This is a genomic window from Microbacterium sp. CIAB417, assembly GCF_022788845.1.
Genome location: NZ_JAHZUT010000005.1, coordinates 55762 through 167831, shown reverse-complemented (window position 1 = coordinate 167831; position 112070 = coordinate 55762). Strand labels below are relative to the sequence as shown.

Genomic DNA, 112070 nt, shown 5'->3' with positions numbered 1-112070 from the left:
CTGTGGATGACCAAGGGGCACCAGCATCCGAACCACCAGGGCGAGATCTACCTCGCGCTGACCGGGACGGGGGGCCTCCTCATGTTCGACGGCGAGCGCACCGAATGGCTCGACATGCTCCCCGGGACGATCGGCTACATCCCGCCCGGATGGGCGCACCGCTCGGTGAACACGGGAGACCAGCCCTACGCGTTCCTCGCCGTGTATCCCGGCGGCGCCGGGCACGACTACGGCTGGGTCCTCGAGCACGGCATGGGCGCCCGCGCCTACCGCTCCGAGAACGGCGCCGAACTCCGCCCGTATTCGGCCTAGGCTCGCCCCGTGATCATCGCGCACGATCTCGGCACGACCGGGAACAAGGCCTCGCTGCACCACGACGACGGACGTCTCGTCTCGTCGGTGACGGTCGGCTACCCCGCGCGGTTCGCCGCGGGCGGGGTCGCGGAGCAGGACCCGCAGGACTGGTGGGATGCCGTGGTGACCGCCACACGGGAGCTGATCGAGCGCACCGGAACGCGCCCCCTCGACGTGACCGGTCTCGTCGTGAGCGGCCAGATGATGGGCGCCGTCCTCCTCGATGCCCAAGGCGAGCCCGTACGCCCGGCCATCATCTGGGCGGACACCCGCTCCGGAGCGCAGCAGCGCGAGCTCGAGCGGGCGCTGGGCGCCGAACACGCCTACCGGGTGCTCGGCCACCGACTCAATCCCACCTACTCGGTCGAGAAGGTCATGTGGGTGCGCGACGAGGAACCCGACGTCTGGGCGCGGGTGCGCCGCTTCTGCGTCGCGAAGGACTACGTCGTGTTGCGTCTGACCGGACGGCTGGCCACGGACCGCTCCGACGCGAGCGGCACGAACGCCTACGACCAGGCCGCCGCAGACTGGTCCGACGAGGTGCTGCGGGCGGCTCGCCTCGACCGCGACCTGTTCCCCGAGATCCTCGACTCCACGGCGATCGCCGGCACGCTGACGGATGCCGCGGCATCCGCCCTGGGCCTTCCCGCCGCGGTGCGCGTGGTGATGGGCGGCGGCGACGGGCCCATGGCGGCCGTCGGGTCGGGCATCGTCGCCCCGGAGGACGGCGCCTACGTGTGCCTGGGCACGTCGTCGTGGATCTCGTTCGCGAGTGCGGAGCCCCTGCACGATCCGGGCCTTCGCACCTTCACCTTCGACAACGTCGTCCCCGGCGGGTTCGTGCCGACCGCGACGATGCAGGCCGGCGGCGCGTCTCTGCAGTGGATCGCCGAGGCCCTCTCCCCCGATCCCGCGCACCCCGACACGGCACGGCTCGCCGTCGACGCCGGAGGCGACCTCGACACCGAGGACCTCTACTTCCTGCCGTACCTGCTCGGCGAGCGCACGCCGCACTGGGATCCCGCCGCCCGTGGCGCCTTCGTCGGCATCGGCAGGCACCACACCAGGGCGCATCTGGTGCGGGCCGTCCTCGAGGGCGTGGCGTTCAACCTCCTCACCGGCATCCAGGCGTTCCGGCAGGCCGGCGCCGCCATCGACCGCATCGACGCCGTGGGTGGCGGGGCGCAGAGCGACGCCTGGCTGCAGATCCTCGCCGACGTCTGGGGCGTGCCCGTCCGGCGTCGCACGATCGTCGAGGAGGCGAACAGCCTCGGCGCCGCCGTCACGGGAGCCGTGGGACTCGGCCTCGCCGACTTCTCGGCGGCACGGGCCCTCAGCGAGGTCACGGCCGAGTTCGTTCCGCACACCGACCGGCACACCGCCTACCTCCAGCGGCACTCGCGGTTCGCCGACGCCTACACGGCGCTCGCGGGCTGGTTCGCCGCGGCACCCGGCGGAGGCCGATGATGGGCACCATCCTCGTCACCAGCCGCTCGTTCTCCGACGGCGACCTCGACCTCGAGCGCCGGGCGCACACCGCCGGGCACCGCGTCATGCGCGGCCCGGCGCACCATGACCTCGACGAGCTCCGGGCTCTGCTGCACGGCGCGGACGCGTGGATCGCCGGAACGGGACCGGTCACGGCCGCTCATCTCGCCGCCGCCCCGAAGCTGAGGATCGTCGCCCGCTACGGCGTCGGCACCGAGGCGGTCGACCTGGACGCCGCCGCCGAGGCCGGCGTGATCGTCACGAACACCCCGGGAGCGAACGCGGATGCCGTGGCCGACCACGCCGTAGGCCTGATGCTCAGCGCACTCCGCTTCGTCGCCGACGGCGATCGCCGGGTGCGCGGCGGCGACTGGGCCGTGCGCCGCGGCCGCGAGCTCGGAGCCGCCGTCGCCGGCATCGTGGGGTTCGGGCGAATCGGTCAGGGCGTCGCACGCCGGCTCGGCGGCTTCGGCTGCCGCATCCTCGCCGCAGACCCCTTCCTGCCCTCCGAGGTCATCGCTGACGCCGGGGCCGAGCCCATGCCGCTCGACGACCTGTTCACGACGGCCGACGTCGTGACGCTGCACGCGCCCGGGGGACAGCAACTGGTCGACGCCGCCCGCCTGGCGGGAATGCGGCACGGTTCCGTGCTGGTGAACACCGCACGTCCCGAACTCGTCGACGAGGGCGCCGTGGCCGCGGCCCTGCGCGACGGTCGCCTGTCGGGCTACGCCGCCGACACGCTCGCCGGAGACACCGCCGCCTCCTCGAGCCCGCTGCTGGCCGCGGACCTGGCGCCGGTCGTGACCATCACGCCGCACCTGGGCGCCCAGACCACGCAGGCCGTCGACAACATGGGATCGATGTCCCTCGACGACGTCCTGGCCGCGCTGCGCGGCGAGACCCCGCGCTTCCTCGTCCGAAAGGGGACGCCATGACCGACTCCGACCACATGGGCTTCGTCGGGGTGAGCACCGCATCCTCCTCGATCATGACGGTGTTCCCGCTGTGGGCCGACATCCTGGGGCTGCCCACGCGCACGCTCGTCGGACACGACCTGCCGCTCGACGCGAGCCCGGCGCAGTACCGCGCCCTCGTGGAGCAGATCCGCGACGACCCCCATCACCGCGGAGCGCTCGTGACCACCCACAAGATGAACGTGTACGCCGCGGCATCCGATCTCTTCGACGAGCTCGACCCGTTCGCCGTCTCGTGCTCGGAGATCTCGAGCATCGCCAAGCGCGGGACACGACTGTCCGGCCGCGCCAAGGACCCGATCACGGTCGACCTCGCCCTGAACGACTTCCTTCCCGCCGACCACTTCACCCGCACCGGCGCCGAGGTCGTCATCCTGGGCGCCGGCGGCTCGGGCACGGCGCTGAGCTGGGCGCTGGCCGAGCGGGCGGACGCCCCCTCGCAGGTCACCGTCACCGCCCGCGACGACGACAAGCTCGAGCATCTGCGCGAGGTGCACCGCCAGCACGGCACGCCCGAGGAGCTCATCCGCACCGTGCGCACCGACACCCCGCAGGATGCGGCGGCACTCGTCGCCGCCGCCGCACCCGGATCCCTGATCGTGAACGCGACGGGACTGGGCAAGGACCGCCCGGGATCTCCCCTGCCGGACGATGTCGTGTTCCCCGAGGGCGCGTACGTCTGGGAGTTCAACTACCGCGGCTCGCTGGAGTTCCTGCACCAGGCGCAGGCGATCGCCGAGGAGCGCGGCCTGCACGTCGTGGACGGCTGGCGCTACTTCATCCACGGCTGGTCGCAGGTCGTGGCCGACGTGTTCGAGCTCACGCTGACGCCCGAGATCGTCGAGCGTCTCGCGGGGGCCGCGGAGGTCGCACGACGATGATCCGCACCGTCCTCGGCGACGTCGATCCGGCCGTCCTGGGGACGGTGGACTATCACGAGCACCTGTTCCAGGTCTCGCCGCTGCTTCCCGGGGACGAGCTCGACGACGAGTCGGCCTCAGGCGCGGAGGCGCGGATGCTGCGGCGCAGCGGCTTCCGCACGATGATCGACGCCACGCCGTTCGGTCTCGGTCGCGATCCGTCCGCGCTGGCGCGGATCAGCTCGGCGACCGGGCTCGGCATCGTCGCGACGGCGGGGCGCCACCGCGAGGCGCACTATGCGGCGGGGCATCCGACGCGCGATGCGACGGTGTCGGAGCTGGCGACCTCGTTCACCGCCGAGATCGTCGACGGCCAGCCGCATTCGGACGCCGAGCCGACCGGCCCGCGCGCTCTCGGCCCGGACGGCGAGCCCGTGCGCGCCGGGATCCTCAAGGGCGGGATCGACTACTGGCGGATCAGCCCCTTCGAGCGGATCACCCTGGACGCCCTGGCTGCCGCGCATGCGACGACCGGCGCGGCGATCATGGTGCATCTGGAGTTCTGCACCGCAGCGCACGAGGTGCTCGACGTGCTGGGCTCGCAGGGGGTGTCGGCGGATCGGATCGTGCTCGCGCATGCCGATCGCGACCCGGATGCCGGGCTGCACGCCTCGCTCGCAGAGCGCGGCGCCTACCTGGGCTACGACGGCTTCGCGCGCCCCCGCACGCGCTCGGATGCCGAGCTGCTGTCGCTGACCGCTGCCGTCGTCGATGCCGGCGGAGGGGAGCGGATCCTGCTCGGGGGAGACGTCGCCCGTCGCACGCGCTACATCGCCTACGGCGGGATGCCGGGGCTCGCCTATCTCGGCGAGCGCTACCTGCCGCGTCTGCGGGTCGTCGTCGGCGACGAGGCCGTGGACCGGATGCTCGTGACGAACCCGGCACGGCTGCTCGATCTCGCCTGAGCCGTCCCGTTCGCCGCCCCGGGCATGCGGAAGGGGCCCCGCGCAGTGCGAGGCCCCTTCCGGCTCGGATCACTCGTAGAGGACTGCGGCGATCTCCGGGTCGTCGATGTTCTCGGCGTCGTACCAGTACGAGCCGGTGTCGTAGAACTCGTCGATCTCCTCGCCCTTGGCCGCGGCGACCGCCGACTCGACCGTGCGCGCCCCGATGCCGATCGGGTCCTGGGTGATGGCGCCCGCCATCGTGCCGTCCTTGATCGCCTGGATCTGGGCGGCGCCGGAGTCGAATCCGATGATCGTGAGCTTGCCCTTTTCGAGGTTCAGCTCGTTCACGGCGTTGACGACGCCGATCGCGGATCCCTCGTTGGTGCCGTAGATGCCCTTGAGGTCCGGGTGAGCGGCGATCATGGCCTTCGCGATGTCGGCCGACTTCAGGTGGTCGCCGTCACCGTACTGGATGTCGACGATCTCGATGTCGGGGTAATCCGCCTCGATCTTCTCCACGAACCCGTCGCGGCGCTCCACACCCGTGGAGTTGATCTGGGAGTGGCCGACGATCGCGACCTCTCCCTCGCCGCCGATGAGCTCGGCCATGTGCTCGGCCGCCAGAGCGCCCGCGACCTTGCTGTCGGTCGCGGCCAGGCTCAGGCCCACCTCGCTGTCGCACGGGGCGTCGAAGTACACGACCGGGATCTCCTTGGCCGCCGCCTGATCCAGCGGCGCGATGCACGCCTCGGGGTCGAGCGCGGCGTAGCCGATGGCATCCGGGTTCTTGTCGATCGCGGCCGTCAGCATCTCGAGCTGCTGGGCGATCTCGGTCTCGGCCGCGGGCCCCTCGAACGTCACCTCGACGCCGAGCTCCTCGGCCTTCTCCTCCGCGCCCTTCTTGACGGCCTGCCAGAACTGGTGCTGGAAGCCCTTCGAGACGAGCGCGACGTACAGTTCGCCGTCACCGCTGCCGGTGTCGGCCCCGCCGCCCTCCTCGATGACGTCGCCGCCACCGGCGCAGCCCGCGACGACGAGGGCGGAGGCGGCGACGAGCGCCGCGAACGCGGTCTTCTTACCGAATCGCATGGAAACTCCTTTGTTTGTTGTGGGTGAGGGACTCAGGTGCGCTGCCGGTTGCGGAGCGAGTCGAAGAACACCGCCAGCAGGACGACGACGCCGACCACCACGTTCTGCCATTCCGTCTGGATCGACAGGATGCGCAGGCCGTTGACGAGCACGCTCATGATGAGCGCGCCGATCACGGTGCCGATGATGGATCCGCGACCGCCCAGCAGCGAGGTGCCGCCGATGATGACGGCCGCGATCGCCTGCAGCTCGTACCCCGTGCCGATCTGCGGCTGTGCGGAATCGAGGCGCGAGGCGATGACGATGCCGGCGACGCCGGTGAACGCCCCGGCGAACATGTAGACGAGGATCGTCCAGCGACGCGTGTTGACGCCCGACAGCCGGGTGGCCTCCTCGTTCGAGCCGATCGCGAACGTGTAGCGGCCGAGCAGGGTCTTGGACAGCACGAGACCGGCGATGATCGCGAGGACGGCCGTGATGAGCACCGCGTTCGGGATGCCGGGGATGATCGTCCCCAGCGCGATGCGCTTGAAGTCCGGGGCCGAGGTCGAGAAGTAGATGGGCGCGACGCCCGAGATCACCAGGGCGAGTCCGCCGGCGATCATCATCATCGCCAGGGTCGCGATGAACGGCGGCAGATGCAGGAAGGTCACGTTCACGCCGTTGATCAACCCCATCAGCACGCCGGTGGCGATGCCGCCGAGCACGCCGACCCAGACCGGCAGCCCCCAGTTCGTGATGAAGACGCCCGTCATCACGGCGCACAGCGCCATGCCGGTCCCGATCGACAGGTCGATGCCGCCGGTGATGATGACGAAGGTCGTCCCGAGCGCGAGGATCCCGATGACGGCGGTCGACAGCAGCACGGTGGCGATGTTGCTGAACGTGAAGAAGTTCGGGCTCGCGATGGCGAAGAAGATCACCAGCACGACGAGCGTGCCGAACGCCAGCGACTGCTGGAGCTGGCGCTTGAGGAACCCCGAGACGTCGCGCTTGTCGGTGTTCTCGTTCACGGCCTGCTGGATGACGGTCGTCGTCGACCCGGACTGTTCTGGCGTGCTCATCACTCTTCCTCCCCGTGGGCTGCGAGGTGCATGATCTTCTCCTGAGTGGCTTCCTCATTGCGCAGCGTTCCGGTGATCCTGCCGTTCGCGAACACGGCGATGCGGTTCGCGACGCGGAGGATCTCCGGGAGCTCCGATGAGATGACGATGATGGACTTGCCGGATGCCGCGAGCTGCTGCATCAGGCGGTAGATCTCCTCTTTCGCGCCGACGTCGATGCCTCGGGTCGGCTCGTCGAAGATGAGGACGTCGCAGTCGCGCATCAGCCAGCGGGCGATCACGACCTTCTGCTGATTCCCGCCGGACAGCAGCTTGACGATCTGGTTCACCGACGGCGTCTTCACGCGCAGCTGCTGGACGTACTGCTTGGTCTGGTTCTTCGCCTTGCCGTCGCGCATCCAGCCGATGGCGCCGGCGTAGGTGCTGAGGGACGCGAGCACGGTGTTGAAGGTCACGTCCTGCTCGAGCATGAGCCCAAGGAGCTTGCGGTCCTCGGAGAGGTAGCCGACGCCGTGCTTCACGGCATCCTCGGGATGGCGGATGCGCACCTGCCTGCCGCCGATCGCGATGGTCCCGCCGTCGCGGTGGTCGGCGCCGATCACGGCTCGGGCGGTCTCGGTGCGCCCGGCCCCCATGAGTCCGGCGAAGCCGAGGATCTCGCCCCTGTGAAGCTGGAAGCTCACGTCCTTGAGCAGCGACTTCGTCGACAGGTTCTGCACGTCCAGCACGACGGGATCGTTCTGGTGCTCGCGGGCCGTCGGACGCGTGCCCTCATCGATCGCCCGCCCCACCATCATCTCGATGATCGTCGGGATGCTGATCTCGGACTTCTCCAGTGATCCGATGTATGTGCCGTCGCGGAGCACGGTCACGCGGTCGGCGAGGCGCTTGAGCTCGTCCATGCGATGCGAGATGTAGACGATGCCCGTGCCGCGCGCCCGGAGCTGCTCGATCAAGGCGAACAGCGTCTCGACCTCGCTGTCTGTCAGCGCGGAGGTCGGCTCATCCATGATGAGCACCTTGGCGTTGAACGACAGCGCCTTGGCGATCTCGACCATCTGCTGCTTGGCCACGGTGAGCTCGCCCACCTGCTGACGCGGATCCAGATCGATCTCGAGGCGCTCGAGCAGCTCGGCGGTCTGCCGGTTGAGCTTGCGCTCGGACAGGAACCCGCCGGACACCGGCTCCCTGCCGATGTAGATGTTCTGCGCGACCGTGAGGTCGGGCATGAGGTTCATCTCCTGATGGATGATCGTGATGCCGAGCTGCTGCGCCTGCAGGGGACTGGTCAGCTCGACCTCGCGGCCCTCGAACGTGATCGTCCCCTCGTCGCGCGTGTAGATGCCCGAGAGGATCTTCATGAGCGTTGACTTGCCCGCGCCGTTCTCGCCGACGAGGACCAGGACCTCGCCGCTGCGCACTTCGAGGTGCACGTCCTTGAGCGCCTGCACGCCGGGGAACCCCTTGCTGATGCCTTCCACCCTGAGGATGGGATCGCTCATGCTGTCACCTGCTCCCTTGGAGGTTTCGTAGCGATGTTTCTTCGGGTCGAAACATCCGATCAATTCTCTCTTGCGATCGATTTCACCGCAAGTTGTACCTAAATGTATCTAACGATCGTCCGTGAGGGAAGACCTGTAATAACATCTTCATCACGAGGCGCACGAGGGACGTGCGCGGAGAAGAGGGATCATGCTCATCGGCGCGCATGCACTGGTGTTCACCGGCACCTTCGACGAGGCGGGGCTGCGACGTTCGATCGAGGGGGTCAGGACAGCCGGATTCGACCTCATCGAGATCCCCCTGATGGATGTCGACGGCTTCGACTCCGCTCTCGCGCGTCGGATGCTGGACGACAACGGGCTGGCCGTCACGGCATCCCTCGGACTCACGGCCGCCACCGACCTGTCCAGCGAGGACACCGGCGTCGTCCGCGCCGGTGAAGAGCTGCTCGAGCGCTGCCTCGACCACGTCGCGGCGATGGGCGGCGAGGTGCTGTGCGGCGTGATCTACTCCGCCATGCGGAAGTACGGCGAGCCCGCGAGCGAGCGCGGGATCGCGCACAGCCAGGAGGCGATCGGACGTCTCGCGACCAGGGCCGCCGATCGCGGCATCCGGCTCTCCCTGGAGGTCGTCAACCGCTACGAGTCCAATGTCTTCAACACCTCACGCGGCGGACTTCGCTTCCTGGACGGCATCGGCTCTGACGACGTCTCCCTGCATCTGGACACGTATCACATGAACATCGAGGAGTCGGACCTGTTCCAGCCGGTGCTCGATGCCGACCGGCGCCTGGGCTACGTGCACATCGGCGAGAGCCACCGCGGCTACCTCGGCACCGGAAGCGTGGACTTCGCGAGCTTCTTCCGTGCGCTGGAGCGGATCGACTATGACGGTCCCGTGGTGTTCGAATCGTTCTCATCCGCAGTCGTGAGCGCCGAGCTGAGCAACACGCTCGGCATCTGGCGGAACCTCTGGCAGGATTCGGACGATCTGGCCGCGCACGCCAACCGCTTCATCCGGGACGGACTGCACGCCGTCCGGACCATCGCGATGCACTGAGCCGATCCCGCCGTGGGCGGTGGGACGGGCTGCCGGCGAACACTTCACAAACGATTATCGATTAGTGTAATGTTCCCGGTATCCCCCCTCCCGTGCACCACGAAAGGATCAACGATGATCAAGGGCCGTCACCTCACGGCGCTGAGCCTGGCCTCGGTCGCCGCGCTCAGCCTGGCCGGCTGCGCCACGTCCACCCCGTCCGGCGACGGCGACGAGAAGATCGAGCTGAGCATGCTCGTCAACGTCACGCCGAACCTCACCGAGGAGTACTGGAACGAGCTCGTCGCGCCGTTCGAAGAGGCGCACGAGAACATCGACGTCGTCATCCAGAACCCCGGAGCCGAAGGCGTGCACGCCGCAGTGCCGCGTCTGCTGGCGGCCGGCGACGCGCCGGACATCGTCCAGTCCATGGCCCCGACCACCGAGCTGGCAGCTGAGCTGGTCGACCTGTCAGAGTACGACTGGGCGACGTCCGCGCCGCTCGCCGATCAGTATTCGATCGACGGCAAGTACTACATGGCCGGGATCGGCGTGCAGCTGCAGAGCCTGTTCTTCTACAACAAGACCGCCTTCGCCGAGGCGGGCATCACCGAGCTCCCGAAGACCGTCGACGAGCTCACCGAGGCGCTCGGCAAGCTGCAGGACGCCGGATGGACCCCGGTGCAGACCGGCGGGGACTGGATGACCAGCCACACGCTGCAGGCCATCGGCCTGCCGTCGATCATCCCCGAGTACCCGGACTGGTTCCAGGAGATGAGCTCGGGAGAGCTGACCTTCAGCGAGACCTATGCGGATGCCGTCGACACGTACGCCGACTGGGTGGCCGAGGGCTACATCCCCAAGGACGCCCTGGGCATCAAGTACCCGGATGCCGAGCAGGCGTTCCTGTCCGGCGAGACCGCGGTGTACTCGATGGGCAGCTGGTTCGCCGGGACGCAGGCCGGCGCCGCCGAGTCCGCCGACATCGGCGTCTTCCGCGCCCCGGCGTTCGACGACGGCACCCAGCCGTCGATGGGGGCGAACATCGCGAGCCCCTACTCGATCATGAAGTCGAGCGAGCACCAGGACGCTGCGGCCCAGCTCATCGAGTTCCTCGTCACCGACCAGGACGCCGTCAGCAGCCAGCTCGCCGTCGACGGCAACTTCCGCGACGGGTACGAGTACGAGATGACCCCGCTGGGCGAGGAGCTGCTCGCGATCGTCGCCGACACTCCCGCCGACGCGTACACGCCGACCGGCAACGGATACGGCGAGCGCACCGTGCCGTCGGAGTACTCCAACGAGCTCAACACGCAGACGCAGGCGCTGATCGGCGGCACCCCGCCGCAGGACGTGCTGGACGCCATGGACGCGTGGTTCCTCGCGAACGCGAACTGAGGACGGAGCCCGGGTGCGGCGCACGCCGCACCCGGGGCCCGCAGGACAGAGGATCTCGAAGATGAGCCAGACCATGATCGCCCCACCGGACACCGTCGCCCCGGCGGCTGCGCCTCCTCCGCCGCCGCGGCGCGCGAAGTCCGCAGCGGCCCGCGCACGCCACGCCTTCCCCGGCTTCCTCATGGCCGCACCGGCGGTCATCGTGTTCCTGCTGATGTTCGTGATCCCCATGATCCTGGCGTTCGTGCTCAGCTTCACGAACTGGAACGGCTACAGCCTGAACTTCACGTTCGTCGAGTGGGACAACTATCTGAAGGCGTTCCGCAACCCGCGCTCGGTGGACGCGGCGATCTTCACCGCGATCATCGCCGTGATCGGCACCGTACTCTGCAACGCGGTCGGCCTCGCGATCGCCGCCTTGATCTCCGGCCCCGGCCGCTCCAACACCCTGCTGCGCACGATCTTCTTCTACCCCTACGTCATCAGCGCGCTGATCATCGGCTTCCTGTGGTCGGCGATGCTGGCGCCCGAGGGCGCCGTGAACGGGATGCTGACCACGCTGGGTCTTCCCGCGATGCCGTTCCTCGTCGAGCCGGACTTCGCCCGGGCATGCGTCATCTTCACGATCGTCTGGTCGCACTTCGGGTTCAACATGATCCTCTTCCTCGCCGGCATCAAGTCGGTGCCGGTGGAGTACTACGAGGCGGCCACCGTCGACGGAGCGACCCGCTGGCAGCAGTTCCGCAACATCACGCTCCCGCTCATCGCCCCGGTCTTCACAGTCAACATCGTCCTCACCCTGGTCGGACTGCTCAAGGTGTACGACATCGTGCTGTCGCTGACCGACGGCGGACCTGCGGGCTCGACGCAGACCATCGTCTACCAGATCCTCAAGGACTCGTTCGCCAACTCGAACCTCGGCTTCGGCGCCGCGCAGTCCGTCATCCTGCTCATCGTCACCGCCGTGCTGGGACTGAGCGTCACCCTCATCCGCCGCCGCGCCGAGCGAAAGGTCACCGACTGATGAGCGCCCGCACCTCCGCTCCCGTCTCCGCCCGGGTCGTCCGCTGGATCATCCTCGGCGCCGTCGCGCTGCTCATGCTCGTCCCGCTGTACACGATGGTCATCAACGCCTTCAAGCCGCAGGCCGAGATCATCGCGAACCCGCTCGGCCTCGACCCGGCCACGTTCACGTTCGACTACCTCTGGGCCGCGATCACCAGCTCGAAGTTCAACGTCATCGCGGCGTACGGCGTGACGCTGTTCTTCGTCGCGCTCGTCAACGTCTGCTGCATCGCGCTGGCGGCTCCCGTCGCGTACGTCATCGCGCGGGGCCGGTCTAAGTGGCACATGGGGCTGCTGCTCCTGTTCGTGTCCGGGCTGTTCATCCCCGGCCAGGTCACGCTGATCCCCGTCGTCTTCGTGCTGCGTCTGCTCGGACTCATCAACACCATCCCCGGATTCATCCTGTTCGAGACGGCGGCGACGCTGCCGGTCACGATCTTCCTGTTCGCGGCCTATCTGCGCACGGTCCCGCGCGACATCGACGAGGCCGCGGCCCTCGACGGCGCCGGACGCATCCGGGCCTTCTGGTCGTGCATCTTCCCCGTCATGCGGCCGATCGTCGCCACGGTCGTGGTGCTGAACTCGATCGGCGTGTGGAACGACTTCGTGAGCCCGCAGATCATCCTCGGACCCAGTTCGGGGATCTACACCGTGACCACCGGCGTCTACGCCGCGGTCGGGCAGTTCGCCACCGACTACACCGTGGTGTTCCCGACGCTGCTGCTCGCCGTTCTGCCGGCGATGATCTTCTTCGTCGTCATGCAGCGCCACATCATCGGCGGCCTCGTCACCGGTGCGACGAAGGGTTGAGGATGACGACCACCTCGCACACGACGCCGTTGCGCGCGATCCCGGCGTGGGCCGTGCTGCAGCGACGCCTGTTCGACGAGATCGAGGACGCCAGGCAACTGTTCGTCGAGCGCTACACGAACCCGGACGGGAGCCTGCGGGGCATCGCGGCGTTCGACGACCGCGACGGCGTCGACGACCTGTACGAGCCGTTCTTCAACTGGCCGGCGTTCTATCTGCTGGGCGGGCCCGATGCCGTGCTGGCGGATGCCAAGCGGCACTGGGAGGGCGTCACCTCGCAGCTCACCGCGGCCGGCATGCTCACGGACGAGTACGAGAACGGCTACGACTGGTTCCACCAGGGCGAATCGGCGCTGCTGTTCCTCGGCATCTGCGCTGCCGATCCCGGCGACGAGCGCTTCGCCGAACGCGCGCGCAGATTCGCCCGGCTGTACCTCGACCCGCAGCACGGCAACTACGACCCCGAGCACAACATCATCCGCGCACCCCACAACGGCGCACTCGGTGCCCGCCCGGGCCTCGAGGACGGAGGGCCGCGTCCGTACTCGGCGGCCCTGGCCGAGATGCGCCCCTACGGGCTGCCCGTGCACGGCGTCGACGGGATCGCGGAATGGGAGGATCTCGCGGATCCCCAGAACGCACGCCGCATGGCCGAGGAGATGCAGCGGCGGGCGGCCGGCGACGTCGCGGTGAACCTCGCCTCCACCTCGCTGGTCGTCAACGCGTGGCTGTACGACCAGGATGCCGAGGCCGCCGCCTGGGTGATCCGTTATGTCGAGGGGTGGGTCGAGCGAGCGAGGGCGAACGGCGGTCTGCTGCCGGACAACGTCGCCCCGGACGGCACGGTCGGCGGCCTGCAGGACGGTCGCTGGTGGGGCGGCCACTACGGCTGGGCCTGGCCGCACGGGCTCCATTCCGTCGCGATGGGCGCGATGATCGGCGCGTTGAACGCCGCCCTGGTCAGCGGAGACGACGCTCCGCTCGACCTGGTGCGCACGATGCTCGACACCGTGCTCGACCGCGGCATCCGAGGCAGCGTGGCCGACTCGGAGTACAGCCTGCGCGGCGAGTGGATGTTCCGCCTGGGCGAGGCCGCCTCGGACGAGGCACTGCTCGTGCCGTACCGGTACGGCATCCACGGCTGGTTCGACCACGGTCCTCTCCAGCTGGATCTGCCGACCTGGCTGTGGTGGTGGACCGGGTCGGATGCCGACCGGGCGCGCCTGGATCGCGCGATCGCCGCGCTTCCGGAGACCGCTGATCCGGTGCCGGCGTTCCGCGACAAGGAGGAGGCCGGTCACGAGGCCGGCTGGGTCCGCTTCCTCAGCGGGGATCTTCCGGACTACCCCGAGCGGGCGCTCGCGATGGCGCTCGGTCAGGTCGCCCGGCGCGCGGCGCTCATGCGCGCGGACGGCGACGACCCGGACGGCGCCCACCTGCACTTCTGGCAGCGGGTGAACCCGGTGGTCACCGAGGTGCTCTCGCAGTTGATCACGGGGACCCCGCAGGTGCTCTACAACGGCGGCCTGCCGTTCTCCGCCGTCGACTACGCCGATGCGGACCGCGATCGCCCAGGACTCCCGCCCGATGTCGCGGCCCTCGTGGACCGGCGGGAACCCGGCCTCCTCGGCATCCGCCTCGTCAACACGTCCACGACACGGGCTCGGCGCGTTCGCATCCTGCCCGGCCGGTTCTCGCGAGAGAGCATCGCGTCCGCCGTCATGACGGGCGAGGGCGACGACGGCTACCCGGGATCCAGCGGCGCATACGCCGGCACCCGCACCGATTCGACCTCGATCGTCGTCGACTGCCCGAACGGCACGCTGACGGTCGACCTCGCGCCCGCGCACGCCGCCGAACTGACACTCACCCTCACGCGGACGCACTCCGCACCGCACCATCGCACCGACGAAGGAACACCATGAGCGACACCCCTCTGATCCGGCCCGACTTCGCGCTTCCCGTCCGGGGACCGGCGTACGAGCGGCCGTCCGCCGAGCTGATGTCCTCCTTCGACCAGGTGTCCTCGGCCACGGCATGTGCGAAGCTGCACGGTCTCGGCATCCGTCGCAGCTATGTCGACGGACCGGTTCCGCTCTCCCCCGGCCAGCGGGTGGTGGGCTCGGCGCTCACGCTGCAGTTCATGCCGCAGCGGGAGGACCTGGCCTCCGGACACGGTCAGGAGTACGCCGAACGCCACACGGCCCTGTGGCACGTCCTCGAAGCGGTCCAGCCGGGCGACGTGCTCGTCATCCAGGCCTACGGGAGCCGGTTCTCGGGCTGCATCGGAGACATCCTCGCGCGCTACTTCGCCCGCAAGGGCGGAGCGGGCATCGTGGTGGACGGACGCATCCGCGATTCGGGCAAGATCCGCGAGCTCGGCATCCCGGTGTGGTCCACCGGGACGACACCCCACTACGCGTCGCAGTCCGAGCTGACCCCGTGGGGCTACGACGTCCCGGTCGCCGTGGGCGGCTCGCTGTGCATGCCCGGCGACCTCGTCGTCGCCGACGACGACGGCCCCGTCATCGTGCCGCAGGCGATGGCGTCCAGCGTCGTCGACTCGGCACGCGACCATGAAGAATGGGAGGGCTTCAGCCGTCAGCGCCTCGACGAGGGCGCCCGCCTGAGCGACTATTACCCGCTGACCCCGGACAGCCGTGAGGAGTACGAGGCATGGCGTTCCGCGCAGAGCTCCGTCCGCTGACCCCCGCGGCGGGATTCCGCGACGATCTCGGCCTCGGCTGCGCCCCGATCGGGAACCTCTACAGTCCCGTCGCCGATGAGGACGCCGTCGCCACCGTGGCGGCCGCGCTCGCCCATGGCATCCGGTTCTTCGACACCGCGCCCAACTACGGAGCCGGCGAGAGCGAGCGCCGGCTGGGCGTCGCGCTTGCGGACGTGGACCGCGACACCGTGACGATCGCGACCAAGGTCGGCCGCATGATCGTCGACGACGAGGGAGCCGAGGTGCCCGCCGGTGCGAGCGGCGCCGGCCTGATCAGCGACGTCGGCTACGACGCCGTCTGGCGCAGCGTCGAGGGGAGTCTGAGACGGCTGCGCACCGACCGGATCGACCTGCTGCACCTGCACGATCCGGAGGACGTGGATGCCGCGCTCTCCGGTGCCGTGCGTGCGATGGTCGAACTGCGCGAGCAGGGGGTCGTCCGCGCGCTGGGCGTCGGGATGGTGCGCACCGCACCGCTGACCCGGTTCGCCGCCGAGGCGCCGGTCGACGTGATCATGGAGGCCGGCCGACTGACGCTGCTCGACCGGACCGCACTCGACGACCTGCTCCCGACCGCCGCGGCGCACGGGGTCGGGATCCTCGCGGCCGGCGTCTACAACTCGGGCGTGCTCGCCGATCCGCGCGGCGCGCCGTACTTCGACTATCACCCCGCTCCTTCGGAGATGGTCGCGACAGCCCTGCGTCTCGAGGACGCCTGCCGAGCGGCCGGCGTCAGCCTGACGGATGCGGCCGTGCAGTTCGCGTTCCGCCACGACGTCGAGGGCGTCGTCGTCGGCGCTCGGACGCCCGACGAGGTCGCTGCGTTCGCCGCGGCCGCGACGAGCGCGATCCCGGAGTCGCTCTGGGATCGCCTCGACCGCATCGCCGCGGGCTGACGTGCGCGTCGTCGACGCCCACGTGCACCTGTGGGATCGCACGCGGCATCCGCTCTCCTGGTTCCGCGACGACATGGGTCTCTCGCCCCGGGTCCTGGCCGCCGACCTGGAGGCTGCGGCGGAGGTCGAGTCGGCGATCGCCGTCCAGGCGGCCGACACGCTGACGGAAGCGGTGTGGCTCGTCGCCGAGGCCGCAGGGAGCCGCACGGTGTCGCGGGTCGTGCTCCAGCATTCCCCGTCCGCCGGGAGCTGGGCGGGCGTCGCGGCTCCGGCACTGGGTCCCGCGGTCGCGGGCATCCGCGCCGCGATCCCGCAGTACGCGCCGGATCTTTCGGATGTCACAGGACTCGACGCGCTGGGCGAGGGACTTCGCCGAACCGGGCGGGTGCTCGAGTTCCTCATCCGGCCCGCGCAACTGCCCGGCGTCGCCGCGTTCGCCGATCGGCATCCGGACCTTCCCATCGTGCTGTGCCACCTCGGCCTCGGTGCCGCGGAGGCGACCGGAGAGTGGCGAGCCGCTCTGGCGCAGACGGCATCCCGCCCCCGTGTGCATGCGAAGCTGTCGGGGGTGGTCGGGTCCCGGACGGACACCGAGCTCCGGGAGATCGCCGACGTCGCCCTCGCGGCGTTCGGCCCCGAGCGGCTGATGTTCGGCAGCGACTGGCCGATGTCCGCCCGCCGGCTGCCTCACCACGCCGTCGTCGAGTCGACCGCGCGCATGCTGGACGGCCTCACCCGCCGCGAGGCCGCGGCGGTCTGGCACGGCACCGCCGACCGCGTCTACGCGTCCGTCGCGTCCTGATCCTCCAGCAGCGTTCCCGCCGCATGGCGTCGGAACAGCTCCGCCGCGGCGTCGGGATCGCCGGCCTCCAGGACGTCCAGAAGGCCGCGGTGCCAGTCCGCGACCTCGTGCCAGTCCCCGGTGAAGGTCGGGTCTCCCAGCACATGCATGACCCTCAGGCTCGGTTCGAGCAGATCCCACATCTTGGGCAGGTACACGTTGCCGCTGGCTTCGATCACGGCGCGGTGGAAGACGAAGTCGAGTTCGCGGAACGCCGGCAGGTCGGAGCGGTCAGCGGCCTCGTGCATCTGCTCGATGACGTCGATGAGCTCCGTGCGGCGACCGGGGTCCAGGTTGCCGCTGGCCAGTCGCCCCGCCAGGCCCTCGAGTTCGACGCGCGCGATCTTCGCCTGGGCCGCCTCGGCGTCGGTGTAGGTCGCGACGAAGTTCCCCTGGTGACGCACATGCGACACCAGTCCCTCGTGCGCGAGGCGCTTCAGGGCATCGCGCACCGGCGCCTGGCTGACCTCGAGCTGACGCGCCAGCTGCGACTCCACCAATTGCTCGCCGGGCTCCAGCGTCGAATCCTTGATCATCGCCTTGATCATCAGATAGATCTGGTCGGACAGCAGCCCTCGCTGCAGTCCCTGGGGAGCCAATGCGTCAGCCATGGTCCCATTCTACGGCCATTATCGACTATCGCTAATGACCAAGGCCCACGGCCTCGACAGAGACCGTGGGCCTTGGCCATGGGTTCACTTGCGCTTCTTCTTGATGGACACCGTCAACTCCACGGTGCTGTCCCCGTATGCCACGGTCAGCTTCTGGTGCGGACGCACCCTGCTGCTGTCGAAGCCGGTCACCATCTCCGCAGTCACGTCCATCCGGGTCGTCGAGCCATCGCTCCAGGTGACGTCCAGGATCATCCCGGTCACGTCGAGCTCCTCCCCGATGAGGTACTTCGTCTTTGGCGCCGCGTCCGCGGCCCAGGCCACCGATTCCACGGTCGCCGGCGGCGCGACCCTCGTCAACGTGATGCTGTTCTGCTTGGCGTAGTGGTAGACGTTGAAGAAGCCGTCGGCACCGATGCGCAGGTTCTCTCTCGCATCCAGTCGATTCCACACCGTCTTCCCGTCCACCTGGAGGACGATGCGGGTGCCGGCGTCCTCGGCGATGGCGCCGAACGCGATGCGATGCGTGCTCCCCGGCTCGATCGTGGTGTTCGGGATGACGTCGAGCATCGTCTGCCCCGGGCTCCAGCTCTGGAACTCCATCGTGTCCTCCTTGATGACCACCAGGTAGCCGGTGTTGGAGTTCTGCCACGCCGGGACGCCGGTCTGATCGGACCGGACCTGGAAGCCGTACCAGCCGCCGTCGAATGCGCCGAAGGTCGCATCGAACTCCAGCAGGCCGTCTCCGAAGCGCTCGGTCTCATAGCCGTGCACGCCCTCGGCGTTGACTCGGATCGTCCCCTGATCGAAGTCGAGCTTGTCCGACTGCGTCCAGTTCGCGGCATCGGAGAGCTGGTCACCGAGCGCGATCGTGGGATGCTCGGCATCCGCGACCGTCACCACCGCGGTCGCCGAGATCGACGGGTCGGCGACCGACGTCGCCGTGATCGTCGCCTCACCGGCCGCAATGGCGGCGACGATGCCATCGGTGACCGAAGCCACGGCCGGATCGCTGCTGGACCAGGTGACGCGCACGTCGCTGGCGTCCTGCGGCGACACCGTTGCGATCACCGGCCGACGTTCACCGGTCTGCAGGGCGAGTTCGCCGGCATCGAGGGAGATGCCGTCCACCGGAACCGCCGATATCGAGAAGCCGACGTCATCGAAGTCCAGGTGCGAGAAGCCCTCGGTGTAGAACCCGACCTTGCCGGCGGCGCCCGGCGCGGGATCAGTGCCCTCGAGCACGACCTCGCCGTTCACCACGATGCGGATCACGCCGTCCTGCACGGCGATGCGGACATGACTGGTCGCCGCCGCGGGCAGCGCCTTCGTCGGATCGAGGACGACCTCGCCGACGGTCTGCCACGCGTTGTCGAAGATCGTCCAGGTCGGTCCCGCCGCCGCATTGCGATAGCGGATGTAGCCGCCCCCTGCGCTGTTGCGGTTGTAGACGATCATGACCGCGTTCGCGGGAACGCTCGTCGGCGTCGTGACGTCGAAGTCCAGCACGAAACTCGTGAAGTCGCGGGGCAGCTGCGAGTTCGCGCCATTCACGATCCGGTACACGTGGTCGCCGCCCTCGGCGGCGACGATGCTGCGATTCGGATCCGTCGGCCAGCCGTTCGAGCCGTCTTCGAAGTCGGTGAAGTGCAGCACGCCGTCGCCTTCACCGACGACCACCTCGATCGTGTCGGAGATCCCGGCATCGGATGCTGCGGTGACCGTCACGGTCGTCGAACCGGGCGCCATGCCGGTCAGCTTCCCGTTGTCGACCGTCGCGATGGACTCATCAGCGGACGAGTACACGAGACGGGCATCATCCGCGTTCCACGGCAGAGGCGTCGCGCGCACGAGTACTTCCTTGCCGACATCGAGCGCGACGGCATCCGCGTCGAACGCGACAGCCTCGAGCGGCACGGACTCGGGCGACTGCGTCTGGCCGATGTGCCCCTTCGTGCCGATCTCATCGAAGCCGATGTCCTCGAATCCGGGGATCTGAGCGAACACCGCGGCGTCTGCGGTCAGGCGATAGTCGCCGTTCGCCGCGTCGACGAACCCGGGGTCGCCCTCGCTCACCCAGTTGCTGTCGTAGTTCAGCAGCTCCTTGACATCCCGTGCGCCCTGCGCGTTGACCTGCGACTGGCGGGGAACCGTGGGGTTCCACACGACGTTCTTCGCGAACGTGCTGTGGTCGGGGAAGTAGTGGTTGTCCTCGAAGAAGTGAGCGAGCTCGGGATACTTCTCGAGATACGGCGTGCCGACGAAGTCGTCGTTCTCGGCGAACACCTTCTCCCATTCCGGCATGTACGAGCGATCGACGACGTTGCCCTCGTGGTCGCCCATCCACAGTTCGTAGTTGTCGTACGGCACGTTCGCGTCGACGAAGATGTTGTTCGTGGCCTCGATGTAATCGGCTGACCCGCTCTTGATGGCGCTGTTGCCCATGTTCACGAAGATGTTCTTCTCGATCGTGAGATCCCACGTGAAGTTGTCGGCGTAGATCCCCTCGACACCGGCCATGCCTGCACCGATGTCATGGAAGTAGTTCTGCCGGAAGACATGCCCCCGTTGCTGCGGCGTCATCCCGGAGTTCATGTAGATCGCACCGAGATCGTGGAACGTCTTGCAGACGTCGTAGACCTCGTTCTGCTCGAACAGGTGATCGTTGCCGTGCACGATGATCCCGGGGTGCGGGGCGTCGTGGATCTCGTTGCCACGCGCCACGTTGCCGACCCCGTCGAACATCACGCCGGGGTTGTAGGCCTTGTGGTAGTACGCGAAGTCATGGATCTCCGAGTTCTGCACGCTGTTGTTCCCCGGCGTCAGCGTCGTCTTGTCCCCGCCCTGCAGCACGACGCCGACCCCGCCGATGTGGCTGAGCTCGCTCGCGATCACGGCATGGTCCGTGCCGCCGCGGTTCACAGGGATGCCGTCGTAGGTGTACCGGCCGGGTGAGTTGATGAGCACGCCGCCGTCGGTGAAGTTGCGGATGTCGCTGTGCTGGATCGTCACGTTCGAGCCGCCGAGGATGACCGCTGCCGTGGCGCGCCCGTACTCGAGCACGAGATCGTCGAAGGTGATGTGCGAGGCACCGTCTGTGCGGATCATCGGCTCGTCGAGTGTGGTCACCACCGGTGCGCCTCGTCCGGCCAGGAACGCGGCGTTCGGCACGAGGTACAGCTTGCCCGCGGCCCTGTCGATGTAGTACTCCCCCGGGGCGTCGAGCTCTTCGAGGAGGTTCTGAGCGAAGTGGAAGTCCGGGAACCAGCTCTTCATGATCCCGGACATCTCCCCGTAGCGCAGGGTGATGGTCTTGGCGTCGGTGTCGATCGCCTCGATCTTGTTGTACGACCACTCCCAGCTGTAGCCGAAGATGCCGTCGAGCCAGACGTCCTCGGCCTGGGTCCAGTGCTGCGGACGATCGTACGTGTAGGTGAACGTGCCACCGCGCTCCTGAAGATCGGCATCGGCACGCGTGGGCCCCGGGTCGATGATCTCGCCCATCTGAACGGTGTCCTTGGCGGCACCGGCGTTGGGCCAGCGGGCGAGCGTCATGCCCTGCCCGTCGATGTAGAGCTCCATGGGCGGGGTGCTGCTGACGTCATTGGCCTTCCAATAGCCGTGGCGGCTCAGCTGGCCGTAGTCCTCGATGCCGAGCGCCGCCAGGTCGATCTCGCGGATGTCGTCCCTGGCGGACTCCTCGATCACGCGATCCAGGACCGACTGGTCCTCCGTCAGGCGGAAGTCCTCGTAAGAGAGCGTCTGTCCGCCCGTCAGGGTCGCCACCTCTCCGGGGTACGAGCGGTAGACGATGGGGGCATCCGCTGTTCCGGAGTCCTCGGCACCGAGTGCGAAGGATGCGGAGCGCTGGTAGCTTCCTTCGCGCAGGTAGACGGTCGCCCCGTCCGCAGACAGCGTGCCGGCCGCTTTGCGCTCGCGGATGAGGTCGCGCGCGGCTTCCAGCGTAGCGAGCGGCGCATCGATGGAGCCGGCCGCCGCGTCGTCGCCGTCCGTGGCGACGTAGATCACGTCTCCCGGTGGCTCGTCGACGGCCGTTGCCGGATCGGGGTGGAGCGCCGGCAGCGCCGTCGCCACCAGGGCCGTCAGGATCAATGTCGTCGCAGCTCGCTTCATCGCGGTCTCCAGACTCGGGGGCGCCGCCCAACAGTGCGCGGCAGGTGGATGCGGCCCACCTTATAGTAATCGATAATCGACTGACAAGTATCGATTAAGCAAACCGCCGAGTCCGCCGAAGAGGCGCCGATCAGATCATCGTCGCGCGATGGCGGTCGTCAGGCCGAGACGTGCCCGACGACGCCCTTGCGCAGCAGCGCGTTGCCGTATTTGCGCGTCTCGCCGGTGCGGACCAGGAGATACGCGCCCTTCGCGATGTCGTAGTAGGCGAAGCGCTCGACGAAGCGGGTGGTCTCCCGGGTCGTCCCCGCGGACGCCATCAGCTCCCGCTGGACGTCGAGCACCTCGGCATCCGCCGATTCCATGAGGTCCAGGCCCGGCGCGTCGTCCAGCGGCAGCACCGTGCGGATCGCCGCGACGACCTCGGGTGTCGTCGTCCCCGGAAGGTCGACGACCCGCTCGCCCAACGCCCATGCCGGGAAGTGCGCGTCCGCGACGACCACCGAATCGGAGTGCCCCATCCGGTCGAGGTGCAGCAGCATTTCACCGGTGAGCAACGGGTGGATTCCTTCAAGCATCCGCACCTCCTGGGATGAGTCCCTCGTCCGCGAGTTCCGCCCAGAGTTCCGCGGGGATCGGCAGGGCCGCGTACTCGGCGTTCTGCCGCAGCTGCGCGGGGCGGCTGCCTCCGACGACGACGCTGCGCACGGCGGGCGCGCGCAGCGGGAACTGGACGGCCGCGGCGGGCAGCGGCACGTCGTGCGCCCGGCAGATGTCGGCGATCCGCACCAGACGCTCCCACAGCTCGTCGGGCAGCGCGCCGTACTCGTAGCGCCCGTCGCGACGCGGCTCGCTCTGCGCGAGCAGGCCGGAGTTGAACACGGATGCCGCGACCACTCCGGTCCCCGTCTCGTCGCAGGCCGGCAGCACGTCCTTCGCCGCGGGCTGCTCGAGCAGCGTGTAGCGCCCCGCCACCATGATCGTGTCGAGGTCCGCCTCACGGACGGCGCGCGTCAAGGCGTCGGCGACCATCGACCCGATGCCGATCTCGCCGATCTCGTGGGCGGCTCGCAATCGTTCGAGCGCCGGGAAGGCGCTGTCGATCGCCAGGTCGAGGTCATGCCGTTCCGGGTCGTGCAGGAAGACGATGTCGATCCGGTCGATCCCCAGCCGCTCGCGGGATTCGTCGAGACTCGCGCGGATCCCGGCATCCGAGAAGTCCCACACCCGCCGCAGATCGTCGCGGACGTGGAAGTCGTGCGCCGTGTCCAGCCCGCCGACGTGCTCGGGATTGGGGCGCAGCAGCCGGCCGACCTTCGTCGACAGCACGAACTCGTCCCTCGGCTTGGTCTGCAGGAACGCACCGAGCCGGCGCTCGGACAGCCCCAGCCCGTAGTGCGGCGCCGTGTCGTAGTACCGGATGCCGGCGTCCCACGCCGCCTCCAGCACGGCCCGGGCCTCGTCGTCGGTGAGCGCACGGAACAGGTTGCCGACGTTCGCAGCGCCGTAGCCGAGCACCGGAAGCTCACGCACCGACATGCGCACCCGTCCACGTGTAGGCGGCGATGCTCTCGGCCTTCATCTCCATTCCGGTGCCCGGCGCCGTGGGCGCCATGTAGGAGCCGCCGCGGATGTCGGTCGGGATGACGAAGTGCTCGTGCAGGTGGTCCACGAACTCGATCATGCGTCCCTCGCGGGTGCCGCTGACGGCGACGAAGTCGAACATCGACAGGTGCTGCACGGCCTCGCACAGGCCGACACCACCGGCATGAGGACAGACCGGAACGCCGAACTTCGCGGCGAGCAGGAGATTCGCGATGTTCTCGTTGACGCCGGCGACGCGCACGGCGTCGATCTGCATGACGCTGATCGCCTCGGCCTGCAGCAGCTGCTTGAAGATCATCCGGTTCTGCGCGTGCTCGCCGGTCGCGACCCGGATCGGGGCGACTCCCCGCGCGATCTCGGCGTGGCCGAGGATGTCGTCGGGGCTCGTGGGCTCCTCGATCCACGCGGGCCGGAACTCGGCGAGCGCGTTCACCCAGGCGATCGCCTCCGACACCTCCCAGCGCTGGTTCGCATCGATCGCGATGGGGAAGTCCTCTCCGACGACCTCACGGGCCTTGCGGAAGCGGCGGATGTCGTCGTCCAGGTCGGCGCCGACCTTGAGCTTGATCTGCGTGAAGCCGTCGGCGAGCGCCTCCCGCGCGAGCCGCTCGAGCTTCTCGTCCGAGTACCCCAGCCAGCCGGGGCTCGTGGTGTATCCGGGGTAGCCGGTGGCGAGGAGCTCCTGCTCGCGCTCGGCCCGACCGGGTTCGGCCGCCCGCAGGATGGCGAGGGCGTCCTCGCGCGTGAGCGCGTTGGTCAGGTACCGGAAGTCGACGAGGTCGACGATCTCCTCGGGCGTCATGCGCGCCAGCAGCTGCCACAGCGGCAGGCCTGCGCGCTTGGCCTTGATGTCCCACAGCGCGTTGACGACCGCGCCGATCGCCATGTGCATGACGCCCTTCTCGGGCCCGAGCCAGCGCAGCTGCGAATCGCCGATGATCTCGCGGAACGTGCTCCCCATGTCCGCCAGCAGCGGCTCGATCTCCCGGCCGACCAGGTGTCCGGAGAGTGCCTCGATCGCGGCGACCTGCACATCGTTGCCCCGGCCGATCGTGAACACGAACGCATGTCCGGCGTCCCCGGCATCCGTCCGCACGATGACGTACGCCGCGGAGTAGTCCGGGTCGGGGTTCATGGCGTCCGAGCCGTCCAGGCTCAGCGACGTCGGGAAACGGACGTCGGCGGTCTCGAGGGCGACGATGCGGCTCACGGGTTCCTCTCCTCGCGCAGCGGATCGATCTGCGCGGATCACTTGGAGTGTAAACATCCGATGTCTATACTGTCAACGACACCCGCCGCTCGACGGCGGCTCCCCGACGAAGCAGGAGAATCATGAAGTTCGCGCGGCTCGGCGCCCCAGGATCCGAAATCCCCGTCCTCGTGGAGGGCGACCGTTACCTCGACCTCCGTCCCGTGACATCCGATGTGAACGGCGAATTCCTCTCCAGCGACGTTCGCGCGCGGGTCACCTCGGCGCGGGATGCCGGTGAGCTGACGGAACTCTCGGGCACCGCCGACATGCGCATCGGCGCTCCGATCGCCCGCCCGAGCGCGGTCATCTGCATCGGGCAGAACTACGCGGCGCACGCGCGCGAGTCCGGCGCCGAGCCGCCGACGGTGCCGATCATGTTCCTGAAGACGCCTAACACCGTGGTCGGTCCGAACGACGCCGTGACGATCCCGCGCGGAAGTGAGAAGACCGACTGGGAGGTCGAGCTCGGCATCGTGATCGGCGAGCGCGCGGCGTACCTGGACTCCCCCGACGAGGCCGAGGCGCACATCGCCGGGTACGTCGTCGCGAACGACGTGTCCGAGCGCGCCTTCCAGATGGAGGTGTCGGGCGGGCAGTGGTCGAAGGGCAAGATCGCGTTCGGTTTCAACCCGACCGGGCCCTGGCTCGTGACACCGGACGAGGTCGACGTCGACGATCTTCGACTGCGCAGCTGGGTGAACGGCGAGGCGCGCCAGGACTCGAACACGGACGACATGATCTTCGACGTGCGCACCATCGTGCACCACCTGTCGCAGTACGTCACGCTGGAGCCGGGCGACCTCATCCTCACCGGCACCCCGCAGGGCGTGGCCTTCGGCGGGAAGTTCCCCTACCTGAAGGCCGGTGACGTGGTCGAGATCGAGATCGACGGCCTCGGGCGGCAGCGCCAGGAGTTCGTCGCGTGGGAGGCGAGCGCATGAGCCGGCTGGACGGTCTCGTCGCGATCGTCACCGGCGGCGCCTCCGGCATCGGCGCCGCGATCGCCGACCGACTGCAGGCCGGCGGCGCTCAGGTGGCCGTGCTGGATCTGAACACCACGGGCACCCCGCATTCCGCCTTCACGGCCGACGTGTCGGACCGCGCGTCCGTCGACGCCGCGGTCGCGGCCGTCGCCGAGCGCTTCGGACGCATCGACATCGTCGTCAACAACGCCGGCATCGGGGCCGTCGGGGACATCGCGGCGAACGACGATGCCGAATGGGCGCGCGTGCTGTCGATCAACGTCACCGGCATCGCGCGCGTGACCGCGGCCGCCCTGCCATGGCTGCGCCGGTCGCCGTCGGCGGCCGTGTGCAACACGGCATCCATCGCCTCGACGACCGGACTACCGCAGCGCGCTCTGTACACGGCGTCCAAGGGTGCCGTGTCCGCACTGACCCGCGCGATGGCGGCGGACCACCTGCGCGAGGGCATCCGCGTCAACGCAGTCAACCCCGGCACCGCCGACACCCCCTGGGTCGGGCGCCTGCTCGATCAGGCCGACGACCCGGCGGCGGAGCGCGCCGCCCTGGAGGCCCGTCAGCCGCACGGGCGGCTCGTCTCCCCCGAGGAGGTCGCGGCCGCGGTAGCCTATCTGGTCGGCCCGGATGCGGGATCCACCACCGGCACCTGCATCGAGGTCGACGGGGGCATGGCGCAGCTGCGCCTGCGGGTCGAGTGACCGCGGTACGGCGTCGCCGCTCGGGTCAGCCCAGACCGTAGAATCGCGCGGCGTTGCGCCACAGGATCGCGTCGGCGTCGAGATCGCGAGCCGTCGCCCAGCGTGCGACGGTGTCGGTCCAGGCGGGGATGGCGGCGGCATCCAGCGCCGGAGCGTCCCCACCCGACCAACCGGCTGCCGTCACGGCCGACACCGGCCAGTCGCTGCCGATCATGATCCGCTCGCCGCCGAATGCCGAGGCCACGACGTCCAGGAACGGTTCGACCTGCACCGCGCTCCATGACCCGCCGGCTTCTGCCGGGAGCCCGGACAGCTTGCACGACACCTGCGGGTGCGCAGCCAGCTCCGTGATCGCATCGGCCCACTCCGCGCTCGGCGCCAGCGGAGCGGTGGCCGTCCCCACCTCAGGCTTGCCGAGATGGTCCAGCACGATCCGCAGGCCCGGCTCTGCCGCGGCCAGCCCGATGACGTCGCGCAGCTGAGCCGCACCGCGAACGCACGCGTCGAACGTGAGCCCGTGCCGGACGAGCTCGGCGGCACCCGCACGGAACGCCTCGGTCCCCGCGAAGCCCACCGGCGCCCCCTGAAGCAGGTGCCGAACGCCGACGACGAGGGGGCGCGTCGCCAGCACGTCGAGATAGCGCCGCGTCTCCTCCCCGCGGTCCAGCCGGGCACCCGCGACGATGCCGCGCACTCCGACCCGCTCCGCGATGGAGCCCACCCAGGCGACCTCGTCGAGGTACTGCTCCTCGGCGCACTCGGCCTGCACGAAGACGGCGGCGTGCTCCGCGGCATCCCCGCCCCGTGCGGCGAGGATCTCGTCCACGGCGAAGCGCGTGCGCAGCGGACCCTCCAGCCAGGAGTATTCGAGTCGGGACGGATCCCACAGGTGCAGATGGGAGTCGAGGATGCGCATGGATCCATCCTGCCGCAGACATCGGATCATTGGCTACGATGACGACATGGCAGTCACTGACGAGGCGATCGAGAAGATCAAGGCGATGATCGTGTCCGGCGAACTCGCCCCCGGCGACCGCCTTCCGCCGGAGAAGGAGCTCGCCGAACGACTCGGCCTGTCGCGCAATTCGATGCGCGAGGCCGTCAAGGCGCTCGAGGTCATCCGGGTGCTCGATGTGCGCCGCGGGGACGGCACGTACGTCACGAGCCTGGAACCGCATCTGCTGCTCGAGGCCATCTCGTTCGTCGTGGACATGCACGACGACGACTCGATGCTGGAGATCTTCGCCGTGCGCCGGATGCTGGAGTCGCAGGCGACCGGGCTCGCCGCGACGCTCGGCAGCGACGAGCAGGTGCAGGCCTTGCGCGACGAGCTCGACGGCGTCGGCACCGACGTGTCGATCGACGACCTCGTCGCCCACGACATCCGCTTCCATCGCGACATCGTCCGGATGGCGGGCAACGCCTACCTCGCGAGCCTCATCGAGAGCCTCAGCAGTCAGACCGTGCGGGCGCGCGTCTGGCGGGGGCTCACCGAGCAGGGGGCCGTCGAGCGCACCCTCGCGGAGCACCGGGCGATCGCGGATGCCGTCGCCCAGCACGATCCGAATCTCGCGACATCGCTCGCCACGGCTCACATCGCTGGCGTCGAGCGGTGGCTGCGCCAGGCGGCGACCGCCTGAGCCGCACGGAACGGGGCGCGGGTCGGGGTGTCCGCGCCTTCTGGCGGCTTACGCCCCCAGGCGCCCCATCGCGGCGTCGAACTCCGCCGCCGAGGCGTCGCTCGTCTCGTGGAAGAGCATCTCGTCGATGACATCCGGTGCGGCGGTGAAGTACGGGACCCCGGCCAGCCGCAGCGACACGATGTCCGATGCCGAGCGGAGACTGGCGGCGAGGACATCCGTCCCGCTCCCGACGCACACCGCCTGCATCTCGGGGATGAGCGCATCGCCGTCGACTCCGGCATCCCTCAGCCGTCCCAGATAGGGCGCGATGTACCGCGCACCGATGCTCGCGCACGCGAGCGCCTGCGCCACCGAGTACACGGCCGTGACGAGCACCGTCGCACCGTCGCGCACGAGCGCGGATGCCGCGGCGAATCCGTCGGCCGTGGCCGGAACCTTCACGGCGACCCGGTCCCCCAGCGCGCGGATTCCCTCGGCATTGCGCAGGAACGACGCGGCATCGCCGCCCCAGGTCTGGAAGAAGATCTCGCGGGCGCCCTCCTCGACCCAGCGCGCGTACAGTTCGGGGATCTCAGCCGCCCGGCGACCTCCGCGTTCGAGGATCGTCGGATTCGTCGTCACCCCATGCACGACACCGGCGGCGAGCAGCCGCGAGACGCGCTCGACGTCGGCGCTGTCGACGTACAGACGCGGGGCGGCCGGGGCGGAAGGAATCATCGGATCTCCTGGGACGCAGAACCTGTCGTTACAGGTTGGATCTCGGCTAATGTTATGACAGCAGACGGCGAAGTCAAACACGATCAGGAGCGCAATGACCCCCGCATCCCGCGATGAGAGAAGCGGCGTCGTCATCGTCGGCAGCGTGACCGCCGACGTGACCACTTTCTCCGAGCGGCTCCCCGCCCGCGGCGAGACGATCCTGGGCGACGAGTTCACGCTCTTCCTCGGGGGCAAGGGTGCGAACCAGGCCGTCGCGGCCGGCCTGGCCGGGGCCAGGACGAGCTTCGTCGGCTGCGTCGGCGACGACCTGTTCCACGACCTGGTCGTCGACAGCCTCGCCGACGCCGGCGTCGACCTGACGCATCTGCGCACGGTTCCCGGCCCCACCGGAATCGCGCACATCCGCGTGGACGCCTCCGCCCAGAACGACATCGTCATGGTCCCGCTCGCGAACGCGCATCTCAGCGCCGAGCAGATCGACGCCGCACTGGAGGCGCTCGCTCCCACGACCTCCGTCCTGCTCACCCAGCTCGAGACGCCGTCCGCGCTGACCGCGCACATCGCCGCACGCGGCCGGGAGCTCGGATTCAGGGTGATCCTCGACCCGGCGCCCGCCGCCGATCTGCCCGCCGAGGTCTGGGCCGACATCGACATCGTCACCCCGAACGAGACCGAGGCGTCGCTGATCAGCGGCATCGAGGTCACGGATGCCGCGTCCGCCGAGAGGGCCGGACGCTGGTTCCTCGAGCGGGGAGTCGGCGCCGCCGTCATCACGCTCGCGGCGCAGGGCTCCTGCGTCATCACGGCGGAGGGGACATTCGTCGTCCCGCCGCTGCCCGTCGACGCGGTCGACACCACCGCGGCCGGCGACGCCTACGCGGGCTACCTGGGTGCCGCGCTCGCGAACGGAGCGCCCCTCACCGAGGCCGTGCGCCTGGCCACGGCGGCAGGCGCCCTCACCGTCACCAAGCAGGGCGCCTCGCCCAGTCTCCCCCGCCGCACGGACGTGGACGCGCTCCTCGCGTCCCGCAGCTGAACGGATCACCGATGCGCAAGACCGCCACCACCATCAATCCCGCGCTGTCGAGGGTCATCAGCGAGACCGGGCACACCGATCTACTCGTCGTCACCGACGCCGGTCTGCCGATCCCGCCCGGCTCGGAGCGGATCGATCTCGCCTACCGTCCGGGCGCACCCGCCTTCCTCGACGTGCTGGACACGGTGCTGGCGGAGATGGTCGTCGAGGGCGCGACGGTCTCCGCCGAGGTCGCGGAGGTCAGCCCGCAGGTGCTGGCGGCGCTGCGCGAGCGGTTGCCCGGCATCGAGATCGAGCTCGTTCCGCACGTCGAGTTCAAGAAGCGCACCCACGACGCACGGGCCTTCGTCCGCTCGGGTGAGTTCACCCCGTACGCCAACGTGATCCTGCAGGCGGGGGTGGCGTACTGACATGCCCGTCGCAGATGAGATCGACCGGCACTCCGCCGCCCCGATGTACGACCAGCTGCGTCAGCTGATCATCGACGGGATCGCCCGTGACGGACTCCAGCCCGGCGATCCCCTTCCCGGAGAGCACCGGCTGTGCGAGCGCTACGGCATCTCGCGCACGGTGGTGCGCCAGGCGCTCGCGCAGCTCGAGCACGAGGGCCTGGTCGAGCGCGTCAAGGGCAAGGGCACGTTCGTGTCCCGCCCCCGGACGAGCGAAAGCCTCGTGCACACCCTGGTCGGGCTGTTCGACGACGTCGCCCGACGCGGCGGTCACGTGCACAGCGACGTCCTCCGCCACGAGCGCGAGGAGGCCGATGACGAGGTCGCTGCGGCCCTCGACGTGCCGGCGGGGTCGCCCGTCGTGGTCCTCGAGCGACTGCGCCACGTGGACGGCGAGCCCTGGTCGCTCTCCACGACCTGGATGCCGGAAGCCGTCGGCGCCGTGACCCTCGGCGTTGATCTCAGCGAGGCCTCGCTGTACCGGCTGCTCGACGAGCACGGCATCCACGCCACCCACGGCGTGCGCTCGGCCGAGGCGACCGTCGCGACCCACGAGCAGGCCCTGCATCTCGGCGTGAGCGCCGGGTCCGCCCTGCTGCGGCTCCGCAGCATCAGCAGGGATGCCGACGACCGGCCGATCGAGTACTTCATCGCGCATCACCGCGGCGACCGATCGAGGTTCGAGTTCCAGCTGCGCCAGGAGCAGTCCGAGGCGTCGCTGCTGCACATCGACGGCGCGGGCGGGGCGTCCCGCGCGGGAACGGTCGCGATCTGACCCGGCTACGCTCGAACCCATGACCACCTGGACCAGCACCGCCATCGCTCTGCTGGACGCCGACGCGAACCGCAGCGCCGACACGCACCTGCACGTCTTCCCGCTCCCGGCCGAGTGGGGCATCGACCTGTACCTGAAGGACGAATCGGTGCACCCGACCGGGTCGCTCAAGCACCGGCTCGCCCGGTCCCTCATCCTGTACGGACTCGTCGGCGGCCGCATCCACGAGGGGACGACGCTCGTCGAGGCCTCCAGCGGCTCGACCGCCGTGTCGGAGGCCTATTTCGCACGGATGCTCGGGCTCGACTTCGTCACCGTCGTCCCCCGGTCGACGAGCCCGGAGAAGATCGAACTGATCGAGTTCTACGGCGGACGCTGCCACTACGTCGACCGCGCCCCCGACATGTATCCGGAGGCCGAACGCCTCGCCGCGGAGTGCGGGGGCCACTACCTCGACCAGTTCACGTATGCCGAACGAGCCACGGACTGGCGCGGCAACAACAACATCGCCGAGAGCGTGTTCAGCCAGATGGAGCGGGAGCGGCATCCGATCCCGTCGTGGATCGTCGTGGGCGCCGGTACGGGCGGAACGAGCGCGACGTTCGGACGCTACGTGCGGTACCGCCGGCACGAGACCCGGGTCGCCGTGGTGGATCCCGAGGGGTCGGCGTTCTACGGCGGCTGGAGCACCGGCGCCTCCGACTACACGACCGGCCGCCCGAGCCGCATCGAGGGGATCGGCCGGCCACGTGTCGAGCCGTCCTTCGTCGCCGGCGTGATCGACGAGATGCTGCAGATCCCCGATGCCGCCTCCGTCGCCGCGATCCGGCTGCTGCAGGAGCGGACCATGCACTGGGCCGGCGGCTCGACCGGTACGAACCTGGTCGGCGCGTTCCAGCTGATCGCGCGCATGCGCGCGGCCGGCGAGACAGGAAGCGTCGTCACACTGATCTGCGACGGCGGCGCGCGCTACGCCGGGACCTACTACGACGACGACTGGGTCGCGGCGCAGGGCTGGGACCTCGCACCGCACCGCGCGCGCATGGATCGGTTCCTCGAGACGGGCATCTGGGGCGAGTGAGGGCTACGCTTCAGGCATGACCACGCTCATCCTCACCGTCGTCGGCACGGATCGGCCAGGACTCGTCGCCGCTGTCGCCGATGTCGTCGATGCGCACGGCGGCAACTGGGAGAACAGTCAGCTGGCGGAGCTCGCCGGCGCCTTCGCGGGCGTCGTGCAGGTCTCCGTCCCGGACGACCGTCGCGCGCAGTTGACGTCGGCCCTCCAGGCGCTCGACGGACTGCTGACCGTCACGGTGCACGCGGGCTCGGATGCCGAGCCCGAGGCAACGGCTCGTCCGGTCGCGTTGCAGATCCTCGGCAACGACCGGCCGGGTATCGTCCGGGAGGTCTCCGCGGTCCTGCGCGCGCACGAGCTGAGCATCGAGACGATGACGACCGAGACGCGGGATGCCGCGATGGCCGGCGGCCGCCTGTTCGAGGCGAGCGTCGTCGCGGAGGTCCCGGCATCCGCCGATCTGGAGGCCCTTCGCGCGGACCTCGAACGCCTGACGACGGAGCTGCAGGTCGACATCACCCTTGCCTGATCCGTCGCGCCGGCGCCCTGATCCCGCGCACCCACGGCTGACCCCTCGCGGCGACGGCTGAGACCTCTCGGCATTGACGAGACCCCGCCGGATTCGCGTGAACACGGCGGGGTCTCGTCGGGAAGGAGAGGTCTGCCGGCGGGCGAGCCGGGCGGACGCCTCAGACCAGGCGCGACTTCGGCGAGACGCCGTAGGTGTCCTCGGGGTCGGCGTAGACGGCGTCTCCGAGAGCCGTGTCGATCGCGGCGAGCGTGTCGGCATCGAGCGTAACTCCCGACGCCTTTACGGTGTCCGCGAGCTGCTCCGGACGCGATGCGCCGACGAGAGCCGCCGCGATGTTGGGGGTCTGCAGCACCCACGCGATCGCGAGCTGCGGCATCGTGAGTCCCGCCTCCTCCGCGATCGGCTTGAGCCGCTGCACAGCTGTGAGGGTCTCGTCGTTCATGAACCGCTGGATGAACCCGGCGCCGCTCTTCTCGTCCGTGGCGCGCGACCCCTCGGGCACGGGCTGGCCGGGAAGGTACTTGCCGCTGAGCACGCCCTGCGCCATCGGGGACCAGACGATCTGCGAGATCCCCAGCTCTTCGGATGCCGGGACGACCTTGCCCTCGATGACGCGCCACAGCATGGAGTACTGCGGCTGGTTCGAGATGAGCTGGATGCCCAGCTGCTTGGCGAGCGCGTGCCCGTCGCGCAGCTGCTCCGCCGTCCACTCCGAGACGCCGATGTACAGCGCCTTGCCCTGACGGACGATGTCCGCGAACGCCTGGAACGTCTCCTCCAGCGGCGTCTCGTAGTCGAAGCGGTGCGCCTGGTAGAGGTCGACGTAGTCGGTGCCGAGGCGCTTCAGGGAGCCGTTGATCGACTCGAGGATGTGCTTGCGGCTGAGCCCGGTGTCGTTGGGGCCCTTGGGACCGGTCGGGAAGTAGACCTTCGTGAAGATCTCCAGCCCCTCGCGGCGCTGACCGGCGAGGGCCTTGCCGAGCACGACCTCGGCGGCGGTGTTGGCGTACGTGTCCGCCGTGTCGAACGTGGTGATGCCGGCATCCAGTGCCGCGTGGACCGTCTTCACGGCCGCGTCGTCACCGACCTGCGAGGCGTGCGTGACCCAGTTGCCGTAGGTGATCTCCGAGACCTTGAGACCGCTGTTGCCGAGATAACGATAGTTGACCATGACTCCACGCTAGGGCCTCTCGACCCTGCCGGGGTCAGGATGCCGAGGCGGAGGTCACACTGTTTCGGATGCGGGGCGCTGGTGCTTGCGCAGCCAGAACTCGGTCTGCGCGACGTGCCCCGCCGCGGCCGCCGACGCCGCGACGGGATCGCGCGCGACCAGAGCGTTGAGGATCGCCCGGTGCCCGGCATCCGAGAGGATCTTGATCTGCGCGGCGTCCTCCGTCTCGAAGATCCGGTACGCACGCGATCGCGCGCGCAGGACGTCGGCGAGGCTGGCGAGCGCGTCGTTGCCCGCGACGGCCGTGATGGCGGAGTGGAACTGGTTGTCGAGCTCGGACAGTTGCTCGTCGTCCGTCACGCCCTCGAGGTCGGCGAGCAGGGCGTCGAGGCGGTCGAGGGTCGCATCGTCGATGCGCGCGGCCGCGAGGCTGGCGGCGTGCGCCTCGAGGGCCCGCCGCATCTCGTAGAGCTCGATGATGGAGTCGAGCGGGAGCAACCCCACCGTGAGGCCCAGTCCCTTGATGAGGTCTGCGGCGTGCAGATCGCTCACGTAGCTGCCCGAACCGTGCCGGGTGTCGAGCACCCCCAGCGCGGCGAGCATGCGGATCGCCTCGCGGAGAGAACCGCGGGAGACGCCGAGATGCTCGCAGAGCTCCCCCTCGCTGGGCAGCCGATCACCGGGCCGGAGCTCGCCGTCCGCGATGAGTGCACGCAAGCCGTGCAACGCCGTGTCCAGTGCCCCCATGGGTGCGGTCTCCTTGTCGCGCAATGGTGAGCCGAGTCTGCCGCCCGGCGGACGATCTCACCAAGTTGTATTACGACTTTGTCAAATCTACCCCCAAGACGTGCCAATTTTTGCGATCTCTGGCACAGTTGTGCAACAAGTTCCCCGATCTGAACGAGGCCGCATGCTCGAGATGACGTCTTCCGCTGCTCCGGTGCAGCTCGCCTCCGGGGCGCGCGCTCGCGACGCCTGGCCGCTGGACCCCGACATCGTCCACCTCAATCACGGCTCCTTCGGCGCCGTGCCGACCGAGGTCGTGCGGCACCAGGACGAACTGCGCGCCCAGGCGGATCGCAGCCCGGTGGGCTGGTTCCCGCGCATCGCGGAACGCGTGGCCCAGGCCCGGTCGGCCGTCGCGCCGTTCGTGGGGGCCGAAGCCGAGGACGCCGTCTTCGTCCCGAACGCCTCCGCCGCGGCGACGGTGGTGTTCAACAGCCTGACCCTCGACGCCGACGACGAGATCCTCGTGACCGACCACGGCTACGGCGCGATCACGATGGGCGCCGCGCGACTCGCGCGCCGGTTCGGTGCCCGCGTGCGCACGGTGCGCATCCCCCTCCTCGCCGAGGAGGAGGAGATCCTGGAGCTGTTCCGCGCCGCCCTGGGCGTCCGCACGCGCCTGATCGTGGTGGACCAGATCACCTCGCCCACGGCCCGGCTCCTGCCGACCCGGCGCATCGCCGAGCTCGCGCACGAGCGCGGAGCGCGCGTGCTCGTCGACGGGGCGCACGCGCCCGGACTCGTCGCCGACGCCGCGAAGGCGGGCGGAGGCGACTGGTGGTTCGGCAACATGCACAAGTGGCCGTGCGCACCGCGCGGCTCCGCCCTCCTCGTCACCCGCGCCGACGATCGGCAGGACCTGTGGCCCCTGATCGATTCGTGGGGCGGGGGCGAGGCCTATCCCGACCGCTTCGACACGCAGGGGACCATCGACGCGACGACGTACCTCAGCACCTCGGCGGCCATCGACTTCATCGAGCGCGAGCACGGCTGGGCGCAGACACGGCGCACCATGTCCGCCCTGGCGGACGAGGGCGCCGATCGGATCGCAGCGGCCCTCCAGCCCTATGTCGCGGAGGACGCCAGGGTGCACCTGCCGATGCCGGTCGACTCGATGCGGCTCATCCGGCTTCCGGACGGGCTGGGGAGCACCCGCGAGGAGGCGGACGCCCTGCGCATGACGCTGTTCGATGCCGCGGGAGTCGAGACGGCCTTCACGAGCTTCGAGGGACGCGGCTACTTCCGCCTCTCCGTGCACCTCTACACCGAGACGAGCGATTTCGACGCCTTCGTCGAACGCTGCGTCCCTGAGATCCTGCGCCGCGCCGGCATCACCGCCGCGGCTTCCTGAATCCCCGAAACACACGAGAAAGAGGTATGTCATGAAGCGCACCCGACTGACGACAGCCGTCGGCATGGGCACCGTCGCCCTGCTGGGGCTCACCGCCTGCTCCGCCGGCGGCGGCTCAGAGAGCGCCGACGGCACCGTCACGCTCCAGATGGTGGAGAGCCTGACCAACCCGGCCCGCACCGAGGTCATCCGCGGTCTGCTCGACGACTTCGAGGCGGCCAACCCGGACATCACCGTCGAGCTCGTCTCCCCTCCGACCGAGCAGGCCGACCAGACGATCCAGCAGATGCTCCAGTCCGGCAAGGGCGTGGACGTCCTCGAGGTCCGCGACATCACGGTCGGCCCCTTCTCGAACAACGGCTGGCTCTACGACATGACGGACGACCTCGCCGACTGGGAGGGCTGGGACGCACTCACCGAGAACGCGCGGACGGTCGCCGAGGGGGACGGCGAGAGCCTGTTCATCCCGTACGGGTTCTACGGCCTGTCGCTGTTCTATCGCACCGACCTGGTCGAGGAGGCCGGGTTCGACGGACCTCCGCACAGCTGGAAGGACCTCCTGGAGCAGGCGTCCGCCATCCAGGACCCCGCAAACAACGTGTACGGGTACGCGTTCCGCGGCGGGCAGAACGGCAACACGAACGTCGTCGCCGCGATCGAGGCCTACGTCATCGACGACCTGGACACGTCGAACGCGTTCCTCCTCGAGGACGGCTCGACGATCTTCTCCGCCCCGGAGGCGCAGGAGGCGGTCGACGACTACTTCGCACTGTTCGAGCAGGCCTCGCCGCCGTCGGCGGTCTCGTGGGGCTATCCCGAGATGGTCGCCGGCTTCACGAACGGGTCGACGGCGTTCCTGCTGCAGGACCCGGAGGTCATCGCGACGGTCCAGGCGTCGAATCTGACCGAGGATCAGTGGGACACCGCGCCGCTGCTCGTCGGGCCGTCCGGCAAAGCCGCCCAACCGCTCGCGGTGGCGGGATGGGGCGTCGCCGAGGCGAGCGAGCACAAGGATGCCGCGGTGAAGCTCGTCGAGTTCCTGTCGTCGGCGGAGCCGGCCACCGAGTTCGCCCAGGCGAACAGCCTGGTGCCGATCATCGCCGCAGCATCCGACGACGAGTTCTACGCCTCCGGCCCGTGGACGAGCTACGTCACGATGACCGAGGATCCCGAGACGTACATCAACGTGCAGCAGCCGCGCGGCGTCAGCTGGTGGACGGAGTGGATCCAGAAGTCGGATCAGGATGTGCAGAACGTGCTGCTCGGCAACATGAGCACGTCGGAGCTGCTCGAGTCCTGGGATGCCTACTGGGTCGACAAGTACGCCACCGAGGACTGATCGCATGACGCAGCTCACCCGCACGGGACGCTCCGCCGGCTCCGCCGGCGGGGCTCCCCCGGCCCGGCCCGGCCGACGCACCTTCGGGCGCCGTCAGGCCTGGACGATCCTCGCATTCCTCTCCCCGGCCATCCTGTTCGTCTGCTGGTTCACCTACTACCCGATGCTTCAGGGCGCCGGTATGGCGTTCCACGACTGGAACCTCTGGGACCTCACGTCGACGCCGTTCGTCGGGTTCGACAACTTCGTGACGATCCTCAGCGATCCGGTGTTCCCTCAGATCGCCTGGAACTCGGTCCTCTGGGTGGTGTGCTCGCTCGTGCCGCAGTTCGTCATCGGCTTCCTCATCGCGCTCGCCCTCCGCAAGCGGTTCCGCTTCCGCGGGCTGTACCAGGCGCTGGTGTTCTTCCCCTGGGCTGTGTCCGGCTTCCTCATCGGGCTGCTGTTCCGCTGGATGTTCAACGCCGAGTTCGGGGTCATCAACGACCTGCTGATGAAGGTCGGTCTCATCGACGCGCCGCTGCCGTGGCTCGCCGACCCGAAACTCGCCATGACCGCCGTCATCATCGCGAACGTCTGGTACGGCGTGACCTTCTTCGCCATCATGATCCTCGCCGCGCTCCAGTCGGTCCCCGACGAGATGCTGGAGGCGGCGAGCCTCGACGGCGCCGGCAAGCTGCGTCAGCTGTTCTCGATCATCGTCCCGTACATCTCGATGACGCTGCTGCTGACCGTGCTGCTGCGGATCATCTGGATCTTCAACTTCCCCGACATCATCTGGGCGATGACCCAGGGCGGACCCGCGAACCAGACGCACATCATCACGACCTGGATGATCAACTACACCCAGAAGGGCAACTACGGGCTCGCCAGCGCGATCGGACTGATCGTGGTCGCGTTCCTGCTGGTCTTCTGCGCGTTCTACCTCCTGGCCATGCGGAAGGTGAAGAGATGACCACCATCGTCGCTCCGGAAGCCACGGCCGCCGTCGTCACGGGTCGCACCAAGATCCGCCAGCCCCGCCGGCGCCCCACCGTCGGGGGTGCGCTCCGCTTCGTCGGACTCGGACTCTGGCTGGTCATCACGCTGTTCCCGCTGTACTGGATCGCGCTGACGTCGTTCAAGTCGCCCCAGACCGTCAACGTGTTCCCGATCGAATACTGGCCGAGCGACCCGTCGGTGCAGAACTACCTCAACCTGTTCGAGTTCAACGACTTCGGCGTGTTCCTGATGAACTCGGCCGTCGTCTCGCTCAGCGCGGGTCTCGTCGCGACCCTGATCGCGCTGCTCAGCGCGTTCGTGCTCTCCCGGTTCGAGTTCCGCAGCAAGGGCGCCGTGCTCGTCGCGTTCCTGCTGACGCAGATGATCCCGGCGTTCATCGCCCTCGGCCCGCTGTACTCGATGATGTCGAACCTCGGGCTCGTGGACACCAGGTTCGGCCTGATCCTCGTGTACATCGCCATCTGCATCCCGTTCTCCACGGTCATGCTCCGGGGCTTCTTCGAGAACGTCCCGGTCGCGCTCGAGGAAGCGGCCATGATCGACGGATGCTCGCGGCTCGGCGCGCTGTTCCGGGTGCTCGTCCCGGTGCTGACACCGGGCATCATCGCCGCGTTCATCTTCAACTTCGTGAACTGCTGGAACGAGCTGTTCCTGTCGGTCGTGCTCATCCACTCGACCGAGAACCGCACGATCCCCGCGACCCTCAACGGGTTCATCTCGACGTTCAATGTCGACTGGGGATCGCTGTCGGCGGCCGCCGTCGTGACGATCCTGCCCACCATGGTGATGTTCGCCCTCGCGAGCCGCTGGATCGTGCAGGGGCTCACGGCGGGCGCGGTCAAGGAGTGAGGGGTCCCCGGTCGCGGCGCTCCGCGCCGTGGCCGGGGCCGTGCCCGCTCACAGAGTCTCCCGGTAGTCCCGCCACGCGTCTCCGAGGCGGCGGATCCCCTCGGAGAGGACCTCGTCCGGCGCGGTGAACGGGATCCGGATGTGATCGTCAGGAGACGTTGACGCCGCGAACTCGGCGCTCCCCGCGACCGAGACGCCGTGCATGGCGGCGACGCGGGCGAACGCGTCGGCCGATCCGGACGGGATGGCGGCCCACAGCGACAGGCCGCCGCGCGGAGCCCGGAACGTCCACTCGGGCAGATGCTCGGCCATCAGTCTCAGCAGTAGGCGCAGACGCTCCTGGTGCGCGCGGGACACCTCGCGCTTCAGGTCCGAGGCGTGCGCGAGGAGATCGCCGGCCAGCAGCTGCGCCGGCACGCTCGTTGACTGGTCTGCGAGCTGACGGGCGCCGCGCAGTCGGCGGACCAGCACCGGATCCGCACGAAGCCATCCCACGCGCAGCCCCGCCCATGCCCACTTCGACACCGACTCGACGACGATCACCGGGGCATCCGGTCGTTCCGCCGCGAGCGAGGGCGGCACGACGCCGTCGAACGAGATGCCGGCGACCACCCGGTCCTCGACGACCGGCACGCCGTACCGGGCGGCGAGGTCGGCGACGCGCCGGCGTTCGGCGGGCGGCATCCGCGTTCCGGTCGGGTTGTGGTGGTGTGGATTCAGCGCGACCAGAGCGGGTCTCAGCCGGGCGATCGCCACTTCGAGGGCCTCGACGTCCAGACCGTCGTCGCCCATCGGGATGCCCTGCACGACGCCGCCGCGCAGGGCCACCGAGTCGGTCACTCCGGGCCAGGTGACCTCCTCGGCGAGGACCACGTCACCCGGACCCACGAGCGCGTTGACCACCAGGCTGATCGCCTGCTGGGCGCCGTGCGTCACGAGGATCTGCTCCGGTGAGGTCGGCGTCCCCTCGACGGTGAACATGTCCGCGATCTGCTCGCGCAGCATCGCCAGGCCCGCCGGATCCGTCTCCGGCAGCAGTGCGAACTCGAGGCGCGGCCGGTGGGTCCGGATGATCTCGACTCCGGTCTCGGGGATCTGCGGCACCGTGCGCAGCAGGTCGATCGCATTCGGCAGCGACGAGAACAGCGCCTCGCCCCGCCCCGCTCGCCCCGGTCGGGAGACGGGTGACCCCGAGATGCGCGTCCCGCTGCCCTGCCTCCTCTCCACGGCGCCGCGCTCCGCGAGCTCGGCGTAGGCGGCGACGACCGTGCCGCGCGACACAGAGATCACGGCAGCGAGCGTGCGCTCGGCCGGCAGCCGGTCCCCCGGTCGCAGTTCGCCGGTGTCGACGAGGGCGCGGATGCCGTGCGCCAGCCGTGCGGACAGCGTGCCGTCGCCCTGCGACCACCGCCCCAGGCGCGCGGCGAGCGCTGCGGAATCGACCGTGGCCGTCCGATGATCCACCAGCCGCTGATTGGCACTGTTCCCGATGCTCATATCCATGGATTCTGGTCCAATGAGTCTCCCGATCGTCGCTAATTCGCCAATTGCTGGGCCGATTTCCCAAGATTGGACCATCGAAGGACTATTGGATTGGTTCGGCGCCGACGATGCCCGCCTGAGCGACCCGACCGTGCGGCCGGCTCTGCGCGCCATCGAGGAGGCCCTCACCGGCAGTCGCTGGACGATCGAACTCGACGCCACACTGGAGGGATCGCGGATGACGCGCGAACCCGCGATCGTCAGCCTGGTGCGGTCGATCGCCGTGCAGGTGTCGCGGCATCCCGCGCTGCGCGCGCACACGGTCGGCGAGATCCTGGACGGGCGCGTTCCGGTCGCGGAAACCGTCGTTCCGGTCGTGGACACCCGCCTTCCGGTCGCGAAAACTGTCGGTCCAGCGCGGGTTCAGCGGCAGATTCCGCGACCTGAACGATGAGACAGGACCGCGGAGCGACGGATTCTGCGGCCTGAGCCCCCACGGGGTCGGGTGACGTACGGGGGCGCCGCATCGACCTCGGGAACTTGGGGTTTCGACTCGCTGCGCTCGCTCAACCTTGCCCCGGCCGACCTCAACGCGGCTGCGCCGCATTGACCTCGAGAACTTCGGGTTTCGACTCGCTGCGCTCGCTCAACCTTGCCCCGGCCGACCTCAACGCGGCTGCGCCGCATTGACCTCGGCCGCGGCAACATCCTCGGTCGTGGCGACGAGCTGCCCGCAGGCGCCGTCGATCTCCTTGCCACGGGTGTCGCGGAGGGTCGTCGGGATGCCCGCGTCGTTGAGCCGGCGCACGAACTCGTTCTGCACGTCGGGCTCGGACGAGGTCCAGATGGATCCCGGCGTCGGGTTCAGCGGGATGGGATTGACGTGCACCCACCCGCGTCCGCGGGCGTTGAGCTTGTCCGCGAGCAGGTCGGCGCGCCACGCATGGTCGTTCATGTCCTTGATGAGCGCGTACTCGATCGACACGCGGCGTCCTGTCTTGTCGAAGTACTCGCGCGCGGCATCCAGGGCCTCGTCGACCTTCCAGCGCGAGTTCACCGGGATGAGCTCGTCGCGCAGCTCGTCGTCCGGAGCGTGCAGCGACAGCGCGAAGGTCACCGGGATGTCCTCCGCGGCGAGCTTGCGGATCGCGGGCACGAGCCCGACCGTCGAGACGGTGATCCCGCGGGCGCTCATGCCGAGTCCTTCGGGCTGCGGCGCGACCATGGTGCGCACGGCGTGCATGACCCGGTTGTAGTTGGCCATCGGCTCGCCCATGCCCATGAAGACGATGTTGCTCACGCGCTCGAGGGAGTGGTCGTCGCGCTTCTTGCCGCCCAGCTCGCCGTTCGCGATGGCGCGGTTCGCGCGCACGACCTGCTCGATGATCTCGGCCGCCGACATGTTGCGGGTGAGCCCTGCCTGCCCGGTCGCGCAGAACGGGCAGTTCATGCCGCATCCGGCCTGGCTCGACACGCACAGCGTGATCCGGCCCGGATAGCGCATGAGCACCGACTCGACCAGAGCGCCGTCGTGCAGGCGCCACAGGAACTTGATGGTGTCCCCGCGATCGGTCTCGAGACGACGGACCTCGGTCATGAGCGGAGGCAGGAGCCCTCCGACGAGCTCGTCGCGGATGCCGGCGGGGAGATCGGTCATCTCGGCCGGATCGGACGTGTAATGGCGGAAGTAGTGCGTGGCCAGCTGCCTGGCGCGGAAGCCGGGGAGACCGAGTTCGGTGACCTTCTCGACGCGCTCGGCCGGCGTGAGGTCGGCGAGGTGCACGGGAGGCTTGCCGCGCTTGGGACTCGCGAACTGCAGGAGCGGCCGCCCCTCGGCATCCTTCTTCTGCGTCCACCCCTCGGTCGCGGGCCGCACCTGCGGCGTGCCGGATGCCGCAGCCGTCGGACGCGGGGCGCCGTGGCGGCGCGGGGCACGGGGGATGTCGGTCATGTCATCCAGGGTACGGCGTGACGCCTGGGAGACCGCGGGTCGAGCGTCCGTAGACTGACGGCGTGGAATGGATCTGGATTCTCCTCGTCGTCGTCGTCGTGATCGTGCTCTTCGCCGTTCTCGGGAAGTCGATGCGCCCGAAGGTCCCGACCCCGCCGACGACCGCTGCTCCTTCGAGCGGCCCTTCGACCGGTCCGGACGCCGCGACGACCGCCGAGATCGATCGCCTGATCGCCGAGGGGCAGACCATCCGCGCCATCAAGGTGCTGCGCGACGCTACCCCGGGGATGAGCCTGCAGGAGGCCAAGGACCGCGTCGAGCGCTGGACCGCACCCGCCACGACAGCCATCCCGATCGCGACGTCCGCGGGTTCCGACCTGCCGGCGGACGTCGTCTCGGAGGTCGACGCTCTCCTCGCCTCCGGTCGCACGATCGAGGCGGTCAAGCTGCTGCGCGAACGCACGGGGTGGGGGCTGAAGGAGTCCAAGGACCGCGTCGACTCCTGGACGCCCGGCCAAGGCTGACCTGTAATGACAGGCCTTCCGGGTGAGACAATGGATCCACATCCCCCGATGAAGGAGAACCATGACCGACCGCCTCGCCCGTGCCCGCGCCACCGGCGTCCTCGCCGTGCTCCGCGCCCCCTCGCCGGAGCTCGCCCTCGAGGCGTCCGAGGCGATCATCCGCGGCGGCGTCACGGGGATCGAGGTCACGTACTCCACGCCGGACGCGCCGGCCGTGATCCGTGAGCTCATCACGCGGCACGGCGACGCCGCGTACATCGGCGCCGGGACGGTCACGACGATCGATCAGGCTGCGGCGGCCGCGGACGCGGGCGCCGAGTTCCTCGTGAGCCCCGGCACCCTGCCGGACCTCACTCGTGCCATGCTCGACACCGGCCGCGTCGTCATGACCGGCGCCATGACCCCCACCGAGGTCATGGGTGCACTCGCCCTGGGCGTCGACGTGGTGAAGGTCTTCCCCGCCTCCCTCGGCGGCCCGTCGTACCTCGGCGCACTGCGTGGCCCGTTCCCGGACGCCCCGCTCATGCCCACAGGCGGCGTGAACCCGGACAACCTGTCGGACTGGTTCGCGGCGGGAGCGGTCGCGGTCGGCGCTGGCGGGGACCTGGCGAACGCCTCGTCGATCAAGAGCTCGGACTGGGCCGACATCACCGAGCGCGCCGAGCGCTTCACCGCGGCCCTCGCGGCCGTCCGCGCCTGAGCGCCGGCTATGACACGGACCGAGGACACGGCCCTGCTGGTCGCTGCGGCGCGCGGCGACGCCCCCGCCGTGCGCGCCGCGCTCGAAGCCGGCGCAGCCGTCGAGGCGCGCGGTGAAGGCGGCATGACGGCGCTCGTGCTGGCGACCAAGCGGAACCATGTCGAGGCGGCGCGCGCGCTCATCGACGCCGGCGCAGACGTCAACGCGAAGGACGACATCCAGGATTCCGCGTATCTGTACGCCGGGGCCCGCGGCCACGACGAGATCCTCGCCCTGACGCTCGCCAACGGCGCCGACCTCTCCAGCACCAACCGCTTCGGCGGCACGGCCCTGATCCCGGCGTGCGAACGCGGCCTGCTGTCGACGATCCGCATCCTGCTGGCGGCAGGCATCGACGTGGACCACGTCAACGATCTGGGCTGGACCGCCCTGCACGAGGCGATCGTCCTCGGCGACGGGTCCGCCACCTACGTCGAGGTCGTCCGCACGCTGCTCGCGGCCGGGGCGGACACGGCGATCCCCGACGGGCACGGCGTCTCGCCGCGCGCCCTCGCCGCCGAGCGCGGATTCGAGGCGATCGTCGCCGAGATCGACCGCGCCCGATGATCGATCTCGCTCCGCTGGCCTGGGCTCTGCTTGCGCTCGCGGCGCTGATCGCGGGACTGGGGAAGACGGCGATCCCCGGCAGCGCCACGGTGTCGGTCGTGCTGTTCGCCGCCGTCCTCCCGGCGCGCACCTCGACCGCCGCGATGCTGCTGCTGTTCATCGTCGGCGATGTGTTCGCCCTGATCGCGTACCGCAGGCACGCGCACTGGCCGACCCTGCTGCGGCTCGCGCCGGCGGTGGTGGCCGGCCTCGTGGTCGGTTTCCTGTTCCTCGCCTACGCGGACGACGCCATCGTGCGACGGGCGATCGGCATCATCCTGCTGCTCATGATCGCGGTCACGCTCTGGCGCCGCCATCGGGATTCCCGGCCCGCCGGTGGGATGCTGGTCGGCGCGTCGTACGGGACGCTGGCCGGCTTCACCACGATGGTCGCGAACGCGGGCGGACCGGTGATGTCCATGTACTTCCTGGCGACCCGCACGACGGTGCAGGTGTTCCTGGGCACCTCGGCGTGGTTCTTCGCGATCGTGAACCTGGTGAAGGTGCCGTTCCTCGCCGGAATCGGACTCTTCACACCCGAGGTGCTCGTGATGGATCTGCTGCTCGCACCCCTGGTCGTCGTCGGCGCGCTGGTGGGCCTCCGGCTCGCCAAGCGGATGCCGCAGCAGCTGTTCGATCGCCTCGTGATCGTCCTGACGATCGTCGGCGCCGTCTACCTGCTGTTCTGACCCGACCACCACCACCGCCGCCCCCCCCCGTTCTGCTACACCTTTCCGCGTCTGCGACAGGAAACAACAGGCGCAATAGTCGAAAGGTGTAGCAGAACCCGAGGGGAGGATGCCGGCGAAGGGGACCCGGTCAGTCGAGGAAGATGTCGGGGAAGAGCGCGCTGTCGGGAGTGCCGGGCACCGCCGCGTACCGGGAGAAGTCCGTCACCCCGTCGGCTTCCAGCACGTCCTCGACGATGAGGCTCTGACCGGTGCGCTCGCGCGCGGGCGTCGTCAGCACGGAGTACGCGGCATCCGCGTAGATGTCGGCGGTACGGCTCGCGGCCATGACCTTGTCGCCGCCCAGCAGGTTCTGCACGGCCGCGGTCGCGATGGTCGTGCGCGGCCAGAGCGTGTTCGCGGCGATGCCGTCCCCGGCGAACTCCGCCGCGAGCCCGAGCGTCACCATGGTCATGCCGAACTTCGCGAGCGAGTAACCGGTGTGCGCGCCGAGCCACTTCGGGGTCGGGTTCAGGGGCGGCGACAGCGACAGGATGTGGGGGTTCTCGGCCTCCCGCAGCTGCGGGATCGCGGCGCGCGACAGCATGAACGTGCCGCGGACGTTGACGTCCTGCATGAGGTCGTACTTCTTCGCGGAGAGATCGAGCGAACGGGACAGGTCGATCACGCTGGCGTTGTTGATGACGATGTCGACGCCGCCGAACTCTCCGACCGTCTTGAGCACGGCCTCGGTGATGTCGTCGTCCTCCCGCACGTCGCCGACGATCGGCAGGGCCTGACCTCCCGCCGCGCGGATCTGCTCGGCGGCGGTGTGGATCGTGCCCTCGAGCTTCGGATGCGGGGTGTCGGTCTTCGCGAGCATCGCGATGTTCGCCCCGTCCGCCGCAGCGCGCAGCGCGATCGCGAGGCCGATGCCGCGGCTGCCGCCCGACATCAGGATGGTCTTTCCTGCCAGAGTCATGTCTCTCCTCGCGTTCACTTCGGGGCCATGCGGATGGCGCCGTCCAGGCGGATGGTCTCGCCGTTCAGGTACCCGTTCTCGACGATGTGCGTCACGAGGCCGGCGTACTCGTCCGGCCGGCCCAGGCGAGCGGGGTAGGGCACCTGCTCGCCGAGCGACGCCTGGGCCGCTTCGGGCAGCCCCGCCAGCATCGGCGTCTCCATGATCCCGGGGGCGATCGTGCACACCCGGATGCCGTGACGGGCGAGCTCGCGGGCGACCGGCAGCGTCATGGCGTGCACACCGCCCTTGGAGGCGGCGTAGGCGGGCTGGCCGATCTGGCCGTCGAAGGCCGCCACGCTCGCCGTGTTCACGATGACGCCGCGGTCGCCGGACGCCGTCCGCTCCTGCCTCGCGATCACCGCCGACGCCTGCGAGAGCACGTTGTACGTGCCGACGAGGTTGATGCGGATGATCCGCTCGAAGTCCGCCAGCGCGTTCGGTTCGCCGTCGCGATCCAGCACCTTGGCCGGCGGAGCGATGCCGGCGCAGTTGACGAGGATGCGCAGCGGGGCCTCGGTGTCCGCCAGCGCGACGGCGGCCGCCGCATCCTCGGGGCTGGTGACGTCCCCCGGCGCGAAGGCGCCGCCCAGTTCGGCAGCCAGGGCCGCACCGGCCGAGCCGGGGAGGTCCAGCAGGGTGACGTGCGCCCCCGATGCCGCGAGAGCGCGGGCGGCGGCCAGGCCCAGACCGGAGGCGCCTCCGGTGACGAGGGCACCCGATCCCTGGATCTGCATGCTGTTCTCCTTCGAACGATCGTGCAACTCAGTTCCAGCTTACGCGGTTCCGAGTTCCAGACTGGCGTCCGCGAACGCGGCGGTGTTGGCTGGAGTCATGGAACTGCGTCGCAAGCGAGCCTACGACACCGCCGAACCCTCCGACGGGTTCCGCGTGCTCGTCGATCGGCTCTGGCCGCGCGGCGTCTCGAAGGAGCGCGCCGCGATCGATCTGTGGGACAAGGACACCGCTCCGAGCCCGGAGCTGCGCAAGGCGTGGCACGCCGCACCGGATGCCGAGTGGGCCGAGTACGCGGACCGCTACCGCGCCGAGCTCGCCGAGGAGAGCGCGCCGGCGCTGCGCGAGCTCGCGGACGTCGTGAAGCGGCATCCGGTCGTGACTCTCGTCTACGCCGCGCACGACACCGAGCACAATCACGCCGTCGTGCTCGATGAGGCGCTGCGCGAGCTGCTGTGACGATCCCCGCCGCCTCCATCGCCGTCCCCGGCCGCGTGCGCGCGCTCGCGCGCGGCGCCGCGCTGACGCCCGTGTGGGAGAACGGGATCGGCGGGCTCACCTTCCGCACGGACGACGACCGCTACATCAAGTGGGGTCCTCGGGACGCTGAGGCGAACATGCGCGACGAGGCCGAGCGGATGCGGTGGACGCGGCGCTGGATCCTGGTTCCCGAAGTGCTGGAGCAGGACCAGGATGCCGAGCACGAATGGCTCGTCACAGCCGCGATATCCGGCCGCAGCGCCGTGGACCCGCGCTGGATCGCCGAACCGGAAGCCGCGGTGCGCGCCGTCGGCCTCGGGCTGCGGCGGCTGCACGACGCCCTGCCCGTCGCCGAGTGCCCATGGGAGTGGAGCGTCGAGAGCCGATTCGAGAACGCCGCTCGCCGCGGCATCCGCATCCCCGAAGCGCTGCACGACGCACCGGAGATCGACCGGCTCGTCGTCTGTCACGGTGACGCGTGCATGCCGAACACGCTGGTCGGTGACGACGGGCGACCGCTCGCGCACGTCGACCTCGCCGCGCTCGGTGTCGGTGACCGGTGGGCGGACATCGCCGTCGCCTCGATGAGCACCGAATGGAACGTGGGTCCCGGGTGGGAGGACGCCCTCATCGCCGCCTACGGCGTCGAGCCGGACCGCGAACGGCTCGCCTACTACCGCGACCTGTGGAACGCGAGCTGAGTCAGCTCCACACGAAGCGGAAGCTGCCGACGGCGATCGCGGCGGCGATCGCCAGTGCCATGATCGCCAGCCCGCCCACGAGCGCCACGGCATCCCGACCGTGCAGGCGCGAGGGGCGCGCCCACGTGCGCGGGATGCCGGAGCCGAAGCCGCGCGCCTCCATCGCCATGGCGAGCTTGGTCCCGCGGCGCACCGCGAACACGAGCAGCACGAACGCCATCGAGAAGAACCGCCGCAGGGCCCCGGCGTCGCCGACGCCGCGCGCCCTCCGGGCGAGTGCCATCGTGCGCCAGTCGTCGAGGAAGAGTCCCAGCATGCGGGTCCCCGCCAGGATGCCGAGCACGAACCGGCTGGGCAGCCGGGCGACCTGCGAGAGCGCGTCGGCGAGCTCGGTCGGGTCCGTGCGACCGAAGAGCAGGATGGTCGGAAGGCCGAGCGCCAGCACGCGCAGGCTCACGGCGACCGCCAGCGCGATCGAGTCGTCGCTGATGGTCGCGAATCCGAAAGTCCAGTAGACGCGGCCTGCGGGTTCGGCGTACAGCAGCATACTGACCCCGGCGATCGGAGCGAAGATCGCGATGGGCAGCAGGCGCCGGAGGACGGTGCCGAGGCTCAGACCGGTCAGCGGCAGGCACAGCAGCTGCAGGGCGATCGCCACGAGCGCGCTGGTCACGTCGATCGAGGCGAACAGCGGCACCGACAGCACGAGGGCGAGGAGGAGCTTCGTCACCGGGTTCACTCCGTCCAGCCAGAGGGACTCCCGGGTCTCTGCGCGGAGCGCGTGCAGTGTGCCGGTCATGCGGCCACCCGCCTCTCCAGCTCGATGCGGTGCCCGCCGAGATGCTGTGTCACACCCTCGTCGTGCGTGACGGCGATGATCGAGCGCCCGCGGGCGATCTCCTCCTGCAGCAGGGACACGAGGGATATCCATCCCTTCCGGTCCTGCCCGAAGGTCGGCTCATCCAGGACGATGACCGCCGGGGATGCCGCGAGCACCGTCGCGACGGACAGCCGGCGCTTCTGGCCGCCGGACAGCGTGAACGGGTTCGCCAGGGCGAGGGGCGCGAGGTCCAGTCGTTCGAGCAGTGCGTCGACGACGGCGTCCGTCCGCGCGCGATCCCAGCCCAGCGCCTTCGGGCCCACCGCCAGCTCGTCCCGCAGGGTCTGCGTGAGGAACTGATGCTCAGGCTCCTGGAAGACGGTGCCGATGCGGGTGAGGAGCTCGCGGGAGGACCACCGGAAGGGTCGCCGCCCGCGACGTCCTGCCAGATCCTCCGCGGCGAGCACTTCGCCGTCCCGCTCGGGGATGAGTCCGGCGAGGGTGAGGGCGAGAGTGGACTTGCCCGCACCGTTCGCCCCCGTGACGACGGTCGCGGCTCCCCGAGGAACGCGCACGTCCAGCCCGCTCTGGACGGGGCTGCGCGCGTCCCGCGCGATCGTGAGCTCGGACGCCGACAGCACGGCGTCGCCGGTGGCGTCCGGCAGGGCGGGCAGCTCGATCCCGGCATCCGGCACCCACACGCCCGCGTCGGCGAGCGCCGGGCCGTGCTCGGCGAAGACGCGGGCGGGGGCGCCGTCGGCCAGCAGCCCGCCGTCGGCGGCGAGGACGATCACGCGTGTCATGAGGTCGACCCAGACCGGCGTGCGATGCTCGACGACGACGAGGGTGGCGCCGGTCTCGTCCACGGCCCGCTCGACGCTCGCTCGCACCTCCTGCACGCCGACGGGATCCAGATTGGCGGTCGGCTCGTCCAGCAGCAGGAGGCCGGGGCGCATGGCGAGAGCACCGGCGAGGACCAGGCGCTGCTTCTGTCCGCCCGAGAGCGCCTTGGTCGGACGGCCGAGCGGCACATCGAGACCGGCGGCGGCGAGCGCCTCCGACACGCGCCCGGGGATCTCGGATGCCGGAACGCCGAGGTTCTCGCAGCCGAAGGCGACGTCGTCGGCCACGGTGGACAGCACGATCCCGGCATCCGGATCCTGCAGGACCAGACCGGTTCGACCGCGCGAGGACTCCGGCGCGGCGCCGTCGATCAGCAGGGTCCCGGTGCGCACACCCTCATCCGCGTCGCCGAGGACGCCGGCGATCCCGGCCAGCAGCGTCGACTTGCCCGCCCCGGACGCGCCGAGCAGCAGCACGCGCTCCCCCGGCTCGATCGTGAAGGAGACGTCGCTCACGGCCGGAAGCCTGCGGCCGGCGTATCGCCATCCCCAGCCCGTGGCCTGCACCCGAGCCGGCCGGGCGGCACTCATCCCGCCCTCAGACTTCGCGGACGAGCTCTCGCCCGGCCGCGAAGCGGTTCAGTGCACCGGTCACGGCCAGAGCGCGCACGAGCAGCCAACCGACGATGCCGGCCAGGATCGCGCCCGAGATCACGACGGTGGTGAGGTAGATGGTGTTGAACTCGAGCGACTTCAGGATGTTCGGCGAGCTGCCGTAGAAGAGCTCGAAGATCCAGGCCGCGGCCCCCGCGCCCGCCCCGGCGAGCATGGCGACGACGATGCCGAAGCGACGGTAGAGGAACAGCGCGAAGACGAGCTCGGCACCCAGGCCCTGCACCAGGCCGGAGAGCACGGTTGAGACGCCCCACACGTTGCCGATCATCATCGAGACGATGGCCGCGACGAGCTCGACGACGAGGGCCGCTCCGGGCTTGCGGATGACGAGCCCGCCGACGACGCCGCCGAGCAGCCAGATGCCCACGGCGATCCCGCCGAGACCGGGGGTGAGCGCGTCGGCGGCGCCGAACCAGGCGTAGCCGATCGTGTTCCAGCCCCAGAACACCAGGCCGAGCGCGACCCCCAGGACGGCGGCGACGACGATGTCGACGACGCGCCAGCGCCAGGGATGCGCACCGGCGGATGCTGCGGCGGATGCGCTGGACGCTTCGTTCGAAGCGGATGCGGGCGTGGACGTACTCATCTGTTCTCCTCCCTGCGCCGGCATGATCCGGATCAGGTTCGACGGTCGAAGCGCGGATCGCTTCCTCTCAGCCCGGCTCGCCGGACTCCCGTGGGTTGTGAGCACGATCTTACTCCGATGCCAATACGGGGGAGTCACATGCGGATTCGGTAGCGTATGCGGGTGACCCTCGACGAGCAGACCGACGGCGGCGGCGCCCTGACGCGCCGGGAGCGTCGTCGGCGCATGATCGTGGACGGGGCGGCGACCGGTTCGAGCGGCGCATCCGCGGAACCCGAAGCCGCGTCCGAGCAGGCTGCGGGCGATGCCGCGGACGTCGGGTCCGACGCTGTTCCGGATCCCGAGACCGCGGTCCTGACGGATGCCGACGCTGCAGTCCTGACGGATCCCGAGACCGCAGTCCTGACCGATGACGACGCCGCGACCGATGCGACGTCGGATGCCGCGACCGCCGCGGCGCCCGCTGGCGATGTCCGGGTCCTGTCCGAGGCCGGCAGTGACGTCACGGCGGATGCGGAGACCGCGATCGCGTCGGATGCGGCGCCCCGCACCGGCATCGAGGTCCCGATCGACGTGACGCAGGATTCCGACGCCGCGACCAGCGAGGCACCCGCGACTGCCATCGTGTCCGATCCCGAGACCGGCGAGACACCCGCGACCGTGATCGTCTCCGACGCGGAGGTCGGCGGCGCGGCCGAGACCGGCACGGACGCCCGCGACGACGACACCGCGGAGGTCGCCGCTCTCCTGGCCGCGGACACCGCGATGGAGCGTCCCGCCGCCTGGGCGGACGAGAACTCTCCCGCGACCGCGCTGCTCTGGGTCGATCCGCTCGCGGTGGCCGCGGCGAGCGGGGCCGCTGCGATCGACACGTCGACCGACCGCGACGACGGGCCCGACCTCCTGGTGGGCGCCCCGCGGCGCGGCATCCTGCGCCCGGGCATTCTGGTTCCGCTGGGGACCCTGGTCGCGCTCGCCGTCGCCTATTCCGCCACGGCGCTGCTGTGGCCGCTTCATGAGCTCCCGCCGACGGTCGAGGCCGTCGCGGTGGAACCGGTCGCGGCCGAGGCCGCCGCGGTGACCTGGCCCGCCGACGGCAGTGCCGCGATCAGCGTGGACGGCATCGGGACGGCGTCGTCCACCGGAGATCGGGCACCGATCGCGAGCGTGACGAAGGTCGTCTCGGTCATGCTGGTGCTGGAGGAGCGACCGCTGAAGCCGGGCGAGCAGGGGCCGGAGTACGCGTTCGACTACGGAGACACGCTCGACTACTGGTCGTACCGCCGCGACGACCAGTCCGCGCTGGACGTTCCGGTCGACGGGACGCTCACGGAGTACCAGATGCTGCAGGGCGTTCTGCTCGGGTCGGCGAACAACTACATCGACCGGCTCTCGGACGAGATCTGGGGATCGGACAGCGCCTTCGCCGACGCCGCCGAGCAGTGGCTCGCCGCGCGGGGGCTCAGCGACATCACGATCGTGACGCCGTCCGGCCGCAACGAGGGGAACGTCGCCTCCCCCGCATCACTGACGAAGCTGGCGTCGATCGCCATGGCGAATCCGGTGTTCGCGGAGATCGTCGGAACGGCCTCGGTGGAGCTCCCCGGCGCGGGTCTCGTGACGAACTCGAACGGGCTTCTCGGAGAGCCGGGATTCGTCGGCGTGAAGACCGGATCGCTGGACGGGGACTACAACCTGCTCAGCGGCAAGGACGTCACAGTCGGCGACACCACGGTGCGCCTGTACGCCTCGGTGCTCGGTCAGGACGGCGACGACGAGCGTCTGGAGGCGAGCCGGGCGCTGTACGCGCAGGTGGAGGCGGCGCTGCAGGCGCAGGGCCCCGCTGTCGCCGCCGAGACCGTCGTCGGCGAGGTGAGCACCCCGTGGGGAGCGAGTGCGGACGTCGTGACGGATGCCGACGCGGCCGTCGTGCTGTGGAACTCGGCCGCGCCGACCGCCGAGGTCGTGTTCGACCTCGGCGATGCCACCGAGGCGGATGACGCAGTCGGCACCCTGACGGTCACGGGACCGCTGGACTCGGTCGAGGTGCCGGTCGTCCTCGCCGAGGAGATCGAGCCGCCGAGCGCGTGGTGGCGGCTCACGCACCCGTTCGAGCTGTTCGGCATCACCGACTGATCGCCTTACGCGAAGAGGCCGCCACCCCTCCGGGTGGCGGCCTCTTCGGACTGCGGTCAGGCCTGTTCGGACTCGGATTCGACGGGCTCGCCCTCCGCGGCATCCTCCGCCTCGCCGGTGACGACCACGGGAGTGGACGCGGTCATCGCCTCCTCGGCGTCGATGTCGGTCGCGGCCTGCTCGAACTGCGACTGGTACAGCCGCCAGTACGCGCCCTGCGCCGCGATGAGCTCGTCGTGCGTGCCCTTCTCGACGATGTCGCCGTGCTCCATCACGAGGATGAGGTCGGCATCGCGGATCGTCGACAGGCGGTGCGCGATCACGAACGAGGTCCGGCCCTGGCGGAGGGCCGCCATCGCGTGCTGCAGCAGCAGCTCGGTACGGGTGTCGACCGCGCTCGTCGCCTCGTCCAGGATGAGGATCGACGGCTGCGACACGAACGCCCTGGCGATGGTGATCAGCTGGCGCTCACCGGCCGACACGTTCGAGGCGTCCTCGTCGAGGACCGTCTCGTAACCGTCCGGCAGCGCGTGCACGAAGCGGTCCACGTAGGTGGCCTTCGCCGCCGCCAGCACTTCCTCGTCCGTCGCCGTCGCCCGGCCGTACCGGATGTTCTCCAGGATCGACCCGGCGAACAGCCACGGATCCTGCAGCACCATGCCGGTGCGCGAACGCAGATCGGAACGGGTGAGGTGCGCGATGTCCTGTCCGTCCAGCAGGATGCGTCCCGAGTTCAGCTCGTAGAAGCGCATGATGAGGTTGACGAGGGTCGTCTTTCCCGCACCGGTCGGTCCGACGATCGCGACGGTCTGCCCCGGCTCCACCCGGAAGGACAGGTCGGTGATCAGCGGTCGCTCCGGCGTGTACGAGAACGAGACGTTCTCGAACTCGATGACGCCCTTGCCGTCCGCGATCTTCGCCGCGTCGTCGCCGTCCGGGTCCTGCTCGTCGGCGTCCAGGAAGTCGAACACCCGCTCCGCCGACGCCGTGCCGGACTGCACGACCGCCGCCATGCCGCCCAGCTCGCTCAGCGGCTGCGTGAACTGTTGCGAGTACTGGATGAACGCCTGCACGTCGCCGAGCCGCAGCTGTCCGCTGGCCACCATGAGCCCGCCGAGCACCGCGATGCCGACGTAGGTGAGGCTTCCGACGAAGGTCATGGCCGGCATGATGATGCCCGACAGGAACTGTGCCTTGAACGCCGCCCGGTAGAGCTCCTCGTTCTCGACCTGGAACTTGTCCAGCGCATCCTGCTCACGGCCGAAGACCTTGACCAGGGCGTGACCCGAGAAGGCCTCCTCGACGCGGGCGTTGAGTCGGCCGACCTTGCGCCACTGCGTCCCGAACGCCCGCTGCGAGTGCGGACCGATGACGCCGAAGATGACACCCATGAGCGGCAGGGCGACCAGCGCCACCAGCGCGAGCTGCCACGAGATCGAGAACATCATCCACAGCACGCCGATGACCGTGAGGATCGACGTCAGCGCGCCCGAGAGCGACTGCTGCATCGTCTGCGTGATGTTGTCGATGTCGTTCGTGACCCGCGAGATCAGCTCACCGCGCTGCACCTTGTCGAAGTACGACAGCGGCAGGCGGTTGATCTTCGCCTCGACGTCCTCTCGCAGGCGCCACATCGTGCGCACCATGATGACGTTGATGACGTAGCCCTGGATCCAGGTCAGCAGCGCCGCGCCGACGTAGATCGCCAGCACCGCGATGATGATCCAGCGCAGGCGCTCGAAGTCGATGCCCGCACCGACCTCGAAGTCGCTGAACGCGGCCACCATGTTGGCGAAGTCGTCCTGACCCTGCGCGCGGAGCATCTCGACGATCTGCTCCTGCGACGTGCCGGCCGGGACGCCCGCATCGCCGAGGGTCTTCGAGATGAAGCCCTCGTAGATGATGTTGGTCGCCTCGCCGAGCACCTTCGGGGCCGCGACGGTGAGGACGACGCCGATCGCGCCGAGGATCGACACGAAGACGAACCACAGGGCGGACGGCTTGAGCAGGCCGATCATGCGGCCGAAGCTCTTGCCGAAGTTGTCGGCCTTCCCGGGTGCGACGGCGTCCCAGTCGCCGGAGTTCTGGCGCGCCTGTTCGGCGAGCTCGGCCTCGTACTGCTCGTCGGCGGTCAGCTGTTCGGGCGTGCTCATGCGTCCACCCCCAGCTGCGACTCGACGATCTCGCGGTAGGTGTCGTTCGACGCGAGGAGCTCCTCGTGCGTTCCGACGCCGACCATGGTGCCGCCGTCGAGGACGACGATGCGATCCGCGTCCGTGATCGTGGACACGCGCTGTGCGACGACGATCTTGGTCACCTCCGGCAGTTCTCTCCACAGTGCTTGTCTGAGTCGTGCATCCGTCGTCAGGTCCAGCGCCGAGAACGAGTCGTCGAACACCAGGACCTTGGGCTGGTGCACGATGGCCCGCGCGATCGCGAGACGCTGGCGCTGTCCGCCGGACACGTTGGTGCCGCCCTGCGCGATGCGCGAGTTCAGCCCGTCGGGCATCTCCTCGACGAAGTCGCGTCCCTGAGCGATCTCGAGAGCCTTCCAGAGCTCCTCGTCGGTGGCCTCCTCGCGGCCGTAGCGCAGGTTGGAGGCCACGGTTCCCGTGAACAGGAACGGACGCTGCGGAACGAGCCCGATGCTGTCCCAGAGCTTCTCGACGTCCGCGTCGCGCACGTCGGTCCCGCCCACGCGGACGACGCCTCCCGTGACGTCGAAGAGTCGCGGGATGAGCGACACCAGCGTGGTCTTGCCCGATCCGGTCGACCCGACGATCGCGACGGTCTCGCCCGGCTCGGCGCGGAAGTCGATGCCGGTGAGCACTGGCGCTTCGGCGCCGGGGTAGGTGAACTCGACGTCGTGGAAGGACACCGTGCCCGGGGTCGGGAACTCGGTCACGCCGTTCTCGGGACGCACCATGGTGGACTCGACGTCCAGCACCTCTCCGACGCGCTCGGCCGAGACGGCGGCGCGCGGGATCATGATCGCCATGAAGCTGGCCATGATGACACCGCCCATGATCTGACCGATGTACTGCATGAAGGCGAACAGCGTGCCGACCTCGACGGTTCCGTTGTTGATCTCGATGCCGCCGAACCAGATCACGGCGACGACCGTGACGTTGAGGATCAGCATGAACAGCGGGAACAGCAGCACGAAGAGCGATCCGATCTTGCGACCGAGGATCATGATGTCCGTGTTGGCCTCGCGGAACCGCTCCTCCTCGATGCCCTCGCGGACGAACGCGCGCACGACGCGGACGCCGGTGAGCTGCTCGCGCATGATGCGGTTGACGTTGTCGAGCTTGGCCTGGTTGCGCCGGAACAGCGGGACCATGCGGCCGATGATCAGTGCGGCCAGGATCAGCAGCACCGGAACCGAGACGGCGATCAGCCAGCTCAGCCCGACGTCCTGCTGCACGGCCATGATGATGCCGCCGATCGCGAGCAGGGGCGCCGTGACGAACATCGTCGCCCCCATCATCGCCAGCATCTGCACCTGCTGCACGTCGTTCGTGTTGCGGGTGATGAGGGAGCCGGCACCGAACTGCGAGACCTCGCGCTCGGAGAAGCTGCTCACCCGGGAGAAGACGTCCGCACGGATGTCGCGGCCGAGGCTCATGGCCGCGCGCGCCGCGAAGAACGTCGCGATGATGGAGGCCAGGATCTGGCCCAGCGACACCGCGAGCATGAACGCCCCGGTGCTCCAGATGTAACCGGTGTCGGCCTGCGCGACACCCTTGTCGATGATGTCCGCGTTCAGGCGCGGGAGATACAGCGTGGCGAGCGCGCTGACGAACTGGAAGACGAGGACGCCGACCAGCAGCGGCCAGTATTTCGAGAGATAGCGGAACAGGAGTTTTCCGAGCATGGAGGATTCCTTCTGAGCAACGGCCGGATTCGGCCATCAGATAGAGTGCCACGCCCCGCGGACATTGCCTATGCCCGATCCCGAATATCCGCTCAGGGCGAACGATCGGCTGATCGGGGGCGATATCTGCACCGGATGCAGATAAGGGCGGCCTCAGTCGAAGAGGGCCCGCGGCGGGACGAACGAGCGCGCGCCGGCCGCGGCATCCGGAGCCAGCTCCGCGATCGTCGCCGGCTGCCAGCGAGGGCTGCGGTCCTTGTCGACCAGCTGCGCGCGGATGCCCTCGACGAGATCGGGATGGTGGTGCACGAACCACAGCACGCGGCGGTATTCCCCGGTCAGCGCGGCGCGCAGGTCGCCCTCGCGCGCCTCGCGCACGGCCTCGAGCGTCACGGCGAGCCCGGTGGGCGCGAGCTCGGCGAGCAGGTCGGCGGTCTCGGATGCCGCGGGCTCGGACCGCTCGGCGAGCCGGCGCAGGATCTCGCCGACCGAGTCGGCGGAGAACACCTCGTCGATCCACGCGCGCTCCTCGCGGAGCGCGGACGGCTCGGGGGTCTCGTCGAAAAGCAGGACGAGCTCGGCGGGACCGGTCGGATCCGCCCGGTACGCCAGCGCCTCGCGCAGCGCATCGAGGTTCTCGGAGGGCACGTAGTGATCCGCGAGGCCGGCGTACACGGCATCCGCCCCGTCCAGGGTGCGCCCGGTGAGCGCGAGGTACTCGCCCAGCCTGCCCGGTGCGCGCCCCAGCAGGTAGGTGCCGCCGACGTCGGGCGTGAAGCCGATCCGGGTCTCGGGCATCGCCAGCAGGGAGCGCTCCGTGACGATGCGGATCGCCGCGTGTCCGGCGAGACCGATCCCGCCGCCCATCGTGATGCCGTCGGCGAAGGCCACCAGCGGCTTCGGGTACTCGGCGATCAGTGCGTTCATCGCGTACTCGGCGCGGAAGAACTCCGCCGTCTGCTCGGGACGTCCCGCGCGGATCTGGTCGTACAGGGCACGCACGTCCCCGCCGGCGCAGAGTCCGCGGCCCTCGCCGTCCAGCAGGACGATCTGCACGTCGGTGTCCGTCTTCCAGGCTTCGAGCGCCCGGGTGATGTCGCGGATCATCCCGAGATCGAGGGCGTTGATCGCCTCCGGACGGTTCAGGGTGATCCGCCCGAGCGCCCCTTCGGTGCGGACGAGGACTCGGGATGCTGCGGGCTGATCGGTCACGCAGGCCACGTTACCCGCTGACGCCTTCGGCCCAGATAATGCACGATTTTCCGCGATTTCCGACAAGATAGAGAGGACTGCCCAACAAAGAGAGGTCCCGATGCCCGACGGACAGGTGCTCGAGTTCGACCGCGTGACGAAGCGCTTCGGCGACGTGACCGCCGTTTCCGACTTCTCCGGACGGGTCGAGCCGGGTGTCGTGACGGGATTCCTCGGACCCAACGGCGCGGGCAAGACGACCACGCTGCGCATGCTGCTGGGACAGATCCGTCCAGCCTCGGGGACCGCGACCATCGGCGGAGCGCAGTTCGCCGAGCTGAAGCATCCCGCCCGCGTCATCGGCGCCATGCACGAGGACCCCGGTTTCCGCCCGCGTCGCACCGTCGAGCGTCACCTCGTCCTCGCCGCGAAGGCGAACGGCGTCTCGCTGTCGCGGGTCGCGGAGGTCGTCTCCTTCGTGGGACTGGACGGAGAGGCCGATTCCCGCATCGGCACCCTCTCTCTCGGCATGCGCCAGCGCCTGAGCGCGGCGACCGCGCTGCTCGGCGACCCCGGCGCCCTCGTGCTCGACGAGCCGGCCAACGGCCTCGATCCCGAGGGGATCCGCTGGATGCGCATGCTCATCCGCGGTCTCGCCGACGAGGGGCGCACCGTTCTGGTCTCGTCCCACGTATTGAGCGAGGTCGAGCAGGTCGCGGACGAGATCCTCGTCATCTCGCGCGGACAGCGCAAGTTCGCCGGGTCGCTCGCGTCCCTTGCCGACCCGTCCGCGGGTCCGGTCGTCGTGGATGCCGCGGACCGCGGCAGCCTGACGGACGCCCTGACCTCGGCCGGCTTCGATTTCGAGGTCCTGCGTTCCGGCCTGACGGTGCGCGGCAGCGACGCGAAGACCATCGGCGCCGTCGCCGCGCGCGCCGGTGTCGCGCTGACCACCCTGCAGCAGCGCGGCCCGACGCTCGAGGACGTCTTCCTCGACCTCGTCAACGACCGGCCGGTGCAGCTGCGCAAGCCCGAGCCCGCCGACGTCACGACCGCCCTCCCCCTCGCCGGCGCCACCGGGACTCCTGCCCCGGTCGAGGATCTCTCCGCACAGAGCGCTCCGGACGAGCCCGCCGCGGCGAACGAGACCGCCGCCGTCGCTGAGGCGGCTGATGAGACCGCCGAGGTCGACGAGGCGGTCGCAGCGGAGCCCCCCGCGGCGACCGCCGACGGCGACGAGGACGAGGTCGCAGCGGACGAGTCCGCTCCACTCGACGCGTTCGCGCCGGTGTCGGCGGCGGATGACCGCCCGCTGCCCGGAGCCGCGGGGCTCGCCGTTGCCGCGGCCGGACTGGCGGCCCCCGACGACACCGCTCCCGTCCCGGTGGTCTCCGACGCCTGGGCGGCCCTGATCTCCGGTCGCCCCGTCGACGGTTCCGAGGAGCCGGCGGACGGCGATGCCGAAGCGCAGCCCGAGCACGCGGCCCCCGAAGAGGCCGCCCCGAACGACGCGCTTCCCTCGCCGTCGGAGTCCGTCGACGGTGCGATCGGCCGCCCGGACGAGTTCGACGCCGCCGAGCCCGAGTACACCGAGTCCGCGCACGAGCAGCACGTGGCCGAGTCCGAGCAGGCCGCGCCCGACGACGCGCAGCCCGAGGCCGCGCAGGATGCCGGGGCGCACGAATCGTCCGAGCATCCCGTGCCCGCGCACGACACCGGCATCGACCGCTCCGAGGACGCCCGCACCGAGAGCGATCCCGACGACGGACGCGAAGGCGCCGACAGCGAGCACCTCGACGGGCACGACGACGCCGAGGCCGCCGACGAGGACCACGGCGCGACGACGGATCCCGAATCTGCGACGTCGGACGCCGGCACCGACCACAGTGGCCCCGCAGCATCCGACGAGCACTCGGAGGAGACGCGGACCGAGCACGACGCCGAGGGGCCAGTCGAGGCCGGCGAGACGAGCGAGGCGGAGCGCACCGAGCAGTCCTCGTACGATGTCCTCGCCGACGAGCCCGCGGAGAGCGTCGACGGTCCCGAGGACGGTCATGGCGGGGACACGGAGGGCACGGCATCCGATGTCATCACCTCCGTGCCCGGCGGCGAGACCGACGCGGCAGAGGAGTTCTTCCGCGACGTGATGGACGCGGACCCGGAGGACGCCCACGAGGAGCGTCCTCAGCACTGACGGTCAGACCGGTCGCGGTCGGATCACCGGCCGGCTCTTGCCCTTCACGACCGGAGTCGGCGCGGTCGCGACGATGTCGGTGACGTCGGCGAGCTCCTCCGTCACGTCCAGGCGGAGCGCCTGCGTGAGCGCGAGCCCGTGCCGTGTCGTGAAGATGAGCCGCTGGTACTGCTCGTCGCCCTCGAGGTCGATGACGACACTCGGACGGCGTCGGCGGATCAGCACGAAGTCCGTGGTGCCGGCGCCCTTCCAGGTGCCCGCGGCGAGGATGCCGGGGATGTGGGTCCCCGGGCCGGGCACGCCGCGCAGCCAGGTCCAGGCGTCGTCGGTCAGCTGGACCTTCGTGATGGTGTCGCGCGCCACCCGGATGTTCTCACGGTGGAACGTCGCGGCGCGCTCGACGGGCGAGAGCACGACTTCGAGCTGCGTCTGATCCAGCAGCAACGTCACCATGCTTCACAGTCTGCCAGCGTCCTCCTGCGAGATGTCTGCGACTTGCTCACAGGACGACAACGATCCTGGTGAGGCCTCCGGGGACGGCCGGGTCAGGACGCCGCGGTCGCAGCGGCCGCGGCGCGCGCGGCGGCCGGGAGCGCGTGCTCGATGCGTGTGAGCGCCGCGTCGTCGTGCGCGGCGGTGAGGAACCACGCCTCGAACACGCTGGGCGGCAGGGCGACGCCCTGTTCCCGCATGCTGTGGAAGAACGGCGCGTAGCGGAAGACCTGCTGCGCCTGCGCCTCCGCGTAGTCGCGCGGAGGGCGTGCGGCGAAGACCAGTCCGAAGAGGTTCCCGGCGCGCGGCACGGCGTGCTCGACACCCGCCGAAGCGAGCGCCGCGTCGAGGGCCTCGGCAAGGCGGGAGGCCGCGGCATCCACCTGCGCGTAGACCTCGGGCGTCGCGAGCCGCAGGGTCCGGATGCCGGCGGCCACCGACAGCGGATTTCCCGACAGGGTCCCTGCCTGGTAGACCGGCCCCACGGGGGCGAGCAGATCCATGATCTCCGCACGGCCGCCCAGCGCCGCCAGCGGCATGCCCCCGCCGACCACCTTGCCGAACGTGATGATGTCGGGCAGATACGCCTCACCGGTCGACGCCTGCAGTCCCCAGAACCCGGCCGGGTGCACGCGGAAGCCGGTGAGCACCTCGTCGAGGATCAGCAGGGCGCCGTGCGCGTGGGCGGTGTCGGCGAGGAAGGCGTTGAAGCCGGGCTCCGGAGCGACGACGCCCATGTTCGCCGCGGCCGCCTCGACGATGATCGCGGCGATTCGATCACCGTGCTCGGCGAACACCTCGTCGATCGCCGCGCGGTCGTTGTAGGGCACGACGAGCGTCTGGGCGGCGATCGCCGCCGGCACCCCTGCGGATCCCGGAAGCGCGAGCGTGGCGACCCCCGACCCCGCAGCCGCGAGGAGTCCGTCGGAGTGGCCGTGGTAGTGCCCCGCGAACTTCACCAGGAGGTCGCGTCCCGTGGCGCCGCGCGCCAGCCGGATGGCGGTCATGGTCGCCTCCGTGCCGGTGGAGACCAGCCGCACGCGCTCGACGGGGGCATGCTCGCCGACGCGCACGCGGTCGACGATGAGCTCGGCGAGCTCGACCTCCCCCTCGGTCGGCGCCCCGAACGACAGGCCGCGCCCCGCGGCGTCCTGGACCGCCTGCACGACCTCCGGATGCGCGTGACCGAGCAGCGCCGGTCCCCACGACGCGACGAGGTCGACGTACGTGTCGCCCGCGGCATCCGTCACCGTCGCGCCCGCCGCGGAGGCGAGGAAGCGCGGAGTGCCACCCACCGAGCCGTACGCCCGCACCGGGGAGTTCACGCCGCCCGGCGTCACCGCGCGCGCGGCGTCGAACAGGTCGTCATTGCGGTCGGTCATGAGCGGTCCTTCTCCTCTGTCCGGAATGCGGGCTCGAATCCGCGATGCGCACGGCGCTCAGCGCGACAGCCAGCGCGCCGCCTCGGTCGCCCAATAGGTGAGGACGGCATCCGCACCGGCACGGCGGATCGACAGGAGGGATTCGAGAACGGCGGCACGACGGTCGATCCAGCCGTTCGCGGCCGCCGCCTCGATCATCGCGTACTCACCCGAGATCTGATATGCCCACACCGGAATATGAACGGCATCGCGCACCTCGCGGAGCACGTCCAGGAACGACATCGCGGGCTTCACCATCACGATGTCCGCGCCCTCGGCCTCGTCGATGAGCGCTTCACGCAGCCCCTCGCGCCGGTTGCCCGGATCGAGCTGGTAGGTGCGGCGATCTCCGGTCAGCTGCGAGTCGACGGCCTCCCGGAACGGACCGTAGAAGGCGCTGGCGTACTTGGCGGCGTAGCCGAGCAGGAGGGTGTCCGTGTGGCCCTCGGCGTCCAGCGCGCGGCGGATCGCCGTGACCTGACCGTCCATCATGCCGCTCAGCCCGAGCAGCTGCGAACCGGCCCTGGCCTGGGCGAGCGCCATCGCCGTGTAGCGTTCGAGCGTCGCGTCGTTGTCGACGGATCCGTCCTCCGCCAGCACGCCGCAATGCCCGTGGTCGGTGAACTCGTCCAGGCACAGGTCGGTCTGCACGACGAGCGCGTCCCCGACCTCGGCTGCCAGCGCCGCGGTCGCCACGTTCAGGATGCCGTCCGGATCGTCCGCTCCCGATCCGATCGCGTCACGCACGGCCGGGACGCCGAACAGCATGACACCGCCGACCCCCGCTTCCGCGGCATCCACCGCCGCGCGGCGCAACGAGTCCAGCGAATGCTGCACGACGCCCGGCATGGACAGGATCGGGACGGCGTCCGAGATCCCCTCGCGGACGAACATGGGCAGCACCAGCTGGCGCGGCAGCACGTCGGTCTCGCGGACGACGGATCGGACGGCGGCCGACTGACGCAGCCGGCGCGGACGGATGTCGGGGAAGCTCACGGCGCGAACTCGTCCGCCGCGTGCGGGAGGGTGAAGTGGGACACGGCCTCGATGAGCGCGTCCACCGTCTGCTTGTCCGCGACGACCTGGATCGGCAGGCCGGCCTTGCGGGCGTCCTTCGCGGTGCGGGGACCGATCGCCGCGATGAGCGTCTCATCGGGGATCTCGGGGAACTGCTCGCGCACCTGCTGAGCGACCGAGCCGCTCGTGATGAGGATGGCGTTGATGCGGCCGCTGTCGACGTCACGGCGGATGCGGTCGGTGACCGGGACGCCGACCGTGCGATACGCCACCACGCTGTCGACGTCGTGCCCCGCCTTGATGAGCGACTTGGTCAGCACGGGCTTGGCGATCTCGCTGCGCAGAGTGAGGATGCGGCGGGGCTCGGGCTCCAGAGCGATGAGCTGAGCGGCCATCCCCTCGGCGGAATTGTCCTTCTCCGGCACGAGGGCGACCTCGTAACCGACGGCCTGGAGAGCAGCGGCGGTGGTCTCGCCGACGGCCGCGATCCGGGTCTTCTTCGGGACGACGGCGCGGTGCGCGAACAGCACGTCCACGGTCGTGGCGCTCGTGATGGTCAGCCAGTCGAACTCTCCGGCCGCGAGCTGCTCGAGCGCCCGGTCGAGGGCCTCCTGGTCGTTGGTCGGTCCGAAGTTGATCAGGGGAGCGACGACGGGAACGGCGCCCTGAGCGCGGAGGCTGGCGGCGACGCCGTCGCCCCACGGGCCTCCTCGCGGGACGAGGACGCGCCAGCCGGCCAGCGGCTTGTCATGCTTCGATTCGGGTTCGGTCATCAGGAATGCTCTCGGGAGACGAGGTCGGCCGCCCCTTGTTCGAGCAGCCGACGGGCGACAGACAGCCCGATCTCACGTGCTGTGTGCATCGGGTCCGCACCATCGGCAGCATCCGCACCGTTGCCACTGCCGTTCAGATGAATATACCCCCCGTTCAGGTCTTCCGTGACGTCGAGGCCGATCCGGCGTCCGCCGTCCGGCGCGTAGACGACCGTGCGCACGCGCACGGAATCTCCGGCCACCACGGCGTGCGCGGCCATCGGCGCCTGGCATCCGGCGTCCAGACCCTCCAGGACGCCGCGCTCGACCGTGACGGCGATCCGGGTGTCCCTGTCGTCCAGCCGCGCGAGGGCCTCTCGCAGCTCGGCCGGCGCGTCGACGCGGGTCTCGACGGCCAGCGCCCCCTGCCCGGGGGCGGTGGGCCACTCCGCGAGGCCGAGCTCCTCACGACGCAGTTGCGTCTCGCTGCCGAGGCGGGAGAGCCCGGCGGCGGCGAGGATCACGGCGTCCAGTTCTCCGGATTCCACGCGGGCGAGCCGGGAGTCGACATTGCCGCGGATGTCCACGACCTCGGCTCCCGGAGCGCGGCGACGGACCTGGGCGATGCGTCGCGGAGACCCGGTGCCGACCGAGGAGCCGGGACGGAGCTCGTTCAACGGCGTCCCGCCGCGGGTGATCGCCACATCGCGCGCATCCTCGCGCGGCGGCGTCGCCGCGATCACGAGGCCGTCGGGGATCGCGGTCGGCAGGTCCTTCAGCGAGTGCACGAGGAAGTCGCACTCGCCGGCCAGCAGAGCCTCGCGCAGGCGCGTGGCGAAGATGCCCATCCCGCCGATCTCCGACAGCGAGGCGCGATTCGTGTCGCCCTCCGAGACGATGGGGACCAGCTCGACCGGGCGTCCGGAGACCTGCTCGAGGGCGGCGGCGACGTGTCCGGACTGCGCCCGGGCGAGGGCGCTTCGACGGGTGCCGAGGCGGATCGGAGTGCTCATGGCCGGCCTACTGCAGCACGTCCGCGATCTCGTCGAACCGGAGGCGCCGTCCCGTGTAGAAGGGGACCTCCTCCTTCACGTAGCGACGGGCGTCGGTGTAGCGCAGATCGCGCATGAGGTCGACGAGCTCGGTGACGTCGTCGGCCTCCAGGGGGAGCAGCCACTCGTAGTCGCCGAGCGCGAACGCGGCGACGGTGTTGGCGATCACACCGGTGAACGCGGCGCCCCTGCGGCCGTGGTCGGCGAGCATGGCCCGCCGCTCCTCCTCGGGCGCGAGATACCACTCCGGCGTGCGCACGAACGGGTACAGGCACAGCCAGTCCTTCGGTTCGACGCCGCGGAGGAATCCGGGCACGTGCAGACGGTTGAACTCGGCGTCTCGGTGCACGCCCATGACGTTCCACACCGGCAGCAGCGAGCGCAGCAGCTCGGTCCGGCGGAGGCGGCGCAGCGCCCTCTGCAGCTCTTCGGCGGTGTCGCCGTGCAGCCACACCATGAGGTCGGCGTCGGCCTTGAGCCCGGAGACGTCGTAGAAGCCCCGGATCGTGACACCGGAATCCTCGATGTGCTCGGCGATCGTCTCGAGCTCCGTGGCGTCGCTCTCGAGGACCGGGGCGTCCGGGTTGCGGCGCCACACCGCCCAGAGGGTGAAGCCGGACGGGGATTCTTCGAGCGCATCGGACATGATTCCAGTCTGCCCCTTTCCCCCGGGCATCGCTAATGCGCGGCGGGGGCGAGGGCCGGAGGCCCGCCCGGATCAGCGGGACAGGGCGCGTGCGATGACCCAGACGAGCGAACCCGCGACCGCGGCGAGGCCGATCGCTGCGGCGATCGCTCCGACGGGGTTGCGATCGGCGAAGGCGCGAGCCTTCACGGCGGCCCGTTGCGACGCCTTCTCGAGACGGCGCGGCACGTTGCCCTTGACCTCGATCGCGGCCAGGGCGGCCTTGAGCTCGGCGCGTGCGGACTGCACCGGGTCGACGATCCCGCCGGGCACGACGGTTCGGGGAAGCTGCTGCTCAGAGTTCGTCATCGCCGGCGTCCTTCACGATTCGGATGTCCTTCGCCACGGCCTGCCCCGGATTCTCGCGGGACATGACCTTGCGGAACTTCAGGATGCCGAGCAGGGCGAACACCAGCACGGCGAGGATCAGGATGCCGATGACGGCCAGCGCGGACAGCCACACCGGCCACCACGACGAGAGCCCGGCGACCGCGAACACGAGGATCATCGGCACCAGCCAGAACAGGAAGAAGAGCGCGACGAGGAACCAGACGCTGCCGATCCCGGCATCCTTCGCGGTGCGCGAGATCCAGACCTTGGCCGCGTCGATCTCGGCTTTGACGAGATTGCTGACCAGTTCGGGCAGGTCCCCGAGCAGGGTCAGAAGACTGTCGTCCGCGCGGTCACGGTATCCGCGGACCATGTCACTTCCCGTTCTGCGAGGACTTCTTGGCTGCGGGCTTCGAGGCGGACGAGGCCGACGTCTTGGACGTCGCGGCCTCCGCCTTCTTCTTGGCGGCCTCCACCACGTCTTCGGCGACGTCCGAGACCTCCTCGACCGCGTCCTTGCCTGCCGCGATCGTGGCGTCGAGCTTCTCCCCCGGCGTTCCGGGGCCCGTCGCGGACTTGGCGACCTTCACGACACCGGTCCAGACGGCGCCGGGAACAGCGGCGGCCTTCTCGCCGACGAAGGCCTTGACCTTCGTCACCTGCTCCTGCACGGGATCGAGGTTCCAGACCTTGAGCCACTGCGTCTTGATCTGCTCGTAGCGTTCGCGTCCGGCACGTGTGCCGAGGACGTAACCCACGCCGAGTCCGACGACGAGTCCGATCTTCCCCTTCATGGGGTCTCCTCACGTTGTTCCGGTCGGGCCGCACGCGTTCGAACCGCGGGCCAGGAGTACCAGCGTAACCCCATATGCCGATTTCGGCATCTACTTGCTCGAGGGGTTGACAGATGCCCTTCGATCGGCTTCGGATCCCGCCTAGCCTCAGTCCCAGAGCAGGTGCCGGCGGATCCGGTCGGCCTCGGCCGCGGCATCCGCGACGACCTGGGCGAGACCCGTGCCGGACAGCCACGCGCCGACCGCGGCCAGCCCCGGAACCGCCTCGACAGCGGCACGCGACGCCGCCCGCCGCTCGGCCGCCCCGAGGAGCGACGCCGGCTGCGACTGGGTGAAGCGCGCGCGGTGGGCGCCGACCAGCTGATCGCGAGACAGATCGACACCGAGCAGGGCCGACGCCTCCGTCAGCGCCAGCGACGCCGCGGCCTCGTCGTCCAGGGAGGCGGTCGCCGTCGGCTCGCCCTGAGAGCCGAACGACACCCGCACGACGTGCCGCGCGCCGGCCGCCTCGCGCAGCCATGCCCATTTCGCGGTCGCATGCGTGAGTGCTTTGGCGACGTGGCTGCCCGGAACGGTGAGTACCCCGGTTCCGCGCGGAGCGTCATCCAGCTCCGGCGCGTCGAGCAGGAGCGACACGATCTCGATCTGAGGAGCCGCCTGCCTGTCGCCGAGATCGGAGACATGACCGGCGAGCAGGTCGCGAGCCGCATCCTCGGTGGTCGCGACGATCACGGCATCCGCGTCGAGCCGCTCCGCCGAGTCCGCGGAGAGAGTCCCGGGATCAGCGGCATCCGGATCTTCGTCGCCTTCGACCGGGCGCACGGCGACCGTCCACCCGGCGCCCGCGCTCTCGAGCGCCTCGACAGGCGATCCCGTCCGCACGACGCCGCCGAGCTTCTCCAGATCCGCGCGCAGGGCGTCGACGAGCGTGCCCATACCGCCGATGAGTCCCTCCACCGCCGACCCCGGCGCCTTGTCCTTGCGCGCCGACTGCTGCTGACCGCGCAGCGCGTCCACGGCACCGCTGAGCGAGCCGACCCTGGTGAGCGCGGCGTTGAGTCCCGGAGCTGCGACGTCGACGTCGACATCATCCGGATGCGCGGAATAGACACCGGACACCACCGGCGCGACGAGGCGCTCGAGCACGCGCGCACCCATGCGCGAGGCGACGAGACGACCGAGGCTGCGCTGATGGCCGATCGTCAGCGGCGGTCGCAGGCGATCCACGTACGCCCGCCACGCCCCGCGCCAGCCGATGACGCGGCGCACATCGTCGGCGAACGGGTTGGCCGGGATCCCCAGGATCCCGCCGATCGGCAACGGGGCGGGCTCCTGGCCGGGAACTCCCGCCAGCCACGCCCCTCCGGTCGCGGGCGACTGCACACGTTCCGTGAGACCGAGTTCGGCCACGAGCTTTCGGACGTGCCCGCCCCGCGTCGCGTAGCTCTCCGCCCCGGCATCCAGGACGACGCCGTCGAGCTCGGCACGCCGCACGGCACCGCCGAGAGCGTCGGACGCCTCCAGCAGCGTCACTCGCATCCCGACCTTCGCGCACTCGCGAGCGGCGACGAGGCCCGCGACACCGCCCCCGACGACCACGACGTGCCGTTCGGCCGCCCGCTCCGCGAGCTCCGGTTCGGGATGCTCGCTCATGAGCCGTGCACCAGCTCGACGATGCGCGTCAGCTGATCCGGGTCCGTCTCGGGAGGCACGCCGTGACCCAGGTTGAGGATGTGCGCGCGCGCCGCACGGCCGCGCTCGAGGACGTCGTGCACGTGTGCCTCGAGAACCGGCCACGGCGCCGACAGCAGCGCCGGGTCGATGTTGCCCTGCACGGTGACGTCGGGCCCGAGGATGCCGGCGGCCTCGTCGAGCGTCTGACGCCAGTCGACGCCGACGGCGTCCGCGACGCCGCCCAGGCGCATGTCGGCCAGGAACGGTCCGGTGCCGACTCCGAAGTGGATGACGGGGATGCCGATGCCCTCGACCGCTGCCCGCGAGTGCGGCGCGACGAACGTCCGGTAGTCGGCGGGGCTGAGCGAGCCGGCCCACGAGTCGAACAGCTGCACCGTCGCGGCCCCCTCATCGCGCTGCGCCTCGAGGAAACGGCGGGAGATGCGCGACAGCCAGCCCGCCAGGCGGTTCCAGGCGTCCGGGTCGGTGTGCATCATGGCCCTGGCGCGCAGATGCTCCTTGGACGGGCCGCCCTCGACCAGGTACGCGGCGAGCGTGAACGGGGCCCCGGCGAACCCGATGAGGGGGGTCTCGCCGAGCTCGGCGGTGGTGATGCGGACGGCCTCGGCGATCGCGGTCGTGTCGAGGTCCTTCGGATCGATGGCCGTGATGCGCTCGACGTCGGCGGCCGTGCGCACCGGTTCCGCGAACACCGGGCCCCGGCCGGACTCGATCACGACGTCGACGCCCGCGAGCCGCAGCGGGATGACGATGTCGCTGAAGAACACCGCGGCGTCCACGCCGTGGCGCCGCACGGGCTGAAGGGTGATCTCCGCCGCCAGGTCGGGGGTGAGGCACGCGTCCAGCATCCGGGTGCCGACGCGCAGCTCGCGGTACTCGGGCAGGGAGCGCCCCGCCTGACGCATGAACCAGACAGGGGTGGTCTCAGGGCGGTCTCCGGCGAGAGCGCGCAGCAGCGAGGCGGTGGGTGCAGGCATGCCTCCATCCTCGCATCCACGGCCTATGCGTCCGCCTGGGAACCCTTCCTTTCGACACGGCGTAGAATCTCTCTGTGCTGCTGTGCGTAACGGCGAGTCACAAGACCGCCTCCTTCGACATGCTCGAAAGACTGAGCCGCACCCCTGACGACGTCGCGCCGAACCTTCTGCGCATCGCGCCGTGCGTGCAGGGGGCCGTGGTGCTGTCCACGTGCAATCGATTCGAGGCGTACGTCGAGATCGACGAGCCGGTGACCGCAGCGGGAGCCGTCGGCGTCGAGGCGGTGCTCGAGGCGATCGAGCAGTCCGCCGGCATCCCGGCATCCGACCTGGAGGGCTCGTACGCCGTGCACTCCGGGCGCCGCGTCGCCGAGCACCTGTTCGCGGTGGCCTCGGGGCTCGAGTCCGTCGTCCCCGGAGAGGGCGAGATCGCCGGTCAGGTGCGCCGCGCGCTGACGTCCGCGCGCAAGGAGGGCACGACCTCGCCCGAGCTCGAGCGCCTGTTCCAGCGCGCGAGCCAGGCGCAGCGCAAGGTCAAGAACGTCACTGCCCTGGGCCGCGCCGGCCGCTCGCTCGTGCGCCTGGCGCTCGAACTGGCGGACAGCCGCATCGCCGACTGGTCGGCCGAGCGCGTGCTGCTGGTCGGCACGGGCGCGTATGCCGCCGTGACCCTCGCGACCCTGCGCGAGCGCGGCGCGACGAACATCTCGGTGCACTCGCCGTCGGGCCGCGCCGAGCTGTTCGCGAAGAAACACGACATCGCCGCGGTCTCCGACGCCGACTACGCCCGCGTCGCGTCGCGGTCGACGCTGCTCATCACCTGCACGACCGCCACGGAGCCCGTGCTCGGACCGGCGCAGCTGCAGGCGCCGACCGGCCCGGTGGCCGTCGGATGCCCGGTCGGTCCGCACTCCCAGCTCGTCATCGACCTCGGGATGCCGCGCAACGTGGACCCCGCCGTCGCGGAGCTCGAGGGCGTCGCGCTGCTGGACCTGGAGACGATCCGTCTGCACGCACCGCTCGAGGAGCTGCAGGCCACGGATGCCGCACGCAGCGTCGTGCGCGAAGCGGCGGACACGTTCCATGTCGTCGGCCGCCAGCAGAGCGCGACGCCGGCAGTGGTCGCCATGCGCTCGCACATCTTCTCCCTGCTCGAAGCCGAGATCGACCGCGCCAGGGCGCGCGGAGACGAGGATGGCCGCGTCGAGCAGTCGCTGCGGCACCTCGCCGGCGTGCTGCTGCACACCCCGACCGTGCGCGCGCACGAGTTCGCCGCCGACGGCCGTGCCGACGAGTTCGCGGCCGCGTTGGAGACGCTCTACGGGATCGCCCCCGCCGCCCGGGCATCCGAGGAGTCGGCGACCGCCTGACTCGCCTTTGCGCGGTGCTGCGAGGGCTCAGCCGTTCGTTCAAGGCATGTCACCATGGAACCATGGCCCTTCACATCACCGGAGACACCGCCGCCGACACCCTGCTGACCGAGAACCCGCTCGCTCTTCTCGTCGGGATGCTGCTGGACCAGCAGGTCCCGATGGAGACCGCGTTCGCCGGTCCGCTCAAGATCCAGCAGCGCACGGGAGCCGCGGATGCCGCGACCATCGCGCACATGGATCCGGATGCCTTCCTCGAGGCGTTCAAGCAGACGCCGTCCGTGCACCGGTTCCCCGGATCGATGGCCGCGCGGGTGCAGACGCTGTGCGAGACATTGGTGAACGACTGGGGCGGGGACGCCGCCGCGCTCTGGACGGAGGGGGAGCCCACGGGAGCCGAGGTGCTCAAGCGCCTGAAGACGCTGCCGGGCTTCGGCGAGCAGAAGGCGAAGATCTTCCTGGCGCTGCTGGGCAAGCAGTACGGCTTCGCCGGCGAAGGCTGGCGCGAGGCATCCGCTCCCTATGGCGAGGAGGGCTCGTTCCGCAGCGTCGCCGACATCGTCTCTCCGGAGTCGCTCACCAAGGTGCGCGAGCACAAGAAGGCGATGAAGGCTGCCGCGTCACGGATCAATGCGACGAAGGAGCGTTGATGCGTGACGGGGCAGGGTTGAGCGAGCGCAGCGAGCCGAAACCCACGAAAGCACGGATCAATGCGACGAAGGCGCGTTGATGCGTGACGGGGCAAGGTTGAGCGAGCGCAGCGAGTCGAAACCCCCGAAAGCACGGATCAATGCGACGAAGGAGCGTTGATGCGTGACGCGGCAAGGTCGAGCGAGCGCAGCGAGCCGAAACCCCCGAAAGCACGGAGCAATGCGACGAAGGAGCGTTGATGCGTGACGCGGCAAGGTTGAGCGAGCGCAGCGAGCCGAAACCCACGAAGGCAGGGAAGTGATGCAGCCGACCGGGGGCAGCGTGGGCGCCTTCATCGCGGCCGTCACGCCGGAGCGCCGACGACGAGATGCCGAGACGCTGACCGCCCTCATGCAGGAGGTCTCGGGGCGGGAGCCGGTGCTGTGGGGCACGATCATCGGGTTCGGTGCGTGTCACTACCGCTACCCGACGGGCACCGAAGGCGACATGGGCCTGCTGGGGTTCGCCCCGCGCAAGGCCGCGTCGACGATCTACCTCGTCGACGGCGTGGACGCCCACCGCGAGGCGCTGTCCGGACTCGGACCGCACACCTCGAGCGTCGCGTGCGTGTACATCAAGGACCTCGAGAAGGTCGACCTCGACGTGCTCCGCGGCATCCTCGAGCGCTCGCTGGCCTGGGCCGAGGCGGGCGGCACCGACCAGATGCAGCTGACCGTCACGGGATGAGTGCGAGTTCGGATCCCCTCATCGACCGTATCGCGCGACGATCTCGTCCGTGAGCGGGGGCCAGATCCGCTTGTGGTCCTCACCGAAGGGGACACCGGAGAGGAAGGCCGCGGCGAGGTCGCGTGACCGGTCGATGAACAGGAAGCTGCCCTGCGCACCGAAATGACCGGCGGTCTCGGGAGGGAACGCGTCGCTCAGCCAGTGCGGACTCTTGGTGCCCTTGCGCTCGAAACCGAGTCCCCAGGTGTTGTCCGAGAACGACCCGTAACCCGGCACGACCCCGCGCAGGCCGGGGTGAGAGTCCATGAGCGCGAGGTCGCGCAGTCCGGCGGAGATCAGTGTGGGCCGCAGCACCTCCCGAGCGAAGATCAGGAGATCGTCGATCGAGGCGCGGGCCCCGGCAGAGGGCCGCCCGGTGACATCGGTCTGCGTCATCCCGAGCGGGAGGACGACCTCGCGCCGCATCCAGTCCGCGAACGCCATGCCGGCCTTGTCGGCGACGTGCGCGGCGACGGCGTCGAATCCGGCGTTCGAGTAGATCCGGCGTTCTCCCGAGGCCCGTCGGGGTTCGACGCCCTCCATCGGCAGCCCGCTGGTGTGGTCGAGCAGCTCCAGCACGGTCGCCCCGCCGGGCTCGCCCGGCTCGTCCAGGTCCACGAATCCCCGCTCGATCGCGACGAAGACGCCCCAGGCGGTCAGCGGCTTGGTCACGGATGCCAGGGGCAGCACCGCCCGCGGATCGCCCTGCACGGCGAGGGTCCCGTCCGGGCCGGTGACGCCCACGAGAGCGGTGTGCGGGAAGCCGTCGGTCGCGGCGAAGGTCGTCGTCTCCACGGAACCATCGTTTCATGCGGACGGGACGCATGAGAGCCGACTGACCCCGTCCTGTTCACGAGACCTCTCGTCGATCACGCGAACACGGGGAGGTTTCGTGAACAGGACGGGGTCTCGACGCGCAACATCCGGTCGCGGCCTCCCGGGAAGACGGGAACCCCCTGTTCCGCCGCGTACGGCGTGCGGTCAGGCGCCCTTGAGACGCTCCGACAGGTAGGCGTGCAGGTTCTCGATCGCCACGCGCTCCTGCGCCATGGTGTCGCGGTCGCGGACCGTGACGGCGCGGTCGTCGAGCGAGTCGAAGTCGACCGTGACGCAGAACGGCGTTCCGATCTCGTCCTGACGGCGGTAGCGCCGCCCGATCGCGCCGGCGTCGTCGAAGTCGACGGCCCAGCGTCCGCGGAGGCCGTCGGCGACCTCGCGCGCGAGCGGCGACAGGTTCTCGTTGCGCGACAGCGGCAGGACGGCGACCTTCACCGGCGCCAGGCGCGGGTCGAGCTTGAGCACGGTGCGGACGTCGGTGCCGCCCTTGGCGTTCGGCACCTCCTCCTCGACGTACGCGTCGACGAGGAACGCCATCATCGACCGCGTGAGGCCGAAGGAGGGCTCGATCACGTAGGGCGTGTACCGCTCGCCGGATGCCTGGTCGAAGTACGTCAGGCTCTGGCCGGATGCCTCGGTGTGGCTGGAGAGGTCGAAATCGGTGCGGTTGGCGACGCCCATCAGCTCACCCCACTCCTTGCCGGGGAACCCGAACCGGTACTCGAAGTCGATCGTGCCGGCGGAGTAGTGCGCGCGTTCGTCCTCGGGGACGTCGAACTGCCTCATGTTCTCGGGGTCGATCCCGAGGTCGATGAACCACGCCCAGCACGCCTCGACCCAGTGCTCGAACCACTGCTGAGCTTCGGCCGGCGGCGTGAAGAACTCGATCTCCATCTGCTCGAACTCGCGGGTGCGGAAGATGAAGTTGCCGGGCGTGATCTCGTTGCGGAAGGCCTTGCCGACCTGTCCGATGCCGAACGGCGGCTTCTTGCGGCTCGCGGTGAGCACGTTCGTGAAGTTGACGAAGATGCCCTGGGCCGTCTCGGGGCGCAGGAAGTACAGCCCGGACTCATCGTCGACGACGCCGAGGTAGGTCTTGACGAGGCCCGAGAAGGCCTTCGGCTCGGTGTACTGACCCTTGGTCCCGCAGTTCGGGCAGGGCACATCGGCCAGGCCGTTCTCCGCCTTGCGTCCCTTGCGGGCCTCGAAGTCCTCGACGAGATTGTCCGCACGGAAGCGCTTGTGGCACTGCAGGCACTCCACGAGCGGGTCGGTGAAGGTCGCCACGTGCCCGGATGCCTCCCACACGCGCTTGGGGAGGATGATCGACGAGTCGAGGCCCACCATGTCGCCCCGGCCGCGCACGAACGTCTGCCACCACTGTCGGCGGATGTTCTCCTTGAGCTCGGTGCCGAGGGGTCCGTAGTCCCAGGCCGACCGGGAACCGCCGTAGATCTCACCCGCTTGGAACACGAACCCTCGGTGGCGGGCGAGGCTGATGACCTTGTCAAGACGGGACTGTTCGGCCACGGTGGCTCCAATGGTCGGATGCTGCGGGTGGGATGCCCGTGAATACGGGCACCTTCATCCTATCCGCGCCCGCGCGCCGGTCCCTCTGGAGCGATGTCGGCCGCCCGTGCCACTCTGGGCGCATGGAACAGCGCGTGAGCTTCATCACCCTCGCGGTCGCCGACGTCGCTCGCAGCCGCGCCTTCTTCGTGGACGGGCTGGGATGGCAGCCCTGTTCGAAGCCGACGACGTGCTCATGCTCCCCGTCGCCGACAGGGTCATCCTGTCGCTGTGGAGCATCGACGGTTTCACGGCCGAGATCGGTGAGCCCCCGGCATCCGGCCTCGCCCCGATCACGCTGGCGCACAACGTGTCCGCCGAAGCCGAGGTCGACGCCGTCCTCGCCGAAGCCGGCGGCCTCGGAGCCCGGGTCTGGCCCGCGTCGCGGCGGGAGTGGGGCGGCTACTCCGGCTACTTCGCGGATCCCGACGGATACCGGTGGGAGGTCGCCGTCAACCCCGGCGACACGGGGTCGTTCGTGCTCCCGACGCAAGACTGATCCGCCGTCGGCGACCGCCCCGACGATGTCCGACGTCGATGCAAGTGTTGTCGCTGTGAGCATGAACTCTCTGGCCAGGACGTTCGATTGGCGAGGCCGGACGGTCGCGTGGGACCGATTCGGCTCCGGGCCGGCGCTGGTGCTGCTGCACGGCACCCCGTGGTCGTCCGCCCTGTGGCAGCCCATCGCCCGAGCGTTGTCCGCCGAGTTCACCGTGCATCTGTGGGACATGCCGGGCTACGGCGCTTCGTCGAAGTCCGCCGAGCACGCCGTGGACCTGGGCGTGCAGGGCGAGCTCTTCGCGGACCTCCTCGATCATTGGGAGCTCGACGCCCCTCACGTCGTCGCGCACGATTTCGGCGGGGCCGTGGCGCTGCGCGCCCGCCTGCTCCACGGCGCACGGTTCGCGTCGCTGTGCCTGGTGGACGCGGTCGCCCTGCGCCCGTGGGGGTCGCCCTTCTTCTCGCTCGTCAAGGACCATGCCGAGGTGTTCGCGCAACTCCCGCCTGCCGTGCACCGCGGCGCGATCGAGGCCTATATCGCGGGAGCGAGTCATCGCGGCATCCACCCCGACGATCTCGCAATGCTCGTCCAGCCCTGGACGGACGCACCGGGGCAGGCGGCGTTCTACCGGCAGATCTCAGAGGCCGACGAGCGGTACACGGCCGAGGTCGAACCGCTCTACAGCACGATCGACGAACCCGTGCACATCATCTGGGGCGCGGAGGACACCTGGATCCCCGTCGATCGGGCGCATCGGCTGCAGGCGGCGATCCCGCACGCGTCGCTCACGGTGCTCCCCGACGCCGGGCACCTCATCCAGCACGACGCCCCCGCGGCACTCGCGGCCGCGCTCACGCGCTGGCTCGAGCGACGAGGCCACTGAATCATCTGTCCGAGGGCCTCGGCGTCTCCGGCGCCGATAGCCTTGTCTGGTGGGTACGGAAGACGAGAAGGCGCGCAGACGCCTCTCCCGGACCCCGCCTCGCTGGGCGATCGTGGCCGTGCTGGCCTTCGCCGGCCTCTGCTCGTCCTTCATGTTCACGCTCGTCGTGCCGCTTCAGGCGGAGCTGCCGAACCTGCTGAACGCCTCGCGCGAGGACACCACCTGGGTCGTCACGATCACGCTGCTCGTCGCCGCTGTCGCCACGCCGATCTCCGGACGCCTTGGCGACATGTACGGCAAGCGTCGCGTCGTGGTGGCGCTGCTCGCGCTGCTCGTCGTCGGATCCCTCATCGCCGCGCTGTCCGGATCGATCGTCGGCGTGATCATCGGGCGTGCCCTCCAGGGGGCGGTCACCGGCGTCGTCCCGCTCGGCATCGCGATCATGCGGGACGTCCTTCCTCCGCAGCGCCTGGGGACGGCCGTCGCCCTCATGAGCGCCACCATGGGAGTCGGCGGGGCGATCGGGATGCCCCTGGCCGCCTACCTCGCACTCAACGCCGACTGGCACGCCCTGTTCTGGCTGGCCGCGGGACTGGGCGTGGCGGGACTCGTGCTGGTGTTCCTGTTCGTCCCCGAAGACGTGCTGCGCTCGCCGGGACGTCTCGACTACATCGGCGCCGTCGGCCTGGCGATCGGGCTCACCGGCATCCTGCTGTTCGTCTCCCGCGGGGCGGAGTGGGGCTGGACGGCGCCGTTGACCCTGACGTGCATCGTCGGCGGCCTCCTCGTGCTGCTGGTGTGGGGCTGGTACCAGCTGCGCACACGCGAGCCGTTGCTCGACCTGCGCGTGGCCGCTCGCCCCGCCGTTCTCTTCACCAACATCGCGGCGATCGGCATGGGATTCGCCCTGTTCGCGTCGAACGTCACCTTCCCGCAGATGCTGGAACTGCCCGCGGAGACCGGCGCGGGGTTCGGCCTCGACATGCTCTCGGCGGCGTTCATCGTGATGCCGGCGGGCCTGGTCATGATGATCATCTCCCCGCTGTCCGGCTGGCTGGAGCGCACGATCGGCCCTCGGCCCCTGTTCACCGGCGGCGCGGCCGCCATCGTCTTCGCTTACGTGTTCGTGCTGCTGTGGTCGAGCGAGGTGTGGCACATCTTCGTGGCGAACCTCTTCATCGGCGTCGGGATCGGCTTCACGTTCGCCGCGATGCCGATGATCATCATGCGCTCGGTGCCGGCGAACGAGACGGGCGCGTCCAACGGTCTGAACGCCCTGTTCCGCTCGGTGGGGACCTCGAGCGCGTCCGCGGTGATGGGCGGAGTGCTCGCCGCCATGAGCGTCGAGGTCGGAGGGGTCGCCGTGCCGACCCGCGACGCGTTCCAGGTGTGCTTCTGGCTCGCCATCGCGGCGGGGATCATCGCGGTCCTGCTGTCGCTGTTCATCCCGCGCCAGCGCGCCGTCGAACAGCATCCCTCGCTGCCCTGAGCCGCGGCGCCAGCGCGACCGCCGACGCTGTGCAGCGCGGACCGGATCAGAACACGCGCGGGTCGGGGTCGCCCTCGTGCGGCGGACGCAACCGCAACGGGATCGGCCACGGCAATACGTACGGCTCGCTCGCCGGTCGGCTCATGTCGCCGAAGTCGTCCTGCTTCACCACGATGCGGCCGGAGCGGCCGGCATCCGTCGGGGTGACCTCGACGATGCGCACCCGCAGCGGACGCTCGGACTCGCCCTCCAGCATCCAGGCGTCCGCGAGCCAGGCGAGCCCGTGCTCCTCGAGGGCGGCCTCGGCGTCGAGCCAGTCGACGGCGCCGGAGGCCGGGCGGCCCAGCACATCGACGGCCACCCAGTCGGAGCCTTCGGGACGGATCCACCCCAGCAGCTCGCCGTCATCACGGCGATGCGGGGTCCAGTCAGCAGCGGTCATCCCTCGAGCCTACGGGTCACGGTTCGTCACGCGAATCGGCGGGTCCCGGCTTCCCCGATAGCGTCGAGGCATGAGCACGATCGCCACCACGACCTCCGGAAGCCTGCCCCGCACTGAGGCCCTCATCGCCGCGAATGCGGCGCGAGCTCTCGCGGACGACGGCTTCACCCTCGAGACCACGCCCGAGTTCGAGGCGCTGGTGGCGGATGCCGTGGCCGACGTCGTGCGCCGCCAGCGCGAGGCGGGCATCACCCTGGTCGGGGACGGCGAGTTCGGCAAGGCGATGTCGAACCCGCTCGACTACGGCGCCTGGTGGGGATACTCCTTCCAGCGCGTGAACGGGCTCTCCCTCACCGACAACAACCTCTTCACCCAGCCGACGGCCGTCTCGACGCCGGGGAACATCGAGCTGACGAGCTTCGTCGATCGGCGCGACCGGCACCTGTTCCCCGCGGTGTACAGCGACCCGCATTCCGGCGCGTTCGAGGGCAAGCCCGCCACGGAGTTCCCGACGACGACCGGCCCGATCTCCTACCGCGGTCAGGATGCCGTCGCCGCCGACATCCGCCATCTCCAGGCCGCCCTCGGCGACGGCGAGCAGGGGTTCATCACGGCGATCGCACCCGGCTCGGCCGCCCGGGTCTGGAACGAGCACTACGCCACGCACGACGAGCACCTGTGGGCGTGGGCCGAGGCGCTGCGCGAGGAGTACAAGGCGATCACGGATGCCGGTCTCATCGTGCAGCTCGACGACCCGTCGCTCGCCGAGAACTGGGACCAGATCAACCCCGAGCCGAGCGTCGAGGACTATCTCGCCTTCACTGCCAAGAGCATCGAGGCCCTGAACTACGCGATCCAGGGACTGCCGAAGGAGCTCGTGCGCCTGCACCTGTGCTGGGGGTCCTGGCACGGCCCGCACGTCACCGACATCGAGATCGCGAAGATCCTCCCCGAGGTGCTCAAGGCGAACGTCGGCTCGATCTCCTTCGAAGCCGGCAACGTCCGCCACGAGCACGAGTTCGGCGCGTGGGCGGATGCCGCGGTGCCGGACGATCTCGTGCTGGTCCCCGGCGTCGTGAGCCACGCCACGAACGTCGTCGAGCACCCCGACCTCGTGGCGCAGCGCATCCGCCGCTTCACGGACATCGTCGGCGCCGACCGCGTCATCGCCTCGACCGACTGCGGCCTGGGCGGCCGCGTGCACGCCGACATCGCGTGGGCGAAGCTGGAGTCGCTCGGCGAGGGCGCGTCGCGCGTCGGCGTGACCCGCTGACGTGCGGTGCCGCTCGCTGGACGAGCGGCACCGCGATCAGTGCGTGTACTCCATGAGCTCCACGCCCAGCAGGCGGAACACGTCGTGCGCGCGCAGGCGGTGCGCGATGGAGAGATCGTCGAAGCACACGATCATCGCGTAGGCGACCCCGGAACGGGGGCCCGCCAGGACGCCGGCCTCGGCGCGCACGCCCCGGTCGCGTCCGGTCTTGTTGATGAACAGCAGGCCGTGCTGATCGTGATCGTGCGCGAACGGGTCCAGCCCGGTCGGAGCGGCGACCAGGCTCAGGTCCTGGTTCAGGCTGAGCCATTCCGAGACCTGCGCGCTGACCGCGGCATCCACGACGGCGGAGTTGACCAGCGCCGAGAAGAGGCCCGCGAGCTCGCGGCTCGTGCCGACCGCGACGTGGGGGGCGTCGTCCGGGCCGCGGTCGTCGCGGAACCGGTCCAGGATCGCGGTCCTGGCGAGCCCGAGATCCTCGATCCGCGCGCGCACGCGGTCGTGGCCGACGCGCTGCAGCAGAGCGTTCACCGCGATGGGGTCGCCGGCGGTGGCCGCGAGGACCGCCAGGTCTGTGAGCGGAAGCGCCGGCGCGCGCAGGTGCCGCCAGATCCCCGCGGTCGCGACCTGATCGATCGCCGAGCGCTCGACGATCTCGAGCGGATCCAGCGATCCGTCCTCGAACCCGGCCGCGACCTCGATGAGCAGCGGCACGATCCCCAGCCCCGCGATCGGCAGCGTGACATGGTCGTCCCCGGACAGCACGTGGTGGTGCGTGTCGAGGTCGACGACGTGCACCGAGACCTGCGCCCCGGCATCCGCCAGCTCCTCGAGCGCTTTCAGCGTCGCGACGAACGAGCGCCGTCCGATCGCGGCCCGACGCGGCAGCCGACGGCCACTGCGCTGCGAACGGCGTACGGTCGCCGACGGCGCACCGTCGACGGGCTCGGGGAACGGGGGGAGGGAGGAGCCCACGCGTGGTCCTTCACGGCAGGAGGTGGAAGGGGGGTCTTCCGGGGAGCATGCTCCCCAGCAGCACGGCTATCGTAACCCCGCCCGCCGACGCTCCGGTCCCCCGCGTCCGTGAAAAGTCACCAGATCGTCACACGCGCGTCAGCCGGCAGGTGCAGCGCATCCTCCTCGGTGATGCCGAACGCCTCGTAGAACGCGTCGATGTTGCGCACGATCTGATTGCACCGGAACTCGTTCGGCGAATGCGGATCGATCGTCAGCAGACGGATCGTCTCGGCATCCCGGCTCTTCTGCTGCCAGGCCTGCGCCCACGACAGGAACAGACGCTGCACGCCCGTGTAGCCGTCGATGACCGGCGCCTTCTGGCCGCCGAGCGACAGCTCGTAGGCCTTCAGCGCGATGCCGAGGCCGCCGAGGTCGCCGATGTTCTCACCGATGGTGAGGGCGCCGTTGACGTGGTGCTCCTCCGCCAGACCGAGCGGGACCAGGGCGTCGTACTGCGCGATGAGCGCCCTGGTGCGCTCCTCGAACGCCGTGCGGTCGGCGTCGGTCCACCAGTCCTCGAGCTTCCCGGTCCCGTCGTACCGGCTGCCCTGGTCGTCGAATCCGTGACCGATCTCGTGGCCGATCACGGCACCGATGCCGCCGTAGTTCGCCGCCGCGTCCCGGCCCGCGTCGAAGAACGGGTACTGCAGGATCGCCGCCGGGAAGACGATCTCGTTCATCGACGGGTTGTAGTACGCGTTGACCATCTGCGGGGGCATGTGCCACTCCATGCGGTCGATGGGTCCGCCGACCTTGTCGATGTTGCGGTCGTGCTCGAAGACGTTCGCGCGCCGGACGTTGCCGAACAGGTCCGCCTCGTCGATCTCGAGCGAGGAGTAGTCGCGCCACACCTCGGGGTGCCCGATCTTGGGGGTGAACGCGTCGAGCTTGGCGAGCGCGCGCTCGCGGGTCTCCGGGCTCATCCACTCGAGGGTGGTGATGCTCTGCCGGTACGCCTCGATGAGGTTCGCGACGAGCTCGTCCATGGCGGCCTTCGCCGTCGGCGGGTAGTGCCGCTCGACGTAGACCTTGCCGATCGCCTCGCCGAGGGCGCCCTCGGTGAGCGAGACGCCGCGCTTCCAGCGCTCGCGGATGGTCGGCACTCCGGTGAGCTCGGTGCCGTAGAACGAGAAGTTCTCCTGCACCAGGTCGTCGGTGAGGTACGGGGCCGCGGCGTGCACGACCTTGGCGCGCAGCCAGGCCTTCCAGTCGTCGAGGCGCTCGGCGACGAGCAGGGAGCCGAGGCCTTCGAAGAAGCTCGGCTGCGAGACGACGACCTCGTCGAACGCAGCGGGGTTCGACGGCGTGACCGCCTCGCGCCACGGCGTGAGATCGACCCCGACGAGCACCTGCAGCTCGTCCCAGGTCTTGGGGTTGTAGGTGGCGACCGCGTCGCGACTGCGCACGTTGTCCCAGTGATGCCCCGCGAGCTCGGTCTCGAGCGTGATCGCCCGGTCGGTGTCGGCCGCGGCGTCCGCGATCCCGGCGAGCGCGAGCAGGCGCTCGAGGTGCGCGCGATACGCCGCGCGGGTGTCGACGAAGGTGTCGAGACGGAAGTAGCTCTCGTCGGGCAGCGACAGACCGCCCTGCACGAGCACCGGCAGGTAGCGTTCCGGGTCGCCGGGGTCGCCGTCGACGTACACGCCGATGACGGACGCGCGCCCGTCGCGGTCGTATGCGCCGACCGTCCGCAGGAAGGCGGGGATGCCGTCGATGGCGTCGATCTCGGCGAGCGTGTCCGCGAGGGGCGTCACTCCGGCCGCGGCGATGCGGTCGGTGTCCATGAAGCTCGCGTACAGGTCGCCGATCTTGCGCGCCGCGGACCCGGGTTCCGCGGTCCGGGATTCCTCGATGATCGCGCGGACGTCCTTCTCCGCCTGTTCGGCGAGCAGGTGGAACGATCCCCAGCGGGCCTTGTCGCCCGGGATCTCGGTGTTCTCGATCCAGGCACCGTTGACGTGCCGGTACAGATCGTCCTGCGGGCGGATGTCGGAGCTGAACTCGGCGGTGGCCAGGCCTGCGGGAAGAGCATCAGTCATGAGGGACAGCCTACGGCCGTGACCGGAGGTCGCAGCGGAGGACCGGGCTCACGTCGCCGAGGGCAGCCGCGAGACGATCGTGCCGGCGGCCGCCCCGACGAGCGTCTCGCAGGCCTGAGCGAGGCGAGCGGCGAAGAGCGCCGCATCCGTGCCCCTGGTCAGGGCGTGCGCGGAGAGGCCGTCGATCATGGCCAGGATCTGCCACGCCACGGCCTCCTCGTCGTCGACGGCGAACATCCCTGCGATGCGGCCGTCCCGGATGATCCCGGCGATGTACGACTGCCACGCCTGCATCTGCTCGTCGATCGCGGCCGAGAGTGCGGCGCTGCCTCGACCAAGCGACCAGGCATCCACCCAGACCAGGGTGATGTCGTCGTGGTCGCGGCCGAGCACGGTCGCGATCAGGACGGCCATGCGGCCTGCCGCGTCATCGGAGGCATCCGCCTGTCTGCGCACGTCGTCGAGTTCGCCGGCGGTGAGCTCGCGGAACGTGCGGGCGATCAGATCGTCCATGCTCGTCGCGTAGTGCGCCACCAGCCCGGATGCGACGCCGGCCCTGGCGGCGACGGAACGCAGGGTCAATGCGGACAGCCCCTGCTCGCGGGCGAGTCCGAGGGCCGCGTCGTGGATCTCGCCGGAGCGCTGCGCGGGGCTCTTGCGGGTACGGGTTCTGGCCGGGGAGGTCGCCATGGTGCCTCCAGTGTAGGAAATCCTTGTATTGATCGCATGGTCAATATACGATGGCGTCAGTCGAGCGAAGGAGGCGACGTGACCTGGAGGATGCCGCACGAGGGTGCACCGCACGAACGCACCTGGATGGCCTTCCCGCGCGCGGGCCTCACCCTCGGCGAGGGCGAGGCCTGGCAGGAGACCGCGTACCGGGCGTGGTCCGACGTCGCGCTCGCGATCGCGCGGTTCGAACCGGTCACCATGCTCGTGGATCCGACCGAGACCGCGCGGGCCCGCGGCCTGCTCGGCTCGGCCGTCGAGATCGTCGAGACCCCGCTGGACGAGTTCTGGATGCGCGACGTCGGCCCGACCTTCGTGATCGATGACGAGCGCCCGGATGTCCTCGGCGCCGTGGACTGGATCTTCAACGGGTGGGGCGCCCCCGCCTGGGCGCAATGGGAGGCCTCCGCGCTGGTCGCCCGCTCGGTCGCCGCCGAGATCGGCGCGGAGCGGATCAGCTCCGTCCTCGTCAACGAGGGCGGCGGCATCCACGTCGACGGCGAGGGCACGGTGCTGCTGACCGAGACCGTTCAGCTCGACCCGAACCGCAACCCCTTTGCGGACAGGGACCGCGTCGAGGCCGAGATGGCGCGGACGCTCGGCGCCGAGAAGGCCATCTGGCTGCCCCGCGGCCTCACGCGCGACTACGACGAGTTCGGCACCCGCGGGCACGTCGACATCGTGGCGGCGTTCTCCTCTCCCGGCACGCTCCTGCTGCACAGCCAGGACGACCCGGCCCACCCCGACTTCGCCGTCACGCGCGACCTGAAGGCGCTGCTGCGCGACAAGACGGATGCCGCGGGGCGGCCGCTCGAGATCATCGATGTGCCGGCACCGACCACCCTGCGCGACGACGAGGGATATGTGGACTGGAGCTACATCAACCACCTCGTCGTCGACGACGGCGTGATCGCGTGCGGCTTCGGCGAGGAGGCTGCGGACGCGCGCGCCCGCGAGATCCTCGCGGGCGCCTACCCCGGCCGCGAGGTCGTGACCGTCGACGCCAGGGCGATCTTCGCCCGGGGCGGCGGCATCCACTGCATCACGCAGCAGCAGCCGAAGACACCGGCGCAGGCAGGAGCCCGATCGTGATCGACGTCGTGGAGGCATCCATCGCCGAGCTGCGCAGCGCGCTCGAGAGCGGAGCGGCCACCAGCGTCGACCTCGTGCACGCCTACCTCGCCCGCATCGACGCATACGATGCTCCGGACACCCCGACGGCGCTGAACTCGGTGGTCGTGCGCAACCCCCGTGCTCTCGCCGAGGCCGAGGCATCCGACGCGCGTCGTGCCGCCGGCGCCGTGCTCGGGCCGCTCGACGGCATCCCCTATACGGCCAAGGACAGCTACCTCGTCGCCGGCCTCACCGCGGCATCCGGATCCCCGGCCTTCGCCGACCTCGTCGCCCAGCGCGACGCGTTCACGATCGAGCGTCTCCGTGCCGGGGGAGCGATCTGCCTGGGCCTGACGAACATGCCGCCGATGGCGAACGGCGGCATGCAGCGCGGCGTGTACGGCCGCGCGGAGAGCCCGTACAACGGGGAGTGGCTGACCAGCGCCTTCGGCTCCGGGTCCTCGAACGGCTCCGGAACAGCGACGGCGGCGAGCTTCTGCGCCTTCGGTCTCGGCGAGGAGACCTGGTCGAGCGGACGGGCGCCGGCGTCCAACAACGCCCTGTGCGCGTACACCCCGTCGCGCGGGGTCATCTCGGTGCGCGGCAATTGGCCCCTCGTGCCCACCATGGACGTCGTCGTGCCCCACGCGCGCAGCATGGCGGATCTGTTCGAGGTGCTCGACGTCGTCGTGGCCGACGACGCGGAGGTCCGCGGCGACTTCTGGCGGGCGCAGCCGTGGGTGCGCATCCCCACGGCGAGCGCGGTACGTCCCGATTCCTACACGGCGCTCGCCGCCGTCGACCCCCGCGCGGCGCTCGCGGGCCGCCGACTCGGCGTGCCGCGCATGTACATCGACGCTGATCCGGAGGCGGGCACGGGCACCACCATCGGGGGCCCCACGGGTCAGCGCATCCAGACCAGGGCATCCGTCCTCGCCCTCTGGGAGCAGGCGCGACGCGATCTGGAGGCGGCCGGCGCCGAGGTCGTCGAGGTCGACTTCCCGATGATCACGAACTACGAGGGCGATCGAGCCGGTGCCCCGACGCTGAAGACGCGGGGTCTGGTCAGCGAACGATTCCTCCGTTCCGAGATCGAGGATCTCTCCGCGTGGGCGTGGGACGACTTCCTGCGCGCGAACGGCGATCCCGCGCTCGACCGGCTCGAGCTCGTGGACGGCGCCCGCATCTTCCCGCATCCTGAAGGCGCGCTGCCGGACCGCTACACCGGCTTCGACGACGACATCGCCGAGTACCCCGGCTTCGTGAAGACGCGGCCTCACGCCGCGTTCACCGACATCCCGCACCTCGAGGAGGGCGTGCGCGGCCTCGAGCAGACCCGGCGCGTCGACCTCGAGGACTGGATGGACGGGCTGGAGTTGGACGCCGTCGTCTTCCCGACCGTCGCCGACGTCGGCCCGGCCGACATGGACGTGAACCCGGCATCCGCCGACGCCGGCTGGCGCAACGGGGTCTGGGTCGCGAACGGCAATCTCGCCGTCCGCCACCTGGGCGTTCCCACCGTCACGGTGCCGATGGGGACGATGGCCGACATCGGGATGCCGGTGGGCCTGACCTTCGCCGGCCGCGGCTGGGACGACACCGCACTGCTCCGCCTCGCCGCCGCCTTCGAGGCCACCGGCGATCGCCGCACCCCCCCGCCGCGCACTCCGGTTCTTCCCGGAGAGGAACTCTCATGACTTCGCCGTTTCCCCGCCCCGCCGATCGCCTGCAGATCGCGGTCGACGCCGCGGACCCGTTCCAGCGCGGCGTCGATCGCGGACGACAGCTGCGCGAGGCCCTGCCCGGGACCGTCGAGGCCTACGACCGGCTGTTCCGTCTCGGCGGCATCGACGAGAGCGCCGTGCGCGACGACGCCGACCGGATGCTCGACGCGGTCGGCGCCCACCGTCCGGCGCTGCGTGCCCAGATCGAGGGCATCGCGGCAGGCGCGGATGCCGAGCTGTGGCGGGTCGCGGCGCTGAACGGCCGCACCGAGGTCCTGTCCCGCAGCGTCGCCGTCCCGCCCGGCGAATGCTCGACCATCGTGCGCTCGATCCGCGACGCCGAGGGCCGCGCGCGCACGCTCGGCGTGCAGACCTGGGACTGGCACATGGAGATCGCGCCGTACTGGCACACGATCGTCTCGCGCGGCGGCGTTCACGACTACGCGGGCCTCACCGAGTGCGGCATCCTCGGCAAGATCGGCGTGAACAGCGTCGGAGTGGCGCTGCACTTCAACATCCTCGGGCACCGGTCCGACCGCCCGGAGGGCATCCCGATGCACGTGCTCGCCGCCCTCGTGCTCGAAGAGGCGACCAGCGCGGCGCACGCCGTCGAACTGGTGCGCGACGCACCAGTCACGAGCTCGGGATCGTTCGCGCTCTTCGACGAGCAGGGCGAGGCCGTGCTGCTCGACATCAGCCCGGAGGGCGTGTTCGAGGCGCCGGCGATCACCGAGGGCACCTGGCTGCGCACCAACCACTTCCTCACCGCGCAGCCCGCCGCCGCCGAGAAGACCTGGCTGTACCAGCCCGACTCCGGCCAGCGCTGGGACTTCCTGCGCGACCGACTGGTGAACGGGACCGATCCGACGGATGCCGAGCAGCTGCGCGCGGCCCTCGTCACCGGCGACGGCGAACCGCCCGTGACGTGCGTGCCCGACCTCGCGCTGCCGATGGGACAGCGCTGGGCGAGCCTCGCGACCGTCGTGCTCGACCCCGCCGGCCGCCGCGCCGACATCCTCGACGGCACCCCCGCTGAGAACACCACGCGCCCGCACATCGAGCTCGCCCTCTGACCCGATCGCATCCCGACCTGATCGAAGGAGATCCGTCCATGACCGAGAACACCACCGTCTACCGTGACGCCGTCGTCTTCGACGGACTGGCGGACGCTCCCCTGCACTCGGCCTTCGCGGTGCGTGGTGACCGCATCCTCGCCGTCGGGACGGAGCAGGAGGTGCGCGATGCCGCGGGACCCGATGCCGAGGTCGTCGACCTGGGCGGGGCGTTCGCGATGCCCGGCGTCATCGAGGCTCACGCGCACCTCGCCATGTTCGGCCACGCTCAGGGCAAGGTGCAGTTGCGCGACTGCGCGTCGCTGGAGCAGATCCAGCAGCGACTGCGGGAGGCGCGTGCGGCGAATCCGGACGCCACGATCATCGAGGGCGTCAGCTGGCTGTTCGACTCCCTGCCCGAAGGCGTGTCCCGGCCGACCGCGGCGATGATCGACGAGGTCATCGACGACATCCCGGTCTTCCTCGACGCGAACGACCTGCACAGCACCTGGGTGAACTCCGCGGCGCTGCGCGCCGCCGGCATCGACCGCGACACCGTCGACCCGATCGGCGGCGAGGTCGTCCGCGACGAGAACGGCGATGCCACCGGCTTCCTGCTCGAGACCGCGGCGATGGACCTGCTCGCCGACTACCTCGAGAGCATCCGCACCGACGAGGAGATCGACGCCCACCTCGACCTCGCCTTCGACGCGTACCTGGCCGCCGGAGTCACCGGCGCCGCCGACATGGGCATGACCGAGCAGTCGATGGCGGCACTGCGGCGCCGTCTGGACCGCGACGGGCGGCTGCCCTTCCCGGTCACCGCGCACTGGTGGCTGAGCTCCACCGGCGACCCGGACGCCGACCTCGCCCAGGTGGATCGAGCCGTGCAACTGCGCGACGAGCTGGCCGCCACGGGGACGCCCTGGCTCAAGGTGGTCGGGGTGAAGTTCATCCTGGACGGCGTCATCGACGCCTGCACCGCCGCGATGGCGCGTCCCTATGCCGACGGATCCAACGCCGACCCGATCTGGAGCCGCGAGGCGGCGACACCCGTCGCGATCGCTGCCGACCGGGCCGGTCTGCAGCTCGCCATGCACGCGATCGGCGACGCCGCGAGCGCGCTGGCCGTCGACCTCGTCGTCGCCTGCGAGCAGGCGAACGGCGCCGGCACCGGCCGGCGCCCCCGCATCGAGCACCTCGAATCGGTCACCCCCGAGACGGTCGCCCGAATGCGGCAGCACGGCATCGCCGCGTCCATGCAGCCGGTGCACTGCGACCCCGCCATCCTGGACAACTGGATGGCGGTGCTCGGCGACCGGCGTGCCGAGGACGGCTTCCCGTGGAACTGGTTCCGCGACGTCGACGTCCCGGTCGCGCTCGGCACCGACGCCCCCACCGCACCCCACGAGGCTCTGCACAACCTGTTCATCGCGATGTCCGGCCGGTCCACGATCGACCGCCACCTGCCCGCGTACCACCCGGAGCGCGCGTTCAGCGCCGCGCAGGCGCTCGCCGCGGCGACGTCCGGCGCGGCGTTCGTCGGCGGGATCGACGAGGAGTACGGGCGCATCGCTCCCGGCTTCTACGCGAACGTCGCCGTGCTGGACGTCGACCCGCTGGCCGCCCCGACCGACGACCTGCTCACCGGCGCCGTGCTGTGCACGCTCGTGCACGGCGAGGTCGCCCACCGGCGGGACTGACCTCATCCCCTCTGAAACCCGAACGCCCCCTGCAGCGACGCAGGGGGGTGCCCCCTCTGGAAGGACCGCCATGTCCGAAGCATCCGCCCTCCCCTCCCTCCGCACCGGTGCCGCCCCGGAATCAGAGCCCGAGTTCGTCGACGCGCCGAACACCCCGGAGACCCGGGGCATCGAGCTCATTCAAGACGGCGAGCGTCACGGCAGAGCCCGTGATCTGTTCTTCGTCTGGTCCGCGCCCGGCGTCAGCGTGCTGAACATCACCGTCGGCGCGTCGATGACGCTGGTGCTCGGCCTCGAGATCTGGCAGGCGCTGCTCGTCATCCTCGCCTCGAGCACGCTGGCGCTGCTGCCGGGGATCGTCGCGATCTCCGGGCCCGCCGCCGGGACGTCCGGCTCGGTGATCCAGCGCGCGATCTACGGCATCCACGGCAACAAGATCGTCATCGCGTTCTACGGCTGGTTCATCTCCGGGGTGTTCCTCGCCCTGAACTGGGTGGCCGCCTCGTTCATCGGGGGCGAGCTGCTGGTGCGCTGGGGGTTCCCCGACCCGGTCCTGGCCTCGATCCTGGTGGCCGTCGTGGTCTCGGCGATCACCGTGCTCGTCGCCGTGTACGGGCACGCGCTGATCCTGAAGGCGTACATGGGCATCTCGATCGGGCTGTTCGTGATCTTCGCGCTCGTCATCGGCTTCATCGCCCCGGCCCTGGACTGGGGCTTCACGCAGCCCGAGCCGCTCAGCGGCCTGCCGCTGTGGGCGAGCGTCACGATCGCGTTCGCGCTGATGGCGTCGTCGCCGCTGTCGTTCAGCAACAGCGCCGATATGGCCCGCTACCTGCCGCGTGACACGAGGGCATCCGGCATCATCGGCGCGACCTCGCTGGGACAGCTCTTCCCCGCCGTGCTGATCACCGCCTTCGGCGTCGTGCTGGGAGGCACGGTCGGACCGGAGAGTCTCGCGAACGGCATCGAGTACTCGCTGCTGGAGAACCTGCCGGTCTGGCTCGCCCCGCTGTTCGTGCTCGGCGTCCTGGTGAACTGCATCTCGCTGAACGGCATGACCACCTACACGGCGAGCATGGCGCTGCAGTCGATCGGGGTCCCGATCCGGCGCATCCCCTCGGCGATCCTCATCGGGGCGCTCGGCTGCGCGTTCACGATCGTGCTCGTGCTCGCATCCGACCTGATCAGCGCCGTCAACCTGATGCTGCAGTTCCTGCTGATCATCTCGGTGCCGACGATGGGCGTCTACGTCGCCGACATCGTGCTGCGCCGCAACCGCTACGACGGGGACGACCTGTTCGATGAGCGGCCGGGCGGCATGTTCTGGTACCTCGGCGGATTCGGCGTCGCAGGACTCGTCTCGGTGGTGGCGGGCGGCTTCGCCACCGCGATGTTCCTGTCGACCACGGTCTGGGTCGGTCCGTGGGGTGCGGGCATCGGCGGACTCGATCTGTCCGTTCCCGTCGGCCTGCTCGTCTCCATCGGCCTCTACGCTCTGCTGGCCGGCAGGACGGTGCGCGCGCAGATCGCGTGAGAGCCTTCGCGCTCAGCGCCGCCGGAACCAGCGGCGCCGCTCGCGCGCGGCCGGGACGGGGGCCTCAGCCTCGGTCTCACGGCGGATCGTCTCGCGTCGCTCCCGCCAGGCCGCGATCTCGGCATCCACGTCCCGCGTGCGGGTGACGACCGGAGGCCCTCCGGAGAGCTGTCGGCGCGCGTCGATCACGCGCCGGTTGAAGTCCTCCAGCACGTCGCGGACGTCGCTCTCACGGCCGAGCGCATCCAGCCGGTCGTCGAGCTCGCGGTCCTCGACGCGCAGCATGAGGGCGGGAGGACCGAGTCCGGTGAGGTTCTCGGTCTCGATCTTGCGCCGGATCCACCAGTCCGGATCGTGGTGCGTGCCGAGTCCCTCGATCGGCTTCCCCGCCCCAGGAAGGTCGTCGAACTCGCCGCGGCGGATGGCGACCTGGATCGCGGTCTCGACGAACTGATGCTTGTTCTCGGCGGTGAGCTGTGTCGGAGCCGGGGCGGCCTCGGCATCGGGCTTGTCGGTCTGCGCGGCCCGGTACCGGGCCGCGTCTCCACGGGGATCGTTCATCGTCCACCTCCGGATGCTGCCTCTCCCAGCCTACGACGCAGCCGCAGGACCCGCGCAGCGCAGCTCACCCCATAGGCTCGAGGGGTGAACGCCCGCGCCGCCTCCCTCAACCGGGAGATCCTGCGCCTCGCCGTGCCGGCCCTCGGCGCCCTCGTCGCCGAACCGGCCTTCCTCATGGTGGATGCCGCGCTCGTCGGGCATCTGGGCACCACTCCGCTGGCCGGCCTCGGGATCGCGAGCGCCGTGCTGCAGACGATCGTGGGCCTGATGGTCTTCCTCGCGTACTCCACGACGCCCGCCGTGGCGCGGCGCTTCGGCGCCGGCGACCCGAAGAACGCGGTGTCGGTCGGGATCGACGGGATGTGGCTGGCGCTCGGCCTCGGGGCCGTGCTCGCGGCTGCCGGCGCCATGTCCTCCCCATGGCTGGTGTCGCTGTTCGGCGCGTCCGACGCCGTGGCCGAGCAGGCGGACACGTACCTCGCCATCTCGATGTGGGGCCTGCCCGCGATGCTCATCGTCTTCGCCGCGACAGGGCTCCTGCGCGGCATGCAGGACACCATGACCCCGCTGTGGATCGCCGGCCTGGGCTTCGCCGCCAACGCCCTGCTGAACTGGCTGTTCATCTACGGCTGGGGCTGGGGCATCGCCGGATCCGCCGCCGGCACCGTGACCGCGCAGTGGGGCATGGTGGCGGCCTACGTCCTGGTCGTCGGGCGCCTCGCGAAGCGCCACGAGGCGTCCGTCCGGCCGCAGCGCGACGGCGTGCGGGGTTCGGCGCGCTCGGGCGGGTGGCTGTTCCTGCGCACCGTGAGCCTGCGCGTCGCGCTGTTGGCGACCGTGGGCGTCGCGACCGGCATCGGCACGACCGAGCTCGCCGGCTGGCAGGTCGTGTTCACGATCTTCTCCGCGGCCGCCTTCGCCCTGGACGCCCTGGCCATCGCAGCGCAGGCGCTCATCGGGAAGGGACTCGGAGCCGGCGACGAACGCACGGTCAAGCGCGTGCTGGCGAGGACCGTGGCGTGGGGTGCCTGGTTCGGCGTGATCGTGGGAGGCGTGATCGCCGCACTGTCGGGCGTCATCGGGCTCGCGTTCACGGGAGACGCCGACGTCGCCGCGCTCATCCAGCCCGCACTCATCGTCCTGGCGATCGCGCAGCCCGTGGCGGGCATCGTCTTCGTGCTCGACGGCGTGCTGATGGGCGCCGGGGATGCCCGCTATCTCGCGATCGCCGGCGGTCTGAACCTCGTGCCGTTCCTGCCCGCACTGTGGATCATCGCCGCCACCGGCGTCGATGACACGGCGGGCGTGACATGGCTGGCCGTCGCCTTCTTCGGCGTGTACCTGCTCGCGCGTCTCGCCACCCTCGGCTGGCGCGTGCGGACAGGACGCTGGCTCACCGCGGCCGTGTGACGAGTCGCCCCCTCGGCGCTGGGTGCGCGAGGATGGCGGCATGAACCCCTCGCCGGAATGGCCACGAGATGCGGATGCCGTCGTCGACTGGATCCGCGCGGTCGCGCTGACCCCGGGCGGCGAAGTCGTCGCCGCCGGGCTCGAGCGCATCCGTGTCACGGCCGCGCTCCTCGGCAACGATCTGGAATCGCTCGTCATCGATGCGACCGACACGGCGGTGGATCTGCGCTTCGCCGATCATGCACCGGTTCCGGCACCCACCACGGAGCCCGTCGTCGTGCACAGCAGCAGCGGCGTCGCCCGCTCGATCCGGGTGACCGCGCAGCCGATGCGCATCTCCGATATCCCGCTCCTCATCGATGTCCGGCTCTCCGACGCGCCGATCACCTGGCTGGTGTACGCGAGTCCCACTCTCCCCGGGATCGAGCGGAGCCGTCACGACCTGCAGGTCGCCGAGGACGGCACCGGCATGCGCGGCAGCGTGGACCTGTCGATCCGCACCGCCGACATCACGCCGTTGATCCGATCGGTGCTCGAGCCCGGACTGGCGTCCGCCGGCATGCGTCTCAGGCGTCTGGACCTGGACGTCCGGCAGGACGGTGCCGACGGCATCCGGCTGCGGGCTCGCGGGGCGGCCCGCTGGAAGCTCCTGTCCGCATCGGCTCACGCGACGGCTCGGGTCGGCATCTCGAGCGATGGCGTCCTCACTCTGCGCGATCTGCGGGTCGGCAGCGGCAACCCGGTCATGGCCTTCGGCCTGTTCTTCGCCCGCAGGCACCTCCGCGATGCGACCGGGAAGACGTTCGATCTCAACGCGGAGGAGGCCGGCCTGCGCGGTGTCCGCATCCACGGCGTTCAGGTCACCGCCGGTGCGGACGTCCGGCTGCGCGCCCGGCTGGGGCGGGCCTCGTCCTGATCACGCCTCCCGGCTCTCCATCTCGGCCAGGTGAGCCATCGCGCGGGCGTGCGCCGCGGCATCCGCCTCCGCAGCGACCGGGGCGGAGCGGTGCATCGCGTAGGCCCAAGCCGCCAGCCCGAGCAGCGGACCCCAGAGCCAGAACGGGAACATCGCCATCACGTAGAGCGTGTCGACGGTGCCAGACGGAGATCCGAGTCCTTCGGCCGCGAACTCGACGCCGCCGGCGGTGAACAGCACGCTGACGAAGCTCGCCGGGAGGATCGCCAGCGCTGGCGGGACGACGCGCCCGCCGAGACCGGCCATCCAGCGGGGGAACCGCTCACCCCAGGGACGGATGAGGCCCAGCGTCAGCACTCCCCCGAAGAGGATCGCGGATCCGAGCATCAGCCCGGTCAACTGCGTGCCGGGCGACTCGTCGAACATCTCGGCGCTGCCGCCGAACATCGGCCACGGAGTGAGCCACGTCACACGGGCGAACGTGTAGGGGACGGCGCACAGCGCGGCCACGACGGTGATCGCCGCGCGGTGCCGCAGCACCCCGCGTGCGAAGGCTCCCCTGGCATCGACGTTGGCTCCGATGACCCAGGCCAGCAGCGCCGCCGCCGTCAGCGCGTGCGCCAACGACATGAGCATCGACGGAAGGATGCCCACCATGGCGGCCAGGATGCTCGGCACGAGCGATGTCCCTTCGAGGTTCGCCGCGGCGTGCACGGCGGCCGCGATCACCAGAAGCGCCACAGGCACGCCGACCCACGGGCGCCGGACGGCGAGCAGCGCGACCGTCACGACGATGCCGACGGGCACGAGCAGCGCGAACGTGTACCCGGCGGCGGGGATCACGCCACCCGGTGTGCCGAAGGCGACGATCGCCGCGGCGAGCAGACCGACGACGCGCAGGGCGCCCGATGTCGTCGCGCGCGGAGTCGTGGCGGCGAGCACGGCGACCGCGACGGCACCGAGCGCCCCGCACAGGACCATGACGCTCTCGACGGTCGTTCCGCCGAGACGAACGAGGGAGGTGGGAGCGAGATCGTCCGTCCAGGAGACGGAATCGGGGGCGAGCAGCCGGAGCAGCGTCACGGCGGCGATCGCAGCTCCGCCGAGGACGGCGGCGGCCAGGAGCAGAGAGCGGATTCGATTCGACATGCCCTCACGCTAAGAACGCGCGCGGTTCACCCGCATCGCCCGCGGAGGCGACCGCGGTCACCCGTGCGGGTGACTTCTCCGGCTCAGTCCCCCGGCCGGAGCACTCCGTTCTCGTACGCCCAGATCACGACGTGGACCCGGTCGGGCAGACCGAGCTTCGCGAGCACGGCCTTGACATGGGTCTTGACGGTGTTCGCCGACAGGAACAGCGCCCGCGCGATGTCGTCGTTGGACGCTCCGCCGGCGAGCAGATGCACGACCTCCTGTTCGCGCGGACTGAGCACGGACAGCGCTTCCTGGGCATCCGGAGCCGGAGACCCGTCCCGCACGAAGCCGATCATGGCCTGCAACGCCCGCTCGCCCAGCACCGGTTCGCCCTGCGCGACGGCCACCACCGCGTCCGCCACCTGCTGCGGTGCGGCGTCCTTCGTGAGGAACCCGCTGGCTCCTGCGCGCACCGCCGCGAACACGTACTCGTCGAGATCGAACGTCGTCAGCACCAGCACGCGCGTCTGCGGTCGCAGACGCAGCACCTCGGCCGTGGCCGCAATGCCATCGGTCCCCGGCATCCGCACGTCCATCAGGACGACGTCGACGGCCTGGGCGCGTACGAACGCGATCGCCTCGTCGCCCGAACGCACCGAGCCGACGATCTCCAGCCGCTCGTCGCGGCCGAGCATCATCGCGAGCGCCTCGCGCAGCAGGTCCTGGTCGTCGGCCAGGAGCACTCGGATCGTCATGACCTGTCCTTCCCCGTCGGTGCTGCGTCGTCAGCGCGGGGCAGCTCGGCCCTGACCTTCCAGCCCTCCGCTTCGGCATCGGCCGACAGTGCGCCGCCGGCCAGACGCACCCGTTCGGCGAGGCCGATCAGCCCGACACCGGTGCCCAGATCGTTCGGCCGGCGTCCGGCGCCGCCGTCGTCGCGGATGGTCGCGACCAGCGTCGTCGCGCGCCAGTCCAGCACGACCGTCACCCGCACCGGCGGCTCGGTGTGCCGTAGGGCGTTCGTCAGAGCCTCGCGCACCACGTGGTGCAGCGCGAGCACGACCACCGGTTCGAGCTCTCCGACCGCCCCGCTCTCCTCGAGGTCGACGAGCGCCCGCGGGCTACGTGCGCTCTCGACCAGCGCGCGCACCGCGTCGAGATCCGGAGCGGGATCGCGACCGGGATCGTCGGCGACGATCACGCGCATGCCGCGCAGAGCCTCCCGCCCCGTGTCGACGACGACACCGAGCGCCCGCTCGCTCGTCTCGGGGGCCTCCCGCAGGAATGCCCTGGCGACCTCGGCCTGGGCGATCATCACCGTCGTCGCGTGGGCGACGAGATCATGGAGATCCCGGTTGATCCGCTCCCGCTCCTCCGACACCGCTCGCTGCGTGCGCGTTCGGAGCTCGTCCTCCGCGCGCGCTCTGCGCAGCCGTTGCAGCAGGCCCAGCGCCCACGCCGCCGAGACCGCCGCCGCCAGCCCGATGAATCCGCCCAGCTGCCACAGCGGATTCTCCAGCCCTGGGGTCGTCAGCACGATGACGATGGCGCCGACGACGCCCACCGCGAGCGCCGCGACGCTGTGCCGACGATCGCACTGCAGCGACACCTGACCGAGCACGAGCAGGTAGGCGATCCCCGACGGGTACATCACGGCCGTATTCACGCCGCCGACGGGGATGAGCGCCAGAGCGAGCATCAGCGCGCTGGCGACGATGAAGGCCGCGAGCGGATGGCGTATCGCGACGAAGGACAGCACGTGCAGCAGGGCGAACAGGGCGATGGCCGTGCCCAGCAGCAGCCCGGTGAGCCCAGGCGGCTGCGCGAGCGCGGCGACGGTCGCCGGCAGCAGGACCGCGGCGAGCACCGCGGTCGTGATCACGTCGAGTCGCTGCCACGCACGCGGCGCGTCTCGTCTGGCCCGCTGGTCCGTCATGACCCGCTCATCCCCCGGCGTACCGCCGGCACCACTCGTACATGACCACGGCGCCTGCGGCCGACGCGTTGATCGATCGGGTCGAGCCGTACTGGGTGATCTCGATATGCGCGGATGCCGCAGCGAGCGCCTCGTCGGTGAGCCCCGGCCCCTCCTGACCGAACAGGAAGACGCACCGTTCCGGCAGGTCGGCGCGATCCACCGGGACCGCCTCGCCGACGTTGTCCACCGCGATGATCGGCAGTCCGGCATCCGTGGCCCAGGCCGCGAACGAGGCGACGTCCTCGTGATGCACGACATGCTGGTAGCGGTCGGTGACCATGGCGCCGCGCTTGTTCCAGCGCCTGCGCCCGATGATGTGCACGGTGTCGGCGAGGAACGCGTTGGCGCTGCGGACGATGGAGCCGATGTTCATGTCGTGCTGCCAGTTCTCGATCGCCACGTGGAACGAGTGCCGCTTCGTGTCGAGGTCGGCGACGATCGCCTCCATGCGCCAGTAGCGATACCGGTCGATGACGTTGCGCGTGTCTCCGTGCTCGAGCAGCTCCGGGTCGTATTGGTCCGAGTCGGGCCACTCGCCCTTCCAGGGGCCGACGCCATGGGTGCTGCGCTCGGGGGTCTCGCTCACCCCGCCAGCGTAGTCTGGAGGCGTGGCATCCCCCGCGGCAGACGATTACCTGAAGACGGTGTACGCGCACACCGAGTGGCAGGACGCCCCGATCACCCCGTCGCAGCTGGCGGCGAAGCTGGGCATCGCGCCCTCGAGCGTGACCGAGATGGTCAAGAAGCTCGCAGCAGCCGGCCTCGTCTCGCACGTGCCCTACGGCGCCGTGCGTCTGACGGATGCGGGACTCGCCCGCGCCCTGTCGATGGTGCGCCGCCACCGGCTGATCGAGACCTGGCTCGTGCAGGAGTTCGGCTACGCGTGGGACGAAGTGCACGACGAGGCCGAGGTGCTCGAGCACACCATCAGCGATCGCCTGCTGGAGGGCATCGACGAGCGGCTCGGCCGGCCGCGATTCGACCCGCACGGCGATGCGATCCCGGATGCCGAGGGCGTCGTCGAGCGGGTGCCCTTCGTCCTGCTGGCGGATGCACCGGTCGGACATGTCGGTCGGGTGCTCCGCGTCGACGATCGCGATCCCGAGCTGCTGCGATCGCTGGAAGCCGCCGGCCTCGATGTCGGGGCGGAGGTCCGCGTCGGCGATGCGAGCCTGACGGTCGGCACCGCGGAACTCCAACTCGACGACGCAGCGCACGCCATCTGGCTCAGTCGATAGTCAACACGCAGCGACTGCGCGACACACGCGTCGGCGTGCCCGACAATCGTTTCCACCGATGTGCAAGACTGTGAAAATCCTTGTCACAATCGATGGAGTGAGGACTCGATGAAGAGACGCCCCCTGGCTGCGGCCGCAGCCGCCCTGCTGATGATCGCCGCACCGACGGCCGCCGCCGCGACGGCCGATGCGACGGAGGATCCGCTCTACAAGTACGTCAAGAACGCCGATGGCACGTTCGGCTACGGCACGACCCCGGTCGAGACCTACCCTGGTTCGGGAACGCAGGTCTCGATCCCCAGCGACCTCGTCGAACAGCCCCGTCGATTCTCCAGCGCGTGGGTGGCGACGATCGGGAACCTGAACTTCGGGAAGCCGACCGGCGAGGCCGACTTCGCCGCGAAGTACGACGCGGTGCTCGACGACTTCGAGATGTGGAACATGAACTCCGTGATCTTCCAGGTGCGCCCGCTGCTCGACGCGTACTACCCCTCGGAGATCAATCCGTGGTCGGAGTTCCTCGGCGGTCCGCAGGGCACCGACCCCGGATACGACCCGCTCGCGCACATGGTGGAGGCGACGCACGAACGCGGCATGGAGTACCACGCCTGGCTCAACCCGTACCGCGTGACCAACACCAAGATGACGGCATCCACGATCCTCTCGGCGCTGGGAATGACCGCCGAACAGGTGCAGGCGCTGAGCACGCCGGAGTACATCGCGGCGCTCAACACTGCGGGCATCCTCGCCGACGAGAACTTCGCCGTGCAGCATCCGGAACTGGTGCTGTCGTTCGACGAGAAGCTGTTCCTCGACCCCGGCCGTCCGGAGGTGCGGGACTACGTCGCGGCATCCGTGGCTGAGATCATCGAGGACTACGACGTCGACGCGATCCACTTCGACGACTACTTCTACCCGTACCGGATCACCGTCAACGGCGTGAACGTCTTCTTCGGCGAGGCCGGTGAGGACCGCGCCACGTTCGAGCAGTACGGCCTCTCCGCGGGATACGAGGACTCGAAGGCCGGCATCGAGCAGTGGCGTCGCGACAACGTGACCGGCCTGATCACCGAGGTCGGCGACGCGATCACGGCGCACAACGAGGCGGCGGGCACCGCGGTCCAGTTCGGAGTGAGCCCGTTCGGGATCTGGGAGCACATCGAGCTCGACCCGGCCGGATCGCACACGCCGATCACGTCCTCGCAGAGCTACAGCTCCTCGATCTTCGCCGATACCCGGGGATGGGTCCAGGACGAGCTGGTCGACTATCTGACGCCGCAGATCTACTGGAGCTTCGATCAGGGAGCCGCACCCTACGGCGAGCTCGCCGAGTGGTGGAGCGGCACGACCGCCGACAGCCGTACGCAGATCTACACCGGTCACGCCCTCTACAAGCACGTGAACAACGGCGGGTTCGAGGCGGCGTGGATGAACCCGCAGGAGGTGCCGAACCAGATCCGCTTCAACCAGAAGCTCGACGGCATCGACGGCAGCGTCCTGTTCAGCTACAACGACATGCGCCCGACGGACCTGTCGACGGTCGCACCGGCGCTCCAGCCGCGCCACCAGGCCAAGAACGAGGCGATCGAGCTGCTCAAGGACGAGGCGTTCTCGTACCCGACGCTGACACCCGCCAAGCCCTGGCTGTCGGACGGCGACGTCGCGGCGCCGGGCAGCGTCACCACGGACGGCTCCACGCTTTCGTGGGCCCAGTGCGGCGATGCGCGCTTCTTCGCGGTGTACGCGGGAACGGGCTCCGCGGAAGAGGTCGTGGCGGCGCCGGGTACGCTCGTCGACCGCATCTGGGCGGGAGGCGAGAGCAGGTTCGAGTACACGATCCCGGCGGACTCCGACCCGGATGCGACCTGGGTCGTCACCGCGCTCGACGCGGCATCCGTGCAGAGCGACGCCGTGGAAGCGGCCGAGCCGTCGACCCACCCCGGTGGCGGGAACGGGAAGGCCAAGGGACACGACAAGGGCAACGGCGCAGGACACGGGCACGGCAACGGCAACGTGTGCAAGGCACCGCGCGGCTGACATCGCCCGCAGTACCGCCGCTCGTCCCCGGGTCACCGGGGGCGGGCGGCGGTCCGTTCCCCGGACGTTCGCGCCGGCTCGCACGTCTAGGCTGGCCTCATGGCAGAACGCTCCGAGATCGAATGCTGGCTCACCGACATGGACGGCGTGCTCGTCCACGAGAACGACGCCATCCCGGGCGCCGCTGAGCTGCTCGCGGGCTGGGAGGCCTCCGGCACCCCGTACCTCGTGCTGACCAACAACTCGATCTTCACGGCCCGCGACCTCTCCGCGCGCCTGCGCGCGAGCGGTCTGACAGTGCCCGAGGACCGCATCTGGACCTCGGCACTGGCCACGGCATCCTTCCTCCAGCAGCAGGTACCCGGCGGCTCGGCCTTCGTCATCGGCGAGGCCGGCATCCTCACGGCCCTGCACGAGGCCGGATTCGTCATGACCGAGACCTCCCCGGATTTCGTCGTCGTCGGCGAGACCCGCAACTACTCGTTCGAGGCCATCACGAAGGCCATCCGTCTCATCAACGGCGGGGCGCGGTTCATCGTCACGAACCCCGACGCGACCGGGCCGAGCGCCGACGGCCCGCTGCCGGCGACCGGGGCGATCGCGGCCCTCATCACGAAGGCGACGGGCAAGGAGCCCTACGTCGTCGGCAAGCCCAACCCGATGATGTTCCGTTCGGCGCTGAACAAGATCGGCGCCCACTCCAAGCGCACCGGCATGATCGGCGATCGGATGGACACCGACGTCGTCGCTGGCATCGAGGCGGGCCTGCACACCGTCCTCGTGCTCACCGGCATCAGCGACACGGCCGAGATCGAGAAGTACCCGTTCCGCCCGGACGAGGTCGTGAACTCGGTCGCGGACCTGCTCCCCGAGGGCTGACATGGGCGCCCTCGACGACGGGGAACGCATCCGCGCTGCGGATGCCGCGGCCTGGCGCTCCTGGCTCGAGGAGCATCACGGCCGCCCGGTCGGCGTGTGGCTGCTGAGCGTCCGGGGAACGCGCACCGACGGCGTCGGCTACGAGGACGCCGTCCGGCAGGCGCTGTGCTTCGGCTGGATCGACGGCCCGGTGCGCACCTTCGACGACGACACGGTCGGCCAGTGGTTCTCGCCACGGCGGCCGTCGAGCGGCTGGGCCGCGACCAACAAGGCCCGCATCGCCGAGCTCGACGCCGCGGGGATGCTGGCACCCGCCGGCATCCGGGCGATCGAGGTCGCGAAGGCGAACGGCGCGTGGACCGTGCTGGACGGACCGGAGGCCGGGATCGAGCCGGATGAGCTCGCGGCCGCGCTGGATGCCGTCCCCGCCGCGCGCGAGCACTGGGACGCGTTCCCGAAGTCGGTGAAGAAGCTCGGGCTGACGCACATCGCGATGGCGAAGCGGCCGGAGACCCGCTCGGCCCGCATCGCGAAGATCGTGGCGGATGCCGCGGAAGGGAGACGGCCGTGAACCAGAGCGACATGCTCTTCCTCGTGCTGATCCTCATCGGGATCTCGTCGCTCGCGCTCCTGGCGGTGCAGCTGCTGCGCCGACCCAAGCGCGACGATCGCGGAGAGTGGTACGAGGGCCCCTGGGACGACGACGACAAGCCCCGACGCTGAGGCGACCGCGCGTCCACAGGGCGGATGACTGAGCGGCTCAGGCCAGGGTCAGGCCGCGAAGCGTCGCGACCGGCTCCGGCATGCGCAGCGGCCCGCTGCCCGGCGTGATGGTCCCGAGGATGCGCGGCTCCCGCGCTCCCGTCCCGCCGGGGACGACGGCGGGGACGCCGTGCATCGTGCACCAGCCGATGAGCGAGAACAGGATCGCCTCCTTGGCGTCGGCGGACGCGCCCAGCTCATCCGCGAGGACGACCTCGACCTCCGGGAGCGCCTCGCGCAGCCCCTCAAGGATGAGCGGGTTCCGGCATCCGCCTCCCGAGACGGCGAGGAAGCCGATGCCGGCTCGCCGAACGTCCTGAGCGACCGTGCACACCGTCAGCTCCGTGAGCGTGCGCACCACGTCCTCGACCGGGATGTCGCGCCCCTGACCGTCGACGGCCTCACGCACGTAGGCGAGGTGGAAGTGCTCCTTGCCTGTGCTCTTGGGCGCGGCGAGCCCGTAGTACGGATCGGCCAGAAGCGCATCGAGCAGCGCCCGGTCGACCCGGCCGGACCTGGCGATGGCGGCGTTCTCGTCGTAGCCGAGATCGTTCAGTCTCTCGGCCGTCACGACGGCGTCCACCAGCGCGTTCGCGGGGCCGATGTCATAGGCCGACACCGCGCCGTCTCCGACGACCGTGATGTTGGCGATCCCGCCGAGGTTCAGCGCCGCCGAGACACCCGACCGCCCCCTCAGCAGCAGTTCGTCGAGGAACGAGACCAGCGGTGCACCGTGTCCTCCCGCTGTGATGTCGCGGATGCGCACGTCCGAGACGACCGGGGCCCCGACGCGCTCGGCGATCCACGCCGGCTGGCCGATCTGCAGCGTCCCGCGCGCGTGGTCGCCGTCGACCCAGTGGAACACGGTCTGTCCGTGGCTGCAGATCGCGTCCACTCCTCCGACGGCCGCGGCGGCGGACGCGGCGACCTCGGCGAAGGCCTGACCGATCAAGGTGTCCAGTTCGCAGACCTCAGCGAGCGTGGTCGGCGCGGGCGGGAGGGCCGCGACCAGCCGCGCGCGCAGCTCCGGCGCGTAGGGAATGCTGTCCTCGTGCAGCACGCGGCCCTGAAGGCGTCCCCCGGATTCCGCGAAGTCGACCACGGCGACGTCGATCCCATCGTGCGAGGTTCCCGAGAGCAGTCCGAGTACGCGCATCCGCCGTCCTTCCGTCGTCTCCTACGAGCGTACGACGGATTTGTCAGGACCCCTGACAGAACGGGCGTGCGGCCGAAGGCCGGACGGACGCGTTCAGAGCCTTCAGCCCCGTGCGCGCAGCGCCGACCGCACATCGTCGCGGTCGGTCGCCTCGAGCGCTTCCTGCCGCGCCTTCTCGATCACATCGTCGATCCGCACCCGCTGCCCGGTCTCGGCCGACTGCACGGCGGCCTGCACCATGGCGAGGCTGCGCAGGTTCTCGGAGGCCGCACCGTCGGGACGCCGGCCCGTGCGCAGCGCGGCGACGAAGGCCGCGAGCGACCCCGCGATCTCCTGGGCTCCCGTCTCCAGCGGAACCGGCACGGCTCCCCCAGCCTCGGGCCGGTGGACGACCGGCGGCCCGTCGCCGTCCCATTCCGCCGACCCGTGGGCGGCGCTCACGCGCCACGACCCGTTCCAGGACGTCTCGAGCCCCGGTGCGCACCAGCTGCCGTTGTACACGTAGCGGATGCCGCCGTCGAACTCGAACACCGCCGCCGCGTTCGCCGCGCCCTCGTACCAGCTCCACTCCGGATTGAACTCCTCGCAGTACACCGACACCGGCTCCGCGTCGATGAGGAAGCGGGCGGCGTCGAACGCGTGGATCGCCATGTCCACCAGCAGCACGTGCGGCATCCGCTCGCGGAAGCCGCCGAAGTGCGGAGCCTTGAAGAAGTCCGTGCGCACGGTGCCGATCGCCCCGAGCCCCTTCACCTCCCTGCGCAGCGCATGAAGAGCGGGGAAATAGCGTCGCGACTGGCTGATCATGAGGAGTTCTCCGGATGCCTCGGCGATCGCGGCCTGCACCATGGCCGTGGCGACCGTGGGTGCGGCCGGTTTCTCGCACAGCACGGGCAACCCGGCATCCAGCGCCTCGGTGTTCACCACCAGATGCGCCTCCGGCACCGTGACGTTCACGACGGCGTCCGCCGCCGTGGCCCTCGCGACCTCCGCCGTGTTGCGTCCGATCTCGACGCCGGAGAGGCGCGCATCGTCGAGCGCCGCGCGGGCGGCGTCCAGATCGAGGTCCACGAGGCCGACCAGCTCGACATCCGGGTCGGCGGCGATCGTGCGCAGCCATGCTCTGCCCATGCCTCCGGCGCCGACCTGCACGAGGCGCAGCGGCCGATCGCCGCCGACGGCACGGAAGCTCATCGCTGCATCGCCCCCTGATATCCCTGGCCGTTGTAGAAGTCCTCGCGCTCGTAGCGCAGGAGCACGGGGATCGTGCGCTCCGGTCGCAGCGTCCTGGCCCACTCCACGCCGTTGGAGATGACCTTGCGCACCTCGGCCTGGTGGTAGACGGGATAGTCCTGGTCCCCCGGGCTGAAGTAGAAGATCCTGCCGAATCCGCGGCGGTACGTCATGCCGCTGCGGAACACCTCGCCCCCCGTGAAGGTCGACAGGAACACGAGCTCATCAGGTGCGGGCACGTCGAAGAACTCGCCGTACATCTCCTGCGCCGGGATGATGAACGGGTGCGGGATGCCCTGCGCGATCGGATGCGTCGGATCCACCGTCCACACGATCTCGCGGTCGTCCTTGGACCGCCAGCGCAGCGTGCAGGTGGTGCCCATGAGCTTGCCGAAGATCTTCGACCAGTGTCCGGAATGCAGGACGAGCAGTCCCATGCCCTCGAGCACGTGCCGGTGCACGCGCTCGACGATCTCGTCTGCGACCTCGGAGTGCGCGGCATGCCCCCACCAGACCAGCACGTCGGTGCCCGCGAGCAGCTCCTCGGTGAGACCGTGCTCGGGGTCGTCGAGCGTCACTGTGGTGACGACGGCCCGCGCGCCGAGGTTCTCCTCGATGCCCTCCTTGATCGTGGCGTGCATGCCGTCGGGGTAGATGTCGCGCACCTTCTGCTCGACCTGCTCGTGGCGGTTCTCGCCCCACACGACGACGCGGATGGGGGTGGCTGTCTCAGTCATGGATGCTCCTTGCTGTGGTTTCTTCTGTCATTTGACGGCGCCTCCGGTCGCTCCGGCCGCGATGTAACGCTGCGCGAGCACGAGCAGCAGGATCGCCGGGATCGACGACAGCACCGCGGTGGCCATGACGGCGCTCCAGTTGGCCACCTGCGTGCCGAGGTATTGGTAGATGCCGAGCGTCACGGGAGTGATGTCCTCGGTGGTGGTCAGGGTGAGAGCGAACAGGAAGTCGCTCCAGGAGAACAGGAACGCGAACAGACCGGCCGTGATGAGGGAGTTCCTGGCGACCGGCAGCACGATCGACCAGAAGGCCCGGAAGTGGCCTGCGCCGTCCACGCGGGCCGCCTCGATGATCGATGCGGGCACACTCATCATGAAGGCGCGCAGGATCATGATCGAGAACGGGATCGCCGAGGTGGCGTCGGCGAGGATGAGCCCGGGGATGGTGTTGAGGATGCCGAGGTCGTTGTACGCGGCGTACAGGGCGTTCGCGATCACGATGCCGGGGATCATCTGCGCGATCAGCACGGCGAGCAGCGCGACGTTGATCCAGCGGTACCGGAACTGCGCGAGAGCGTATGCGGCGGGCGCCGCGATCGCGAGGCTCAGGATGACCGTGCCGATCGAGATGATCAGGCTCGTGATCAGATTGGCGCCCTGATCCGCGATCGCCTTCTCGTACCCGGCGAAGCTGGGATTCAGCGGGAAGAGCGTCGCGGTGAGCGTGTTCCCCGACGGCTGCAGGGACGCGTTGATCATCCAGTAGACGGGGAAGAGCATGATCGCGAGGAAGACGATCCCCAGCACCGTGTAGACGAGGTTCTTCCCGGAGCGGCGCTGCGCACGACGCGCGGCAGCGGCGTCGCCGGTGACGATGGCCATGGTGGTCATGTGCGATTCCCTTCTACTCGTCCACGGCCTTGCGGTTGCCGCGGAGATACACCACGGCGAAGACCAGGGAGATCAGGATCAGGATGTTGCTGAAGGCGGCCCCGACCCCGAACTCGAAGTCGATGAACGAGGTCTGGTACGACCGGATGGCGACGGTCTGGGTCGCGTTGGCCGGACCGCCGCCGGTGAGGCCGAGGATGATGTCGATGACCTTCAGGGTGTAGACGACCCCGAGCACGAGCACGACGTTGATGACCGGACGCAGGTTGGGCAGCGTGATGTGCCAGAACGCCTTCCAGCCGGTCGCCCCGTCCAGGGACGCCGCCTCGTACAGCTCTTCGGGGATGTCCTGCAGGCCGCCGTACAGGATGGTCACGTTGAACGGTATGCCGATCCAGATGTTCACCAGGATGACGCTCAGCAGCGCGACATCCGGGCTGGTCAGCCAGGGAACGGCGCCGATGCCCAGTTGGGCGAGGAACGCGTTCAGGATCCCGCTGTCCTGATCCAGGATCGAACGCCATGTGGCGCTGGCGACGATCAGGGGGAGCAGCCAGGGCAGCAGCAGCATCGCCCGAAGGAACCCGCTGAGCGGGAAGCGACGGTGGAAGAAGACTGCGAGCGCGAGCCCGATCACGAACTGCCCGGCGATCGAGCCGATCGTGAACAGCGCCGTGTTCGTCATCGCGGGCCAGAACAGGTTGCTGCTGACGACCGTGATGTAGTTCTGCAGGCCCACCCACGGGGCCTCGCCGGTGAAGAAGGTCCTGGTCGTGTACTCCTGGAAGCTCATCGTGAGGTTCTTCACGACCGGGTAGCCGAAGAACAGCACGATGTAGAGGGCGGCGGGCACCACGAACAGCGCCTTGACGAGGCTCTCGCGGCGGATGCGGCGCCGACGCGGCGTCGACGGCGGTGCGGCGGTGGCGGCTCGGGGTTCCGCGGTGGCTGTGGTCGTCATCTCGATCTCCCTTCCGGATGCCCGCGGCGACGCAGGAGCGCCGCCGCGGGGCGTCGGATTCGGGCTCAGCCCTCGGCGGCCTGCTCGAACGCCTCGTCGGGCGTCGCCTTGCCGGTCAGCGCGAGCTGGATGGCGTTGTAGATGACGGTCGCCTGCGTCGGCCATTCCTCGCCGAGCTGGCCCGTGCGCGAGCGCGCATTGACGACCTGTTCGGCGAACGCCGCCATCGTCGGCACCTTCTCCGTGAACTCCGGGATCACGTCGGCGCGGGTCGGGACCGTGAAGCGCGTCTCCGCCGCCTGGAGGGCGATCTCGTCGCTGCCCATGCACTGCACGAACTCCGCCGCGTTCGCCTGCTTCTCGGCATCCCCCGTCTGGGGAACCGTCCACACCTCGCCTCCCAGCGGCGCGACGGGCGTCTGGCCTTCCTCGTTCACGGGCACCTGCACGGTCGCCCAGTTCACGTCGGTCTCGTTGAGGGCGGGAATGTTCCACGGGCCGTTGATCATCATCGCCGCCTTGCCTGCGGCGAACTGGTCCTTGACGTCGCCCTGGCTCCAGTTGATGACGCTCTGAGACGCGGAGCCGTCGTTCACGAGGTCGACCCACAGCTGCAGGGCTTCGGCGTTCTCAGGAGTCTGCAGGTCGGTCTCCTCCCCGCCGTTCGTCCACATGAACGGCAGGAACTGCCAGGTCCCCTCGTAGGTCGCGATGGCGGAGAAGGCCATCCCGTACTGGTCTCCGACGGTCAGGGCGGCCGCGGCCTCCTTCAGCTCCGCCCACGTCGTCGGCGGCTCGATGCCCGCAGCCTCGAGGATGTCGACGTTGTAGAACAGACCCAGCGTGTTCACGGCCGGCGCGAGGCCGTACACCTCGCCCTCGTAGGTCGCCGCCTCGATGATGCCGTCGATGTACCCGGACGTGTCCACGTCGAAGTCGCTCAGCGGTGCGAGGGCCCCGCTGGCCGCGATCTCCTGGACGTCGGGGTTGTCGAGCATGAGCACGTCGGGCAGCGTCTTGGAGGACGCACGCTGCAGAACCTTCTGGATGAGGTCCTTGCCCGGCACCGACTCTCGTTCGATGGTGAGACCGAGGTCGGCGGCGCACTGGTCGAGGAGCTCCTGGACCAGTCCCTTGTCGGGTTCGTTGTTGTAGTAGTCGAGGATCGTGATGGTCTTCGGGTCCCCACCTGACGATCCTCCCGCGCCGCTGCCGCTGCAGCCGGCGAGGGCGAGCGGGACGACGGTGAGAGCGGCGGCGGCCGTGAGCAGCTTGCGTCGAGTGCGCATCATTGACTCCTTCGTATGAGATGCGGGTACAGCGGATGGAACCGTGCGGGGCTTCGGTGCGCCCTCGGACGGCCATCGTTAAAGCGTTTAAACTCTCGGTGGGAACGAGTATGGATCGATAAGTTGTTGTTGTCAACAAGTTCGGCCGAAGGGGAGCCCGATGGTCACCATGAACGACGTCGCGAAGCGCGCGGGCGTCTCGATCGCGACGGTGTCCTTCGTGCTGAGCGGCGCGAAGCCCATCTCGGCGGCCACCCGCGAGCGCGTCGAGACCGCCATGCGAGAGCTCGGCTACCGGCGAAATCCGGTGGGCGCCGCGCTCGCACGCGGGCGGACGAACATCATCGCGCTGCTGTATCCGGCGCTGCAGCGGCCGGCGACGGGCTCCGTGATGGGCTTCTTCACCAGCGCGGCCGCCCGCGCCCAGGAGCTGGGGCGCAACCTCGTGCTGTGGCCGATCAGCAATGACGCGGGCGAGGCCGCCGCACTGGCGAACACGGGTCTCGTCGACGGTGTGCTGCTCATGGAGGTCCAACTGGAGGACGCCCGCGTCGAGGCGCTGCGGCCGGGGACCACGCCGTTCGCCCTCATCGGCCGCACCAGGGACACCGCAGGACTCACGTTCGTCGACGTCGATTTCGAGGCCTCCATGTCGGAGGCGGTCGCAGCGCTCGACGGGCTCGGACACCGGCGGATCGCCTTCGTCACCGGCAACTGGGGAGACCTGCACCTCGAGGACCACGGTGCGGCCGAGCGCTCACGCGCCTGCTTCCGCACCGAGATGGCCCGGCGCGGTGTCAGAAAGCCCCTGATCGTGCCGTGCGCGGAGAACTCGCTGGACGGACGACGACTCGGGCGGACGCTGATCACCGAGCACCCGGAGCTGACGGCGCTCGTCGTCATGAACGAGCATGCCGCTCCGGGCATCGTGATGGGCCTGCGGGATGCCGGCCGCCGCGTCCCCGACGACGTGTCGATCATCTCGATCGGCTCGTCGGCCAACATGGCCGGGATGGCGGACCCGCCGCTGAGCTTCATGCGCACCCCGGGCGAAGAGCTCGGGAGACTGGGAGTCGACGCGATCATCGAGCGCATCGAGAACGCGGGCGCTGAGCCGCCGGCCGTCCTGCTCGCCTGCGAGATGCAGCCGGGGGCGACGCTGGTGCGGGTTCGTCCGGGCGACTGACGCCGCCCGGACAGGATCTCCGCCGCCCGCGTCAGATCTCCGACAGCGGCACGGGAGCCGGCCGCTCGCACGTGCTCTCGATGGCCACCGACCGGCCTTCCTCCGCCGAGCGCAGCACCGACACCATGACCTCCAGCGAGTGGAATCCCACCGCGCCCGACGCGCGCGCTCCGTCCGCCCCCGTCACGGCGCGGTCGTGGATTCCGACGCCGCGACCGGCGTCCACGTAGCCGGCCGAGACCGGGAGCGTCGCCCACCCCTCATCACCCAGCGCCTTCAGCTGCACGTCTCCGGCGAAGTTGTTCGGGTCGGGGACGACGAGCGACCCCTGCTCGCCGTGCACCTCGATGCTCGAGGCCTTCGTGGCGACGGCGTCGAACGACATCACCAGCGTCGACAGGGCGCCGGAGGCATGCGTGAGCACCCCGGTGACGTGCGTCGCGACCTCGACGGGGATGCTCTCACCGGATCGCGCCCCCGAACCGATCACGCGCGTGTCCCGCGTACGGCTCGCCGCGCCGAGCACGCTGACGACCGGCCCGAGCAGCTGGATCAGCGCCGACACGTAGTACGGTCCCATGTCCAGCAGCGGCCCTCCGCCGGGCAGGTAGTAGAAGTCCGGATGGGGATGCCAGCGCTCATGACCCGGCGTCATCATGGTGGCGGTCGCGGAGATCGGCCGGCCCACGAGTCCGTCGTCGATCGCCTTGCGCGCGGTCTGGACGCCGGTGCCGAGAACCGTGTCCGGCGCGCTCCCGACCCAGACCCCCGCGGCGGTGGCCGCGTCGAGCAGGGCGACGGCCGACGGGATGTCCGCGGTCAGCGGCTTCTCGGTGTAGACGTCCTTGCCGGCGGCGATCGCGCGCTGGGCGACCTCCGCGTGCGCGGCGGGGATCGTCAGGTTCACGACGAGCTGGACGTCGGGATCCGCGAGCAGTTCGTCGATACCGAGCGCACGCACGCCGGGCACGCGTGCCGCGACCTCGGCGGCGCGCTCGGGAACGAGGTCAGCGACCGCGACGAGCTCGACGCTGCTCAGCCGGGAGAAGGTGTCGAGGTACTGAGCGGCGATGTTGCCGCATCCGATGATCCCGACCTTCAGCGACTTCATCGGCTCGCCCACAGCATCCCCCGCTCGATGATCGTCCGGACGTTCGGGTCCTGCAGGATGTCGACCGAGTGCCCGGGGGTCGCGACGAAGATGCGCCCCTCGCCCCACAGCCGCGTCCACACGGCCGGCGAGACGATCGGACGGTGCCACGGATGGTACGGCTGCACGGGGTGCGTCGTCGTGGCCAGAACGTCGATGAGGTCGTCGTGCAGCACCCAGTACTGCTCGGTCTCCAGTTCGAAGTCCTCGATGCCGGCCATGATCTCGTGGGATCGGCCGAGGTCGGTCACCTCCACGGTGTAGCGCAGGTAGTTGTCGCGCTCGCCCCCGGGGCGCTCGTCGGGATGCCGTCCCGGATGCGTCGCGAACTGGCCGCCGATGAGCTGCAGGTAGTCCGAGCTGCTGCGGTACGAGTCGGCGATGCCGCCGTGCCATCCCGCCATCCCGGTGCCGGCCTCGATCGCGGATCGCAGGCCGACCAGCTGGTCGTGCTCGATCGTGCTCATGGTGTTGCTCTGCACGATGAGGTCCACGCCCGCCATCACCCCGGCATCCGCGTACACGGCCGGGCCGTCCTCGATCCTGACGTCGTATCCGCTGTCCTTCAGGAACGGGACGAACAGGTCCGTCGCCTCGACGGGATGATGCCCGTCCCATCCTCCGCGCACGATGAGGGCTGAACGCGTGCTGCTCACAGTTCTCCTTCTGCCGATCGACGCCGATCTGGACATCGCGTCGTCCACGATATATGTTGCCAGAAACAACTTTTAAGGGGAACCCGTCGAAGGAGACAATGAGTCATGCGCGTCGCGATGATCGGTCACGGATTCATGGGAGCAGCCCATTCTCAGGGATGGCGGACGGCTCCGCGATTCTTCGATCTGCCTCTCCGGCCCGAGATGCATCTGCTCGTGGGCAGGGATGCCGCGAAGACCGAAGCCGCCGCGGCGCAATGGGGCTGGTCGCAGACGTCGACCGACTGGCAGGACGCCGTGCAGCGCGAGGACGTGGACGTCGTCGACATCGTCACCCCGGGTGACACGCACGCCGAGATCGCCCTGGCGGCGCTGCGCGCCGGCAAGCACGTGATCTGCGAGAAGCCGCTCGCCAACAGCGTCGCCGAGGCCGAGGAGATGACCGCCGCCGCCGAGGACGCGGCCGCAAGCGGCATCCGGTCGATGGTCGGCTTCACGTACCGCCGCGTCCCGGCCGCCGTGTTCGCTCGCCGGCTGGTCGCCGACGGGCGCCTGGGCGAGATCCGCCAGATCAGGGCCGAGTACCTGCAGGACTGGCTGACGGACGCCGAGGCTCCGCTGACCTGGCGCCTGCAGAAGGAGCGTGCCGGATCGGGCTCGCTCGGCGACATCGGCGCGCACGCGATCGACATGGTCGAGTACGTCACAGGCATCCGGCTCTCGAGCGTGTCGGGCGTGCTCGAGACGATCGTCCCCGAGCGCCCGCTGCTCGGCGAGGGAGTCGGGCTCAGCGGGACGGCTTCGGCCGAACGCGGCCCGGTCACGGTGGACGACGTCGCCCTGTTCCACGGCCGCTTCGAGAACGGCGCGCTCGGATCGTTCGAGGCGACGCGCTTCCGCACCGGCCGCAAGAACGCTTTCCGGTTCGAGATCTCCGGTTCCCTCGGCGCACTGTCCTTCGACATGGAGCGCATGAACGAGCTCGAGTTCTACGACGCCACGTCACCGGACCTCGAACAGGGATTCCGGCGCATCCTCGTCACCGAGCACGAGCACCCGTACACCGGGTCCTGGTGGCCGACCGGCCACATGCTCGGCTATGAGCACGGCTTCAGTCACCAGGTGGTCGACTTCGTCCAGGCCGTCTCCGACGGGACCCAGCCCCGGCCGTCGTTCGCCGACGCGCTGCACGTGCAGCGCGTTCTGGATGCCGTGGAGCGCAGTTCCGCGGCCGGAAGCGCCTGGACCCCGGTCGGCGGCTGAGACGCTCTGCACAGCGCCGTTCCTACGCTCCCGCGCGCTGACTAACGCAGCACGAATGCGGCGGCGCCGATGAGCGGCCCCTCGTCGCCGAGCCCCGAGCGCACGACGCGCGTACGGCGGGAGTACTCGTGCGCGGCGCTGCCGGTGAGGGCGGCCTGGACGAGGTCGATGTAGTCGTCGGAGACGCGGGAGAACCCGCCGCCGATCGCGACGATGTCGAGGTCGACGAGCGTCGCGGCATCCGCGAGCGCCTGGCCGACCGCCGTCGCCGACCGCTCGATCGCGGCCCGTGCGGTGGCGTCTCCGGCTGCGGCGTCGCGGGCGAGGTCCTCTCCCGTCGCTCCAGTCCAGCCCTGGGTCTGCGCCCACGCCGCACTGGCCGGCCCGGAGGCGATCTCCTCCAGCGTGAGCCCGCCCTCGCGGCGG

General features: G+C 70.0%; 108 protein-coding genes and 1 riboswitch (2 of these 109 only partly in view). Of the genes, 55 read left to right on the top strand and 53 right to left on the bottom strand.

All coding sequences use genetic code 11. The features are described from left to right. The 5 genes in view from KYX17_RS21665 to KYX17_RS21645 are tightly spaced (at most 9 nt apart) and all read left to right on the top strand, a layout consistent with a single transcriptional unit that may run on beyond the window. Window positions 1-312: the 3' portion of a glucose-6-phosphate isomerase family protein gene (locus KYX17_RS21665; RefSeq protein ID WP_243229487.1), read on the top strand. 264 nt of this gene lie to the left of the window's left edge; only the last 312 of its 576 coding nucleotides appear in the window; its start codon lies beyond the left edge, outside the window; it ends in the stop codon at window positions 310-312. Window positions 313-321: 9 nt separating this feature from the next. Then, window positions 322-1821 (top strand): xylulokinase, encoded by a 1500-nt coding sequence (gene xylB / locus KYX17_RS21660; protein ID WP_243229486.1) that lies wholly within the window; start codon window positions 322-324, stop codon window positions 1819-1821. Further along, entirely contained in the window at window positions 1818-2780 is a 963-nt protein-coding gene (locus KYX17_RS21655; RefSeq protein WP_243229485.1) for an NAD(P)-dependent oxidoreductase, read from the top strand. Before xylB ends, KYX17_RS21655 begins: the two co-directional genes overlap by 4 nt. Further along, window positions 2777-3700, top strand: coding sequence for a shikimate dehydrogenase (locus KYX17_RS21650; RefSeq protein ID WP_243229484.1), 924 nt, complete (start codon window positions 2777-2779; stop codon window positions 3698-3700). Before KYX17_RS21655 ends, KYX17_RS21650 begins: the two co-directional genes overlap by 4 nt. Continuing rightward, complete coding sequence (locus KYX17_RS21645; protein WP_243229483.1) at window positions 3697-4644, top strand: phosphotriesterase; 948 nt, start codon at window positions 3697-3699, stop codon at window positions 4642-4644. Before KYX17_RS21650 ends, KYX17_RS21645 begins: the two co-directional genes overlap by 4 nt. A 69-nt stretch (window positions 4645-4713) precedes the next feature. Here KYX17_RS21645 and KYX17_RS21640 read toward each other — a convergent pair whose 3' ends face one another. Genes KYX17_RS21640 through KYX17_RS21630 form a run of 3 tightly spaced genes read right to left on the bottom strand, consistent with a single transcriptional unit; the run spans window position 4714 to window position 8281 of the window. Further along, the gene (locus KYX17_RS21640) at window positions 4714-5715 is read right to left on the bottom strand and encodes an ABC transporter substrate-binding protein (protein WP_243229482.1); all 1002 of its coding nucleotides are present in this window, start codon (window positions 5713-5715) and stop codon (window positions 4714-4716) included. Window positions 5716-5747: 32 nt separating this feature from the next. Further along, window positions 5748-6779, bottom strand: a complete 1032-nt coding sequence (locus KYX17_RS21635) for an ABC transporter permease (RefSeq protein ID WP_243229481.1) — start codon at window positions 6777-6779, stop codon at window positions 5748-5750. After that, entirely contained in the window at window positions 6779-8281 is a 1503-nt protein-coding gene (locus KYX17_RS21630) for a sugar ABC transporter ATP-binding protein (protein WP_243229480.1), read from the bottom strand. Before KYX17_RS21630 ends, KYX17_RS21635 begins: the two co-directional genes overlap by 1 nt. A 190-nt stretch (window positions 8282-8471) precedes the next feature. Here KYX17_RS21630 and KYX17_RS21625 point away from each other — a divergent pair, with 190 nt between their 5' ends. The 8 genes from KYX17_RS21625 (at window position 8472) to KYX17_RS21590 (ending at window position 17019) form a co-directional block, all read left to right on the top strand. After that, window positions 8472-9341, top strand: coding sequence for a sugar phosphate isomerase/epimerase (locus KYX17_RS21625; protein ID WP_243229479.1), 870 nt, complete (start codon window positions 8472-8474; stop codon window positions 9339-9341). Between the two features lie 114 nt (window positions 9342-9455). Beyond that, on the top strand, window positions 9456-10718 hold the full coding sequence (locus KYX17_RS21620) for an ABC transporter substrate-binding protein (RefSeq protein WP_243229478.1): 1263 nt from the start codon (window positions 9456-9458) through the stop codon (window positions 10716-10718). A 61-nt stretch (window positions 10719-10779) separates the two neighbouring features. Further along, window positions 10780-11742, top strand: a complete 963-nt coding sequence (locus tag KYX17_RS21615; protein ID WP_243229477.1) for a carbohydrate ABC transporter permease — start codon at window positions 10780-10782, stop codon at window positions 11740-11742. Continuing rightward, window positions 11742-12593 carry a carbohydrate ABC transporter permease gene (locus KYX17_RS21610; protein ID WP_243229476.1) on the top strand — a complete coding sequence of 284 codons (852 nt, stop codon included), beginning with the start codon at window positions 11742-11744 and terminating at the stop codon, window positions 12591-12593. The genes KYX17_RS21615 and KYX17_RS21610 overlap by 1 nt, the downstream gene beginning before the upstream one ends. Before the next feature lie 2 nt (window positions 12594-12595). Continuing rightward, entirely contained in the window at window positions 12596-14518 is a 1923-nt protein-coding gene (locus KYX17_RS21605; RefSeq protein ID WP_243229475.1) for a hypothetical protein, read from the top strand. Continuing rightward, entirely contained in the window at window positions 14515-15300 is a 786-nt protein-coding gene (locus KYX17_RS21600) for a ribonuclease activity regulator RraA (RefSeq protein ID WP_243229474.1), read from the top strand. Before KYX17_RS21605 ends, KYX17_RS21600 begins: the two co-directional genes overlap by 4 nt. Further along, entirely contained in the window at window positions 15270-16217 is a 948-nt protein-coding gene (locus KYX17_RS21595) for an aldo/keto reductase (protein WP_243229473.1), read from the top strand. The genes KYX17_RS21600 and KYX17_RS21595 overlap by 31 nt, the downstream gene beginning before the upstream one ends. 1 nt (window position 16218) lies before the next feature. Next, a complete protein-coding gene (locus tag KYX17_RS21590) occupies window positions 16219-17019 on the top strand; it encodes an amidohydrolase (RefSeq protein ID WP_243229472.1) in 801 nt (266 codons plus the stop codon). Here the strand turns inward: KYX17_RS21590 and KYX17_RS21585 are convergent. The 5 genes from KYX17_RS21585 to KYX17_RS21565 all read right to left on the bottom strand — a co-directional run bounded on the left by KYX17_RS21585 (window position 16998) and on the right by KYX17_RS21565 (window position 24618). Then, complete coding sequence (locus KYX17_RS21585) at window positions 16998-17669, bottom strand: GntR family transcriptional regulator (RefSeq protein WP_243229471.1); 672 nt, start codon at window positions 17667-17669, stop codon at window positions 16998-17000. The two genes, KYX17_RS21590 and KYX17_RS21585, sit on opposite strands and share 22 nt — an antisense overlap. Window positions 17670-17753: 84 nt before the next feature. After that, window positions 17754-21803 (bottom strand): Ig-like domain-containing protein, encoded by a 4050-nt coding sequence (locus KYX17_RS21580; RefSeq protein WP_243229470.1) that lies wholly within the window; start codon window positions 21801-21803, stop codon window positions 17754-17756. A gap of 158 nt (window positions 21804-21961) precedes the next feature. Beyond that, entirely contained in the window at window positions 21962-22381 is a 420-nt protein-coding gene (locus tag KYX17_RS21575; RefSeq protein ID WP_243229469.1) for an RbsD/FucU family protein, read from the bottom strand. After that, complete coding sequence (locus KYX17_RS21570; protein ID WP_243229468.1) at window positions 22374-23342, bottom strand: aldo/keto reductase; 969 nt, start codon at window positions 23340-23342, stop codon at window positions 22374-22376. The genes KYX17_RS21575 and KYX17_RS21570 overlap by 8 nt, the downstream gene beginning before the upstream one ends. Further along, complete coding sequence (locus KYX17_RS21565) at window positions 23329-24618, bottom strand: L-fuconate dehydratase (RefSeq protein WP_243229467.1); 1290 nt, start codon at window positions 24616-24618, stop codon at window positions 23329-23331. Before KYX17_RS21565 ends, KYX17_RS21570 begins: the two co-directional genes overlap by 14 nt. A 122-nt stretch (window positions 24619-24740) precedes the next feature. Between KYX17_RS21565 and KYX17_RS21560 the strand changes: the two genes are divergently transcribed. Together KYX17_RS21560 and KYX17_RS21555 are read left to right on the top strand one after the other, a co-directional pair. Next, window positions 24741-25601, top strand: a complete 861-nt coding sequence (locus KYX17_RS21560; protein ID WP_243229466.1) for a fumarylacetoacetate hydrolase family protein — start codon at window positions 24741-24743, stop codon at window positions 25599-25601. After that, entirely contained in the window at window positions 25598-26341 is a 744-nt protein-coding gene (locus KYX17_RS21555; protein ID WP_243229465.1) for an SDR family NAD(P)-dependent oxidoreductase, read from the top strand. Before KYX17_RS21560 ends, KYX17_RS21555 begins: the two co-directional genes overlap by 4 nt. 25 nt (window positions 26342-26366) lie before the next feature. Here KYX17_RS21555 and KYX17_RS21550 read toward each other — a convergent pair whose 3' ends face one another. Further along, a complete protein-coding gene (locus KYX17_RS21550) occupies window positions 26367-27257 on the bottom strand; it encodes an amidohydrolase (protein ID WP_243229464.1) in 891 nt (296 codons plus the stop codon). Between the two features lie 46 nt (window positions 27258-27303). Here KYX17_RS21550 and KYX17_RS21545 point away from each other — a divergent pair, with 46 nt between their 5' ends. Then, on the top strand, window positions 27304-27981 hold the full coding sequence (locus tag KYX17_RS21545) for a FadR/GntR family transcriptional regulator (protein ID WP_243229462.1): 678 nt from the start codon (window positions 27304-27306) through the stop codon (window positions 27979-27981). A gap of 48 nt (window positions 27982-28029) precedes the next feature. Here KYX17_RS21545 and KYX17_RS21540 read toward each other — a convergent pair whose 3' ends face one another. Then, a complete protein-coding gene (locus KYX17_RS21540) occupies window positions 28030-28701 on the bottom strand; it encodes a transaldolase family protein (protein ID WP_243229460.1) in 672 nt (223 codons plus the stop codon). A gap of 94 nt (window positions 28702-28795) precedes the next feature. On the opposite strand from KYX17_RS21540, the gene KYX17_RS21535 reads away from it, so the two are divergent. The 5 genes from KYX17_RS21535 to KYX17_RS21515 are packed head-to-tail and all read left to right on the top strand — an operon-like array spanning window position 28796 to window position 32571. Further along, window positions 28796-29740 (top strand): ribokinase, encoded by a 945-nt coding sequence (locus tag KYX17_RS21535; RefSeq protein WP_243229458.1) that lies wholly within the window; start codon window positions 28796-28798, stop codon window positions 29738-29740. A gap of 11 nt (window positions 29741-29751) precedes the next feature. After that, window positions 29752-30150: a D-ribose pyranase gene (gene rbsD / locus KYX17_RS21530; protein WP_243229457.1), complete on the top strand. Its 399-nt coding sequence runs from the start codon at window positions 29752-29754 to the stop codon at window positions 30148-30150. A gap of 1 nt (window position 30151) precedes the next feature. Continuing rightward, the gene (locus KYX17_RS21525) at window positions 30152-30964 is read left to right on the top strand and encodes a GntR family transcriptional regulator (protein WP_243229456.1); all 813 of its coding nucleotides are present in this window, start codon (window positions 30152-30154) and stop codon (window positions 30962-30964) included. A 19-nt stretch (window positions 30965-30983) separates the two neighbouring features. Beyond that, a complete protein-coding gene (locus tag KYX17_RS21520) occupies window positions 30984-32045 on the top strand; it encodes a PLP-dependent cysteine synthase family protein (protein ID WP_243229454.1) in 1062 nt (353 codons plus the stop codon). 16 nt (window positions 32046-32061) lie between these two features. Continuing rightward, window positions 32062-32571, top strand: coding sequence for a glycine cleavage system protein R (locus tag KYX17_RS21515; RefSeq protein WP_243229453.1), 510 nt, complete (start codon window positions 32062-32064; stop codon window positions 32569-32571). 160 nt (window positions 32572-32731) lie between these two features. Here KYX17_RS21515 and KYX17_RS21510 read toward each other — a convergent pair whose 3' ends face one another. Next, window positions 32732-33745 (bottom strand): aldo/keto reductase family protein, encoded by a 1014-nt coding sequence (locus KYX17_RS21510; protein ID WP_243229451.1) that lies wholly within the window; start codon window positions 33743-33745, stop codon window positions 32732-32734. A gap of 54 nt (window positions 33746-33799) precedes the next feature. Continuing rightward, complete coding sequence (locus tag KYX17_RS21505; RefSeq protein ID WP_243229449.1) at window positions 33800-34492, bottom strand: FadR/GntR family transcriptional regulator; 693 nt, start codon at window positions 34490-34492, stop codon at window positions 33800-33802. Between the two features lie 163 nt (window positions 34493-34655). Here KYX17_RS21505 and KYX17_RS21500 point away from each other — a divergent pair, with 163 nt between their 5' ends. The 4 genes from KYX17_RS21500 to KYX17_RS21485 are packed head-to-tail and all read left to right on the top strand — an operon-like array spanning window position 34656 to window position 39072. Beyond that, a complete protein-coding gene (locus KYX17_RS21500) occupies window positions 34656-35882 on the top strand; it encodes an aminotransferase class V-fold PLP-dependent enzyme (RefSeq protein WP_243229447.1) in 1227 nt (408 codons plus the stop codon). A 31-nt stretch (window positions 35883-35913) separates the two neighbouring features. Further along, window positions 35914-37221 carry a sugar ABC transporter substrate-binding protein gene (locus KYX17_RS21495; RefSeq protein WP_243229444.1) on the top strand — a complete coding sequence of 436 codons (1308 nt, stop codon included), beginning with the start codon at window positions 35914-35916 and terminating at the stop codon, window positions 37219-37221. Window positions 37222-37225: 4 nt separating this feature from the next. Further along, window positions 37226-38176, top strand: coding sequence for a carbohydrate ABC transporter permease (locus KYX17_RS21490; protein WP_243229443.1), 951 nt, complete (start codon window positions 37226-37228; stop codon window positions 38174-38176). Next, window positions 38173-39072, top strand: a complete 900-nt coding sequence (locus KYX17_RS21485; protein WP_243229442.1) for a carbohydrate ABC transporter permease — start codon at window positions 38173-38175, stop codon at window positions 39070-39072. Before KYX17_RS21490 ends, KYX17_RS21485 begins: the two co-directional genes overlap by 4 nt. Before the next feature lie 48 nt (window positions 39073-39120). On the opposite strand, the gene KYX17_RS21480 is transcribed toward KYX17_RS21485, so the two are convergent. Further along, entirely contained in the window at window positions 39121-40569 is a 1449-nt protein-coding gene (locus tag KYX17_RS21480; RefSeq protein WP_243229440.1) for a PLP-dependent aminotransferase family protein, read from the bottom strand. A 19-nt stretch (window positions 40570-40588) separates the two neighbouring features. Between KYX17_RS21480 and KYX17_RS21475 the strand changes: the two genes are divergently transcribed. Further along, window positions 40589-41008: a hypothetical protein gene (locus KYX17_RS21475; protein WP_243229438.1), complete on the top strand. Its 420-nt coding sequence runs from the start codon at window positions 40589-40591 to the stop codon at window positions 41006-41008. A 213-nt stretch (window positions 41009-41221) separates the two neighbouring features. Here the strand turns inward: KYX17_RS21475 and rlmN are convergent, their stop codons facing one another. Then, entirely contained in the window at window positions 41222-42505 is a 1284-nt protein-coding gene (gene rlmN, locus KYX17_RS21470) for a 23S rRNA (adenine(2503)-C(2))-methyltransferase RlmN (RefSeq protein WP_243229437.1), read from the bottom strand. A gap of 62 nt (window positions 42506-42567) precedes the next feature. Here rlmN and KYX17_RS21465 point away from each other — a divergent pair, with 62 nt between their 5' ends. The 4 genes from KYX17_RS21465 to KYX17_RS21450 all read left to right on the top strand — a co-directional run bounded on the left by KYX17_RS21465 (window position 42568) and on the right by KYX17_RS21450 (window position 45063). Further along, complete coding sequence (locus KYX17_RS21465; protein ID WP_243229435.1) at window positions 42568-43029, top strand: hypothetical protein; 462 nt, start codon at window positions 42568-42570, stop codon at window positions 43027-43029. 61 nt (window positions 43030-43090) lie between these two features. After that, window positions 43091-43729, top strand: coding sequence for a bifunctional 4-hydroxy-2-oxoglutarate aldolase/2-dehydro-3-deoxy-phosphogluconate aldolase (locus KYX17_RS21460; protein ID WP_243229433.1), 639 nt, complete (start codon window positions 43091-43093; stop codon window positions 43727-43729). Between the two features lie 9 nt (window positions 43730-43738). Next, window positions 43739-44335, top strand: a complete 597-nt coding sequence (locus KYX17_RS21455) for an ankyrin repeat domain-containing protein (RefSeq protein ID WP_243229432.1) — start codon at window positions 43739-43741, stop codon at window positions 44333-44335. Next, complete coding sequence (locus tag KYX17_RS21450) at window positions 44332-45063, top strand: sulfite exporter TauE/SafE family protein (RefSeq protein WP_243229430.1); 732 nt, start codon at window positions 44332-44334, stop codon at window positions 45061-45063. The genes KYX17_RS21455 and KYX17_RS21450 overlap by 4 nt, the downstream gene beginning before the upstream one ends. Before the next feature lie 130 nt (window positions 45064-45193). Here KYX17_RS21450 and KYX17_RS21445 read toward each other — a convergent pair whose 3' ends face one another. Together KYX17_RS21445 and KYX17_RS21440 are read right to left on the bottom strand one after the other, a co-directional pair. Beyond that, complete coding sequence (locus KYX17_RS21445) at window positions 45194-46024, bottom strand: NAD(P)-dependent oxidoreductase (protein WP_243229428.1); 831 nt, start codon at window positions 46022-46024, stop codon at window positions 45194-45196. Between the two features lie 14 nt (window positions 46025-46038). After that, a complete protein-coding gene (locus KYX17_RS21440) occupies window positions 46039-46800 on the bottom strand; it encodes an SDR family NAD(P)-dependent oxidoreductase (RefSeq protein WP_243229427.1) in 762 nt (253 codons plus the stop codon). A gap of 97 nt (window positions 46801-46897) precedes the next feature. On the opposite strand from KYX17_RS21440, the gene KYX17_RS21435 reads away from it, so the two are divergent. Continuing rightward, window positions 46898-47257: a DUF488 domain-containing protein gene (locus KYX17_RS21435; protein WP_243229425.1), complete on the top strand. Its 360-nt coding sequence runs from the start codon at window positions 46898-46900 to the stop codon at window positions 47255-47257. Beyond that, the gene (locus KYX17_RS21430; RefSeq protein WP_243229423.1) at window positions 47254-47979 is read left to right on the top strand and encodes an aminoglycoside 3'-phosphotransferase; all 726 of its coding nucleotides are present in this window, start codon (window positions 47254-47256) and stop codon (window positions 47977-47979) included. The genes KYX17_RS21435 and KYX17_RS21430 overlap by 4 nt, the downstream gene beginning before the upstream one ends. Window position 47980: 1 nt before the next feature. On the opposite strand, the gene KYX17_RS21425 is transcribed toward KYX17_RS21430, so the two are convergent. The 3 genes from KYX17_RS21425 to KYX17_RS21415 form a co-directional block, all read right to left on the bottom strand. Beyond that, entirely contained in the window at window positions 47981-48778 is a 798-nt protein-coding gene (locus tag KYX17_RS21425) for an energy-coupling factor transporter transmembrane protein EcfT (RefSeq protein ID WP_243229421.1), read from the bottom strand. Further along, window positions 48775-50232 (bottom strand): ABC transporter ATP-binding protein, encoded by a 1458-nt coding sequence (locus KYX17_RS21420; RefSeq protein WP_243229420.1) that lies wholly within the window; start codon window positions 50230-50232, stop codon window positions 48775-48777. Before KYX17_RS21420 ends, KYX17_RS21425 begins: the two co-directional genes overlap by 4 nt. 7 nt (window positions 50233-50239) lie before the next feature. Then, window positions 50240-50902, bottom strand: coding sequence for an ECF transporter S component (locus KYX17_RS21415; RefSeq protein ID WP_243229418.1), 663 nt, complete (start codon window positions 50900-50902; stop codon window positions 50240-50242). Further along, a riboswitch (TPP riboswitch) is annotated at window positions 50895-51004 on the bottom strand. Its footprint overlaps the gene before it by 8 nt. A 60-nt stretch (window positions 51005-51064) precedes the next feature. Here KYX17_RS21415 and KYX17_RS31875 point away from each other — a divergent pair. Further along, a complete protein-coding gene (locus KYX17_RS31875) occupies window positions 51065-53038 on the top strand; it encodes a D-alanyl-D-alanine carboxypeptidase family protein (RefSeq protein ID WP_243229416.1) in 1974 nt (657 codons plus the stop codon). A 56-nt stretch (window positions 53039-53094) separates the two neighbouring features. Here KYX17_RS31875 and KYX17_RS21405 read toward each other — a convergent pair whose 3' ends face one another. From KYX17_RS21405 to KYX17_RS21395, 3 genes are all read right to left on the bottom strand, one after another. Then, window positions 53095-55191, bottom strand: a complete 2097-nt coding sequence (locus KYX17_RS21405; RefSeq protein ID WP_243229414.1) for an ABC transporter ATP-binding protein — start codon at window positions 55189-55191, stop codon at window positions 53095-53097. Further along, window positions 55188-56915, bottom strand: coding sequence for an ABC transporter ATP-binding protein (locus tag KYX17_RS21400; protein WP_243229412.1), 1728 nt, complete (start codon window positions 56913-56915; stop codon window positions 55188-55190). Before KYX17_RS21400 ends, KYX17_RS21405 begins: the two co-directional genes overlap by 4 nt. Before the next feature lie 153 nt (window positions 56916-57068). Further along, entirely contained in the window at window positions 57069-58127 is a 1059-nt protein-coding gene (locus tag KYX17_RS21395) for an enoyl-CoA hydratase/isomerase family protein (protein ID WP_243229410.1), read from the bottom strand. Window positions 58128-58227: 100 nt separating this feature from the next. Here KYX17_RS21395 and KYX17_RS21390 point away from each other — a divergent pair, with 100 nt between their 5' ends. Beyond that, window positions 58228-60300 carry an ATP-binding cassette domain-containing protein gene (locus KYX17_RS21390; protein WP_243229409.1) on the top strand — a complete coding sequence of 691 codons (2073 nt, stop codon included), beginning with the start codon at window positions 58228-58230 and terminating at the stop codon, window positions 60298-60300. 3 nt (window positions 60301-60303) lie between these two features. Here KYX17_RS21390 and KYX17_RS21385 read toward each other — a convergent pair whose 3' ends face one another. The 11 genes from KYX17_RS21385 to hemE form a co-directional block, all read right to left on the bottom strand. Beyond that, complete coding sequence (locus KYX17_RS21385) at window positions 60304-60753, bottom strand: hypothetical protein (protein ID WP_243229407.1); 450 nt, start codon at window positions 60751-60753, stop codon at window positions 60304-60306. 92 nt (window positions 60754-60845) lie between these two features. Beyond that, window positions 60846-62174, bottom strand: coding sequence for a glutamate-1-semialdehyde 2,1-aminomutase (gene hemL / locus KYX17_RS21380; protein ID WP_243229405.1), 1329 nt, complete (start codon window positions 62172-62174; stop codon window positions 60846-60848). 57 nt (window positions 62175-62231) lie between these two features. Next, window positions 62232-63209: a porphobilinogen synthase gene (gene hemB, locus KYX17_RS21375; RefSeq protein ID WP_243229403.1), complete on the bottom strand. Its 978-nt coding sequence runs from the start codon at window positions 63207-63209 to the stop codon at window positions 62232-62234. Then, entirely contained in the window at window positions 63206-64003 is a 798-nt protein-coding gene (locus KYX17_RS21370) for a uroporphyrinogen-III synthase (protein WP_243229402.1), read from the bottom strand. The genes hemB and KYX17_RS21370 overlap by 4 nt, the downstream gene beginning before the upstream one ends. Further along, window positions 64003-64995 (bottom strand): hydroxymethylbilane synthase, encoded by a 993-nt coding sequence (hemC, locus tag KYX17_RS21365; RefSeq protein ID WP_243229400.1) that lies wholly within the window; start codon window positions 64993-64995, stop codon window positions 64003-64005. Before hemC ends, KYX17_RS21370 begins: the two co-directional genes overlap by 1 nt. 7 nt (window positions 64996-65002) lie before the next feature. Beyond that, a complete protein-coding gene (gene hemQ, locus KYX17_RS21360; protein ID WP_243229399.1) occupies window positions 65003-65680 on the bottom strand; it encodes a hydrogen peroxide-dependent heme synthase in 678 nt (225 codons plus the stop codon). A 72-nt stretch (window positions 65681-65752) separates the two neighbouring features. Beyond that, the gene (locus KYX17_RS21355; protein WP_243229397.1) at window positions 65753-66028 is read right to left on the bottom strand and encodes a hypothetical protein; all 276 of its coding nucleotides are present in this window, start codon (window positions 66026-66028) and stop codon (window positions 65753-65755) included. Continuing rightward, complete coding sequence (locus tag KYX17_RS21350; protein WP_243229395.1) at window positions 66015-66422, bottom strand: phage holin family protein; 408 nt, start codon at window positions 66420-66422, stop codon at window positions 66015-66017. Before KYX17_RS21350 ends, KYX17_RS21355 begins: the two co-directional genes overlap by 14 nt. 1 nt (window position 66423) lies before the next feature. Further along, window positions 66424-66843 carry a hypothetical protein gene (locus KYX17_RS21345; RefSeq protein WP_243229393.1) on the bottom strand — a complete coding sequence of 140 codons (420 nt, stop codon included), beginning with the start codon at window positions 66841-66843 and terminating at the stop codon, window positions 66424-66426. Between the two features lie 147 nt (window positions 66844-66990). Continuing rightward, the gene (gene hemG, locus KYX17_RS21340) at window positions 66991-68496 is read right to left on the bottom strand and encodes a protoporphyrinogen oxidase (protein ID WP_243229391.1); all 1506 of its coding nucleotides are present in this window, start codon (window positions 68494-68496) and stop codon (window positions 66991-66993) included. Further along, window positions 68493-69515: a uroporphyrinogen decarboxylase gene (gene hemE / locus KYX17_RS21335; RefSeq protein ID WP_243229390.1), complete on the bottom strand. Its 1023-nt coding sequence runs from the start codon at window positions 69513-69515 to the stop codon at window positions 68493-68495. The genes hemG and hemE overlap by 4 nt, the downstream gene beginning before the upstream one ends. 74 nt (window positions 69516-69589) lie before the next feature. Here hemE and KYX17_RS21330 point away from each other — a divergent pair, with 74 nt between their 5' ends. The 3 genes from KYX17_RS21330 (at window position 69590) to KYX17_RS21320 (ending at window position 72262) form a co-directional block, all read left to right on the top strand. Beyond that, window positions 69590-70885: a glutamyl-tRNA reductase gene (locus KYX17_RS21330; RefSeq protein WP_243229388.1), complete on the top strand. Its 1296-nt coding sequence runs from the start codon at window positions 69590-69592 to the stop codon at window positions 70883-70885. A gap of 62 nt (window positions 70886-70947) precedes the next feature. Beyond that, window positions 70948-71535, top strand: a complete 588-nt coding sequence (locus tag KYX17_RS21325) for an HhH-GPD-type base excision DNA repair protein (protein WP_243229386.1) — start codon at window positions 70948-70950, stop codon at window positions 71533-71535. 301 nt (window positions 71536-71836) lie between these two features. Continuing rightward, window positions 71837-72262, top strand: a complete 426-nt coding sequence (locus tag KYX17_RS21320) for a DUF1801 domain-containing protein (protein WP_243229885.1) — start codon at window positions 71837-71839, stop codon at window positions 72260-72262. An 18-nt stretch (window positions 72263-72280) separates the two neighbouring features. On the opposite strand, the gene KYX17_RS21315 is transcribed toward KYX17_RS21320, so the two are convergent. Both KYX17_RS21315 and KYX17_RS21310 read right to left on the bottom strand, forming a co-directional pair. Continuing rightward, the gene (locus tag KYX17_RS21315) at window positions 72281-73096 is read right to left on the bottom strand and encodes a serine hydrolase (RefSeq protein WP_243229384.1); all 816 of its coding nucleotides are present in this window, start codon (window positions 73094-73096) and stop codon (window positions 72281-72283) included. 186 nt (window positions 73097-73282) lie between these two features. Beyond that, complete coding sequence (locus KYX17_RS21310) at window positions 73283-74668, bottom strand: glycine--tRNA ligase (RefSeq protein ID WP_243229383.1); 1386 nt, start codon at window positions 74666-74668, stop codon at window positions 73283-73285. A gap of 202 nt (window positions 74669-74870) precedes the next feature. Here KYX17_RS21310 and KYX17_RS21305 point away from each other — a divergent pair, with 202 nt between their 5' ends. From KYX17_RS21305 to KYX17_RS21295, 3 genes are all read left to right on the top strand, one after another. Continuing rightward, on the top strand, window positions 74871-75206 hold the full coding sequence (locus KYX17_RS21305) for a VOC family protein (RefSeq protein ID WP_243229381.1): 336 nt from the start codon (window positions 74871-74873) through the stop codon (window positions 75204-75206). 61 nt (window positions 75207-75267) lie between these two features. Next, window positions 75268-76092, top strand: coding sequence for an alpha/beta fold hydrolase (locus KYX17_RS21300; protein WP_243229883.1), 825 nt, complete (start codon window positions 75268-75270; stop codon window positions 76090-76092). Window positions 76093-76141: 49 nt separating this feature from the next. After that, window positions 76142-77581 (top strand): MFS transporter, encoded by a 1440-nt coding sequence (locus tag KYX17_RS21295; protein ID WP_243229380.1) that lies wholly within the window; start codon window positions 76142-76144, stop codon window positions 77579-77581. A 46-nt stretch (window positions 77582-77627) separates the two neighbouring features. Here KYX17_RS21295 and KYX17_RS21290 read toward each other — a convergent pair whose 3' ends face one another. Next, window positions 77628-78023, bottom strand: a complete 396-nt coding sequence (locus tag KYX17_RS21290) for a hypothetical protein (protein WP_243229378.1) — start codon at window positions 78021-78023, stop codon at window positions 77628-77630. A 70-nt stretch (window positions 78024-78093) separates the two neighbouring features. On the opposite strand from KYX17_RS21290, the gene KYX17_RS21285 reads away from it, so the two are divergent. Further along, window positions 78094-79296: a cobalamin-independent methionine synthase II family protein gene (locus tag KYX17_RS21285; protein WP_243229377.1), complete on the top strand. Its 1203-nt coding sequence runs from the start codon at window positions 78094-78096 to the stop codon at window positions 79294-79296. A 36-nt stretch (window positions 79297-79332) separates the two neighbouring features. On the opposite strand, the gene KYX17_RS21280 is transcribed toward KYX17_RS21285, so the two are convergent. The 3 genes from KYX17_RS21280 to KYX17_RS21270 form a co-directional block, all read right to left on the bottom strand. Then, entirely contained in the window at window positions 79333-80271 is a 939-nt protein-coding gene (locus KYX17_RS21280; protein WP_243229376.1) for a serine hydrolase, read from the bottom strand. Between the two features lie 116 nt (window positions 80272-80387). Continuing rightward, the gene (locus tag KYX17_RS21275; protein ID WP_243229374.1) at window positions 80388-82352 is read right to left on the bottom strand and encodes a M13 family metallopeptidase; all 1965 of its coding nucleotides are present in this window, start codon (window positions 82350-82352) and stop codon (window positions 80388-80390) included. 48 nt (window positions 82353-82400) lie between these two features. Further along, entirely contained in the window at window positions 82401-83042 is a 642-nt protein-coding gene (locus KYX17_RS21270) for a TetR/AcrR family transcriptional regulator (RefSeq protein WP_243229372.1), read from the bottom strand. A 78-nt stretch (window positions 83043-83120) separates the two neighbouring features. Between KYX17_RS21270 and KYX17_RS21265 the strand changes: the two genes are divergently transcribed. The 5 genes from KYX17_RS21265 (at window position 83121) to KYX17_RS21245 (ending at window position 90207) form a co-directional block, all read left to right on the top strand. Further along, window positions 83121-84173, top strand: a complete 1053-nt coding sequence (locus tag KYX17_RS21265) for an agmatine/peptidylarginine deiminase (protein WP_243229370.1) — start codon at window positions 83121-83123, stop codon at window positions 84171-84173. Then, window positions 84170-85891: an amidase gene (locus KYX17_RS21260; protein WP_243229368.1), complete on the top strand. Its 1722-nt coding sequence runs from the start codon at window positions 84170-84172 to the stop codon at window positions 85889-85891. Before KYX17_RS21265 ends, KYX17_RS21260 begins: the two co-directional genes overlap by 4 nt. Next, a complete protein-coding gene (locus tag KYX17_RS21255) occupies window positions 85888-86991 on the top strand; it encodes a C45 family peptidase (protein WP_243229366.1) in 1104 nt (367 codons plus the stop codon). Before KYX17_RS21260 ends, KYX17_RS21255 begins: the two co-directional genes overlap by 4 nt. Window positions 86992-87029: 38 nt before the next feature. Then, window positions 87030-88673, top strand: a complete 1644-nt coding sequence (locus KYX17_RS21250; protein WP_243229364.1) for an amidohydrolase — start codon at window positions 87030-87032, stop codon at window positions 88671-88673. A gap of 70 nt (window positions 88674-88743) precedes the next feature. Then, window positions 88744-90207, top strand: coding sequence for a cytosine permease (locus tag KYX17_RS21245; protein WP_243229363.1), 1464 nt, complete (start codon window positions 88744-88746; stop codon window positions 90205-90207). 12 nt (window positions 90208-90219) lie between these two features. Here KYX17_RS21245 and KYX17_RS21240 read toward each other — a convergent pair whose 3' ends face one another. Then, entirely contained in the window at window positions 90220-90768 is a 549-nt protein-coding gene (locus KYX17_RS21240) for a DUF1992 domain-containing protein (protein ID WP_243229361.1), read from the bottom strand. Window positions 90769-90852: 84 nt separating this feature from the next. Between KYX17_RS21240 and KYX17_RS21235 the strand changes: the two genes are divergently transcribed. Both KYX17_RS21235 and KYX17_RS21230 read left to right on the top strand, forming a co-directional pair. Then, window positions 90853-92178, top strand: coding sequence for an MATE family efflux transporter (locus tag KYX17_RS21235; RefSeq protein WP_243229359.1), 1326 nt, complete (start codon window positions 90853-90855; stop codon window positions 92176-92178). A 40-nt stretch (window positions 92179-92218) separates the two neighbouring features. Then, window positions 92219-93094, top strand: coding sequence for a hypothetical protein (locus KYX17_RS21230; protein ID WP_243229358.1), 876 nt, complete (start codon window positions 92219-92221; stop codon window positions 93092-93094). Here KYX17_RS21230 and KYX17_RS21225 read toward each other — a convergent pair whose 3' ends face one another. The 4 genes from KYX17_RS21225 to KYX17_RS21210 all read right to left on the bottom strand — a co-directional run bounded on the left by KYX17_RS21225 (window position 93095) and on the right by KYX17_RS21210 (window position 96792). Continuing rightward, window positions 93095-94243 carry a hypothetical protein gene (locus tag KYX17_RS21225; RefSeq protein ID WP_243229356.1) on the bottom strand — a complete coding sequence of 383 codons (1149 nt, stop codon included), beginning with the start codon at window positions 94241-94243 and terminating at the stop codon, window positions 93095-93097. Window positions 94244-94326: 83 nt separating this feature from the next. Continuing rightward, window positions 94327-94983: a response regulator transcription factor gene (locus KYX17_RS21220; RefSeq protein WP_243229354.1), complete on the bottom strand. Its 657-nt coding sequence runs from the start codon at window positions 94981-94983 to the stop codon at window positions 94327-94329. Then, window positions 94980-96164 carry a sensor histidine kinase gene (locus tag KYX17_RS21215; RefSeq protein WP_243229352.1) on the bottom strand — a complete coding sequence of 395 codons (1185 nt, stop codon included), beginning with the start codon at window positions 96162-96164 and terminating at the stop codon, window positions 94980-94982. The genes KYX17_RS21220 and KYX17_RS21215 overlap by 4 nt, the downstream gene beginning before the upstream one ends. Window positions 96165-96171: 7 nt before the next feature. After that, a complete protein-coding gene (locus tag KYX17_RS21210; RefSeq protein ID WP_243229351.1) occupies window positions 96172-96792 on the bottom strand; it encodes a TrmH family RNA methyltransferase in 621 nt (206 codons plus the stop codon). A 22-nt stretch (window positions 96793-96814) separates the two neighbouring features. Between KYX17_RS21210 and KYX17_RS21205 the strand changes: the two genes are divergently transcribed. The 5 genes from KYX17_RS21205 (at window position 96815) to KYX17_RS21185 (ending at window position 101083) form a co-directional block, all read left to right on the top strand. Continuing rightward, window positions 96815-97444: a metal-dependent transcriptional regulator gene (locus KYX17_RS21205; protein WP_243229349.1), complete on the top strand. Its 630-nt coding sequence runs from the start codon at window positions 96815-96817 to the stop codon at window positions 97442-97444. Between the two features lie 108 nt (window positions 97445-97552). Beyond that, entirely contained in the window at window positions 97553-99481 is a 1929-nt protein-coding gene (locus tag KYX17_RS21200; RefSeq protein WP_243229346.1) for a glycoside hydrolase family 10 protein, read from the top strand. Between the two features lie 99 nt (window positions 99482-99580). Continuing rightward, window positions 99581-100360: an HAD-IIA family hydrolase gene (locus tag KYX17_RS21195; protein WP_243229344.1), complete on the top strand. Its 780-nt coding sequence runs from the start codon at window positions 99581-99583 to the stop codon at window positions 100358-100360. Window position 100361: 1 nt separating this feature from the next. Beyond that, on the top strand, window positions 100362-100931 hold the full coding sequence (locus KYX17_RS21190; RefSeq protein ID WP_243229342.1) for a YdeI family protein: 570 nt from the start codon (window positions 100362-100364) through the stop codon (window positions 100929-100931). Further along, window positions 100928-101083 carry a hypothetical protein gene (locus KYX17_RS21185; RefSeq protein WP_243229341.1) on the top strand — a complete coding sequence of 52 codons (156 nt, stop codon included), beginning with the start codon at window positions 100928-100930 and terminating at the stop codon, window positions 101081-101083. The genes KYX17_RS21190 and KYX17_RS21185 overlap by 4 nt, the downstream gene beginning before the upstream one ends. A gap of 37 nt (window positions 101084-101120) precedes the next feature. On the opposite strand, the gene KYX17_RS21180 is transcribed toward KYX17_RS21185, so the two are convergent. The 6 genes from KYX17_RS21180 to KYX17_RS21155 form a co-directional block, all read right to left on the bottom strand. Further along, on the bottom strand, window positions 101121-102278 hold the full coding sequence (locus KYX17_RS21180) for an anhydro-N-acetylmuramic acid kinase (protein ID WP_243229340.1): 1158 nt from the start codon (window positions 102276-102278) through the stop codon (window positions 101121-101123). Between the two features lie 102 nt (window positions 102279-102380). After that, a complete protein-coding gene (locus KYX17_RS21175; protein WP_243229339.1) occupies window positions 102381-103472 on the bottom strand; it encodes a Gfo/Idh/MocA family protein in 1092 nt (363 codons plus the stop codon). Continuing rightward, window positions 103469-104248 (bottom strand): ThuA domain-containing protein, encoded by a 780-nt coding sequence (locus KYX17_RS21170; RefSeq protein ID WP_243229337.1) that lies wholly within the window; start codon window positions 104246-104248, stop codon window positions 103469-103471. Before KYX17_RS21170 ends, KYX17_RS21175 begins: the two co-directional genes overlap by 4 nt. 27 nt (window positions 104249-104275) lie before the next feature. Continuing rightward, window positions 104276-105139 (bottom strand): carbohydrate ABC transporter permease, encoded by an 864-nt coding sequence (locus KYX17_RS21165; protein WP_374208980.1) that lies wholly within the window; start codon window positions 105137-105139, stop codon window positions 104276-104278. A gap of 13 nt (window positions 105140-105152) precedes the next feature. Next, window positions 105153-106100 carry a carbohydrate ABC transporter permease gene (locus KYX17_RS21160; protein WP_243229336.1) on the bottom strand — a complete coding sequence of 316 codons (948 nt, stop codon included), beginning with the start codon at window positions 106098-106100 and terminating at the stop codon, window positions 105153-105155. Window positions 106101-106165: 65 nt separating this feature from the next. Continuing rightward, window positions 106166-107389, bottom strand: a complete 1224-nt coding sequence (locus tag KYX17_RS21155; protein WP_243229334.1) for an extracellular solute-binding protein — start codon at window positions 107387-107389, stop codon at window positions 106166-106168. Between the two features lie 160 nt (window positions 107390-107549). Between KYX17_RS21155 and KYX17_RS21150 the strand changes: the two genes are divergently transcribed. Continuing rightward, window positions 107550-108575 (top strand): LacI family DNA-binding transcriptional regulator, encoded by a 1026-nt coding sequence (locus KYX17_RS21150; protein WP_243229333.1) that lies wholly within the window; start codon window positions 107550-107552, stop codon window positions 108573-108575. 31 nt (window positions 108576-108606) lie between these two features. Here the strand turns inward: KYX17_RS21150 and KYX17_RS21145 are convergent, their stop codons facing one another. Then, complete coding sequence (locus tag KYX17_RS21145; protein WP_243229331.1) at window positions 108607-109686, bottom strand: Gfo/Idh/MocA family protein; 1080 nt, start codon at window positions 109684-109686, stop codon at window positions 108607-108609. After that, window positions 109683-110381, bottom strand: a complete 699-nt coding sequence (locus tag KYX17_RS21140; RefSeq protein WP_374208979.1) for a ThuA domain-containing protein — start codon at window positions 110379-110381, stop codon at window positions 109683-109685. The genes KYX17_RS21145 and KYX17_RS21140 overlap by 4 nt, the downstream gene beginning before the upstream one ends. Before the next feature lie 117 nt (window positions 110382-110498). Between KYX17_RS21140 and KYX17_RS21135 the strand changes: the two genes are divergently transcribed. Beyond that, window positions 110499-111644 (top strand): Gfo/Idh/MocA family protein, encoded by a 1146-nt coding sequence (locus tag KYX17_RS21135; RefSeq protein ID WP_243229879.1) that lies wholly within the window; start codon window positions 110499-110501, stop codon window positions 111642-111644. A 41-nt stretch (window positions 111645-111685) separates the two neighbouring features. Here KYX17_RS21135 and KYX17_RS21130 read toward each other — a convergent pair whose 3' ends face one another. Next, a protein-coding gene (locus KYX17_RS21130) for an ROK family protein (RefSeq protein WP_243229327.1) crosses the window boundary here: on the bottom strand, window positions 111686-112070 show its final stretch. 518 nt of this gene lie beyond the right edge of the window; only the last 385 of its 903 coding nucleotides appear in the window; the start codon falls outside the window, past its right edge; the stop codon is at window positions 111686-111688.

What these genes read in the sequence shown, in the direction of transcription:
- KYX17_RS21655 (WP_243229485.1), top strand. Translation starts at nt 1,818, where the DNA reads ATGATGGGCACCATCCTCGTCACCAGCCGCTCGTTCTCCGACGGCGAC.
- KYX17_RS21650 (WP_243229484.1), top strand. Translation starts at nt 2,777, where the DNA reads ATGACCGACTCCGACCACATGGGCTTCGTCGGGGTGAGCACCGCATCC.
- KYX17_RS21645 (WP_243229483.1), top strand. Translation starts at nt 3,697, where the DNA reads ATGATCCGCACCGTCCTCGGCGACGTCGATCCGGCCGTCCTGGGGACG.
- KYX17_RS21640 (WP_243229482.1), bottom strand. Translation starts at nt 5,715, where the DNA reads ATGCGATTCGGTAAGAAGACCGCGTTCGCGGCGCTCGTCGCCGCCTCC.
- KYX17_RS21635 (WP_243229481.1), bottom strand. Translation starts at nt 6,779, where the DNA reads ATGAGCACGCCAGAACAGTCCGGGTCGACGACGACCGTCATCCAGCAG.
- KYX17_RS21630 (WP_243229480.1), bottom strand. Translation starts at nt 8,281, where the DNA reads ATGAGCGATCCCATCCTCAGGGTGGAAGGCATCAGCAAGGGGTTCCCC.
- KYX17_RS21625 (WP_243229479.1), top strand. Translation starts at nt 8,472, where the DNA reads ATGCTCATCGGCGCGCATGCACTGGTGTTCACCGGCACCTTCGACGAG.
- KYX17_RS21620 (WP_243229478.1), top strand. Translation starts at nt 9,456, where the DNA reads ATGATCAAGGGCCGTCACCTCACGGCGCTGAGCCTGGCCTCGGTCGCC.
- KYX17_RS21615 (WP_243229477.1), top strand. Translation starts at nt 10,780, where the DNA reads ATGAGCCAGACCATGATCGCCCCACCGGACACCGTCGCCCCGGCGGCT.
- KYX17_RS21610 (WP_243229476.1), top strand. Translation starts at nt 11,742, where the DNA reads ATGAGCGCCCGCACCTCCGCTCCCGTCTCCGCCCGGGTCGTCCGCTGG.
- KYX17_RS21605 (WP_243229475.1), top strand. Translation starts at nt 12,596, where the DNA reads ATGACGACCACCTCGCACACGACGCCGTTGCGCGCGATCCCGGCGTGG.
- KYX17_RS21600 (WP_243229474.1), top strand. Translation starts at nt 14,515, where the DNA reads ATGAGCGACACCCCTCTGATCCGGCCCGACTTCGCGCTTCCCGTCCGG.
- KYX17_RS21595 (WP_243229473.1), top strand. Translation starts at nt 15,270, where the DNA reads ATGGCGTTCCGCGCAGAGCTCCGTCCGCTGACCCCCGCGGCGGGATTC.
- KYX17_RS21585 (WP_243229471.1), bottom strand. Translation starts at nt 17,669, where the DNA reads ATGGCTGACGCATTGGCTCCCCAGGGACTGCAGCGAGGGCTGCTGTCC.
- KYX17_RS21580 (WP_243229470.1), bottom strand. Translation starts at nt 21,803, where the DNA reads ATGAAGCGAGCTGCGACGACATTGATCCTGACGGCCCTGGTGGCGACG.
- KYX17_RS21575 (WP_243229469.1), bottom strand. Translation starts at nt 22,381, where the DNA reads ATGCTTGAAGGAATCCACCCGTTGCTCACCGGTGAAATGCTGCTGCAC.
- KYX17_RS21570 (WP_243229468.1), bottom strand. Translation starts at nt 23,342, where the DNA reads ATGTCGGTGCGTGAGCTTCCGGTGCTCGGCTACGGCGCTGCGAACGTC.
- KYX17_RS21560 (WP_243229466.1), top strand. Translation starts at nt 24,741, where the DNA reads ATGAAGTTCGCGCGGCTCGGCGCCCCAGGATCCGAAATCCCCGTCCTC.
- KYX17_RS21555 (WP_243229465.1), top strand. Translation starts at nt 25,598, where the DNA reads ATGAGCCGGCTGGACGGTCTCGTCGCGATCGTCACCGGCGGCGCCTCC.
- KYX17_RS21550 (WP_243229464.1), bottom strand. Translation starts at nt 27,257, where the DNA reads ATGCGCATCCTCGACTCCCATCTGCACCTGTGGGATCCGTCCCGACTC.
- KYX17_RS21545 (WP_243229462.1), top strand. Translation starts at nt 27,304, where the DNA reads ATGGCAGTCACTGACGAGGCGATCGAGAAGATCAAGGCGATGATCGTG.
- KYX17_RS21540 (WP_243229460.1), bottom strand. Translation starts at nt 28,701, where the DNA reads ATGATTCCTTCCGCCCCGGCCGCCCCGCGTCTGTACGTCGACAGCGCC.
- KYX17_RS21535 (WP_243229458.1), top strand. Translation starts at nt 28,796, where the DNA reads ATGACCCCCGCATCCCGCGATGAGAGAAGCGGCGTCGTCATCGTCGGC.
- rbsD (WP_243229457.1), top strand. Translation starts at nt 29,752, where the DNA reads ATGCGCAAGACCGCCACCACCATCAATCCCGCGCTGTCGAGGGTCATC.
- KYX17_RS21525 (WP_243229456.1), top strand. Translation starts at nt 30,152, where the DNA reads ATGCCCGTCGCAGATGAGATCGACCGGCACTCCGCCGCCCCGATGTAC.
- KYX17_RS21520 (WP_243229454.1), top strand. Translation starts at nt 30,984, where the DNA reads ATGACCACCTGGACCAGCACCGCCATCGCTCTGCTGGACGCCGACGCG.
- KYX17_RS21515 (WP_243229453.1), top strand. Translation starts at nt 32,062, where the DNA reads ATGACCACGCTCATCCTCACCGTCGTCGGCACGGATCGGCCAGGACTC.
- KYX17_RS21510 (WP_243229451.1), bottom strand. Translation starts at nt 33,745, where the DNA reads ATGGTCAACTATCGTTATCTCGGCAACAGCGGTCTCAAGGTCTCGGAG.
- KYX17_RS21505 (WP_243229449.1), bottom strand. Translation starts at nt 34,492, where the DNA reads ATGGGGGCACTGGACACGGCGTTGCACGGCTTGCGTGCACTCATCGCG.
- KYX17_RS21500 (WP_243229447.1), top strand. Translation starts at nt 34,656, where the DNA reads ATGCTCGAGATGACGTCTTCCGCTGCTCCGGTGCAGCTCGCCTCCGGG.
- KYX17_RS21495 (WP_243229444.1), top strand. Translation starts at nt 35,914, where the DNA reads ATGAAGCGCACCCGACTGACGACAGCCGTCGGCATGGGCACCGTCGCC.
- KYX17_RS21490 (WP_243229443.1), top strand. Translation starts at nt 37,226, where the DNA reads ATGACGCAGCTCACCCGCACGGGACGCTCCGCCGGCTCCGCCGGCGGG.
- KYX17_RS21485 (WP_243229442.1), top strand. Translation starts at nt 38,173, where the DNA reads ATGACCACCATCGTCGCTCCGGAAGCCACGGCCGCCGTCGTCACGGGT.
- KYX17_RS21480 (WP_243229440.1), bottom strand. Translation starts at nt 40,569, where the DNA reads ATGAGCATCGGGAACAGTGCCAATCAGCGGCTGGTGGATCATCGGACG.
- KYX17_RS21475 (WP_243229438.1), top strand. Translation starts at nt 40,589, where the DNA reads ATGAGTCTCCCGATCGTCGCTAATTCGCCAATTGCTGGGCCGATTTCC.
- rlmN (WP_243229437.1), bottom strand. Translation starts at nt 42,505, where the DNA reads ATGACCGACATCCCCCGTGCCCCGCGCCGCCACGGCGCCCCGCGTCCG.
- KYX17_RS21460 (WP_243229433.1), top strand. Translation starts at nt 43,091, where the DNA reads ATGACCGACCGCCTCGCCCGTGCCCGCGCCACCGGCGTCCTCGCCGTG.
- KYX17_RS21455 (WP_243229432.1), top strand. Translation starts at nt 43,739, where the DNA reads ATGACACGGACCGAGGACACGGCCCTGCTGGTCGCTGCGGCGCGCGGC.
- KYX17_RS21450 (WP_243229430.1), top strand. Translation starts at nt 44,332, where the DNA reads ATGATCGATCTCGCTCCGCTGGCCTGGGCTCTGCTTGCGCTCGCGGCG.
- KYX17_RS21445 (WP_243229428.1), bottom strand. Translation starts at nt 46,024, where the DNA reads ATGACTCTGGCAGGAAAGACCATCCTGATGTCGGGCGGCAGCCGCGGC.
- KYX17_RS21440 (WP_243229427.1), bottom strand. Translation starts at nt 46,800, where the DNA reads ATGCAGATCCAGGGATCGGGTGCCCTCGTCACCGGAGGCGCCTCCGGT.
- KYX17_RS21435 (WP_243229425.1), top strand. Translation starts at nt 46,898, where the DNA reads ATGGAACTGCGTCGCAAGCGAGCCTACGACACCGCCGAACCCTCCGAC.
- KYX17_RS21425 (WP_243229421.1), bottom strand. Translation starts at nt 48,778, where the DNA reads ATGACCGGCACACTGCACGCGCTCCGCGCAGAGACCCGGGAGTCCCTC.
- KYX17_RS21420 (WP_243229420.1), bottom strand. Translation starts at nt 50,232, where the DNA reads ATGAGTGCCGCCCGGCCGGCTCGGGTGCAGGCCACGGGCTGGGGATGG.
- KYX17_RS21415 (WP_243229418.1), bottom strand. Translation starts at nt 50,902, where the DNA reads ATGAGTACGTCCACGCCCGCATCCGCTTCGAACGAAGCGTCCAGCGCA.
- KYX17_RS21405 (WP_243229414.1), bottom strand. Translation starts at nt 55,191, where the DNA reads ATGAGCACGCCCGAACAGCTGACCGCCGACGAGCAGTACGAGGCCGAG.
- KYX17_RS21400 (WP_243229412.1), bottom strand. Translation starts at nt 56,915, where the DNA reads ATGCTCGGAAAACTCCTGTTCCGCTATCTCTCGAAATACTGGCCGCTG.
- KYX17_RS21390 (WP_243229409.1), top strand. Translation starts at nt 58,228, where the DNA reads ATGCCCGACGGACAGGTGCTCGAGTTCGACCGCGTGACGAAGCGCTTC.
- KYX17_RS21385 (WP_243229407.1), bottom strand. Translation starts at nt 60,753, where the DNA reads ATGGTGACGTTGCTGCTGGATCAGACGCAGCTCGAAGTCGTGCTCTCG.
- hemL (WP_243229405.1), bottom strand. Translation starts at nt 62,174, where the DNA reads ATGACCGACCGCAATGACGACCTGTTCGACGCCGCGCGCGCGGTGACG.
- KYX17_RS21370 (WP_243229402.1), bottom strand. Translation starts at nt 64,003, where the DNA reads ATGACCGAACCCGAATCGAAGCATGACAAGCCGCTGGCCGGCTGGCGC.
- hemC (WP_243229400.1), bottom strand. Translation starts at nt 64,995, where the DNA reads ATGAGCACTCCGATCCGCCTCGGCACCCGTCGAAGCGCCCTCGCCCGG.
- hemQ (WP_243229399.1), bottom strand. Translation starts at nt 65,680, where the DNA reads ATGTCCGATGCGCTCGAAGAATCCCCGTCCGGCTTCACCCTCTGGGCG.
- KYX17_RS21355 (WP_243229397.1), bottom strand. Translation starts at nt 66,028, where the DNA reads ATGACGAACTCTGAGCAGCAGCTTCCCCGAACCGTCGTGCCCGGCGGG.
- KYX17_RS21350 (WP_243229395.1), bottom strand. Translation starts at nt 66,422, where the DNA reads ATGGTCCGCGGATACCGTGACCGCGCGGACGACAGTCTTCTGACCCTG.
- KYX17_RS21345 (WP_243229393.1), bottom strand. Translation starts at nt 66,843, where the DNA reads ATGAAGGGGAAGATCGGACTCGTCGTCGGACTCGGCGTGGGTTACGTC.
- hemG (WP_243229391.1), bottom strand. Translation starts at nt 68,496, where the DNA reads ATGAGCGAGCATCCCGAACCGGAGCTCGCGGAGCGGGCGGCCGAACGG.
- hemE (WP_243229390.1), bottom strand. Translation starts at nt 69,515, where the DNA reads ATGCCTGCACCCACCGCCTCGCTGCTGCGCGCTCTCGCCGGAGACCGC.
- KYX17_RS21325 (WP_243229386.1), top strand. Translation starts at nt 70,948, where the DNA reads ATGGCCCTTCACATCACCGGAGACACCGCCGCCGACACCCTGCTGACC.
- KYX17_RS21320 (WP_243229885.1), top strand. Translation starts at nt 71,837, where the DNA reads ATGCAGCCGACCGGGGGCAGCGTGGGCGCCTTCATCGCGGCCGTCACG.
- KYX17_RS21305 (WP_243229381.1), top strand. Translation starts at nt 74,871, where the DNA reads ATGGCAGCCCTGTTCGAAGCCGACGACGTGCTCATGCTCCCCGTCGCC.
- KYX17_RS21300 (WP_243229883.1), top strand. Translation starts at nt 75,268, where the DNA reads ATGAACTCTCTGGCCAGGACGTTCGATTGGCGAGGCCGGACGGTCGCG.
- KYX17_RS21290 (WP_243229378.1), bottom strand. Translation starts at nt 78,023, where the DNA reads ATGACCGCTGCTGACTGGACCCCGCATCGCCGTGATGACGGCGAGCTG.
- KYX17_RS21285 (WP_243229377.1), top strand. Translation starts at nt 78,094, where the DNA reads ATGAGCACGATCGCCACCACGACCTCCGGAAGCCTGCCCCGCACTGAG.
- KYX17_RS21275 (WP_243229374.1), bottom strand. Translation starts at nt 82,352, where the DNA reads ATGACTGATGCTCTTCCCGCAGGCCTGGCCACCGCCGAGTTCAGCTCC.
- KYX17_RS21270 (WP_243229372.1), bottom strand. Translation starts at nt 83,042, where the DNA reads ATGGCGACCTCCCCGGCCAGAACCCGTACCCGCAAGAGCCCCGCGCAG.
- KYX17_RS21255 (WP_243229366.1), top strand. Translation starts at nt 85,888, where the DNA reads ATGACTTCGCCGTTTCCCCGCCCCGCCGATCGCCTGCAGATCGCGGTC.
- KYX17_RS21250 (WP_243229364.1), top strand. Translation starts at nt 87,030, where the DNA reads ATGACCGAGAACACCACCGTCTACCGTGACGCCGTCGTCTTCGACGGA.
- KYX17_RS21245 (WP_243229363.1), top strand. Translation starts at nt 88,744, where the DNA reads ATGTCCGAAGCATCCGCCCTCCCCTCCCTCCGCACCGGTGCCGCCCCG.
- KYX17_RS21240 (WP_243229361.1), bottom strand. Translation starts at nt 90,768, where the DNA reads ATGAACGATCCCCGTGGAGACGCGGCCCGGTACCGGGCCGCGCAGACC.
- KYX17_RS21230 (WP_243229358.1), top strand. Translation starts at nt 92,219, where the DNA reads ATGAACCCCTCGCCGGAATGGCCACGAGATGCGGATGCCGTCGTCGAC.
- KYX17_RS21225 (WP_243229356.1), bottom strand. Translation starts at nt 94,243, where the DNA reads ATGTCGAATCGAATCCGCTCTCTGCTCCTGGCCGCCGCCGTCCTCGGC.
- KYX17_RS21220 (WP_243229354.1), bottom strand. Translation starts at nt 94,983, where the DNA reads ATGACGATCCGAGTGCTCCTGGCCGACGACCAGGACCTGCTGCGCGAG.
- KYX17_RS21215 (WP_243229352.1), bottom strand. Translation starts at nt 96,164, where the DNA reads ATGACGGACCAGCGGGCCAGACGAGACGCGCCGCGTGCGTGGCAGCGA.
- KYX17_RS21200 (WP_243229346.1), top strand. Translation starts at nt 97,553, where the DNA reads ATGAAGAGACGCCCCCTGGCTGCGGCCGCAGCCGCCCTGCTGATGATC.
- KYX17_RS21195 (WP_243229344.1), top strand. Translation starts at nt 99,581, where the DNA reads ATGGCAGAACGCTCCGAGATCGAATGCTGGCTCACCGACATGGACGGC.
- KYX17_RS21190 (WP_243229342.1), top strand. Translation starts at nt 100,362, where the DNA reads ATGGGCGCCCTCGACGACGGGGAACGCATCCGCGCTGCGGATGCCGCG.
- KYX17_RS21180 (WP_243229340.1), bottom strand. Translation starts at nt 102,278, where the DNA reads ATGCGCGTACTCGGACTGCTCTCGGGAACCTCGCACGATGGGATCGAC.
- KYX17_RS21175 (WP_243229339.1), bottom strand. Translation starts at nt 103,472, where the DNA reads ATGAGCTTCCGTGCCGTCGGCGGCGATCGGCCGCTGCGCCTCGTGCAG.
- KYX17_RS21170 (WP_243229337.1), bottom strand. Translation starts at nt 104,248, where the DNA reads ATGACTGAGACAGCCACCCCCATCCGCGTCGTCGTGTGGGGCGAGAAC.
- KYX17_RS21165 (WP_374208980.1), bottom strand. Translation starts at nt 105,139, where the DNA reads ATGACCACCATGGCCATCGTCACCGGCGACGCCGCTGCCGCGCGTCGT.
- KYX17_RS21160 (WP_243229336.1), bottom strand. Translation starts at nt 106,100, where the DNA reads ATGACGACCACAGCCACCGCGGAACCCCGAGCCGCCACCGCCGCACCG.
- KYX17_RS21155 (WP_243229334.1), bottom strand. Translation starts at nt 107,389, where the DNA reads ATGCGCACTCGACGCAAGCTGCTCACGGCCGCCGCCGCTCTCACCGTC.
- KYX17_RS21150 (WP_243229333.1), top strand. Translation starts at nt 107,550, where the DNA reads ATGGTCACCATGAACGACGTCGCGAAGCGCGCGGGCGTCTCGATCGCG.
- KYX17_RS21145 (WP_243229331.1), bottom strand. Translation starts at nt 109,686, where the DNA reads ATGAAGTCGCTGAAGGTCGGGATCATCGGATGCGGCAACATCGCCGCT.
- KYX17_RS21135 (WP_243229879.1), top strand. Translation starts at nt 110,499, where the DNA reads ATGATCGGTCACGGATTCATGGGAGCAGCCCATTCTCAGGGATGGCGG.